Source organism: Gardnerella coleohominis (assembly GCF_002896555.1).
Lineage (GTDB): Bacteria > Actinomycetota > Actinomycetes > Actinomycetales > Bifidobacteriaceae > Bifidobacterium > Bifidobacterium vaginale_F.
Window position 1 is genome coordinate 172,682 of sequence record NZ_MNLH01000002.1, and the last position, 115,343, is coordinate 288,024.

General features: G+C 40.0%; 89 protein-coding genes, 3 tRNA genes and 3 pseudogenes (2 of these 95 running past the window's edge). 76 read left to right on the top strand and 19 right to left on the bottom strand.

Annotation, left to right across the window (positions count from 1 at the left end; all coding sequences use genetic code 11):
• Nucleotides 1-1,082 carry the 3' portion of an ATP-binding protein gene (locus BFS05_RS02550; RefSeq protein ID WP_219726416.1) on the top strand. The gene continues 379 nt to the left of window position 1, outside the view, so the window shows 1,082 of its 1,461 coding nt (coding positions 380-1,461); the start codon falls outside the window, past its left edge; it ends in the stop codon at nt 1,080-1,082.
• A gap of 388 nt (nt 1,083-1,470) precedes the next feature.
• On the top strand, nt 1,471-2,556 hold the full coding sequence (locus tag BFS05_RS02555) for an FAD:protein FMN transferase (protein ID WP_180978580.1): 1,086 nt from the start codon (nt 1,471-1,473) through the stop codon (nt 2,554-2,556).
• 203 nt (nt 2,557-2,759) lie between these two features.
• Here the strand turns inward: BFS05_RS02555 and BFS05_RS02560 are convergent, their stop codons facing one another.
• The 3 genes from BFS05_RS02560 to BFS05_RS02570 all read right to left on the bottom strand — a co-directional run bounded on the left by BFS05_RS02560 (nt 2,760) and on the right by BFS05_RS02570 (nt 7,251).
• Nucleotides 2,760-4,307 (bottom strand): thiol-activated cytolysin family protein, encoded by a 1,548-nt coding sequence (locus tag BFS05_RS02560; RefSeq protein ID WP_103084459.1) that lies wholly within the window; start codon nt 4,305-4,307, stop codon nt 2,760-2,762.
• Nucleotides 4,308-5,020: 713 nt separating this feature from the next.
• Nucleotides 5,021-6,118 (bottom strand): hypothetical protein, encoded by a 1,098-nt coding sequence (locus BFS05_RS02565; protein ID WP_103084460.1) that lies wholly within the window; start codon nt 6,116-6,118, stop codon nt 5,021-5,023.
• Entirely contained in the window at nt 6,115-7,251 is a 1,137-nt protein-coding gene (locus BFS05_RS02570) for an ABC transporter ATP-binding protein (RefSeq protein WP_103084461.1), read from the bottom strand. The genes BFS05_RS02565 and BFS05_RS02570 overlap by 4 nt, the downstream gene beginning before the upstream one ends.
• A 401-nt stretch (nt 7,252-7,652) precedes the next feature.
• Here BFS05_RS02570 and gatC point away from each other — a divergent pair, with 401 nt between their 5' ends.
• The 7 genes from gatC to rho all read left to right on the top strand — a co-directional run bounded on the left by gatC (nt 7,653) and on the right by rho (nt 17,047).
• Nucleotides 7,653-7,949, top strand: a complete 297-nt coding sequence (gatC, locus tag BFS05_RS02575; RefSeq protein WP_004114131.1) for an Asp-tRNA(Asn)/Glu-tRNA(Gln) amidotransferase subunit GatC — start codon at nt 7,653-7,655, stop codon at nt 7,947-7,949.
• Nucleotides 7,950-7,952: 3 nt separating this feature from the next.
• Complete coding sequence (gene gatA, locus BFS05_RS02580; RefSeq protein WP_103084462.1) at nt 7,953-9,494, top strand: Asp-tRNA(Asn)/Glu-tRNA(Gln) amidotransferase subunit GatA; 1,542 nt, start codon at nt 7,953-7,955, stop codon at nt 9,492-9,494.
• Nucleotides 9,495-9,526: 32 nt separating this feature from the next.
• On the top strand, nt 9,527-11,026 hold the full coding sequence (gatB, locus tag BFS05_RS02585; RefSeq protein WP_103084463.1) for an Asp-tRNA(Asn)/Glu-tRNA(Gln) amidotransferase subunit GatB: 1,500 nt from the start codon (nt 9,527-9,529) through the stop codon (nt 11,024-11,026).
• Between the two features lie 313 nt (nt 11,027-11,339).
• A complete protein-coding gene (locus tag BFS05_RS02590; protein ID WP_103084464.1) occupies nt 11,340-12,419 on the top strand; it encodes a GNAT family N-acetyltransferase in 1,080 nt (359 codons plus the stop codon).
• Nucleotides 12,420-12,421: 2 nt separating this feature from the next.
• On the top strand, nt 12,422-12,736 hold the full coding sequence (locus tag BFS05_RS02595; protein WP_103084465.1) for a DUF2469 domain-containing protein: 315 nt from the start codon (nt 12,422-12,424) through the stop codon (nt 12,734-12,736).
• A gap of 277 nt (nt 12,737-13,013) precedes the next feature.
• Complete coding sequence (locus tag BFS05_RS02600) at nt 13,014-14,627, top strand: NAD(P)/FAD-dependent oxidoreductase (RefSeq protein ID WP_103084466.1); 1,614 nt, start codon at nt 13,014-13,016, stop codon at nt 14,625-14,627.
• Nucleotides 14,628-15,022: 395 nt separating this feature from the next.
• Nucleotides 15,023-17,047 (top strand): transcription termination factor Rho, encoded by a 2,025-nt coding sequence (gene rho / locus BFS05_RS02605; protein WP_103084467.1) that lies wholly within the window; start codon nt 15,023-15,025, stop codon nt 17,045-17,047.
• A 253-nt stretch (nt 17,048-17,300) separates the two neighbouring features.
• Here rho and BFS05_RS02610 read toward each other — a convergent pair whose 3' ends face one another.
• Nucleotides 17,301-18,503 carry a pyridoxal phosphate-dependent aminotransferase gene (locus BFS05_RS02610; protein WP_103084468.1) on the bottom strand — a complete coding sequence of 401 codons (1,203 nt, stop codon included), beginning with the start codon at nt 18,501-18,503 and terminating at the stop codon, nt 17,301-17,303.
• 489 nt (nt 18,504-18,992) lie between these two features.
• Between BFS05_RS02610 and BFS05_RS02615 the strand changes: the two genes are divergently transcribed.
• From BFS05_RS02615 to BFS05_RS02770, 32 genes and pseudogenes are all read left to right on the top strand, one after another.
• Complete coding sequence (locus tag BFS05_RS02615; protein WP_103084469.1) at nt 18,993-19,454, top strand: Lrp/AsnC family transcriptional regulator; 462 nt, start codon at nt 18,993-18,995, stop codon at nt 19,452-19,454.
• 3 nt (nt 19,455-19,457) lie between these two features.
• A complete protein-coding gene (locus BFS05_RS02620; RefSeq protein WP_103084470.1) occupies nt 19,458-19,847 on the top strand; it encodes a chorismate mutase in 390 nt (129 codons plus the stop codon).
• 16 nt (nt 19,848-19,863) lie between these two features.
• Nucleotides 19,864-20,919, top strand: a complete 1,056-nt coding sequence (fbaA, locus tag BFS05_RS02625; protein WP_103084606.1) for a class II fructose-bisphosphate aldolase — start codon at nt 19,864-19,866, stop codon at nt 20,917-20,919.
• Nucleotides 20,920-21,039: 120 nt separating this feature from the next.
• A complete protein-coding gene (locus BFS05_RS02630) occupies nt 21,040-22,341 on the top strand; it encodes an adenylosuccinate synthase (RefSeq protein ID WP_103084471.1) in 1,302 nt (433 codons plus the stop codon).
• Between the two features lie 133 nt (nt 22,342-22,474).
• Nucleotides 22,475-23,017, top strand: a complete 543-nt coding sequence (locus tag BFS05_RS02635; protein WP_258004209.1) for a fluoride efflux transporter FluC — start codon at nt 22,475-22,477, stop codon at nt 23,015-23,017.
• A gap of 3 nt (nt 23,018-23,020) precedes the next feature.
• Nucleotides 23,021-23,428 carry a fluoride efflux transporter FluC gene (locus BFS05_RS02640; RefSeq protein WP_103084472.1) on the top strand — a complete coding sequence of 136 codons (408 nt, stop codon included), beginning with the start codon at nt 23,021-23,023 and terminating at the stop codon, nt 23,426-23,428.
• A 139-nt stretch (nt 23,429-23,567) separates the two neighbouring features.
• Nucleotides 23,568-24,908, top strand: a complete 1,341-nt coding sequence (locus tag BFS05_RS02645) for a ClC family H(+)/Cl(-) exchange transporter (RefSeq protein ID WP_374703761.1) — start codon at nt 23,568-23,570, stop codon at nt 24,906-24,908.
• A gap of 65 nt (nt 24,909-24,973) precedes the next feature.
• Nucleotides 24,974-26,287: a CpaE/TadZ family protein gene (locus tag BFS05_RS02650; protein ID WP_103084474.1), complete on the top strand. Its 1,314-nt coding sequence runs from the start codon at nt 24,974-24,976 to the stop codon at nt 26,285-26,287.
• 117 nt (nt 26,288-26,404) lie between these two features.
• Nucleotides 26,405-27,574, top strand: a complete 1,170-nt coding sequence (locus tag BFS05_RS02655) for a TadA family conjugal transfer-associated ATPase (RefSeq protein WP_103084475.1) — start codon at nt 26,405-26,407, stop codon at nt 27,572-27,574.
• A gap of 3 nt (nt 27,575-27,577) precedes the next feature.
• Complete coding sequence (locus BFS05_RS02660; RefSeq protein ID WP_103084476.1) at nt 27,578-28,180, top strand: pilus assembly protein; 603 nt, start codon at nt 27,578-27,580, stop codon at nt 28,178-28,180.
• Nucleotides 28,181-28,377: 197 nt separating this feature from the next.
• The gene (locus tag BFS05_RS02665; protein WP_103084477.1) at nt 28,378-29,097 is read left to right on the top strand and encodes a pilus assembly protein; all 720 of its coding nucleotides are present in this window, start codon (nt 28,378-28,380) and stop codon (nt 29,095-29,097) included.
• A gap of 245 nt (nt 29,098-29,342) precedes the next feature.
• Nucleotides 29,343-29,570, top strand: coding sequence for a DUF4244 domain-containing protein (locus tag BFS05_RS02670; protein WP_374703762.1), 228 nt, complete (start codon nt 29,343-29,345; stop codon nt 29,568-29,570).
• A 64-nt stretch (nt 29,571-29,634) separates the two neighbouring features.
• Nucleotides 29,635-29,997, top strand: coding sequence for a TadE/TadG family type IV pilus assembly protein (locus BFS05_RS02675; RefSeq protein WP_103084479.1), 363 nt, complete (start codon nt 29,635-29,637; stop codon nt 29,995-29,997).
• Nucleotides 29,998-30,042: 45 nt separating this feature from the next.
• Nucleotides 30,043-30,507 (top strand): Rv3654c family TadE-like protein, encoded by a 465-nt coding sequence (locus tag BFS05_RS02680; RefSeq protein WP_103084480.1) that lies wholly within the window; start codon nt 30,043-30,045, stop codon nt 30,505-30,507.
• 133 nt (nt 30,508-30,640) lie between these two features.
• Nucleotides 30,641-33,145 carry a DNA polymerase III subunit gamma/tau gene (gene dnaX, locus BFS05_RS02685; protein WP_103084481.1) on the top strand — a complete coding sequence of 835 codons (2,505 nt, stop codon included), beginning with the start codon at nt 30,641-30,643 and terminating at the stop codon, nt 33,143-33,145.
• Between the two features lie 2 nt (nt 33,146-33,147).
• Nucleotides 33,148-33,756 carry a recombination mediator RecR gene (gene recR / locus BFS05_RS02690; RefSeq protein WP_103084482.1) on the top strand — a complete coding sequence of 203 codons (609 nt, stop codon included), beginning with the start codon at nt 33,148-33,150 and terminating at the stop codon, nt 33,754-33,756.
• Between the two features lie 109 nt (nt 33,757-33,865).
• Nucleotides 33,866-34,630 (top strand): aspartate kinase, encoded by a 765-nt coding sequence (locus BFS05_RS02695; RefSeq protein ID WP_103084483.1) that lies wholly within the window; start codon nt 33,866-33,868, stop codon nt 34,628-34,630.
• Between the two features lie 63 nt (nt 34,631-34,693).
• Nucleotides 34,694-35,263, top strand: coding sequence for an ACT domain-containing protein (locus tag BFS05_RS02700; protein WP_103084484.1), 570 nt, complete (start codon nt 34,694-34,696; stop codon nt 35,261-35,263).
• Nucleotides 35,264-35,356: 93 nt separating this feature from the next.
• Nucleotides 35,357-36,424 carry an aspartate-semialdehyde dehydrogenase gene (locus BFS05_RS02705; RefSeq protein WP_103084485.1) on the top strand — a complete coding sequence of 356 codons (1,068 nt, stop codon included), beginning with the start codon at nt 35,357-35,359 and terminating at the stop codon, nt 36,422-36,424.
• A gap of 52 nt (nt 36,425-36,476) precedes the next feature.
• Nucleotides 36,477-37,097, top strand: coding sequence for a DUF5701 family protein (locus BFS05_RS02710; RefSeq protein WP_103084486.1), 621 nt, complete (start codon nt 36,477-36,479; stop codon nt 37,095-37,097).
• A 174-nt stretch (nt 37,098-37,271) separates the two neighbouring features.
• Nucleotides 37,272-37,973: an ABC transporter ATP-binding protein gene (locus BFS05_RS02715; protein ID WP_103084487.1), complete on the top strand. Its 702-nt coding sequence runs from the start codon at nt 37,272-37,274 to the stop codon at nt 37,971-37,973.
• A gap of 6 nt (nt 37,974-37,979) precedes the next feature.
• Nucleotides 37,980-40,751 carry an ABC transporter permease gene (locus tag BFS05_RS02720; protein ID WP_103084488.1) on the top strand — a complete coding sequence of 924 codons (2,772 nt, stop codon included), beginning with the start codon at nt 37,980-37,982 and terminating at the stop codon, nt 40,749-40,751.
• A gap of 88 nt (nt 40,752-40,839) precedes the next feature.
• The gene (locus tag BFS05_RS02725; RefSeq protein WP_180978581.1) at nt 40,840-42,423 is read left to right on the top strand and encodes an amino acid permease; all 1,584 of its coding nucleotides are present in this window, start codon (nt 40,840-40,842) and stop codon (nt 42,421-42,423) included.
• 326 nt (nt 42,424-42,749) lie between these two features.
• Complete coding sequence (locus tag BFS05_RS02730) at nt 42,750-44,465, top strand: FTR1 family iron permease (protein ID WP_103084489.1); 1,716 nt, start codon at nt 42,750-42,752, stop codon at nt 44,463-44,465.
• 122 nt (nt 44,466-44,587) lie between these two features.
• A complete protein-coding gene (locus tag BFS05_RS02735) occupies nt 44,588-45,220 on the top strand; it encodes an iron transporter (RefSeq protein ID WP_103084490.1) in 633 nt (210 codons plus the stop codon).
• Nucleotides 45,221-45,310: 90 nt separating this feature from the next.
• On the top strand, nt 45,311-46,582 hold the full coding sequence (locus tag BFS05_RS02740) for a DUF2318 domain-containing protein (RefSeq protein WP_103084491.1): 1,272 nt from the start codon (nt 45,311-45,313) through the stop codon (nt 46,580-46,582).
• Between the two features lie 12 nt (nt 46,583-46,594).
• Nucleotides 46,595-47,953, top strand: a complete 1,359-nt coding sequence (locus BFS05_RS02745) for an ABC transporter permease (protein WP_103084492.1) — start codon at nt 46,595-46,597, stop codon at nt 47,951-47,953.
• Nucleotides 47,943-49,259, top strand: a complete 1,317-nt coding sequence (locus tag BFS05_RS02750; RefSeq protein ID WP_374703756.1) for an ABC transporter permease — start codon at nt 47,943-47,945, stop codon at nt 49,257-49,259. The genes BFS05_RS02745 and BFS05_RS02750 overlap by 11 nt, the downstream gene beginning before the upstream one ends.
• A gap of 74 nt (nt 49,260-49,333) precedes the next feature.
• Complete coding sequence (locus tag BFS05_RS02755) at nt 49,334-50,179, top strand: ABC transporter ATP-binding protein (protein WP_180978567.1); 846 nt, start codon at nt 49,334-49,336, stop codon at nt 50,177-50,179.
• A gap of 45 nt (nt 50,180-50,224) precedes the next feature.
• Entirely contained in the window at nt 50,225-50,824 is a 600-nt protein-coding gene (locus BFS05_RS02760; protein WP_103084493.1) for an FMN-binding protein, read from the top strand.
• A 137-nt stretch (nt 50,825-50,961) separates the two neighbouring features.
• Nucleotides 50,962-51,733 (top strand): annotated as a pseudogene (locus tag BFS05_RS07065) (DUF3800 domain-containing protein).
• 201 nt (nt 51,734-51,934) lie between these two features.
• Nucleotides 51,935-52,312: pseudogene (locus BFS05_RS02770) on the top strand (histidine kinase); the annotation flags it as partial.
• 89 nt (nt 52,313-52,401) lie between these two features.
• On the opposite strand, the gene BFS05_RS02775 reads toward BFS05_RS02770, so the two are convergent.
• Nucleotides 52,402-53,652, bottom strand: coding sequence for an ATP-binding protein (locus BFS05_RS02775; protein WP_103084494.1), 1,251 nt, complete (start codon nt 53,650-53,652; stop codon nt 52,402-52,404).
• Between the two features lie 274 nt (nt 53,653-53,926).
• Between BFS05_RS02775 and BFS05_RS02780 the strand changes: the two genes are divergently transcribed.
• The 8 genes from BFS05_RS02780 (at nt 53,927) to BFS05_RS02820 (ending at nt 59,936) form a co-directional block, all read left to right on the top strand.
• A complete protein-coding gene (locus tag BFS05_RS02780) occupies nt 53,927-55,378 on the top strand; it encodes an ATP-binding protein (protein ID WP_103084495.1) in 1,452 nt (483 codons plus the stop codon).
• A gap of 142 nt (nt 55,379-55,520) precedes the next feature.
• Nucleotides 55,521-55,808, top strand: coding sequence for an addiction module antidote protein (locus BFS05_RS02785; RefSeq protein WP_103084496.1), 288 nt, complete (start codon nt 55,521-55,523; stop codon nt 55,806-55,808).
• 147 nt (nt 55,809-55,955) lie between these two features.
• Nucleotides 55,956-56,546 carry a type IV toxin-antitoxin system AbiEi family antitoxin domain-containing protein gene (locus tag BFS05_RS02790; RefSeq protein WP_103084497.1) on the top strand — a complete coding sequence of 197 codons (591 nt, stop codon included), beginning with the start codon at nt 55,956-55,958 and terminating at the stop codon, nt 56,544-56,546.
• Between the two features lie 293 nt (nt 56,547-56,839).
• Nucleotides 56,840-57,133 carry a DUF2089 family protein gene (locus BFS05_RS02800; RefSeq protein ID WP_020759138.1) on the top strand — a complete coding sequence of 98 codons (294 nt, stop codon included), beginning with the start codon at nt 56,840-56,842 and terminating at the stop codon, nt 57,131-57,133.
• On the top strand, nt 57,130-57,303 hold the full coding sequence (locus BFS05_RS02805) for a hypothetical protein (protein WP_004129684.1): 174 nt from the start codon (nt 57,130-57,132) through the stop codon (nt 57,301-57,303). Before BFS05_RS02800 ends, BFS05_RS02805 begins: the two co-directional genes overlap by 4 nt.
• A 276-nt stretch (nt 57,304-57,579) precedes the next feature.
• Nucleotides 57,580-58,041, top strand: coding sequence for a hypothetical protein (locus BFS05_RS02810; protein WP_103084498.1), 462 nt, complete (start codon nt 57,580-57,582; stop codon nt 58,039-58,041).
• A 34-nt stretch (nt 58,042-58,075) separates the two neighbouring features.
• Nucleotides 58,076-58,729: a response regulator transcription factor gene (locus BFS05_RS02815; RefSeq protein ID WP_103084499.1), complete on the top strand. Its 654-nt coding sequence runs from the start codon at nt 58,076-58,078 to the stop codon at nt 58,727-58,729.
• A gap of 34 nt (nt 58,730-58,763) precedes the next feature.
• The gene (locus BFS05_RS02820; protein WP_103084500.1) at nt 58,764-59,936 is read left to right on the top strand and encodes a sensor histidine kinase; all 1,173 of its coding nucleotides are present in this window, start codon (nt 58,764-58,766) and stop codon (nt 59,934-59,936) included.
• A 367-nt stretch (nt 59,937-60,303) separates the two neighbouring features.
• Here the strand turns inward: BFS05_RS02820 and nrdF are convergent, their stop codons facing one another.
• From nrdF to nrdH, 4 genes are all read right to left on the bottom strand, one after another.
• Nucleotides 60,304-61,383, bottom strand: coding sequence for a class 1b ribonucleoside-diphosphate reductase subunit beta (nrdF, locus tag BFS05_RS02825; protein WP_103084501.1), 1,080 nt, complete (start codon nt 61,381-61,383; stop codon nt 60,304-60,306).
• An 83-nt stretch (nt 61,384-61,466) separates the two neighbouring features.
• Nucleotides 61,467-63,689: a class 1b ribonucleoside-diphosphate reductase subunit alpha gene (gene nrdE, locus BFS05_RS02830; RefSeq protein ID WP_103084502.1), complete on the bottom strand. Its 2,223-nt coding sequence runs from the start codon at nt 63,687-63,689 to the stop codon at nt 61,467-61,469.
• A 75-nt stretch (nt 63,690-63,764) separates the two neighbouring features.
• Nucleotides 63,765-64,265, bottom strand: a complete 501-nt coding sequence (gene nrdI / locus BFS05_RS02835) for a class Ib ribonucleoside-diphosphate reductase assembly flavoprotein NrdI (RefSeq protein WP_103084503.1) — start codon at nt 64,263-64,265, stop codon at nt 63,765-63,767.
• A 2-nt stretch (nt 64,266-64,267) separates the two neighbouring features.
• Nucleotides 64,268-64,528, bottom strand: coding sequence for a glutaredoxin-like protein NrdH (gene nrdH, locus BFS05_RS02840; protein WP_033888558.1), 261 nt, complete (start codon nt 64,526-64,528; stop codon nt 64,268-64,270).
• Nucleotides 64,529-64,977: 449 nt separating this feature from the next.
• On the opposite strand from nrdH, the gene gndA reads away from it, so the two are divergent.
• Nucleotides 64,978-66,432 carry an NADP-dependent phosphogluconate dehydrogenase gene (gene gndA, locus BFS05_RS02845; protein ID WP_103084504.1) on the top strand — a complete coding sequence of 485 codons (1,455 nt, stop codon included), beginning with the start codon at nt 64,978-64,980 and terminating at the stop codon, nt 66,430-66,432.
• Between the two features lie 100 nt (nt 66,433-66,532).
• On the opposite strand, the gene pgl is transcribed toward gndA, so the two are convergent.
• The 4 genes from pgl to BFS05_RS02865 all read right to left on the bottom strand — a co-directional run bounded on the left by pgl (nt 66,533) and on the right by BFS05_RS02865 (nt 72,672).
• On the bottom strand, nt 66,533-67,357 hold the full coding sequence (gene pgl, locus BFS05_RS02850; RefSeq protein WP_103084505.1) for a 6-phosphogluconolactonase: 825 nt from the start codon (nt 67,355-67,357) through the stop codon (nt 66,533-66,535).
• Between the two features lie 162 nt (nt 67,358-67,519).
• A complete protein-coding gene (locus tag BFS05_RS02855) occupies nt 67,520-68,461 on the bottom strand; it encodes a glucose-6-phosphate dehydrogenase assembly protein OpcA (RefSeq protein ID WP_103084506.1) in 942 nt (313 codons plus the stop codon).
• Nucleotides 68,458-70,038 carry a glucose-6-phosphate dehydrogenase gene (gene zwf, locus BFS05_RS02860; protein WP_103084507.1) on the bottom strand — a complete coding sequence of 527 codons (1,581 nt, stop codon included), beginning with the start codon at nt 70,036-70,038 and terminating at the stop codon, nt 68,458-68,460. The genes BFS05_RS02855 and zwf overlap by 4 nt, the downstream gene beginning before the upstream one ends.
• A 99-nt stretch (nt 70,039-70,137) precedes the next feature.
• Nucleotides 70,138-72,672, bottom strand: a complete 2,535-nt coding sequence (locus BFS05_RS02865) for an acyltransferase family protein (protein WP_374703763.1) — start codon at nt 72,670-72,672, stop codon at nt 70,138-70,140.
• Nucleotides 72,673-73,030: 358 nt separating this feature from the next.
• Between BFS05_RS02865 and BFS05_RS02870 the strand changes: the two genes are divergently transcribed.
• Entirely contained in the window at nt 73,031-73,525 is a 495-nt protein-coding gene (locus BFS05_RS02870) for an inorganic diphosphatase (RefSeq protein ID WP_103084508.1), read from the top strand.
• A 486-nt stretch (nt 73,526-74,011) separates the two neighbouring features.
• On the opposite strand, the gene nth is transcribed toward BFS05_RS02870, so the two are convergent.
• Entirely contained in the window at nt 74,012-74,707 is a 696-nt protein-coding gene (nth, locus tag BFS05_RS02880; RefSeq protein WP_180978568.1) for an endonuclease III, read from the bottom strand.
• Between the two features lie 214 nt (nt 74,708-74,921).
• A pseudogene (locus tag BFS05_RS02885) lies at nt 74,922-75,629 on the bottom strand (winged helix-turn-helix domain-containing protein); the annotation flags it as partial.
• A 266-nt stretch (nt 75,630-75,895) separates the two neighbouring features.
• Here BFS05_RS02885 and BFS05_RS02890 point away from each other — a divergent pair.
• The 7 genes from BFS05_RS02890 (at nt 75,896) to BFS05_RS02925 (ending at nt 89,576) form a co-directional block, all read left to right on the top strand.
• Nucleotides 75,896-76,624 (top strand): beta-carotene 15,15'-monooxygenase, encoded by a 729-nt coding sequence (locus tag BFS05_RS02890; RefSeq protein WP_103084510.1) that lies wholly within the window; start codon nt 75,896-75,898, stop codon nt 76,622-76,624.
• A gap of 510 nt (nt 76,625-77,134) precedes the next feature.
• Nucleotides 77,135-78,700: an ABC transporter substrate-binding protein gene (locus tag BFS05_RS02900; protein ID WP_103084511.1), complete on the top strand. Its 1,566-nt coding sequence runs from the start codon at nt 77,135-77,137 to the stop codon at nt 78,698-78,700.
• Between the two features lie 47 nt (nt 78,701-78,747).
• Nucleotides 78,748-81,510, top strand: coding sequence for a valine--tRNA ligase (valS, locus tag BFS05_RS02905; RefSeq protein WP_103084512.1), 2,763 nt, complete (start codon nt 78,748-78,750; stop codon nt 81,508-81,510).
• A 120-nt stretch (nt 81,511-81,630) separates the two neighbouring features.
• Nucleotides 81,631-83,427 carry an arginine--tRNA ligase gene (gene argS, locus BFS05_RS02910; protein ID WP_103084513.1) on the top strand — a complete coding sequence of 599 codons (1,797 nt, stop codon included), beginning with the start codon at nt 81,631-81,633 and terminating at the stop codon, nt 83,425-83,427.
• 308 nt (nt 83,428-83,735) lie between these two features.
• The gene (brnQ, locus tag BFS05_RS02915) at nt 83,736-85,292 is read left to right on the top strand and encodes a branched-chain amino acid transport system II carrier protein (protein WP_103084514.1); all 1,557 of its coding nucleotides are present in this window, start codon (nt 83,736-83,738) and stop codon (nt 85,290-85,292) included.
• A gap of 220 nt (nt 85,293-85,512) precedes the next feature.
• On the top strand, nt 85,513-86,361 hold the full coding sequence (locus BFS05_RS02920) for a KilA-N domain-containing protein (protein ID WP_103084515.1): 849 nt from the start codon (nt 85,513-85,515) through the stop codon (nt 86,359-86,361).
• 584 nt (nt 86,362-86,945) lie between these two features.
• Nucleotides 86,946-89,576, top strand: coding sequence for a hypothetical protein (locus BFS05_RS02925; RefSeq protein ID WP_146026725.1), 2,631 nt, complete (start codon nt 86,946-86,948; stop codon nt 89,574-89,576).
• Nucleotides 89,577-89,742: 166 nt separating this feature from the next.
• On the opposite strand, the gene BFS05_RS02930 is transcribed toward BFS05_RS02925, so the two are convergent.
• Entirely contained in the window at nt 89,743-90,090 is a 348-nt protein-coding gene (locus tag BFS05_RS02930) for a phenylpyruvate tautomerase MIF-related protein (protein WP_103084517.1), read from the bottom strand.
• A 116-nt stretch (nt 90,091-90,206) separates the two neighbouring features.
• Here BFS05_RS02930 and BFS05_RS02935 point away from each other — a divergent pair, with 116 nt between their 5' ends.
• The 7 genes from BFS05_RS02935 to BFS05_RS02965 all read left to right on the top strand — a co-directional run bounded on the left by BFS05_RS02935 (nt 90,207) and on the right by BFS05_RS02965 (nt 96,791).
• Entirely contained in the window at nt 90,207-90,719 is a 513-nt protein-coding gene (locus tag BFS05_RS02935) for a GtrA family protein (protein ID WP_180978569.1), read from the top strand.
• 6 nt (nt 90,720-90,725) lie between these two features.
• Nucleotides 90,726-91,454, top strand: a complete 729-nt coding sequence (locus BFS05_RS02940) for a histidine phosphatase family protein (protein ID WP_103084519.1) — start codon at nt 90,726-90,728, stop codon at nt 91,452-91,454.
• Between the two features lie 28 nt (nt 91,455-91,482).
• Nucleotides 91,483-92,493: a hypothetical protein gene (locus BFS05_RS02945; protein WP_103084520.1), complete on the top strand. Its 1,011-nt coding sequence runs from the start codon at nt 91,483-91,485 to the stop codon at nt 92,491-92,493.
• 49 nt (nt 92,494-92,542) lie between these two features.
• Nucleotides 92,543-94,105 (top strand): glutamate--tRNA ligase, encoded by a 1,563-nt coding sequence (gltX, locus tag BFS05_RS02950; RefSeq protein WP_103084521.1) that lies wholly within the window; start codon nt 92,543-92,545, stop codon nt 94,103-94,105.
• A gap of 182 nt (nt 94,106-94,287) precedes the next feature.
• A tRNA-Glu gene (locus tag BFS05_RS02955) sits at nt 94,288-94,360 on the top strand.
• 40 nt (nt 94,361-94,400) lie between these two features.
• A tRNA-Gln gene (locus tag BFS05_RS02960) sits at nt 94,401-94,472 on the top strand.
• Nucleotides 94,473-95,453: 981 nt separating this feature from the next.
• Nucleotides 95,454-96,791 carry a metallophosphoesterase gene (locus tag BFS05_RS02965; protein ID WP_103084613.1) on the top strand — a complete coding sequence of 446 codons (1,338 nt, stop codon included), beginning with the start codon at nt 95,454-95,456 and terminating at the stop codon, nt 96,789-96,791.
• 54 nt (nt 96,792-96,845) lie between these two features.
• On the opposite strand, the gene BFS05_RS02970 is transcribed toward BFS05_RS02965, so the two are convergent.
• Nucleotides 96,846-97,826, bottom strand: a complete 981-nt coding sequence (locus BFS05_RS02970) for an IclR family transcriptional regulator (RefSeq protein WP_374703764.1) — start codon at nt 97,824-97,826, stop codon at nt 96,846-96,848.
• A 935-nt stretch (nt 97,827-98,761) separates the two neighbouring features.
• Here BFS05_RS02970 and murA point away from each other — a divergent pair.
• The 4 genes from murA to BFS05_RS02990 all read left to right on the top strand — a co-directional run bounded on the left by murA (nt 98,762) and on the right by BFS05_RS02990 (nt 106,249).
• Entirely contained in the window at nt 98,762-100,111 is a 1,350-nt protein-coding gene (gene murA / locus BFS05_RS02975) for a UDP-N-acetylglucosamine 1-carboxyvinyltransferase (RefSeq protein ID WP_180978570.1), read from the top strand.
• Nucleotides 100,112-100,536: 425 nt separating this feature from the next.
• Entirely contained in the window at nt 100,537-103,125 is a 2,589-nt protein-coding gene (locus BFS05_RS02980) for a serine/threonine protein kinase (RefSeq protein WP_103084523.1), read from the top strand.
• 168 nt (nt 103,126-103,293) lie between these two features.
• Nucleotides 103,294-103,677, top strand: coding sequence for a hypothetical protein (locus BFS05_RS02985; RefSeq protein ID WP_103084524.1), 384 nt, complete (start codon nt 103,294-103,296; stop codon nt 103,675-103,677).
• Between the two features lie 193 nt (nt 103,678-103,870).
• Nucleotides 103,871-106,249 carry a hypothetical protein gene (locus BFS05_RS02990; protein ID WP_103084525.1) on the top strand — a complete coding sequence of 793 codons (2,379 nt, stop codon included), beginning with the start codon at nt 103,871-103,873 and terminating at the stop codon, nt 106,247-106,249.
• 76 nt (nt 106,250-106,325) lie between these two features.
• Here BFS05_RS02990 and BFS05_RS02995 read toward each other — a convergent pair.
• Together BFS05_RS02995 and BFS05_RS03000 are read right to left on the bottom strand one after the other, a co-directional pair.
• Nucleotides 106,326-106,398 (bottom strand) — tRNA-Ala (locus BFS05_RS02995).
• Nucleotides 106,399-106,699: 301 nt separating this feature from the next.
• Nucleotides 106,700-107,389 (bottom strand): DedA family protein, encoded by a 690-nt coding sequence (locus BFS05_RS03000; protein ID WP_103084526.1) that lies wholly within the window; start codon nt 107,387-107,389, stop codon nt 106,700-106,702.
• A 212-nt stretch (nt 107,390-107,601) separates the two neighbouring features.
• Between BFS05_RS03000 and BFS05_RS03005 the strand changes: the two genes are divergently transcribed.
• From BFS05_RS03005 to BFS05_RS03035, 7 genes are all read left to right on the top strand, one after another.
• A complete protein-coding gene (locus tag BFS05_RS03005; protein WP_374703757.1) occupies nt 107,602-108,270 on the top strand; it encodes a teichoic acid transporter in 669 nt (222 codons plus the stop codon).
• Nucleotides 108,271-108,453: 183 nt separating this feature from the next.
• Nucleotides 108,454-108,723 (top strand): 30S ribosomal protein S15, encoded by a 270-nt coding sequence (gene rpsO / locus BFS05_RS03010; RefSeq protein WP_004109774.1) that lies wholly within the window; start codon nt 108,454-108,456, stop codon nt 108,721-108,723.
• A gap of 783 nt (nt 108,724-109,506) precedes the next feature.
• Nucleotides 109,507-112,317, top strand: coding sequence for a polyribonucleotide nucleotidyltransferase (locus BFS05_RS03015; RefSeq protein WP_103084528.1), 2,811 nt, complete (start codon nt 109,507-109,509; stop codon nt 112,315-112,317).
• Between the two features lie 255 nt (nt 112,318-112,572).
• Nucleotides 112,573-113,436, top strand: coding sequence for an aldo/keto reductase (locus BFS05_RS03020; RefSeq protein ID WP_180978571.1), 864 nt, complete (start codon nt 112,573-112,575; stop codon nt 113,434-113,436).
• Nucleotides 113,437-113,450: 14 nt separating this feature from the next.
• The gene (locus tag BFS05_RS03025) at nt 113,451-114,416 is read left to right on the top strand and encodes a purine nucleoside phosphorylase YfiH/LACC1 family protein (protein ID WP_103084529.1); all 966 of its coding nucleotides are present in this window, start codon (nt 113,451-113,453) and stop codon (nt 114,414-114,416) included.
• A 12-nt stretch (nt 114,417-114,428) separates the two neighbouring features.
• Nucleotides 114,429-115,100, top strand: coding sequence for a pyroglutamyl-peptidase I (locus BFS05_RS03030; RefSeq protein WP_103084530.1), 672 nt, complete (start codon nt 114,429-114,431; stop codon nt 115,098-115,100).
• Between the two features lie 164 nt (nt 115,101-115,264).
• Nucleotides 115,265-115,343: the 5' portion of a coiled-coil domain-containing protein gene (locus BFS05_RS03035; RefSeq protein WP_103084531.1), read on the top strand. The gene runs 1,391 nt beyond the window's last position; 79 of the gene's 1,470 nt are visible here — the first part of the coding sequence; it begins with the start codon at nt 115,265-115,267; its stop codon lies beyond the right edge, outside the window.

Sequence of the window (115,343 nt, forward strand, 5' to 3'; positions counted from 1 at the left end):
ATCTTTTCTTTGACGAGCTTCAGCGTATAGATCGTTGGGAAGATGCAATTAACTCGTTTCGCGTAGATTTTGATTGCGATATCTATATAACTGGCTCTAACGCATACCTGCTTTCCTCGGAGTACTCAACATACTTGTCTGGTCGGTATGTGGAAGTGAAAATGTATCCGCTTTCGTTTAGAGAGTTCGTTGATTTTCAGGATTATTCCATTGAAGAATATAAGTCTCCGCTCGGTGATCTGAAAAAAAGAGCGGTGAATGCTAATGGCGGTAGTGTAGAGCTTGATGACTTGTTTGCAGCTTATATGCGTTACGGCGGTATGCCTGCAATCTGTGATATTGCTTTAGAATCAGGTTTTAATCAGAGTAGTGCAATGACTTTGCTAGACGGAATTTATTCCACTGTAGTAGTTCGCGATATACTCGAGCGCGAGAAGCGCCGCGGGCAAAGGCAGATTACAGACGCAGATCTTCTTAGAAAAATAATTATGTTTTTGGCAGATAATATTGGAAACAATACGTCTTTAAATTCTGTGTGCAATACGCTTTCTTCTGAAAATCTTCTTGATGCTGCTGATAGTAATTCTCGCGTCTTGCGCGCGCGTGGCGCTAAACCTGCAACTCAAACTATATCCGCTTATGTTAGTGCGTTAAAAGAATCTTACATGTTTTATGACGTTAAGCGCTTTGACATTAAAGGGAAAGATTATTTGCGCACTCTTGGCAAGTATTACATTGTTGACATTGGGTTGCGTAATTATTTGCTCGGTTTTAGGGACAGAGATAGAGGGCATGCGTTAGAAAATGTTGTGTTCTTTGAGCTTTTAAGGCGAGGCTACGATGTTGCTGTTGGCAAAATAGATAATTTGGAAGTGGATTTTGTTGCGACTTCTGCTTCCGAAAAACTTTATATTCAAGTAACTGAAAGCATGATGGATGAGTCTGTGCGCGAGCGAGAGTTAAAGCCGCTTCGTAAGATCCAAAATAATTACGAAAAGCTGGTTATTACTTTGAGTAAGGCTTTGGATGATGATTACGACGGCATTCGCGTTGAAAACATTGTTGATTGGTTGCTTAAGTAGCGTTGTTACTGGGTTTTTAGGCTTGTGTGAATATCGTTTCATTTCGCAAAATTAAAAAATTTTCAAATTTGCGAAATGGGATTTGATTGGTTTACGAAGTGGTATTTGCTCGATTTTAACGCGCGCAAAACATATTACACTGAAACGAGTGGCGTGATGTTGCCGATGCTGACTATGTTTCTATAGTGCGTTTTTTCAAAAATGTAGGTATAGATGAGTATTTGTTGCGCGCTATGCCTTCATTTTGGCAAAATGTAGGTATAGAACATGACTTTCTATAAACTATGACGACATTTTTCTATTTTGTGGCTTTTTTTTGGGGGGGGGGGGATATTGTTGCGGGTTTTGATGATTGGTAGAGTGTTTGATGTTGTGAGTGAGGCAAATGATGTTTAGGAATGTTGTTGCGTTTGATTGCGCGCTTGGAACGGGGATTATTATCTCTAGCAGCAAGCCGATTTCGCAGCGCGTGCAGAAGCGGATTCGCGCGTTTATTGATGATTATGAACGCACTCTTTCGCGCTTTCGTGAAGATTCGCTAGTTTCGCGCATGGCTCGTGCGGAGCATGGCGGCGATTTTGAGTTCCCGTCGTGGGTGCAACCGCTTTTTGCAATTTATGATGAGTTTTACAATGCTACGCGAGGAGCTTTCGACGCGTGCGTTGGTGCGGATTTGCTTGCGCTTGGCTACGATAATTCTGTGCAATTCGTTCCGGAATCGGCTGGAAGTGCGAGTGAAGATAGCGGCGGTGGCAGTTGGACCAATTATCGTCGCTTGTTGTCAGTTAAGTGGGGAGATATTTCGCGAGATGGCGTCGGCACAACGCTTTGCACAAATCAGCCAGTACAGCTTGATTTTGGTGCAGCTGGGAAAGGTTATTTTGTAGATCTTTTAACGCAGATTATTAAAGAGGAGCTTAGTGGCGATTCGCCTGCGGATAGTGATCTACATGTGGATAGCGATTCACCTGCGGATAGCGATTTACCTGCAGATTGTGATTTTCTGGTAAACGCTGGCGGTGATATGCGCGCTTGTTTTAGTGATGAAGATTATCAAATAAAAGTTGCTTTAGAAAATCCTTTTGATACGACGCAAGCAGTTGGAGTGGCATCAATCGCAAGCGGAGCGTTGTGTGCGTCGTCTAGTGCAAGAAAACGCTGGAAAGTAAGAGATGAGAATTGTCTTGCAGGTAATGGTTTTGAATCAAATTTAATTGCAGCCCATTTGATCAACGCTTTAGATGGCATTCCAGTGCAAAAACTTTCTGCAAGTTGGGCTTACGTTCCTGCTAAAACGTGTGATTTTCCAACTGCATATGCCGACGCATTAGCGACTGCGCTTTTCGTTTCGTCAGAAAGTGATTTGCAAAAAATCATCCAAAGTAAAGGCGCTGAATTTGCTGTAACACTTCCAAATCACACAATGTGCGCAACGAAAAACTTCCCTGCACAGTTTTTCGTATATAACTCATAAAACCATTTCCGTCTATAAGCTATAACACCTATAATCCGCTAATCTTATGAATTTTCTAATAATTAATGGCTTAATAATTAAGTTCTTAATAATTAAGGGCTTTATCTCGTAATTATTTACGAAACAAAACCCTTAATATATCAATTTGTATTAACTTATATCTATCTACTTTAAAGTTCTAGCTTTAACTTTTAGGATATGAACTAGTCATTCTTAACAGTTTCAGCAACGCGTGGCCACAATGTAGTGCCCCAGTTCTTGATTGTGCGCTGACGAACGAGCGGCAAATCAGAACGGTCATACACTGTGCGCCATGGTTCCCATGCCAAGCCGGTCTTCTCTACGAGCTTGATTCGAAGATTGCGTACATTTCCCTTGAACTGAATAGTGGTATTGAAGTGAGCGGTACGATACTTTCCGTTGCCTTCCCAAGCGCGAGAACGAACGTAAGGAGTTCCGTCAATTTCAGTTCCATATTCATCCCAGTAGATGTAATAGCGAGCTACGTAAGCTCCGCGGTGATCTAAGGTAAGATAACCGTCGCGGTAAGAGGAAACTTTCGTTTCAATGTAATCACTGTTGGACTGTAGCGTAGCTACTTCGTTATCTTTTACGAAGGAAGTAGTGTAAGCAATTGGAACTGCTGGGCTGGAGGTGCTCATGTTGGCACCTTCTTGAATCAAAGCCTTAAGTGTATCAATGTTTCCAGTGATAACCTTAGCTGCGCCATTTGCGCTACCGCCAAGAATTACTGCAGTTACAGAAGTGTTCTGGAGGATGCGATGGAATTCAGTATTTGGCTTGATTTCAACGCCCTTAATAGCAGCTTCTACTGCAGCTTGGAAGTCAGTGCTCTTACTGTTGGTGTCAAACTTTACATACATTGAGCGGCCATAAGCAACGTTAGAAACGTATACTGGTGGATGCTTTTCATCAACTCCACGCCTCTTCAAGCTTTCTGGGCTTGTGCATGGTGCGAAGAAATCAGATGGGCTATCTGGAGCATCTACGCTCACGTTGTAGTAAGTTTGCTTGAAGTTTACAATCTGAGTTTGCTTTTCACCTCTATGTACAGCATCAAAGTCAATCTTAAGAGGTACGCCGATCTTTGCGAAATCAGCGCCGAACTTTGCTTTAAGTTGATTCATGCTCTGTGCGCTTGCGGAGTCATATTGCATTTTTGCTGCAACGTGATGAGTTGCTGCGTACTGAGAATTCCACTTAGATACAAGGTCGTTTACTGCTGAAGTCACAGTGCTCTTGGTTGGGCGGGTTACTGTTGCAACGCTTTCTCCGTTATGGAATCCTGGTAAATCAACGCTTAATGTTAATGGACCGCGATTTGCGGAGATTAACGTTGGAACGTTGTCCATCAAGTTCTGGTCAGCGCGGAATAAAGCGCCTGGGTATACGCGAGCATCGTTTGAGGAAGTCACAGACAAATTAGAAGTTGTGTTTGTGATGTTCTTCTTTTGATGTTCAACAACAACAAATTCGCCGCCTTTGTCAAAGCTGTCGTTTGAGAACTTATTGTCGATTGATTCGCCGTGACGGGCGAGAATATTAGTTTTATCGTATTTCAAATCCCAGAGGTAATCATTCAATGCGCTTTTCTTTACTGCGCAAGAATTGTTTTCTGGGGTCTTTTCAGCAGGTGATGCCATTGCTGGAATTGCTAAACCTTGTGGGATAACAGTTGCTCCTGCCAGCAACATCATCGCTACATTGCGATAGAACTTTGAGTTCACCATATTCGAACCTTCGTTAGATTGTAGATAATTGATTTGAAACATTTGCTAATTTCGCTTCTTTGCTATTTGTGTAGACTTCAATGTGCAATTCACAAATGCTTCAATTTGAATATTATTCCTTTTATGATTTGAAAACAACTTTTGAAGTGAAAAATTTATTCTAAACTAAAGTTTAAATTTAAAAAGGTTGATAAATGAATTATTTTGCGTTATCAAGATTATTCTTATCGGCGTGTTGACTGTTAAATTAAGGATTTTTGCTAATAAATATCAACATTTGTTACCCAATGCAGATTTTTGTTTAATTCCTGCTTAATTGCCATTTAAATCCTGCTTTGTAATGGATAACTTAATTGCTTATCTCTGAATATATATTGTATAAATTGAATATATATTCATAGTCAAACTCTTAATATTTGCAGTTTTAGATATTAAATTGTTTATGTTTTATTTGTTACATATACTTTTTTGTATTTATAAACTTAACAAAATAATCATGTTAAATTGCAAAATTGTGTAACGCGTAAATCTTTTGCCAAGTGCAACGATTGTATCCGTATAGGTGATTGTATTAGTCTTATTGATTGTATCCGTAAAGTTTGCGAATACAGCTTAGTATGCGGCATTAAAAAACGCTCACACAATAAAGTGCAAGCGTTTTCTTAGTGGGCTTCCAAACACGAAATAACTGCGATGCCAAAACTGGTTCCGTGTTATTTTACGATGTTTCTCATTCTTTCTATAGCGTGCCCGATGCCGTATGAAATTACTGCCCAAGCAATTAGAGAAACAAATGATAAGCCAGCGTTCGGAATATAAATATTTGATTCCGTCGTATGAAGCGCTACTGCAGATATAAAATTACTTGCAGCGTTTAACGGAATCATACCTATTAAATTAATTATTGTTTTGAAGACGGGCTCGTGTATTGGGGTTTGCGGAGCATAAAGGTTTAAGAATGTTTCAATCTTTTCACCTTGAATCATGGTAATAACATAAATTGTTAAATAAAAAGACACTATCATTTGTATTAAAGCTTGCGGGATTATAAATATTGGTGTGATGATTCTCGAAGACTTAAATATAAGTCCCAATCCGTAACCCATAATTGCAAATAAAGCCACGCATATTGCTGAAAGAAATACAATTGTAATAGATGTGTTAAAAGGACTTTGACTACCGAGTCTGCTTGTAATGTAATATCTTGAAAGTGTTATTGCAGATATTACGCTTACTGGGATCATAGAAATTATCTGTATGACAAATACGTACAGTACTACGACAACTAATTTTGCAAATATAAGGGAATCACGTTTTGGAACAGCAACGGCTAATCCGCTTAGTATTTCTTTTTCGCGATCGCGTGATGCTGCAATTGCTGCAAAGGCAATAGAAACTGCTACTGCAGACAGCGATATAATTATGTACACTCCGGAAATCGTATTTTTTAAAATATTGATGTACTGGCCCATATCGCAATTGCTGTAGTAACGCCAAAAGCCTTCTACTTTTTGCACTCGCATTGAACAACTTTGTCTATATGCTTCAAAAATTACTGCTGATAATGAAACTGAGGCGCCCCTATTTATCTTCATGGTAAAGACGTTAACGATAAATGAAAAAAATGATGTTAAAGCGAACGGAATCAGTATAAATAATGCAGTACACCACCATGTGAATTGCGCGCATAATAGTTTGATTATTTCAACTTTAAGTATGTTAAAGAATGTTAAATGGTAGCGCGTGATGCCTCTTGAAGATGTAGGAGTCTGCATTCCTGGTTGCATTTGGTTCATAGTTTGTGCATTCATCGTACTTCTCCCTGAGTGTTATATTGCGGTTGCTGCGAATATGGTTGAGCTGAATATGATTGCGGATTGTACTGTGCCTGTTCGTACTGTTGCTGGTACGGCTGTTCGTACTGCGGCTGGTATTGCTGAGTGTACTGTGCCTGTTGATATATAGGTTGATTTTCAACATTGCTTGGCATATTTTCGTATTCACTTGTAGGAATAGAAACATATTGCGTGTGATTTTTAGTAAGCGAAATGTATGCAGCTTCTAACGAAGGACTTTCCATATTTATTTGATATGTGATTAATTGTTGATTAGCAAAACTACGAGATAAATCTGTAATATCTGCATTTCGTATTACGAAAGCTACACCTTCTTGAACATCGTCATTTTTGTTATCAACTCTAGTGACAGCGCACTCTCTATGTTGAGACTGCATAATGTAAAGAAGCTTTTTAGGTTCTGGTGTAATCACTCGAATTGCTGAATAGCGTGAGTAGTTTTCAGCAAAGTTCCTCACATTATCTTGTAGCAAGATATTTCCATGAGCTATGATTACGATATCGTCTGCTACATTTGCAATTTCGCTTATTGTGTTTGAACTTACTAATACAGATCCACCTTGTTTTGCATAATATTTACACAAATCTCTAATCCAGTTGACTCCCTCGGAATCTAAACCATGGAAAGGTTCATCTAGGATAAGATTGTGAGGGTTTGCTAGAAGTGCTATTGCAACTGATAAACGTTTACGCATGCCGGTTGACATTGCTCTAATTTTCATATTTTTTATATATGCAATTCCGGCAAGATCAATAACTTCTAATACGCGACTTTTCTCTATACCATAAGTTTCCGCAATTCTATTAAGGTAGCTAATCGCGCTTTTGCTATAATCCTCAATTTTCATATCTAATACTGAACCAACTGTTTCAATTGGAGATCGAAGATTCTTATACGGAACGCCATCAAATAGAACTTTTCCGCTTGTTAAATTTGTGAGTCCCAATGCGCAGTGTATTAATGTTGACTTTCCGGATCCGTTAGGCCCTATTAATCCTGTAACTCTGCCATCTTCTGCTACAAAGGAAACATTGTCTAGCGCACGTTTACCGTTATATCGCTTAGTTATATTTCGTATCTCTATCATAATTAGATAATACTGTTAATATCGCTGTAATCATAAGGTGAAAATAATATTTTGTAATAATTATTAAAAATGAATTTATTAACTTTATTTTGTAATTTATTTCCACGCATTATCTTTAAATATTTGCTTTTACACTCGTGTATTTATTTGCTTATACAGATTTGTAGGCAGTATAAATTGCAGTACAAATTGCAGTACAAATAGTTGTATAAACAGTTGTCTGCATGGATTTGCAATATTCGTAGTTTTTGTTATCAAATTGTTTGGGTTTTATTTGCTATATATACTTTTTGCGTTTAGAAACTTAGCGGTAATAATCACATAAATTCAATATTTTAAAAAGCATTAATACTATTATTTTCAGCTTTGAAAGGTCACGTATCACTCATATAGTTGAGGTTATGCCTACATTCACACGCGAAGAAATTGAGCATTTGGGCGTTTTGTCCCAGATTGCTTTAAGCGACGAAGAAATCAGTCGCTTGCAAGGCGAATTAAACGTCATTGCAGAATCTATTAATAAAGTGCAGGAAGTTGCTGGCGAAGATGTGCCACCTACTGCAAATCCAGTGCCTTTGGAAGCTTATTTGCGTCCAGATGAGCCTGCTACACCTTTGACTCAAGAAGAAGCTCTTTCTGGTGCTCCTAGAAGTGAGTCTGGCATGTTTGTAGCGCCTCGAATTTTGGGGGAGGAATAAAACATGACTAATACTCAAGATTTAGTAAAACTTTCTGCTGCCGATATGGCAAAGGCTGTGAAAGCTAAAGAAGTTTCTAGCCGCGAACTTGTTGAAGCTCACTTGGCAGTTATTGAGTCTGCAGAGCCAGAAATTAAGGCATTCTTGCATGTTTCTGCAGATATTGCTCTTGAGCAGGCAGATGCTTTTGATGCCAAGAACGCTAAGGGTGAGACTGAAGGATTGCCTGAGTTGGCTGGTGTGCCAATTGCAATTAAGGACATGATTGTTACTAAGGGCATTCCTACTACTGCGGCATCTAAGATTCTTGAAGGCTGGGTTCCACCTTACGATGCTACTGTTATTGAAAAGCTCAAGGCAGCTGGCATGCCAATTCTTGGCAAGACTAATTTGGATGAGTTCGCTCAAGGTTCTTCTACAGAGCATTCGGCTTATCAAACTACTTGCAATCCTTGGGATACTGAGCGTGTTCCTGGCGGTTCTGGTGGCGGCTCTGCAGCTGCTGTTGCTGCATTCGAGGCTCCTATTGCTTTGGGTACAGATACTGGTGGCTCTATTCGTCAGCCAGGCGCTTTAACTGGTACAGTCGGTGCAAAGCCAACTTATGGCGGTGTTAGCCGTTTTGGTGCAATCGCTATGGCAAGCTCTCTTGATCAGATTGGACCTGTTTCTCGTACTGTTCTTGACTCTGCACTTTTGCAGGAAATTATCGGCGGTAACGATAGGCGCGATTCTACTTCTATTCCAGCTCCTGTTCCTCCAATGGCTCAAGCTGCTCGTGAGGGCGCTCGCCGTGATTTGAAGGGCTTGAAGGTTGGTTTAGTTAAGGAGCTTAGTGGCGACGGATTCCAGCCAGGCGTTGAAGCACGCTTTAATGAAGCTGTGCAATTGCTTAAGGATATGGGTGCAGAAGTAACAGAAGTTTCCTGCCCTCATTTCCCTTATTCTTTGGCTGCTTACTACATTATTATGCCTTCCGAAGTTAGCTCCAATTTGGCTCGCTACGACGGTATGCGCTACGGTTTGCGCGTAATGCCGCCAGCAGACAAGCCTCAGACTGCTGCAAATATGATGGCTGCAACTCGTGAAGCTGGTTTCGGTGACGAAGTAAAGCGTCGTATTATTCTCGGTACTTATGCACTTTCCGCTGGCTATTACGATGCTTGGTATGGTTCTGCACAAAAAGTTCGTACGCTTATTATTCGCGATTTTGAAGAAGCGTTTAATAAGGTAGATGTTCTTATTTCTCCAACAAGCCCTACAACGGCATTTAAGTTTGGTGAGAAGATGAACGATCCGCTTTCCATGTACATGAACGATATTGCTACGATTCCTGCAAACATGGCTGGCGTTCCAGCTTTGAGCCTCCCAGCTGGCTTAAGTGATGATGGTTTGCCTGTTGGTATTCAGATTATTGCTCCGCAATGCCATGATGAAAAGATGTACAAGCCTGCAGCAGCGTTGGAAGCTGCGCTCGAAGAGCAGTGGGGCGGCCCAATCTGGAAGTCGCTTAAAGCTGGTTGGCTCGATTCATTGGCTAAGTAAAGTGAAGTAAAGCTTAAATAAGAAGGATTCTCATGGCTGAAAAACTTATGAAATATGCCGATGCTGTGGAGCAGTTTGATCCAGTATTCGGTTTGGAAACTCACGTTGAGCTTTGCACTCGTACGAAGCTGTTCTGCCCAGCAGAAGTATCTTTTGGTGGCGAGCCAAATACTCAGCTAACTCCTGTAAGCCTTGGTTTGCCAGGCTCTTTGCCAGTTGTAAACAAGACTGCAGTTGATTACGCTATTAAGCTCGGTTTGGCGTTGCATTGCGAGATTGCTGAGTGGAGCCAGTTCGCTCGTAAGAACTACTTCTACCCAGATATGCCTCGTGATTACCAGATTTCCCAGTACGATAAGCCTACTAATGGCAACGGTTACTTGGATGTTGAGCTTGAAGATGGCACTGTGTTTCGCGTGCCGATTGAGCGTGCTCACATTGAGGATGACGCTGGTAAGAATACTCACGTTGGTGGTGCTGACGGTCGTATTGAAGGCGCAAATCATTCTTTGGTTGATTACAATCGCGCAGGTGTGCCTTTAATTGAGATTGTAACTAAGCCAATCGAAGGTGCAGGTAGCCGCGCTCCAGAAATTGCTGGTGCTTATATGCGTGCTATTCGCGATATTGTTCGCGCTCTTAACATCTCCCACGCTCGTATGGAGCAGGGCAATATGCGTGCTGACGTGAACGTTTCGCTCCGCCGCAAGCCAACCGATCCATTTGGTACGCGTTCAGAAACTAAGAATGTTAACACATTCCGCGGTATTGAAAAGACTCTGCAATATGAGATTCGTCGCCAGGCTGCTATTTTGAGCGAAGGCGGCGAGATTTTGCAGGAAACTCGTCACTGGGATGAGGCAACTCAGACTACTGCTGGCGGTCGCGTGAAGTCGGATGCTGACGATTATCGCTACTTCCCAGATCCTGATTTGGTTATGCTTCACATCACTAAAGAGCATATTGAGCGCATGAAGGCAGAAATGCCTGAAATGCCTCGCGAGCGCCGTAACCGTTTGCAAAGCGAATGGGGTATTAGCGATCTTGAAATGCGCGATATTTTGAACGCAGATGCTCTTGATTTGGTTGAAGAAACTGTTAAGGCTGGCGCAAGTGCAGCAGGTGCTAAGAAGTGGTGGCTTGGTGAGCTTGCTCGCGAAGCAAACACTCGTGGCGTGACTTTGGAAGAATTGCCTATTACTCCGCAAGATGTGGCTGAAGTTGAAAAGCTAATTGCAGACGGCAATCTTAACGATAAGCTCGCTAAGCAAACTGTTGCATGCGTTTTGGCTGGCGAGGGTAAGCCTGATGAAGTTGTTAAGAAGCACGGATTCAAGGTTATGAACGATGACGGCGCTTTGGAAGCTGCTGTTGACGCTGCTCTTGCTGCTGATCCTGAAGTTGCAGAAAAGCTTAAGGCTGGAAATATGAAGCCGATGGGTGCAATTATTGGCGCTGTTATGCGTGCAACTAAGGGTCAGGCTGATGCTAAGGCTGTTACTAAGATTGTGATGGCAAAGATCAAGGCATGATTTTATAGGTTCTGTACGTTTGCGTTTTGTTTATAATTATTAGCATTTCGTAAGCGTGCAGAACCTTTTGCATTTTTACGCGTGAATATAAATTATTTAATGCAATGATGCAATTAAATTTTGTATTTTAAGATTTTGTGTGGGCTATTTGAAATAATAACAAGTGATTGTAGATTTATATAGGTAATTAAATATTGCTAGCTAAATATTGCTAGCTAAATATATGCATGTGATACATAAATATATGCAGGTGATAGAGTAAGACTATTATGAATTTATTGTGTGAGTTGGGAAATTGTTTGAAGAGGTGGATATGCAGGAAATGAATTTGAGTATTAATAACGCGTGTGAATCGCTTGATTCTAGGACGCTTCCTGAAAATATAACTATTCCGGAAATTCGTGGCGAAATGGCTAGACTTCGTCCTGCGACAATAGACGATTTATCTAGAATGGATGATTTGCATGCTTTTGATGGAGCTGCTCTGATAACTGGAAAAGATTCGCAATCTGAACGAGCAATGGTGCATGCGTGGGTTGAAAGATCTGTACAGTGGTCTAGCGGTGGTCGCATTGCAGATAATCCTTCGGATGTATGCCGTTTTGCTGGGGATATTCAATCGCGCCCTACTATAGCTTGGGCGATTGTGCCTGATGTTTTAGATGATGAAGAAAACAAATCTTCAGCTATTATTGGCATGATTTTCCTAATTGACATTGACGGTTGGTCATGTTCTGCTCGCATACAGGTTGTTTTAGGTCGCGATTACCGAGGACGCGGTTATTCTCGTGACGCTATGCCTCGCGTTATGACGTACGGCTTTGCTGCAACTCCTATTGGATTGGGAATGCACAGAATTTGGGTTGGAGTTCCTGCCACAAACACACGATCTCTTTCCGTGTATCAGTCTTTAGGTTTTATGCGCACTGGTACTGCTAGAGATGCTTTGTGGGATTCGTACAATCAAAAATATCAAGATTTTGTAGTTATGGATACTTTGGCAGACGAATACGATGCGATTCGTTCTCTAGATGCTTTTGGATTGCATGTTATTGAGGAAAATCCTGGTGTTCGTGAAGCTTTAAGCGCACATGAACATTCTATTGCTGTTCCAGTTAAAGACGCATCTGCTATGAGTTTTGCTACGAGTTTTACTACCAGTTCTGCTGCCAGTTCTACTGCAGGTAAAAATAACGATTCTAATCCAGATAAGTCTGGTGAATCCGATGTTGCTGCTGTAAAAAAGCCATCTAAGCGCGCTTGGTGGCGATTCTTGGGTAAAGATCGTAATAATCATACGAATGATGACAAGAATGATAACAAGAACGACAAAAAGAACGACGACAAGAATGACAAGAACGACAAGAATGACAATGCTACAGCGGAGGTTTAATTATGAGTGCTGAAGATCTTGATAATTATGAAACTGATGCGGAACTTGCGTTGTACAAAGAGTATCGCGATGTCATAAAATTATTCACTTATGTTGTAGAAACTGAAAGGCGTTTTTATTTAGCCAATAAGGTTGATTTTAATGCTTGCGCAGCCGGACAAGACGTTTATTTCGATGTGAAACTCACTGATGCTTGGGTTTGGGATGTTTATCGTCCTACGCGTTTTGTGAAAACTGTGCGAATTGTTACGTTTAAAGATGTGAATGTTGAGGAAGTTCAAAAAAGCGATATCGATATTCCAGAATCTATTGCGTAAATAAAACTATTTATGCAATAAACGCAACTATTTAGTAAATTCTATGAAATGTAGCTAATTATCTGGCTTATTGCAATATTATTTTCATTGCTAATTGTAGTTTGCTGGTAAATTTACCCAAGAGAATTTGTGCAATTAAACCAGAATTTATATAATTTGCTATCTTAACTTGAGTGTATGCTCTTTATGGGTATTTATTAAAACTTGTGCGCATTTGCGTAAAGTTTGTTAGTTTTGTGGAGCTTAGTAAAAACACATATTTAGGTATGGAGGACAAGTGTCAGATACGCAATCCCAAAAAGAATCCGTAGTAATTATCGGCGGTGGTCCGGCAGGGTTGACGGCTGCTTGGGAACTTGTAAAAGACGGTGGTTCAGAACATTATGATGTTACTGTTCTTGAATCTACTACAGAATTTGGCGGAATCTCTCGCACTGTAAAATATAACGGTAATCGCATGGATATTGGCGGTCATCGTTTCTTCTCAAAGGACGACCGTATCATGCAATGGTGGCGCGATATGTTGCCTTTGCAAGGTGCTCCTTCTTACGATGATAAAAAGCTTGGTCGTCACCATGATTTGGAAGCAGGCGGTCCTGATCCTGAAGTTGAAGACGAAGTGATGTTGAAGCGTCACCGTGTGTCAAGAATTTTCTGGAATCATCATTTCTTTGATTATCCTATCTCTCTTTCGGCGTCAACATTGCGTTCTATGGGATTCGTGTTAACGATGAAAGTTGGCTTTAGCTATTTATGGTCTATGATTCATAAATTGCCTGAAACGAATCTTGAAAACTTCTATATCAATCGTTTTGGTAGGAAGCTTTATTCGATGTTCTTTGAAGGCTATACGGAAAAATTATGGGGTAGGCATCCTAGCAAGATTTCCGCAGATTGGGGTGCTCAGCGCGTTAAAGGTTTGAGCATTGTGGAAGTTTTAAAGAATGCTTTTTCAAAGTTAATGCCTAAGAAAAAGGGAAAAAAGAAGGAAGTAGAAACCTCGTTAATTGAGGAATTCTGGTATCCAAAGCTTGGACCTGGTCAATTGTGGGAAACTGTTGAGCGTCGTTGCCGTGAGAATGGTGTTACTGTTCGCACGAATGCTAAGGTTGTTGGAATCTCTCAAAAAGACGGCCATATTTCTAGCGTTACAGTTGAAAATTCTAATGGCGAGCGCTCTGATATTTACGCAGATCAGTTTATTTCTTCTATGCCAATCAAAGATTTGGTTGCAGCTTTGGAAGCTGGGGATAAGTCTAAGAATCAGGTTCCTGCAGAAATGCAAAAAGTTGCAGCAGGTTTGCCTTATCGCGATTTTGTGACTGTTGGATTGCTTGTAAAGCGTATGCGTTTGCGTAATACTACTTCTATCCCAACTCTTGGCAACCCGCCTATTGTCCCAGATTGCTGGATTTACGTGCAAGATCCTGGATACAAAGTTGGTCGTTTGCAGATTTTCAACAACTGGAGTCCTTATCTCGTAAAAGACGTGGATAATACTGTTTGGATTGGCCTCGAGTATTTCTGCGATGAGGGCGATGATTTCTGGAATATGAGCGAAGATGAGGCTCGTAAGTCTGCTATCGATGAGCTTACTCGAATGCAGGTTATTAACGGTGAGGAAGATGTGTTAGATTCACATCGCGAGCGCGTGCCTAAGGCTTATCCTGCTTATTTTGATACTTATGCTCAAATGCCAGAGTTAATTGAATATTTGGATAGCTTTGGTAATTTGTATTGCGTTGGTCGTAATGGTCAGCATAGATACAATAATCAGGATCATTCTATGGCTACTGCTATTGAAGCTGTTGATAATATTCGTTCTGGTCGTGAGTCTAAAGAGAACGTGTGGTCTGTTAATACTGAGAAATCGTATCATGAGAAAAAGTAATATCTAAATATTGCTAATCTAATGCCGATTTAATGTTAAGTGGCGGAAATGCGAGTTATTCGATTTCTGCCACTTTTATTTTTATATATGTTTTATATGTTTTATATTTTTATATATTCCTATATATTTCTACATTTATTAGAAAGTGTTTTATAAAAAGTTTTAATAAAATCTCAAATTGCTTACTTTAAATTTTTCATATTTAGTACATAAAATACTGCATTTATCGGCAATATACGGCGTTTTGTGCCGTCTGTATACTGTAGTAATCTTTTATTTGTTCATGCATTGTATGAATGATATGTATTGTGCATGAAATTCATGACGGAATTTTCCGTAATCTTCCAGAAAAAGCTCACCGGAGTCTACCCGTGGAGTCGAGGAAAGGCATAATTGTGGCAACAAGCCAAAATCTTGAAGATATGAAGCTATCCGAGCTGAAAGATCTTGCGAAGCAGATGGGGCTGCGTGGTACTTCTACTATGCGTAAGTCAGATTTAGTTTCTACGCTGACTGCAGCGCGCAATGGGGGAGAAGCGCCAGCAGGTGTTACCGTTTATGTTCCTGCAAGTCCTATTCGTTCATCGCAGTATTATGATAGCGATTTTGATAACGATAGTTATCCAAATGATAACCGCAGTAGCTATGCGGAGTCTGATGATATTCAGAATAATGAAGATCGCGCTGGTAATGATGATGATGCAAGCGTGAATCAATCTGATAATAATAATCGTGAAAATAATCGTATGCTAGAAGATTTAGATATACCTGAGGGTTCTCATTTACGAGATCGCGGTATGAAAATGCGTCGTCGCCGAGAGTTTGGTAGAGAAATGATTCGTGAAGATGAGAATGAAGACGAGCGCGAAGAATTTAACGATAATGAGCAGTCTTCCTCCTCTAATTCTTCGTCTGTTTCTTCGCCTGATTTGGATCAGATTCTAGCAACTTTGCCTAATGAAATTGAGGAAGTTCAGTCTGATCGTCGCGGTGAGTCTAATCGTGAGGGTGATTCTCGTCGTCAAAGGATTTCTCAACGTGATGCAAATCGTGACAGCGGTTCTCGCTCAGATCGTTTCCAGCGTCGCGCTCGCGGTCGTGTTCGTGATTTTGATGAATCTCAAACAAGCCGTGAGGATCATCCTGAACATTTGGATCGCTCTGACGATTCTCGCGATCGTGACCGTGAGCTTAGTGAGATACGAGAAGGGCATGATCAATCCGATCGCCAACGTGCACGCGAAGAGGTTAAGGAAGAGCTTGTACCGGTTGCGGGAATTGTAGACGTTATGGATTCTTACGCTTTTGTGAGAACTTCCGGATACTTACCTGGCCCTAACGACGTTTATGTTTCTATGAGCCAGATTAAGAAGTATGGTTTGCGTAAAGGTGATGCTGTTCAAGGCTCTATTCGCGCTCCTCGCGAGGGAGATCGTCGTAATCAGCGTCAGAAGTTTGTTCCTTTGCAAGCAATCGATACGATTAATGGTCTTAGCGTGGAAGAGGCTCAGTCACGTCCACAATTTGCTAAGCTGACGCCTTTGTATCCTCAGGAGCGTTTGAAGCAGGAAACTACTCCAAATCGTATTCTTGGAAGAATCATTGATTTAGTTGCTCCTATTGGTAAAGGTCAGCGTGGTTTGATTGTTTCACCTCCAAAGGCTGGTAAGACAATCACCTTGCAGAATATCGCCAATGCTATTTCTGCTAATAATCCTGAAGTTCACTTAATGGTTGTTCTTGTGGATGAACGTCCGGAAGAAGTGACTGATATGGAACGCACAGTTCAAGGTGAAGTTATTTCTTCTACTTTTGACCGTCCTGCAACAGATCACACTACTGTAGCTGAATTGGCAATTGAAAGGGCTAAGCGCTTGGTTGAGCTTGGTCAGGATGTTGTTGTTTTGCTTGATTCTATGACGCGTTTGGCGCGTGCATATAACATTGCGGCTCCAACTTCTGGTCGTATTCTTTCCGGTGGCGTTGATGCTCAGGCGCTTTATCCTCCTAAGAAGTTCTTCGGTGCAGCTCGAAATATTGAAAATGGCGGTTCTTTGACTATTATTTCTTCCGCATTGGTTGAAACTGGTTCAAAGATGGATGAAGTGATATTTGAGGAATTCAAGGGCACTGGCAATATGGAGCTTCGTTTGAGCCGCGATTTGGCAGATAAGCGTTTGTTCCCAGCTGTGGATATTAATTCTTCTGGTACTCGTCGTGAAGAGTTGATTACTCCTGCTCAAGAATTGCCAATTATTTACCGCTTGCGTCGCTTGTTTGGTGGTCTTGAACCTGAGCAGGCTTACCAAACTTTGGTGCCTCGTTTGAAGAAGACTGCATCTAATCGCGATTTTTTGGCTGCTATTGTACAGCAAGCGAATAATTCTACGAATGGTGGCAATGCTCCAAGTGTTGCTTAAAATTTAATTGATTTATTCATAAAATTACCCTCTGATTTAATACAATTGTTAATAAATTCAGGGGGTAATTTTGTATTGTTTGAGAAGAGATTCCAAAAACTTTTGTGTACTTAGATACTTTGTGTGTAGATACTTTTTCTGTACTTAGATGCTCAATATTTATAAAGCTATATTTTATATGGAATTATCGTGAATTAATGCTAAGTGGCGCTAATTATCGCTAATTAACGCCACTTTGTTTACTTTTTAATAGTTATTTATTTTCGGCACAAGCAGTCATTGCGAATTTGCGTAATCTTGATACGCCTTCTTTGATATCTTCAGGTTTTCCTGCATATGATACTCGTACGAATCCGCTGCCTTCTTTACCGAATGCTTCTCCAGGAACTACAGCCACTTTTTCTTCTGTCAACAATCTATCACTAAATTCTTTAGAGCTTAGTCCTGTTGGTCGAACGTCAACGAAAGCATAGAAAGCACCTTGAGGTTCAATCAACTTTACTGCAGTGCAATCCGCCAATTCTTCCATAACGATATTGCGTTTGAATCGGTATTCTTCTCGCATTTCTTTTACATGATCCAAAGATCCTGTTAATGCCGCAACACCGCCGTATTGAGCTGTTGAATTTATAGAAGAATGTATCATTTCTGCGATTTTACTTGTTTGTTCAATCACATCTTCAGTTGAAAGAATGTATCCGATTCTCCATCCTGTCATTGCAAAAGTTTTAGACAAGCTTTCAACAACTATTGTTCTTTCTTTCATTCCCTCAATTGATGCTATGGAAGGCGCTACCGTTTCAATAGAAACGTCACTTTCTGGATCATTTGAGAACACAAATGGGTGGTAGACTTCGTCGGAAATAGCCCATAAGTCGTTGTCAATGCAAACTTTAGCTATTTCCTTGAGTTCTTCCATTGTTGTTACTGCGCCAGTTGGATTTCCTGGTGAATTTAAGATTACAGCTTTTGTTTTTGGAGTTACAGCTTTAAGTATGTCTTCCGCGTTGATTCGCATTCCGTGTTCTGGTTTTACTGCGACGGTTACTGGTGTTGCGTCGCACATAAGCACTCCAGCTTCGTATGATGTGAAGAATGGAGATGGGATAATTACTTCGTCGCCTGGGTCTATAAGTGCTTTTGTGGCCAAATATAAGCCTACTGTAGCTCCGTCTACTGCTTGAATTTCTGTATCAGGATTGTAAGTTAGTCCTTTAATTCGTTTTGTGTATTCTGCTGCAGCTTTTCTAAATTCTGGTATGCCAAGTACGTCTGTATATTTTGTTTTTCCGGCTTTTAGTGATGAACATGCGGCTTCAACAATATGTGGCGAAGCGGTTTCGCCAGGTTCTCCAAGGCATAAGGATATTGCTTCAGGCATTTGTTCAACTCGATCGAATACGTCGCGTATGCCTGATCGTGGTATAGATATCGCGTGTTGTGCCAAAGTCGACATATAAGCTCCTTTTGCCTCTAGTGTGTGTATTTTGTGAATTAACACATATTTTGTGATAAATTTTCGTTTATTTTATATGTTTTCTAATAATACTGTTTAGATTTAAGTGTTTATCTTTATTTGTTTATTTTTATGTGTTTAGTTATTTTTTAGTATATATCTTTTATATGTTACGAATTATTTCCCAATGTTAAATGTTGTTAAATGTTGTTAAATATAGTAGCACTGCTTGATGGTGTGAATTTTACGAAATTGTTAAATATTATCAGTAATCTTTTCTATTAGACCTATAATAATTCTTAAATAACTTCCGAAATAAAATAATCTAAGCAAAAGTTTAGGCGCATAAACTTTTGGCAATTTTTTGTTAAAAATAATATTTTTCTTAAATTTTTATTCTTTTTAGCTAAAAAATACTGTAAGCTGAAGTGACTGCAGGTGGCGTAGCGTCGATTTCGGCCAACGCTGAATGAGTATGGAGGAGGCCGTATGACTAGTAATACTAGCAGGATTGAGAATGGTGCAAGTATGGATTCTACAGATGCAATAATTGTGGATATTCTTGAGCATGATGGACGTGCTACTCTTACACGTCTTGCTAAAGCTTCAGGATTGTCGGTTTCTGCTGTCCAATCTAGAGTTCAGAAACTTGAACGTAGGGGCATTATTACAGGATATCGTGCGTTAATTGATTATGAACGTCGAGGTTTGCCTATTAGCGCGTTTGTTACTGTTACTCCGTTAGATTTTGAACAGGAAGCTACTGTTCCGGCAAAGTTGCAAGATATTCCTGGAATTGAAGCATGCTATTCCATTACTGGAAGCCCAAGCTTTATGCTTGTTGTGCGCGTAGCAACCCCAGGTAAGTTGGAAGAATTGATTAATACTATCCACCGTACTGTTCCAGTAAGCACTGAGACAACGATGGTTTTGCAAACATACTTCGACTAAAGTATGAGTGATTTTTCTAATTTTGAGACTTTAGAGTCAGATTCTAATGAGTCGACGATTGACGCTCTCGAAGTTTTAAGGCATCCTGATTCGGCTGATGCCGTGGAGAAGATTTTCGAGTTGCGTCAATCGATTGACAGCGTTGACGAAGATGTTATTCGCTTGCTCGCTAAAAGATTTGAATTCACAAAACGCGTAGGAGAAATTAAGGCGCAATATGGTTTTGCTCCTTACGATTCAAAGCGTGAAAAAGAGCAAATTGAGCGTTTAAATAAAATTGCACAAGACGTTGGTTTAGAAACTTCAATTGCGCAAGCTTATCATGAGTTTGTTGTTTCGGAGGCAAAGAAGAGGCACCAGCGTATTGCTGATCGCTCTCAATATGCGCACTAAGCGCAATAATAAGAATATGACTATTGCAACCGTTGAACGCTATAAGCAGATGCTTAATGCAGCCACTCAAGGTGGATATGCGTATCCTGCTATAAATGTTACGAGCACGCAAACTTTAAATGCTGCTCTTCAGGGTTTTGCTGAAGCGGAATCTGACGGTATTATCCAAGTTTCTGTAGGCGGATCCGCATATTTTTCGGGTCAGGCCGTTAATAATCGAGTTGTTGGTTCGCTTGCATTCGCAGCGTTTGCCCACGAAGTAGCATCTAAATATCCAAATATTTCTATTGCTCTTCATACTGATCATTGCGCTGAACCGTATTTGAATGATTGGATTCGCCCACTTCTTGAACATGAAACAGAACAAGTTAAACAAGGTAAAGAGCCACTTTTCCAATCTCATATGTGGGACGGGTCAACTGTTTCTTTGAATCATAATTTGGATGTTGCAGAAGAATTACTTGATGCTTCTGTTAAAGCTCATACAGTACTTGAGATTGAGATTGGCGCTGTTGGCGGAGAAGAAGATGGACATCGCGCGGATATAGACGAGCGATTGTATTCCACTCCTGAAGATGCATTGCGCGTTGTAGAACGATTAGGATTATGTGAGCGTGGTCTTTATATGGCTGCTTTCACTTTTGGTAATGTTCATGGATCCTATAAGCCAGGAGTAGTGAAATTGCGTCCGCAATTACTTGAAGAAATTCAAGAAGTTGTGTACAAGAAGTATAAAACTGAGTGTGATTCCCGTAGTTTCGGTGCATCGAATAAGCCTTTCCTACTTGTGTTCCACGGAGGTTCAGGATCTCGTCCTGAAGAAATAGCGCAAGCTGTTCGTTATGGCGTAGTCAAAATGAATATTGATACGGATACACAATATGCTTTTACGCGTGCTATAGCAGGTCATATGTTCCAAAATTATGACGCTGTTTTAAAGGTAGATGGTGAAGTAGGTGCTAAAAAGCTTTACGATCCTCGTTCGTGGGGTAGAGAGGCTGAAAACGCCATGGCTCAAAGAGTAGTTGAAGCGTGTGTACAACTTGGATCTGCTGGTAAAGCGTTGAAATAGTTGCTTTAGCTGTTAAATTTACATTTCTTATTTCTATATTCGGTATGGGCGTCGCGCTAGTCTTGTCGAGTAGGGTTTGTGCGATTTGAGCTGTTACAAAGCTCATAATGGAGGTGTTCCATGCCTGGAATTGTGCTTATCGGTGCTCAATGGGGTGACGAAGGTAAAGGCAAAGCAACAGATTTAATTGGCTCTAAAGTAGATGTTGTAGCGCGTTTCAATGGTGGAAACAATGCTGGTCATACAGTTGTAGTTGGAGATAAATCCTACGCATTACACTTGTTGCCTAGCGGTATTATTACGCCAAATGTTACGCCAGTGATTGGCAACGGTGTTGTTGTTGATCCAGAAGTTCTTTTTGAAGAAATTGATGCTTTGCAATCTCGCGGCGTAGATTGCTCCCGCTTGTTAGTAAGCGAAGAAGCACATGTTATTACTCCTTACCACCGAGTAATCGATAAAGTTACAGAACGATTCTTAGGAAAGCATAAGATCGGTACGACTGGTCGCGGTATTGGACCTACTTATGCAGATAAAATTAACCGAGTTGGTATTCGCGTTCACGATTTGTTTAACTCTGAGCATTTGCGCGATAAGGTTGAAGCTAGCCTGCATCAAAAAAATCAGATGCTTGTTAAGCTTTATAACCAGCATCCTATTGATATAGATGAAGTTACTGCTCAGCTTATAGAACTCGGCAAGCGTTTAAAGCCTTATGTAGCTGATACTTCTCTTATGCTTAATAAAGCTATGGATGAAGGTAAGACTGTTCTGTTTGAAGGCGGTCAGGCAACAATGCTTGACGTGGATCACGGTACTTATCCATTCGTTACTTCTTCAAATCCTACTGCAGGTGGTGCTTGCACAGGTACTGGCGTTGGCCCTACAAGAATTAATCGCGTAATTGGAGTTGCTAAAGCTTATATCACACGCGTTGGCGAAGGTCCTTTCCCTACTGAGCTTTTAGACGAGAAGGGCGATTGGCTGCGTGAGCATGGTCATGAGTATGGCGTTACTACTGGCCGTCCTCGTAGATGCGGATGGTTTGATTCTGTTGTAACCCGTTATGCATCTCGCGTTAATGGTTTAACAGATATTGTGCTTACTAAGTTGGATGTTCTTACCGGTTTGGAGGAGATTCCAGTTTGCGTGGCTTATGACGTGACTTTGGCGGATGGAACTGTTAAGCGCATGGATGAAATGCCTGTAGATCAGTCTTTGTTCGCTTCTGCAAAACCAGTATATGAGATGCTCCCAGGCTGGGGTGAAGATATTTCTCAAATTCATAAGTTTGAAGATTTGCCAGAAAATACTCAAAGTTATGTAAAGCGTTTGGAAGAGCTTTCAAATTGCCGTATTTCTGCTATTGGTACTGGCCCACAGCGTGATCATATTATTAGCGTTCATTCGTTAGTGGATTGAGATATAAATTGCTCGTGATTAACTTCGCGTTATTCGCTTCGTATGATTAATTTATCAAAACGGCACTTCTAAAATAGAGTGTCGTTTTGGTTTAGTATGAGGTATTTTGTGTTAATTGATAGAGGAGCAAATAGTGAGAGAGAATGATAGTAGTCTTAAGTTAAATAGAAACCGAAATAGTTCTACTAATCTAGAGCATACTAAAGTTAATAAACGTTCCCCATACACAAATCGTAAGTTGTATTTATTAGTTTTTCTCGGCGGAATGTGCGGAGCGATTGTTCGTAGCGTAATATCTGCTATGAGCATAAATTATTCTCTTATGTCTACTAAACTCACGCTTGGCACTTTCTTGTCCAATATGATTGCATGTTTTATTTTTGCGATGGTTAGTTCGTTAGTCGTTGCCGCGTGCTCTTCAAAGCGTAAAACTTTATATAGTTATGCTTTAGGAACTGGTTTTTGTGGCGGATTGTCAACTATGTCCACTTTCGCTTTAGAAGGCGCTGTTGCATCAATGGGTACCCAAGGAATATTTTCTATTTTGGGAATGGTTTTTTCGGTAGTGATTGCAATTATCTTAACTTTTATCGGGATATGGATTGGAGACAAAATCGCTAGCTGCATTCTTTCAAAGCGAGCGAAAAAGTCACCTGATTTAAGAGTAAGGCGGTGAATCATGCATTTTCTGAATACTGCTTTTATGTTTATTTTGCCGTGTATTTTCGGCGGATTAGGTGCTGTTTGTAGATGCGCTATGACTAAGGGAATAACTAGATCCTATGAGAGTAATATTCCTGTAGCTACATTGTGGATAAATTGCATTGCTTCTTTTGCTCTTGGTGTTGCATCTAATTTATTCTTAGCGCTTCATGCAATATTGGGAATGAATTTAGTATTCATAATGGTTGTAGGATTTTTGGGAGGTTACTCGACTTTTTCTACAGCAATTTTTGAAGGAGTATATCTCGTTAAAAATAGGCGTTTTAAAGACGGAATATTCTTGATTTTCGCTGAGTTAATTCTGCCATTTTTAGCCGCAACTTTAGGATACGTTGGAACTTCTTTTATTGTTTTCTTATTTTAAAGTCTAAATATTTTATATTCTGCTGTAATTTATTATTTGTTGGAATGTTAGAATATTTCATGTTTTGTTTGCTATTTGATTCAAGAATAGGTTTGCAGTGATTCGGGAAAAAGTTAGCGATTGTGTGCACAGCATTGATTTGAGCTTTAGAAATACTATTAATCGTTTTCATTGGAAACTAGTAGGTGCAGGTGCACTAGTCGGTATCGTTTCGGGAATATTAGTTGTTTTGTATCGTGCTGGTATTGAATATGGTACAGATATAGCCCGCTGGGTTTATTCACAAGTTTGGAAGCAACCTACTAAAATATCGCTAATTATATTATTTGTTCTTGTTGTGTCTGCTGTGATAATAGGCGCGTGCATAGGGTGGATGAGCCGAAAAGAGACGATGGCGTCTGGAAGTGGTATTCCTCAAGTTGTTGGATATGAAAATCGCGGTTTAAATATGCGATGGAATACAATACTTCCAGTGCGATTTGTAGCCGGCCTTATTGGTTCCTTGCTCGGACTTTCATTAGGAAGGGAAGGCCCTTCTATTCAAATTGGTGCGTGCGGCGGTCAGATGCTTTCGCGAATTTTACGCGGAAAATCATCTCACGGAGATGAATCTGAGCACTATATGGTTACAGCTGGCGCTGCAGCTGGACTTTCTGCGGCTTTTAGCGCTCCGCTTTCAGGATTGATGTTTGCACTCGAAGAAGTTAGACATGGTTTATCTTCTTCAGTGCTTATTATTGCAGCGGTTGCTTCGTTGTGCGCCGATTTTGTTGCTCAAACTTGTTTAGGATTAAAGCCGGTTTTAGATTTTGGCAATATTCCTGATTTACCAATCAGTTTGCATTTTTGGATTATTCCATTAGGTGTTTTTGCAGGTTTAATAGGTTCTTTAATGAATCGTTCATTGCTTGGATTGCAAACTTTATATAAGCATATGCCGAAATGGTCTCCAACAATAATTGCATGTCTTATAGCTATACCAGTTGGACTTTTTATTCCAGAAGTTTTGGGTGGCGGATCTAACTTAGTGCGCCTTTCAGAATATGGGAAGATAAGTTTTAGTTTCCTTTGCGTTCTATTTATAGTAAAAATGCTTTTTACTTCAACTAGCTTTGGATGTGGTGCTCCTGGCGGTATTTTCATGCCAATTCTTGCTGTTGGTGCACTTGCTGGTGGCGTAATGTCAAGGTTTATAACTTTGCATTTTGGAGTTGATTCAAAGTTTATATCCGTATTCGCTGTGTGCGTAATGGCTGGTACATTATCTGCTTCTGTTAAGGCTCCGCTTACTTCAATTTTGCTAACTGTTGAAATGTCTGGAACGCTAATTCACATGTTGCCTGTTGCAGCGTCTGCTTTTATAGCTCTTTTAGTGTCTGATGCTTTGAAAACTAAGCCTATTTATGGTGAATTACTTGAGCGTTATATTGCAGAACACGATAACGATCCTTCTGTTTTTGTGGATAAGTCTGTGAATTAGTGAACTTCTGACCACATTGATTAAAAAATATTGTGCTATGGATTTTGTTGCTATGTAATAGTTCCATGCATGATTTAAATAATATAAATAACGCCAATAACGCCGCTATCGCTAATTCGAATTTATCGGATTCGTATGCGAATTATAGGCAGCAGCTGAATAATGGCCGTTTTGCAGACAATGAATTAGACGATCGTACGATTTTATCTTCGTATAGCGCTTTTGATGATAATTTTCTTGAAAGTAATGTTTTTGGAAAACTTTCTGATAATTATGATTCGGAATTTTCTGACTCGAGTGATGTAACTGAAAAATCAGACGATTCGTCTGGAGGCATGTCTGAAGGTTCGTCTGAAAGTTCGTCTGGAGCTTCGTCTGAAGGTTCGTCTGAAAGTATTTATGCTAGTAGAGCTACTGTTTATCCGCATGCTGCTGCTATCTCGCTTTTTGGCAAAGATTATTCATACGTTTCTCCAGAATTATTTCCTTCGAATGTAATAGTTGGTTCTTCTGCAATTGATGGTGTTGGGCTTAGTACAACTCTTGCAATGTTATCTTTGCATTTAAGCTCGTGTGGTTATTCTGTAGCTTTTGTTGATGCTGATATTCCTCATGGCGGTTTAGATGTTTTGCTCGGCTTAGAATCAGATGAAGGCAGAAGATTACAAGAAGTTGAAGCTCCATTAGGTAAATTAGACGGGCATGTGTTAAAAGATGAGCTTATTTATTGGAATGGGGTTGGTGTTCTCGCTTACGCTCCTTGGCGAGCAATTGGTCGTATTATCCCAAAGAATGATTCTGATATAAAAAGCGAAGATGTTAAGAATATAAGTGATTCTTTATTTTTAAAGCCTTGGTTATTAGATTCTGCAATTCGTGGTTTAGCTCAGTGCCATGATTTTGTGATTGTTGATGTGGGTGCTGGCATGAATGCTTTTAATGTTTTTAATACAATTCCAGGTTTAGCTTATTGCTTTAGTGTTTATGCTAGTGAACTTTCCGTTTTAGGAATGGCTCGTATGCGCGCGTATAATTATCAACTTTCTGTTGTAAAAGAATTGTTGATCGAACGCCTGTCTTCTTGTTCTTCTAAAGAAGCTAGAGAAGAAATTTTTAAAGATATTATTAAAATCGGTCGCGAGTCAGTTGTTGTTGGGATTATGCCTCATGGCTTATCTGCAAAACTGTGTGTTGTTGATTGCGATGAAGCTTCGCAGTATTTGTCTAAGAATGTTATGGGTCCTATTAAATACAATTCGCGCATGCACGAAGACATTATTGAAGGATACGGTATTCGTAAAATCCCTACGTCTTTACGTCAAGTGATTGAGCGATTAGCGAATTGCGTTTCTGAATTTTGTTTATCTGATGACGAGTAAATCGGAATGAGAATTTGGGGATATGAGAATTTGGGGATATAAGAATTTAAGTATGAATTTGGGGATATGAGATTCCAGCTATATGAGAATTTATTGGGATAAAGTGAAGGGAATTGCATGATTTTAGATAGCAATAATAAATCTTTAGCGCAGATTACAAATAATCGTAATTTTAATCATGATTCAGAGTTAAGTTTTTCTTCAAAATCTTCTTGTGTTCGAGATATTGATTTTGGGGTTTTACAAGAGTTTGTTAACGATTCGCGCTTAACAGATATGGTTATTACTGAAAATGGTCGTTTGTGGGTGGATTATGGGGAAGGATTGAGGGAGCGTTTTTCAAGAATCCCAATGAATAATCCTCATGTGCTACGTAAGTATGCTGTTTGGCTTTGTGCTCAGTTGGGTAAACGACTTGATGACGCATGCCCTATAGCAGATGTGTCTAGTGCGTCTGGGATAAGAATACATGCAATTTTAGCTCCAATTGTATCTATGGGAGCTGTGATAGCTGTTCGTTTTCCTTCTCAAGGAATTTGTAGTTTAGACATGCTTTATAAAAAAGGTATGTATTCGTTAGAGATGAAGTATATTCTTTCGTCTCTTGTTCGTATGCGAGCAAATATATTGATTACTGGAAGTACGGGGTCTGGAAAAACAACTTTAATGAAGGCTTTACTTTCTGAAGCAGATGGGAATGATCGCATAGTTTCTGTTGAAGAAACAAGGGAATTATGCGGTTTGAAAGGCGATTACGTATCTTTAAGCACGCGTGAATCAAATGTAGAAGGTAAAGGCGAAGTTGGTTTACCTGAACTTGTAAAAGCAACTTTGCGTATGCGCCCAGATCGTATAGTTCTTGGGGAATGCAGAGGTGAAGAAATAGCTGATTTGTTACGTGTTTTTACATCAGGACATCATGGTGGCATGACTACATTACACGCAGATGATGTTTATAAAGTTCCAGCAAGGCTTATGGCTTTAGGATTATTAGCAGGATTGCAGCCGAGAGCCTTGTGTGCTTTAGCTGCTGGTGCTTTTGATGTAGTAATTCATGTTGAACGAATAAATAATAAGCGCATGATTCGTGAAATTGGTGTGCTTAGTAGCGGTTCGGATGATTATTCTCGTTTTGCAGGTTTTAACAATAATGCTGAAAATATGGTGTTACAAGGTATTCCGGTTATTCAAATGGTTGAAGATAAGGGAGTTGGTAATTTTCACTTAAAAGCTACAAAACTTTGGCCTGTTTTTGCTGGAAAGTGGAAGTTGATAAAAAGAAGGTGATTTATGAGTAAAACTAGATGTATTGAGGAAGCTCTTGCGAGTTTATCTGCTGCGCTTTCTTCGGGCGCTCAATTTCATGATGTGATTTTTGGCGCAGTATATGTTGAAAAAGCGGATTCTGATAATTATTATTCTGAAAAATCATATCAATTTACGAGTATGAGTGCAGAAATTATTGCTAAGTGGCTGCGCGCTCGTTGCGAATCTTATAGCAGTAAGAAAAATAAAAGTGCAATTGATAATGATATAAATAATATTGCTTATTCTTTGATGGCTGCGTATAAGCTGAGCAATAATCTTGGATGCTCTATGGCTGATTGTGTAGATGCTGTAGCTGACTCGTACCATTATCAATGCAAATCGGAAGCTTTACGCTCTGAAGTTCTTGCAATGCCGCAAGCGACTATAACATTGTTAACAGCTTTGCCTTTATTGACTTTAATTGCTGGAGAAATTATGGGAGCAAATCCCTTGTTATTTCTTATTTCTTCTCCTAAAGGATGGTGTATGTTAACAGTCGGTTTATTTAGTTATATTGCAGGTGTGATCTGGGTTAAAACTATGATGTCTAAATCGCGGAAAAACATGATGATTGATAACGAATGAAATCAAGCGTTTATATGTATTTATATGTGTTTACAAGTGTTTACATGTATTTTGCGCGTTCAATGTTGTTTTAATCTTGGTTTGTTCTTGGCTTAGCGTTTGATTTTGTTTTTCTTGATCTCGTTTTAGAGCGTAGAAAGTTAGTTTGTTTATCGACTATAAAATCGTGGATTTAATTATAAAATTTGGGGGATTTTATGAGTGGTGTTAGCTCTATTAATGTTATGAATGCTTTAGAGCAGCTGTTTTTAATAGCATGCCTGATAAGCATTATTGTATGGAATTATGAAAGCTATAGACGAGGTTATGATTCGTTGCTAGAGCGTGAATCTAAAGATGTAATGGCTTTAAATAAAAGTTATGATTATCGTAAAAAATCAGTATCTATTAACTCAATTCTAGGTTTAAATATGATTATAGTTGCGCTATCAAGTGGCGCTTCTTTACCTTATGCTTTAGATGCTGTTGGAAGTGTTTTTTCAGAAAGTAAAGGATTATGGTTACGAGCTGTTTCATACGCGCTTATGCGTGGTAGTACATGGAGGGAAGCTTGGTCTCCGACTTATGTTTTATGCGATTTTGACGTTAGTTTGTTTGATTGCAATATGAGTAAAGCTTCAAAGAATTTAACTGATAGGAATCGTAACTTACGTTTAAGGTTTAAACGTAATAAAAGCTCTTTCCCTTTGCTTGCTCAATGGTTGTCGACTTCATTGCGAGAGTCGTGGGATAATGGCGTTCCAGCGTTGCCGGTATTGAAAGCAGTGTTAAAAAATTATGGCGATAGTATGCGAAATATTGCTAAGCAAGAGGCGGCAAAATTATCTGTTAGATTACTGTTGCCAGTGGGTTTATGTTTTCTACCTGCATTTATTAGCATAGGTATTTTGCCAACGGTTGCTTCTTTTATGCAGTAGAAGTTTTAAGACGGAAATTTTATCAAATATATAAAAATTTAGATTAGAACTTTATGTTTTCGCCTTGTTTTGCTTATTTTTCAATGCATATTAACTTCTGACCACATTAATAAAAATTGCTTTGTTATGAAGATTATCTATGTGAAAATAACGATATCCGAAAATTTCGGATTAAATAAAAAGAAAGGTTGACAATAATGGTTGGGGCTGTACAAAAATTGTGCACGTGGGGCTGTTTGAGTTCTATGCGCATTAGCTCATTGTTATTGAATGCAGAAGAATCGTTATGCTGTGCAACTGAGAAATGGTATAAGAAATTGAAATCTAAAGATAGTGGTGCTGTTACTGCAGAATATGCTGTTGTGCTTATTGCAGCTACAGGATTTGCTGCTCTTTTGGTTGCTATATTGAAATCAGACGCTGTTCGTAACATGCTTAACGATTTAGTAAAACGCGCTTTGCATATTGAATAAGTAGAAGAGTATTGAATGCTCGTTGCATAAATTTAATAACGTTGATATTTTGGGGGAATTATCTATGTTAAATAAGCAAAAAAGAGCAAAAGGTTATTTTGATAGTGGTGCTGTTACAGCGGAATTTTCTGTGGTTTTGCCCGCTGTAGTTGTACTTGTACTGGTTCTATTTGGCGTTGGTCGCACAGTAGTATGCATAATGAATTGTCACGACGCTGCTCAGCAAGTGGCTTATCATTTGGTTGCATACAAAGACAGTACGCCTTTGGAAGATGTTGTACATAAGATTGCAGGTCCAGAAGCATCTTTGAATATTAAAAAATATGGTAACAATGTTGATATTTCAGTAAGTTGCCCTGTTATTCCAGATCCTATGCATATTCTTCCAACAGTAGTTCATAGTGATATCAAGCAGATAGTTACATGAAATTTAATTTATGTTCAACGAGATAATAATTAGAAAAGTATTGAAATGACACAATATAGCAAAAGCGTATTGCGTAAGATTGTAATGCTTTTAAAAAGTATTACTTCGTATTGTAAATTATCCTCGGCAAAAAACTATTGTCGTAAGGATAAATGCTTGCATAGAGCAGATGATGGTTCGGGGACTATGTTGGGGATAGGGTTGATAATCGTCGTCTGCTCCATGCTTATTTTGTCCGTAAATATAGGATACGTGTTAGTTGAAAAGCATAGAGTTCATGCTGTAGCTTCTTCCGCGGCACTATCAGGAGCTAGAGTATTACAAAAAATGGATGGGAACAATGAGTGCGCTATTGCTCAAAGTATTATTTCTGCCAATGGAATAACTCTGGAATCGTGCAAATCAGAAAATGATGATGTGACTTTAAAAGTAAATCTTCAAACTAGAATCCCATTTATTCCTAAGATTGTTGAAACTGTTAAAGCTGGATTGATTTCATGCGATGAGTAGCAGAATGCTGATATGTCAATAAAAATATGCTGTATTGATGCTTGTTAAGTGTAGTATTATAAGAGTTTTACGGTAGTGGATTCTGCTAGGCTTAAAAGGCTATATGTTATTAATCAGGTGATGGTGGGTAGTTATGGCTCTTGCATTGTATAGACGGTATCGTCCGGATACATTTGATGGTCTTATAGGTCAAGATCAGGTAACTATTCCATTATGTAGAGCGCTTGATCAAGGGAAAATTACTCACGCATATTTATTTTCAGGTCCTAGAGGATGTGGAAAAACAAGTTCAGCGCGAATACTGGCTCGTTGTATAAATTGCGAAAAAGGTCCAACATCTCATCCTTGTGGAAAATGTCAAAGTTGTAAAGATTTAGCTACTGGCGGGTCTGGGTCTGTAGATGTTGTAGAAATAGATGCTGCAAGTCATAACGGTGTCGATGATGCTCGCGAATTACGCGAACGTGCAGGATTTGCTCCAGCTAGAGATAGATATAAGATTTTCATACTAGATGAAGCTCATATGGTTACTCCGCAAGGATTTAATGCTTTGCTAAAGATTGTGGAAGAGCCTCCTGAGCATGTTATGTTTATTTTTGCAACTACTGAGCCAGATAAAGTAATCGGGACTATTCGTTCTCGTACTCATCACTATCCATTTAGGCTGGTTCCTCCTGAAATAATGGGTCCGTATGTTGAAGAAATTTGTAAGAAAGAAAAAATAGAACCAGAACCGGGAGTATTAAGGTTAGCTATGCGCGCTGGCGGTGGTTCTATGAGAGATACTCTTTCGATTTTGGATCAGCTCATGCTTTGTGCTGTAAATGGGAAAATTTCATTAGATTCAGCTGTAGCTTTATTAGGTTTTACTCCAAGTTCGCTTATTGGAGAAGTTATAGACGCTTTAATTGATCACGATGGAGCGAAACTTTATGAAGTTGTTAATAGAGTAGTTGTTAGTGGTTTTGATTCTCGCAAGTTTGTGGAAGATTTGCTTGGTCGCATGCGAGATTTGCTGCTTATTGTTTCTGCTGGAATTGATGCAACTTCTGGATTGTTGGATGATTTAGCTCCAGAGGAATTGTCTGAATTAAAGCGTCAGTCAGAAAAATTGAATCTTGTTGATTTGTCGCGCATGGCAGAAATGACTAATTCTGCGTTAAGCGGTATGGCAAGTGCTGTTTCGCCTAGAATGAACTTGGAAATTCTTATGGCTCGTTTACTTTCTGAGCATGAGGATCGAGTTTCATCTTCTCAAGCAGTGAATAATTATTCTGCGGAAACTAAAAGTGGTTTTGCGGGTGCAAGAAGAAATCGCTCTTCTGCTAATTCAACCGTTAATAATGCTGTTAATAATGTTGTTAATAATACTTCCAATAGCAATGTTAACAAGAATATGCCGATTATTCCTGAAAATCATTCAAATAAATCTGAAGAAAATAATACCGTTAATATTCAAGAAGAATCCGGTTGGCCAGATATTCAGACTCAGCAATCAAGTGAGAAAAATTCAAATAATAGTCCTAGTGTGAATCAAATAGAAGATAATTACGCGTCTAAATCACCTAAAAAACAACTTACTACAGATGATATGTGGGATAAAGTTGTTTCAACGTTGCCTGAAGATGTAAAAGAATACGTATCGAAAGATTGCGTAACAAAAGTATATCTTGTAAAAGGAGCTAATGGAAAGCAACGTCTTGTTCTAACTTTCAATAAACCAATAAATCAGTACGCTTTTGCGCTCGCAATATGTACTACTGATCCTTATGAAGGGCAGAAAGTTCCGGTTGTTGTTATGAATGCTGTGAAGCGCGAGTTTGGAGCTAATTGCATGATTGCTCCGGATTCTGTTGCTTCAGATGGCGAAACTGTAGAAGTTGTTACTAAGATGTCTCCAGAAAGATTACGTCAAGTTAAGCGTGAAGTGCTTATGCGTAAAACTGGTTCTGTTTCCGGATTTGCATCTTCTGCAACTTCTAATAAGACGGTGAACACTGATAATCCTGAAAATAATCCTGAAAATAATCCAGAAAAGAACAAACCTGAAGAATTGGGTTTTCAGAAAGCTGATGGCTACGCAGCGTCAGTTGAAAGTACAAATACTGCGGCTGATTATAGCGTGCTAGCTTCTTCAGATGCTTGGGCAGATGTTTCTTCGATGCCAGTATTGGATTCACACTTAAATTCTGAAACTGAAACAGAGTCTGAAGATGTTGAGCAAAAAAGTAATCAGAATATTCAAAAGGATTTTAGTAATACTCAAAATATTCCGCATGAAAATAAATCTGATCGAAACGCTTTAGATAAATCTGACTCGAATGAAGCTAACTTAGATAAATTTGGTTCTAATGAATCTGGTTCTAACGGATTTGGCTCTAACGAATCTAGATTTATCGAATCTAGCTCAGATAAATCAGACTTAGATGAAAATATTGGTATTTCTTACGCAAATTCAGACGAGTGTTCTTTAGAAGACAAATCTTTAGATAGTATTGTTGAAGTTAGCGATGAAGAAATTAAAAAAATGTTTGAAGTAAAAGAAGTTCAAGATTTTTCTGCAGATGATTCTCGGAATCCTAAAAATTTCGGTAAGAAAAAGAAGACTTTTGATTCATACCGTTCAAAGGAGGAATAAAAGTGCGAAATACATCGTTATATGATGGCGCAATTGGTCGTCTTATAGATGCGTTTTCGCATTTGCCTGGGATTGGTCCTAAAGGCGCGCAGAGAATAGCATTTTATATACTTTCAGAACCAGATTCAGAAGTTCAATCTTTAATTGAAGCTATTAACGACGTAAAAGAAAGTGTGCGTTTTTGCGACATTTGCGGCAATGTTTGCGAGCAAAGTCCATGCAAGATTTGCGAAGATCCACGTCGTGACCATACGAAAATTTGCGTAGTCGAAGAGCCAAAAGACATTATGAGTATTGAGCGTACGCATGAATATTCAGGCGTGTACCATGTGCTCGGAGGAGCTATTAATCCTATGGCCAATATTGGTCCAGGTGATTTGAAAATTACTCAATTACTTGAGCGTCTTAAAGATCCATCTGTTAAAGAAGTTATTTTGGCTCTTGATCCAAATATTGAAGGCGAAGCTACAGTCACATATTTGGGAAGACTTCTTGAGCCTCTTGGAATAACAATCACTCGACTCGCAAGCGGTTTGCCTGTTGGAGGAGATTTGGAATATGCGGACGAAATGACGTTAAGTCGCGCTTTTTCAGGTCGACAATCTGTTTAGTATCTGACTAACGAAATAATAATAGAGCATAGTTGATAATCTGACTATCGAAGGGCTTAGTGCATTAATGCGCATGAGATTTTGCAAACGTAAGGTCAAGGGGTGAAAATTGGCTCTTATTGTACAAAAGTATGGCGGATCGTCCGTTGCGGATACGGATGCTATTAATCGAGTAGCTAAGCGTATTCTTGACACAAAATCTAAAGGTCATGATGTCGCTGTTGTAGTTTCAGCAATGGGAGACACTACTGACGATCTAATAGATCAAGCGATGAGTGTCAATGCTCATCCTCCTGCTCGCGAAATGGATATGCTTATGACAGCAGGTGAACGAATTTCTATGAGTTTACTTGCGATGGCTATTCATGCTCAAGGATCTCACGCTTATTCTTTTACAGGCTCTCAAGCTGGATTTATGACAGATACGCAATATGGCGCTGCTCATATTCGTGCAGTTAAGCCAGATCGTGTTCGCAGAGCGCTTGACAAGGGCAGTGTTGCTATTGTTGCCGGATTCCAAGGAATTAGCGAAGTTGGGGATGACACTACTCTCGGTAGGGGTGGTTCGGATACTTCTGCTGTAGCTCTCGCAGTTTCTTTAGGCGCTGATATATGTGAAATTTATACGGATGTAGATGGAGTTTTTACTGCAGATCCGCGCATTGTGCCGACTGCAAAGCGCATTCCTGTAATCGATTATGATTCAATACTTGAAATGTCATCTTGCGGATCGCGTGTGCTTGCTTTGCGCTGCGTTGAATACGCTCAACGCTTTGGCATGCCTTTGCATGTAAGAAGCTCGTTCTCTCACAGGAACGGAACACTTATAGTCCCAAATAATATTGATCCGGATAATTTACCTAATTTGAATTAGAAAATATAAAAATAAAATACTGGCAGATAATATCAAATTATCTTCGAACTTAAGGCGGTAATAATGGTAAATCATGATATTCTTTCGACTATGGGTGATTTATTCCCTGATTTAGGTCAGGAAACTCCTGTTATTTCTGGAGTTGCACATGATCGTAGTGAATCAATGATTACAGTTCGCGGTATTCCAGATATTCCTGGTATGGCTGCAAAAGTATTTACAACTCTCGCAAAAGCAAATGTAAATATTGACATGATTGCGCAGGCAAGTGCTTCCACTGGTACGGCAGATATTTCTATTACTGCTCCTGGAGCGTCAATGGGAGCGGTTCGTAAAGTTTTAGAAGAAGCGCATGATGAATTGAAGTTCACTTCTATGGATGTTGTTCCGGTAGTAGGAAAAGTAGCTGTTGTTGGCGTTGGTATGAAAACACATTCAGGTCTAGCTGCTACGTTCTTCACAGCTTTAAGTGAGCATGGTATTAATACTTTGATGATATCTACTTCCGAAATTCGTATTGCAGCTATAGTTCCAGTTGAACAAATAGATGAAGCTGTTCGCGCTTTGCATACTGCATACGGTTTGGATGCAAGTCAGGTTGAAGCAGTAGTGTACGGCGGAAGTGGACGCTGAAATTGGCGTTGAAATGTACTCGGGAATGTACTCGGAAATTATAGAAAACACAGAAATATAGAAACCATACGTACTTATTTTAAGGGAGTATTGATGACAATTATCAACGAAAAAGGCGTGAATGTGGCAGTACTTGGCGCAACTGGCCAAGTTGGTATGGTAATGCGTCGCGTGCTTGACGAACGCAATTTCCCAATAAAAGATTTACGTTTTATGGCTTCCGCTCATTCTGCTGGCACAGTCCTACAATATTGCGGCAAAGACGTAGTCGTAGAAGATGTAGAAAAGGCAGATTTGCACGGAATTGACATAGCTATTTTTTCTGCAGGCGGCGGAACGTCAAAAATCTGGGCTCCAAAATTCGCTGAAGCTGGCGCAATCGTAGTAGATAATTCTTCGCAATGGCGAATGCATAACGATGTGCCTTTGGTTGTTGCGGAAGTAAACCCTGAAGATTTAGATACAATTCCAAGAGGAATAGTAGCAAATCCAAATTGCACAACTATGGCTTGCATGCCTGTATTAAAGCCGCTTGCTGATGCTTTTGGATTAAAACGTTTAATAGTTTCGTCTTATCAAGCTGTTTCTGGCGCTGGTCGAGCCGGAGCTTTGCAACTTATGAACGAAGCACAGTCTGCATTAAATCAAGGAGCAGATAAACTCGTTTTCGACGGTAGCGCAATAGATTTCCCTGAGCCTACAAAGGTTGCTCGTACTATTGCTTTTAATGTAGTGCCTTTTATTGGTTCAATAGTCGATGACGGTTCTGAAGAAACTGACGAAGAACAAAAATTACGCAACGAAAGTCGTAAAATTTTGCATTTGCCAAATCTTGCAGCATCATGTACTTGTGTGCGCGTAGGCGTTTTCACTGGTCACGGTATGAGCGTAAACGCTGAGTTTGAGCATGATGTAACTCCAGACATGGCTCGCGAAGTATTGAGCAACGCTGAAGGAGTTGAACTTAACGATATCCCTACTCCTCAGCTAGCAGCAGGAAAATCTGCAAGTTATGTTGGCAGAATTAGACAAGATCAAGCAGTCGATGGAAATAAAGGATTGACGCTTTTCATTACTAACGATAATTTGCGAAAAGGTGCTGCATTGAATGCTGTGCAATTGGCTGAAATTATTGCTAAAAAGCGTAATTTCCTAAACTGATTATGATTATATTGCGCTCGCGATTATGTAAGATTTTGCGTAAACTGGAATTATGTCAATAGCATCTGAAGAAATACAGCAGCAACTCGATCGTATAGTGGCACTTGGGTATCCGGATGTGGCAGATATGAGCGCTGCTGCATTCCGTTCTCTTGCTAAGCCCTTGATACAAGCGCTTGAGAAAAACGATTTAGGCACTAATATTCTTCTTGTTCCAACTCGCGAATTAGTTTCACCTGAATCTTTAATTTCAAGGACGAGTATAAATCGCATGGCAGGTTTTACGACTATGCCTCCGCGCGATATAGCTAGTTTTCTTCCACATGACGGCTTTGAGCCACCTGAAGGACCTTTTTACGTTGCTATTGACCCTAATGTTGGTACTTCTTATGTGAACCGTGAGCCGGATGTAGCTCGTAAACTAATAGATTCGGATGAGCGTTTGCCTCTTACTTTAGAAGAAGGGTTAGCAATTGTTACTCAACATCCGGATTGGTTAGAAAATAAAAGTGGTTTTAATCTTTTAGGTTCTAGAAGTACTGATGGACGCGTCCCAAGTATTTGGATGAGTCAAGGAGCTCCGCGATTAGGAGCAGTGTGGCCTAATTCAAGGCATACTTGGCTTGGTAATGCTTATTGCACCGCTCGTAGAGGAGTTTCACTTTTACATTAAAGGTATTGCAATTTATAACATTTATTAATTATCTTTTAACTTTCACAATGGTGTGTTTGGAAGATAATTTTAGTAATATTGTGATAACAAGTTATCGCGTTGATTAAAGAATTTTTAAATTTATTTAGGCGTATCGTATTTTTATAAATCATAAGTTAATAATGAAGGTGGATCGTGTCGTATATAACGTTTGATCATGTTGTTAAAGAGTACCCATCTGGATCTAGCGTTGTTCGTGCTCTTGATGATGCTAGTTTTACAGCTGAAGTTGGTCAACTTACAGTAATCCTTGGGGCATCAGGTGCTGGAAAAACTACGGCATTAAATATTTTGGGCGGTATGGATACTGCAACCAGCGGCAAAGTTATGGTTGGCGATTGCGATGTAACTAAGCTTAATGCCAAGGGTTTGGTGAAGTATCGTCGTGAAGATATAGGATTTGTTTTCCAATTCTATAATCTTGTTCCAAATCTTACTGCTTTAGAAAACGTTGAACTCGCGTCACAGATTTGTGCAGACCATTTCGATCCAGCCCAAACACTTATTGATGTGGGATTGGAAGATCGAATTAATAATTTCCCTTCGCAGCTTTCCGGAGGCGAACAGCAGCGCGTATCTATTGCACGAGCTCTTGCAAAAAAGCCTAAATTATTGTTATGCGATGAGCCTACCGGCGCTTTGGATTATGAAACAGGTAAATCAGTTTTGCAATTATTGCAAGATATTTGCAGATCCGAAGGCATGACTGTGTTAATTATTACACATAATGCTGCAATCGCGCCTATGGCACATAAAGTTGTGCGTTTTCACTCTGGCAAAGTGATAAGCGAAACTGTGCAAGAAAATCCTACCGCAATTGCGAATATCGAGTGGTGATATGCAATGTGTGCTAAGAGTGTAACGGATAAAAGTGTAACGTTAAAAAAATCAGACGATGAAATCACAAATCGTGAAGAAAGGCGCAAAAATACTAATAGGAATAGGCGCAATCATTCGATTCTTCCAATAGTTTTTATTAGTGCCGTGCGAATGTGGGCACATGAGTGGCGTAGATTTTGCATATTAGCTGTTATAGCAATGCTTGGCGTTGCTGTTATGACAGGTATTTACGCTGGATGCAACGATATGCTTCTCGGCGCTAACGATATGTACGACAAGCTTAATTCTTATGATTTACAGATTGTGTCTACATTGGGATTAACGAAAGAAGACGTTGATTCAGTTAGTAAATTGCCAAGTGTAAAAGAAGTCGATGCAGAAAAATCCTGGAAAGCTACAGCTAAGCCATTAGGTGACAATACTGATTCATATGCTTTGAATCTTATTCAATACGATCATGCTAATAAAAGTATAAATCGCTTACATTTGTTGCATGGGAATATGCCTAAGAATAATTCTGAAGCTGTTGTAACACAAAGATTTTTACACGACAGCGGATTGCGTATTGGAAGTATAATCAACGTAAATATAGAAAAAGATGAAAAAACTTCCGAAAATTACAAGCTGCGTATTGCGGGTAGTGTGCTTGATAGTGATGATTTGGGTAACGCAAACGGATACCAATCTAAGGCTTTTCGTAATTCTGTTACTTCAAGATATAAAGTTTTTACTTCTGCTGTGCCAAGTAATTCAAAAGATTCTCCATATACAGCAATATCTGTAAAGCTAAATAAATCTCATAGCGTTAATGTTTTTTCGCAATCCTATAGAAATATTGTTGAAAAGGCATCTGAACAAATTCGAGATAAAGTAGAAGAAAAACGTGAAAAAGAGCGGCGCAATCAAGTTGTTGATGATTACACAAATAAAGAAGTAGATCGAGCTATAGCTAATATTCCAACACTTAAAAACGCTCCTTCTGAAATCATTGAGAATAGTCGAAATCAGATTCGTAAAAATATCAAAAAAGAAGTAGAAAAACGAGTTCCTCAAGCTAGATGGCATATTATTACTCGAATATCGAATGGCAGCTATGCGAGTTTGAGATCTGATGTTGCATCAATACAATCTCTCGGATACGCTTTTCCAGCCGTTTTTCTCGTTGTCGCTATGATGATGAGTTTAACTGCTATGGCTCGCATGGTCGAAGAAGAACGAGGTTTGATTGGCACTTATTTAAGTTTGGGCTACGGTAGAACGGCTGCTGTAACTAGACATGCTTTCTTCGCTATTTTTGCTTGCTTTATAGGCGGTGGAATTGGCGATATTGTGGGCTTTTTGGCTATACCATCGCTTTTGCTTAAAATTTTGCGTGGATTATACACAGTGCCAGGAGTAACGCTAAGATACGACTGGTTATATGGTTCTTTATGTGTATTTGCGTTCGTAATACCTGTTGCAATATGCACGATAGTTGTGAGTTGGAAAGAAACCAAGCAAGTACCTGCAGCTTTATTAAGGCCAAAATCTCCTAAAGCTGGTTCACGTGTGCTTCTTGAAAGATTGCCATTCATATGGAATCGTCTTAGTTTCTTAAATAAAGTTGCTATACGTAATCTGGCTCGTTTTAAAGGCCGATTATGCATGACTATCGGTGGAGTTGCAGGTTGCACCGCGCTTATAGTGTGTGCTCTAGCTTTGAACGATACAGTAGCCACTTTAGGTATTCGTCAATATGATGGAATTTATAAATACGATATGATCGCTATTTCATCTACTGATTCGTTTAAAAATATTAAGAAAATAGTTGATAAAGATCATTCTAAAAATCTTATTGAAACTATACTTCCTGCATATGTGAGTTCTGGAGAAATTTCCAAAGTAAAGTCAAATTCTGCAAATGATAAATCTGAGAATCGTAGCGTTGGAGATTCTGAGAGCGTTCAAATGATTGTAGTCAAAGACGTGAATACTTTGTCTAAAATAGTGAAATTGCAGGATATAGATAATAATTTTAAAAATATCGTGCTTAATGATGAGGCTCCTTTGCTTTCACAAAGTGCTGCAGCTTCATTAGATATTTCGCGAGATAGTGAAATTTCTATAACTAATGTTTCTCTTAAACGCGCAAAAGTACGTGTGCGAGCAATTGTGCGCAATCTTATTGGGTCTAATATGTATATGACTTCGCGTTGCTACGAACGTCTATTTGGAGTTAAAAGTAATGAAAAAGTAGATCAAAACGCATTTTTGCTTCGTTTGCGTGGAAATAATGATGAAAAAATAAAGTATGCTGAAAAGTTTGCTGATTTTGATGGCGTGCTTTCAGTAATGAATATTGCTCGAATGAAGCGTGACTTCAGTTTCGATTTAATGAATGCTGTAGTTGGACTTATAGTTACGCTTGCAGCAGGACTAGCTTTAGCAGTTCTGTTTACGCTAGCAAGTACTAATATTTCTGAGCGCACTCGTGAAATAGCAACTTTGAAAGTACTAGGTTTTTATAAGCGAGAAGTGCATGCTTATGTTCATAAAGAAATGCTTACTCTAACGATTATTGGTATTTTACTTGGATTGCCTTTAGGAAGACTTATTGCAGGGTTGCTTACTAGTGCTTTGCGTATGCCATCTTTGTATTTTGAAGTTGAGGTAGCTCCATTAAGTTACTGTATTGCTGCACTTATTACGTTAATATTTGCTTTAATCGTGCAATGGTCAACTAATCCAGCTTTGGATCGAATCGATCCTGTTAGCTCGCTTAAAAGCGTTGAATAGTAACACAAATCGTGAAATATGTAATGAAATAGTTAAGGGTACCTATAAAATTGGGAATTCGTGGTAAACAAGGAATGGAGTTATGGTAATGAGCAGTATTGTCGATAGTGGCACAAAAGCGGATTCTAACAGTACAGAATCTTCTGCTGCAGAAACCAGTAGTAATCCATCCGATATTCAAAAATCTTCTGGAAAGTCATCTAATGACGCTAGCAATACTAATGACGCTAGCAATAAGATGGAAAGAAGTCTTACTAAGCGTCACGTGCAATTTATTGCTATTGGTGGAACAATTGGTACAGGCTTGTTCCTTGGTTCTGGAAAATCTATTAGCTTAACAGGCCCGAGTATCGTATTTGTTTACATTATTGTTGGATTGATTATGTTCCTGCTGATGCGTGGCATTGGCGAACTTATGTATAAGGATCCGAACCAGCATACTTTTATTAGTTTTATCACGCGCTATCTTGGCAGAGGTTGGGGTAATTTTGCCGGATGGTCGTATTGGTTTGTACTTGTGCTAATTGGCATGAGTGAAATTACGGCAGTTAGTACGTATTGCGTTACATTCTTCCAAACTTTCGATATTGATGTAAGTCATTGGAAATGGTTGATAGAAGTAGTATTTTTAGCTGCTTTAGTGTGCATAAATTTGGTAGCTGTAAAGCTATTTGGAGAAACTGAGTTTTGGTTCTCAATGATTAAAATCACGCTAATTGTTGTTCTTATTGCTACAGCAATCGTCATGGCTTTAATCGGATATCATTACTCTGCAACTCCTTTGCATGGTGGTGTAATAAGTCCTGCTGGTCACGCTGGATTAGATAATATTTTCAATAATTTCTCGCTTATGCCAAACGGCTGGCTTGCTTTCTTGATGAGCTTCCAAATGGTGTTTTACGCGTACCAGCTTATTGAGTTTGTTGGTGTGACTGTTTCGGAAACTAAGAACCCTCGTCAGGTTTTGCCAAAGGCTATTAACGAGATTATTGTGCGCGTACTGGTTTTCTATGTTGGCGCTCTTATAGCGATTATGCTTATTGTGCCGTGGCAGCAGTTTAAGGCTACGAATGCAGAAGGCGTATTTATGTCGCCATTCATTATGGTGTTCCAGTATGCTGGAGTGCAGTGGGCTTCTGCGCTTGTGTTCTTTGTGGTTATTACAGCCGCTTCTTCTGCACTTAATTCTTTGTTGTATTCTGCTGGTCGCCACATGTATCAGATTGCTCTTGAGTCACCTTCGCCTCTTTTGGGTAAGTTGCGTAAGGTTTCGCGTACTAAGGTTCCTGCTAATGCGATTTTGTTCTCAGCTGCTTTGATTCTTCTTTCGCCAATTATTAATTCGATTCCTGGCGTTCACGGTGCGTTTATTTTGTTTGCTTCTGCTTCTTCTGCGGTAATAATCATGATTTATATTTTGATTATGGTTACGCATCGTAAGTATCGTGAATCTGCTGATTTTCTGCCAGACGGTTTTGTTATGCCGCATTATAAGCTTTTGAATTCGATTACTATAGCGTTCTTTGTTTTTGTGTATGTGACTTTGTTTATTAGCGACGATACGCGTGCTTCTGCAATTGGCGGCTTAGTGTGGCTCGCATTGTTCGGTGGATACTGTGCCTTGCATCAGCATTGGCAGAATCGCGATTTAGCTAAAGCATTAGGCAAATAAGTTTAAATATGCGCATGCGTTGATATGCGCATGTGTTGATTTTGCATGCTCTAATATGCAAAAGATAGTTACTAAAAATAAAAAATAGTTACTAAAAATAAAAGATAATTATCGTTATCAATATCATTTTTGTAATATTTGCGTGTTTTTTGCGTCTAACTATATCAATCTACTTGATATATCGATATCATGATGATTAGTGTCTGTTTGAGGGATAGTGCATATAAGGGGAATGCACTATAGATGCGAAATTTTGATTAGTGAATTATTAGTTAATAATTAAAAGATTTTTGCGCACTAAGTAGGGGAGTGCGGAAGGAGATGCGATGAGCGCGCCTACAAAACAACGTCGGATTTTATCTGGTGTTTTCGCGCTAGCAATATTATTCACATGCGCGATGCTTTGCACTTGCTCATTATTTGCTACTTCTGATGCTTCTGCAACAGATGCTGACAAAGTATATTCAACTTGGACTTTTGTTTCCGATGCAATTAATGACGAATTACAGCAAGGCAAAAAAGAATACACAGATGGAAACAATTCTGGAGCTTCTACAAGATTTCAAGCTGCTTATAATTCAGTTTATGTAGCTTCAAACTTTATAACAGTTGTTCGAGATACTATTGGTCAAGATAAAGTCCAATCGCATTTCAACCAATTCCAAGAGTTGCAAACGCTTGTATTTCAACAAAAGCAAAGTAATAAAATCGATTCAGTTATAGACTCTCTCGAAACAGATATTCGTGAAACAGCTTCTAAACTTGATTCAAATCCTAAACTAGATAAGCCTGACGTTTATGCTCGTAAGTTAAGAGCACAAATTCAATCTGAACGCAAAAAACTTGACGCAGTGAAAAAGAAAAATCTTGGTCGAAATGGCAGAACGTGGAGTCAAGTAGCCCAAGAAATGAATGCGATTCTAGACAAATCGTTGCGAACTTACGAGTCTGCAAAAGGTAATAAAGCTCAAGTTTCTAGCGCTGTCGATTTAATCAACAATGCTTATTATCAGTATTACGAGAAGCTTGGATTTGAAAAAAACGTGATGAACGCAATTAGCGGAAGCCGCGTTTCAACTGTCGAATACCAGTTCAAAGAATGCCGTCAAACTATGAATAATGCTGGTACGATTGACCAAGCTAGGAAGTTTGTAAAAGATCTTAAAGCTATGCTTGTTGAAGACGCGGCAAAACTCGATGCTGGTGCATCTTCAAATGCGAATCCTTTGATGCAATTCATAACAAGCCCATTTGGTCAAGCTTTTGTGATTTTGCTTCGAGAAGGATTAGAAGCTTTGCTCGTAGTTGCAGCAATTATTGCGTACCTGATTAAATCTGGTCATAAGAAAATGGTTAAGTATATTTACTTAGGACTTGTGGCTGGAATTATAGCTTCACTAATTGTTGCTGCACTGTTTGGTCTTTTGTTCAACGGTTCCGGACCTCAACAAGAGATTACAGAAGGCGTTGTTGCACTGTTTGCAATGCTTATGCTTCTTTACACGAGCAACTGGATGATTTCTAGATCTTCAGTGCAAGCGTGGAATAAGTATATTAGCGAACAAACAGCATCAGCTGTATCAAAAGGAAGCTTGATCTCGCTTGCGTTACTCAGTTTCCTTGCAGTATTTCGCGAAGGCGCTGAAACTGTAATATTCTATCAAGCTATTTTTGCTGTATCGAACGGTGCTGACTCCACGATCTGGGGAGGATTTATTGCAGCTGCATTAGTGCTTGTAATAATATTCTTGCTAATTCGTTTCGCTTCAGTACGCATACCAATTCGACCATTCTTCACTGGAACTAGCGCGCTCATGTCCATCCTTGTAGTGATTTTTGCAGGCGGTGGCGTGCACGCGCTTATTGAAGGTGATGCGCTCGAAGGTATTTATATTCAAGGCTTGCCAACTAACGATTGGCTTGGGTTCTATCCATATGTTGAGACGATTGTTGCGCAAATTATAGCTGCAATCGTTGTAATTTCACTGCTTTGCGTATCTATTGCGCGAAGTCGTGGAAAACGTGCGATAGAAAGCAAATAAGCAAAATAGAAATAAACAAAATAAAAAATAATAAATAAAAAAACTAATTAATAACAAATTAATAAACAACAAATAATAACAATTAAATAAAATAACCAATCAATCAATAGAGAAGGTTAAATATGAAGAATAATAAAATGATGGCAATTGCTGCACTTGCTCTTGCTGGTCTGCTTGCGCTTGCTGGCTGCGGCTCTAACGGTAATTCTGCTAAAAATGATGCTAAGCCACAGGCTGCAGAGCAGAAGGCTGATGACAAAGGCGGCGATAAGGGCTTTGAAGAGGTTCCAGTTGGTCCTCACCAAGATCAGAACATTGGACCTCTTACTATTGGCGCTGTTTACTTCCAGCCAGTTGATATGCTCCCAGCAGGTATGGGCTTGAAAGCAAGCGAAGCAAGCTTCCACCTTGAAGCAGATATTCATGCTAACGAAAAAGGTACAAAGCTTGGTTATGGTAAGGGCGAGTTCATCCCAGATCTGACTGTAAACTATGAAATTGTTGATAAGGCAAGTGGCGAATCAGTTGTTAAGGGTACGTTTATGCAGATGAATGCTTCCGACGGCCCTCACTATGGCGCAAATGTTAAGTTAGACAAAGCTGGTTCTTACAAGCTTGTTCTTTCAATCGAATCCCCAGAAAAGAAGGGTTGGATGCTTCACGTCGATCCTGCAACTGGTGTGACTGGTCGCTTCTGGACTGAGCCAATTAAGGCAACATTCGACGATTGGAAGTACACTCCTCGTCAGTGGTAGTCATAGCTAGTTAATAATTAGCAATTAGTTAATAATTAGCGATTAATTAATAATTTTAGTAAATAACAAGTAATAGCAAAGGAGGGAGTTATGCTCAGACTGTTCGTAGCAGTATTACCCGGGCTACTCCCTCTTGCTTTACTTACTATGGGCTTAAGTTCTTCGTTAACTGTTGGCGAAGGACGTGATAAGCCTATTTCTTCACATTGGAGATTATACGGTCTAATAACTGGCACTGTTATTGCATTGATTTTTGCATCTTTACGTGCAGCTGTTGTAATTAATCAACGTAATTTCATAAACATGCCAGTTTTATGTGTGACTGTACCAATCGATATTGCTGCGATTTTAGTAGTAATTTTCTCTCACAGAATCGTAAGCAATTGGCGAAAAAATCCGATTGCAATACACGTATGTAACGCAATAGGCGCGTGCTGCTTAGCTCTTACAGTTTTTTACGCATTGCCAGATGTTATTCTTCAACTTACGATTTTTGTAGATTCAAGTACGCCGCCTTTTACATCCGACATGCTTTTGCGTGCTCTGGGATTTGTGCTTGGGATAATTGCAGCCATTTGCTTAAGTCTTATGGCTCGTCTTTTGCGTAATACTGCAGATAAAAAATCTTTTACAGTTGCAGTTGTGTTAAGCATGATAATTTTGCTTATACAACACATAACGTCACTTTTGCAAATTATGCAAGGAAGCATACTGCTTTATATCGATGACTTTTCTTTCAGTATTCTCGTTTGGCTTATAAACAATGCTCCAATAATGATCATGGCACAGATGTGCGTATTTATGATTCCTGCAGTTGCATCTCTTGTAATAGGATTCAAAACGGCTGTAGTTGGAGAAAATGCTGCTGAAATTCGTGCCAAGCGTGCTTTTAAAAGAAAATCTCGCAAGTCTGCTCTTGCAGCGCTATTAGCGTCAATTACGATAATACTCACGTTAACTGTTGGCGTATCTGTTATGAATATCAAACCTACGCTTACACCACCTGAGCCATACGAATTGCATGATGGTATTGCAACCATTAATTATGTGCAAATTTCGGATGGGCATTTGCATCGCTTCCAATATAAAGCAAAAGATGGTACCGTAATGCGTTTCATAATTATTAAGAAAAATGGTGGAGCGTATGGAGTTGGCTTGGATGCTTGCGAAAATTGTGGAGACGCAGGATATTACGAAAAAGATGGGAAAATTATTTGCCGCAAATGCGATGTAGCTATTAATTTAGCGACTATTGGATTCAAAGGCGGATGTAATCCAATTCCATTCCCATATAAAGCTGGTCATGGAAAGATAACTATTCATACAGCTGATTTAGATGCGCTTAGCTCGCATTTTAAGTAAGGGAGGGTTGCTATGTTTATGATTCGCATGGTTGCTAAATCCCTTTTAAAGCAGATAAAAAAGCGTGTTTTAATTGCGTTCGTTGTATGTTTGAGTGCATGCGTAAGTGTTGCAATGCTTAGCGTTGTTTATGATGTTGGAGACAAGATAAACGCTGAATTAAGTTCTTATGGTTCTAATATTGTAGTTCAGCCAAAATCTAACGCTGTTGTTAATGATTTGTACGCTTCTCGAGAACAGTCTATAGATTCGTATTCGCATAATTTGGCCGACGCTGAAAGTAAAGAGTCTACAGCTTTTTTGAAAGAATCAGACGCATCAAAAATAAAAATGATTTTCTGGGCGTTTAATATTACAAATTTTGCTCCAAAAATAACGGTTCACGCTAATTTAGAATCTAAAGATTCTGAGAACGCCAAGACTAAAGATTCTGGAAACTTAGTTGTTCCTATTGTTGGAACATGGTTTAATCGCAAGCTTGTATTAGCTTCTGGAGAAACTACAGTAGTTGGCGTACAAGGCATGAGATCTTGGTGGAAGATTAATTCAGGCCGATGGGCGAGAGATAAAAATTCTGAAGCTATGGTTGGAATAAAACTTGCGCAAAATCAGAATATAAAATTAGGAAAATATATAAAACTGAAGCGTGATAATCGATATGTTTCATTGCGAGTAGTTGGAATATATGATTCAGGTGATGATGACGATAACGCTTTGTATGCAGATTCTATAGAAGCGCAGAAGATTGCAAATAAGCCGAATATGGTTGATTCTATTGAAGTAAAAGCGCTTACAACTCCTGAAAATGATTTGGCTAGAAAAGCTGCAAAAAATCCGGCGGCGCTAAGTCAAGAAGAGTGGGAAACTTGGTATTGCACGGCTTACCCGAGTTCTATTACTTACCAAATTGAGGAGGTAATTCCGGGAGCTGTAGCAAAACAAGTTCGTCAAGTTGCGGCTCTTCAGGGTAACGTATTAAATAAGACTCGTGCTGTTATGGTTTTGATGACAGCTTTAAGTTTGATCGCTGCGGCTGTTGCTGTTGCAAATCTTATGGCTGCCACGATTTCTGAGCGATCAGGCGAATTAGCTTTGCTTAAAGCATTAGGTGCGAAGGATGGTGCAGTTGCGCGTTTAATGCTTATGGAGACAGCTGTTATCGCATTTGTTGGAGCTGTTGTTGGAATGCTATCTGGCTTCGCTGTGGCTCAAATCATTGGTTTTGCTGTGTTTAAATCTGCTATTTCGTTTAGGCCTATGGTGTTTGTTCTCGTGTTTGTATTACTTGCGTTAACTGTTTTGGTTGCTGCTGGTTCGTCTATTCGTTCAATTCTTCGCGTACGTCCGGCGGAGGTGCTTCATGGCAGGTAAATTACATAGAATATTCCGCAAATCGTATATGACATCCAATAATACGATGTTTATTACGATGCTTTTAAGCGCTGTGTTTCGTCGCAAATCGCGTGCTGTAATGGCTGTTGTAGCAACGCTTGTTGGTGCTGCTACGCTATTTTGTTTGGCTGCAATTTGCCTTGTTGTTCCTCAGCAAATGAGTGATGAAATGCGCTCATATGGAGCGAATATTATCGTAACTCCTTTGGAGGGCGAGTGGAAAAACGGCATTGATCGCGCGATGGTTTTGCACACAAACGATATGGTTCTTGCAAAAGGTGCCATGCGTTCTGCTACGTATCGTTATGAAAACGTGCGTATTAATGCAGCTCCGTATGTGCTTGCTGGAATTGATGTTCGCTCAGTGAAGTCGCTTAATAAGCATTGGAATGTTGACGGATCTTGGCCGAGCTCTGGGAATGTTATGGTTGGACGAGATGTTGCTTCGGCTATGGGCTTGAAAATTGGTTCTCGTATTGCGATTGCCTATCGATCTTCGGATAATACTATTGGATCGCATAAGCCTGCAGAGAAGCCTGCTGGTAAGTCTGCAAATAAATCTGCAGATAAACCAGCGCAAAATTCCTCTCAAAGTTCTGCGCAAAATAAGCTTGTTGAAGGCAGAGTTTCAACGGATATTATGGATACTAGCGGCACAACTTTTCGCGTTTGTGGAATCTTAGATACAGGCGGACCTGAAGATGCTATGCTGTATGCGCTTAATGGAGATGTGAATACTCTTACGGGAGTTAAGCGTGGAGCTGATGTAATCGCTTATTCTTCTTCTGCACCTAGCGTTGATGCGGTTGTTAGAAGTATTAACGATATGACTTCTATGCGTGTGCGCGCTCAGCAGGTTACTAAAGTTACCGCTGCTGATAAGGGTATCGTAACTATGCTTCGCAGCCTGTTTTGTATAGTATCGCTTGTTGTTTTGGTGCTGATGATGGTTGGCGTGAGTACTACTATTTCTTCGATTGTGCAACAGCGTCGAAATGAGATTGGCTTGCGTAAAGCTTTGGGCGCAAGTGCTAGAAGTATTGGCGTGGAGTTCACTGCAGAAGCTGGATTATACGGTTTAGTTGGTGGTATTGCTGGCACGGCAGTTGGATACGTGTTCGCGCGTTTGCTTGCAGCAATGGTATTCGCGCGAGATTTGGGCGTGAATTGGTGGCTAGTCGCGTTCTCTATTGTGTTTAGCGTTGCTGCGTCTTGTGTTGCTGCATTACCGCCTGTTTTGCGAGCTTCAAAGATTGATCCTGCGATTGTGCTTCGAGAAGAATAGTTGTTGAATGTGAGTTTATTAAGAAGTGTGAGTTTATTAAGATTTTTAGTGAAGATTTTAGTTAAGGATTTAATATGACAGAGAATATAGAAAATAAGCCGGAGAGCACGAAAGCTACGCCAAAAATGCTGTTGACTTTGGATCATATTTCCAAGATTTACGGCTCTCTTCGAGCTGTCGACGATTTGTCGATTACTGTTCCTCAAGGTCAGTGGCTTTCAATTGTTGGTTCTAGTGGCTCTGGTAAGACTACTTTGATGAACATTATTGGTTGCATGGATTCGCCATCTAAAGGCTCAGTGTCTTTGCAAGGTCGCAAACTTGAGGATTTGAATGCTGGCCAACTTGCAGATGTTCGTAAAAATGTGATTGGTCTTGTATTTCAAAAGTTTTATCTTGTGCCGCATTTAACAGCAGTTGAAAATGTGATGGTTGCGCAATACTATCATTCTGTTGTTGATGAAGCTCAAGCGATGGATGCTTTGGAGCGAGTTGGATTGAAGGATCGCGCTCACCATTTGCCAAGTCAGCTTTCTGGTGGTGAGCAGCAGCGTGTATGCGTTGCTCGCGCGCTTATTAATTGCCCTAAATTGCTTCTCGCGGATGAGCCGACTGGTAATTTGGATGAAAAAAATGAGCAGATTGTGCTCGATTTGTTTAAGCAGCTGCACAATCAAGGAACTACGATTATTGTTGTAACTCACGATTCTCTGGTTGCTCAGTGCGCGGATCGTGAAATCATGCTTAACCACGGTGTGCTTGTTGGGGAGCGTTGGAATAATGAGGATGCGCGCAAGGCGTATGAGTCGATTGGTGGAAAACCTGCGTTTACGAGTGCTCACGTTGATGAGAGTGTTGCAGAAGCTTTGCAAGACCATGAGCCTACTAAGTCTCCTAAATTAGCGGATTTAGCTGATTAGTCGCGCAAGATTTTAAAATATATAAGATTTAAAGGCGATGATTTCATGATTTCGGATAATATCTTTCACGATGCTTCACAGCATGATTTGAAGTCTAAAAAAGTTGCAAAAACTGTTGCTGCGCTTGCTGTTATAGCTGCATCGTCTGCTATGTTGTCCGCTTGTGGAGAGCCAAAAGCTGTTCCTATGAACGATGAGTTCGCTGGCAATTCTGGTCAAAGCGCGGATGATGGCGGTAATCCTTCGGGGAAGTACGATGCTGGCGCTCAGCAATCTCAGTCTTCCGCGCAAAGTGAAAATTCTGGGGATTCTAAAAACCAGTCTAAAACCGATACTGGCAATTACAAAGATGGCGATTACAAAATCAAAGCCACGTATGGTCCTGTTGCAGAAGATAGTTTTGATGTGAATTTAAGTATCGCTAGTGGCAATGTGAACGGTGTTGAAATCACGCCTCATCCGTTTACGCCGATTTCAAAAAAGCACATGAACGCTTTTGCTAGCGCTATCTCTGGAAAAATAGTTGGAAAACCACTAAAAGATTTGCATATTTCGGTTGTTGCTGGAGCAAGTTGGACTAGCGATGCCTTCAACAAAGCGCTTGATGTTGCTCGCCAAGAGGCTTCAATTCAATCCGCGCAATAATATTGAACAAACTTAATTTATTAATATAACCGTGATTTAACGTTAATAGTAACATTTTCGAAGTAATGCCATCAGCATAAAAATTCGTATTCCATTTATGGTCATAAAATGTTGAATATTTCATATAAAATATTCCCATGCAAATTCTTTTTTTGGACGAGAGTGGAACTGCTCCTAAACGTGATGCTGTAGAGCAAAATCCTTATTTTGTTTTGGGCGGATTAGTCATTCCAGAATCGCAATGGAAATCATTACAAAGTAATCTGCATGGATTAAAAAAGAAATATGGGATTGAAGGGGAAGTTAAGTGGCGTTATTTTATTAATCATCCATTAAGCAACAAGACCACGCCTCTTTCTAATTTGAGTGTTGATGAATTGAATGAATTGCGTGAGGATCTGTTTAAGCTGATTTCGGAAAATGAAGATTTTAAAATTATTGCTGCTGTAGTGAACACTAAGGAGTATTACGATAAATATAAAGATTGCAATGCTGAAAATATGTATCACACTGCATTTGAAAAAATATGTGAACGTTTTCAGTATTATCTTCAAGATTTAAGCAAAAATGCTGGTACAAAAAGTTTATGGAATGATAGTTATTGATGCTCGTAATAGTAAACAAAATAAGCAGCTTGACGATTTCCATTTTGATTTACTTAATAATCATGACTCACATCGAGCTGATTATAACAATCTAATTGAAGGATTATTTATAGCAGCTTCGCATCACAGTGTAGGTGTGCAGTTTGCAGATTTAGTTGCAGGAGCAGTTTATAGAAAATGTTCTAAAGGAGATTCAACTTTTTATAATATGATAAGAAATAACGTTCGTAGAAATAGTCAAGGTAAAGCGGAAGGATTTGGAGTAGTGGCTGTACCTAGTGGTAGCCGTATTATTGAAAAGTGAAATAATAAAAATAGACGCCGTGTTGAAGATTAACCTCAAACCTGCAATATGGCGCAGTCACGACGTATGCAAATTATATCATAAATTGCTTATTGTTTGCAATATTGTGTTTTGGTACTACAACCACCTTACTCCTTGACTTCAAGAATAGTGCCTTCGTTGCGAATCATTATTGCTGTTATAGCTCCGTTTGCTGCCATAATTTGCGAGCAGCTTGGGTATTATGGCTCGATAACAGTTAATGATGAAAGTTCATTAAGTAACGATTTTGCTGTATCTGCAATAGTTGATGCCGAAAAAGCTCAATGTGCTATTCGCATGTGCAGCGAGCTGCTTACTAATATTTGTAAGCATTGCGCTACTAGCGTTGACTTTTCTATGAATGTTACTGTTGATGAGCGCGAATGCAAAATAATGTGCATGAATTCGATTTCGACGTTGAATAAGTTTGGCGAAAGGCTTGTTTTTGGCAAAGGTCTACTGTTTCACAAAAAATCTGTGGAACGTTTAGGTGGATCTTTAAGCGCGCAAAAAGATGATGACACTTGGCTGGTCAATGTTGTTATTCCGCTAAACTAGCATCACTCAAACTCTCGATTTATCGTGGCAGTTTTTGCTAATTTTGCGATTTTTGCCACGATAACGCACAGATTATTTATTCTAGTTTTCTAAAAAATCTGCTTATTTTTAATAAAATCTGCAATGTTTACGTGCTTAATGCCGTTACGTTTTTGTATAAGCGAATCCATGGTCATAACATATTTTTCATAATTATCATGAATAGCTTCTAAAGCCCTATACTCGCGATCTTCTGTTTCCCGACTCAACAAAATCGTATAAGCTACTTGCACGTAAGCATAATCCATATCTGCATTGCGCAGAATGAAATCGCACTCCAACTTTCCAATACGTCCAACGCTTACAGAGTATCCAAAGCTTTTAGCATATAAGTACACAATATTTTCCAAAGTAGGACCATAGTTTATGCGATTATCCGTATTTAGAGCGTAATAAAAACTTAAATCTGCTAAGTAATACTTCTTTTCTCCAGAAAGAGCACGCTTTGATTTCATATCGAAACGTGGGCATTCATAAATGATTTTCGCATCTGAAAGAACACGAATATACCTTGCTAAAGTAGTACGACTTATAGCTAATCCATTCTTCTTTAAAGATTCACACAAGCTATTGATACTAGTCGTAGCGCCAAAATTGTTAATAATATAGTTACGTACCGCTTCAAACGCTTGCGTATCTTTAATTTTTACTCGAGTTTTAATATCTTTATCAAAAATTTCTTTAATAACATTACTTACATACGTTCGTTTGTCGCCCATATTATCTATGGAAACAGTACGAGGGAAACCACCTTCGAGAATATAATTATTAAGCTCTTTACTAATGTCGGAATCTACTGGTTGATCATAGAATTTTTTGAAATCTTCATACTCGTCAAAACTTAGCGGAAACATCTCAAATTCAAGATATCTTCCAGTTAATTTTGTTGCTAATTCGCCACTTAACAAGTAAGAATTAGATCCCGTTATAAAAATAGAATATTCGCCTTCTTCTCGAAATCCGTTTACTACTTCTTCAAATCCTTTAACATTTTGTATTTCATCTAGAAACACGTATTTTAAGCCGCTAGTATTAGTAAGTTTTTCTATAAGAGCGTCAAGCTGATCGGCTGTTTTTACATTTCTGTATTCGCGCTTATCAAGATTTATATAAATAATATTAGATTCTGGAACTGGATTATTTCGTTCTTTAAGCTCATCGATAATCGTGCGCATAAGACTTGATTTACCACATCTGCGAATGCCAGTAATCACTTTTATAAGATCGCTATCATCGTAAAACGCGCGAATTTTGCTAAGATACTTTTCGCGGCGATACAGTTTTTCTTGATTCACGGTCATAGCAAAATCCTTTTACAAGAGCCAAACGCCTTTTTCGTATTGGCGTATGAGTTATATTATATCGCAAAAACCCAGTTATCGTGGCAGTTTTTGCTAGATTTGCATTTTCTGCCACGATAACGTGTGATTGTGTTGAGTATATTGCAAAATAATATAATTTAGATTATTATAATTACGATTATAATAATCGCGATTATATTAAATAGAGCGTATATTCGTCAGCAATAAGATGCGCTGAAAAATATGCAATTATTGGCGTAGCGACAGGTGGAATATGGTTTTTGTTGGCAGACAAGACGAGTTACAAGTACTGGAAAAACTGTATGAAAACAGCAAGCACTCGTTCCAGATGGCAATAGTTTATGGCCGAAGACGAATAGGAAAAACTTCGCTTATTTCACAATTTTGTAAAAATAAGCGCGCAATACTTTTTACTTCTCGCGAACAAACTAATATCGAGAATTTGCGTGATTTCTCGCGAACTGTGTACGATTTCTTCAATCTACCGTCAACTACAGGATCGTTTAATAATTGGAACGACGCTCTCGATTTTATTGCACGACAATCTAGTAGCGCAAATCAAAGCGCTTCTCAATCCCCACTTATTCTAGTTTTTGACGAATTTCCTTACGCAGCTCAAGCAGATAAATCCCTAGCGTCAACATTCCAAGTTGCAATAGATCATAAATTTAAGAACGCGAACATGACTCTTATTTTGTGCGGCAGCAACGAAGGATTCATGGAAAGTGAAGTTCTTGGTAAAAAGAGTCCGCTTTACGGAAGACGTACCGCACAGATTCGTTTGCAACCATTTGATCTTTTTGAAGCATCTGAACTTATGCCAAATAATGCTACTTGGGAAGATAAAATCAACTATTTTGCATCCCTTGGAGGAACACCATACTATATTGAACAGTTAGATAATAAGTCTTCGTTTGCGGAAAATCTTGAGCAGTTATGCTTTAATATTTCGGGAATTTTGTACGCTGAACCAGACATGCTTATGCGACAAGAATTGCGCGATCCGTCAACATACAATAGTGTGCTCAATGCTCTTGCAACTGGATGCAATACTCCAACTTTAATATCGGATCGTATTGGATTGCCGGCTACATCAGTGAACGTGTATTTGAAAACATTAGAAGGCCTCGGATTAATTGAAAGAAATATTCCATTCGGCATGAATCCACTTCATTGCAAAAAAGGATTATGGCAGATTTGTGACCCATTTTTTGCGTATTGGTATAGGTTTGTAGCGCCTAATAAAGGATTGATTGAACGCGGACTTTCACACGCTGCCGCAAGTAGTGTTCTTGGTGGCGAACATGAAGTATTTAGTACTTTTGTAGGTCAACAGTTTGAGAAAATGTGCGAACAGTGGATTGTGCGCCAATGCAAAATTGGCAGAATGGACTTTTTGCCAACTAAGTTAGGTAAATGGTGGGGTGCTGATTCTATTGCGCGCGAACAAACTGATATCGATATTGTTGCAGAAGACGATATTAACAAGCAGCTTCTTATTGCAGAATGTAAGTGGCGTAATAATCTTAACGAAGCTGAAGCAGTGAGCAAGTTGTTGCAGCGAGCAACTTTAGTTGAGAATGCAAAAAATCGCGATTATAAGAAAATATTTATGTTGTTTACAAAGTATCCAACTTCTTATAATCCTCGTCATGCTAAAACAAGCATCAACTTTGTTGACGCGCAAACAATGTTTTTTAATTGATTACGAGACAATAGTTGCGAGACTATATTGCGTAGCAATAATCACAAGTTATCGTGGCAGAAATTGCAAAATTGTATCCTGCAGGATAAAATATTTTTATGGAGATACTTAAAACAGATGAGTATCGCAATTGGATGAAAAAATGGTAAATATAAGTAAATGGGATGCGAGTGAGTATCTTGAGGACAATGATGATGTTATTGCGTATCTCAATGCCGCAGCAGAACTTAACGATCCTCGCTTGTTGCAAGCTGCCATAGGTGATATTGCAAAAGCTCGAGGAATGAAAGAGATTGCTCAAAAAGCTGAGGTCGGAAGGGAAAGCCTTTACAAAAGCCTAAGACGAGACGGCAATCCTAGTTTTCAGACTATTGCGAAGGTTGTTCAAGCGTTAGGCGGACGCATTGCAATAGAACCTGCAAATGCGTGATATACCCATTTATCGTGGCAAAAATTGCAAAAATCGCAAAAACTGCCACGATAACTCGGTTAAAAATATGGCGTTACAATTCTTTGTTGCTTTTACACTACAAAAAAGATGAAATGTTAGTATGAAAGCAACAGAAGTGAGGCTATTGTGTCAAACAAAGAGATACTCCTTAACTATTTAGATAATAATCATGGAATAATTACATACAAGGATTGTAAAACATTAGATATTCCAACTATATATTTAACTCGTTTGAAAAACGAAGGTGTTCTTAATCGAATTGAAAGGGGGATTTTCCTCTCTTCCAATGGTGATTATGACGAATATTACTTCTTTCAATATCGTTATCCACAGGCCGTATTCTCTTATGTTTCAGCTCTTTATCTTCAAGGTTTTACAGATGAAATTCCACAACATCTTGAAGTAAGCGTTCCTAGAGGATATCGTTTTAATAATCCACCCTCAAATTTAGCTATTCATTGGGTTTCAAGATTGTATAGCAAGTTAGGCGTCACTACAACGGCTACCCCAATGGGGAATGAAGTACGTGTCTATGATTTTGAACGTATTATTTGTAATTTTATAATAAACAGAAACAGTATTGATTCTGAACTTTTTGTTAAAACTCTTCAAGCTTATAGTAAGTATAACGGGAAAGATCTTATAAAACTTCATGAGTATGCAACAAAAATGAATATATCCAATAAAGTTAAGCAAACACTGGAAGTGCTATTGTGAATAAGATAAAATTAACAGTGGCAAAATTATTCGAAAAAATATAGTTATACAAAAGAAATAACATTTTCAAGCGTACTTGATGAAATTATAAACTTATTAAACGTTCTTAACGCTAAGCAAGATGACTAAATTTTGTACCCATTGGCGACGAAGCGACAATTCTGGCGACATAAAAATGTCGCTTTACGTCATATCTCTCATGCTCATTCTTGACAAACTCATACAACAACTTTAATATTTTTAATAAAAGTTTAATTTAATTAAAGTTTTATAGGTTGACGAAAGGGGGTGATATGGATCATATTCCAAAATGGATGGCTAATCTCACAGACGAAGATATGTCGTTTATAAAGAACTTTGTATTATCGTCTGGATCGTTAAAAGAAATGTCGCAAATGTATCAAGTCTCTTATCCAACGATGAGAATCAGGCTTAACAAGCTCATTGAAAAACTGCGCATAAGCGATAATGAACCAGAAGACCCGTTCGTTCTTTTAGTAAAGAGTCTTGCTATTGACGATAAATACGATGTTGACACAGCTCGAACACTCATAAACGAATATAGAAAAAGAAAGGATGAATCATGAGCTATGCATTATTTGGTCCAATAATTGACATTCTTATTGCACTTGTTATATGTGCTTTAGTGTTCTTTATTGCAAGAAGTCTTATTCGATATGCGCATTCTCTTAAGAAAGACGATAAGTCATCTAAGCAGTCTGCAGAAGATAAAAGAATTGCGTTACAGGACTTATAAAACACAAAATACCAAGTTATCGTGGCAAAAATTGCAAAATTAGCAAAAACTGCCACGATAACTTCATAAGCACGCCTCTATTTAAAAATAGTTCCAAAACGGAAATATTCTTAAATATTGATTGCTGAGAACATACAAACTGCTAATAGTAAAAGTTTTTAAAAAGTTTTCTAAAAGCACTATCGTTAAAAATAGGTACACCTATTTGTATAGATAAAATCTGCACGTTAGTATGTTGGTAATTTACAAAACGAGAATCACGAGGAGGTGCTTATTATGACTAATCCTTTGCGCGGTATACGAGAAGAAGATATCGTCAAGTACTTTAAAGAGCACAATCTTTCAGTTGATAAAACGTATGTATTTACCATGAAATACGACCCTTGGTGGAAAGATTTAATCAAACTATTTTTGTTACCTAAATTATTCTATGTAGCACAAAGCGTTGATGCGCGTATTGTTGCTGCCACTGATAATGAGTTTATTGTTGTTAATCCGAATGTCATTTTAGGCTCGGGTAATCTAGCTAAATTAGACGATAAGCATCTTCGTCGTATTGCGTGGAATCAACTCACTAATTTTGAAGTTATAAATAAGCCAACAACTCAAATAATTCGCTTTACTGTCAATAGTAAAACCGAAGAATGGAGTGTGCCAACGGAAAGTGCTAGCGTATGGCACTTTAATGTGTACAATCTTGATAATTTGAGAAAAACAGTACAATCGCACATCTCTTGATAATCGGATTCTAAAACAAGATACCATATATTGTATGAACACCACTTACGCAATTGTTGATAATGACACGCTTGTATTGCGATATATGCAACTTCTTCTAAAAAGTCGTTTGCCTGAAAACTTTGTTTGTGCATGGATGTGTTCTTCTGCAAAACAAGCTATTCATCGTTGCGTTACAGAAAATACTCCTGACGTACTTTTAGTAGATATGTCAATGAGAGAAATGAGTGGCGTTGATGTAATTAAAGCAATTCGCGAGCGCAATGGCGATATTGTTTTAATTGGCATTACTTCCTACATGTTAGATGAATACGTATTGCAAGTTGCTAAGTCGGGTGGTCAAGCGTTAATACATAAAGACAATTTATCAGACGTAGTTGCAGCTATCCAATCGCGCGCAACAAGCTACGGGTGTCCAGAATTGCCACAATATATTGACTATTTTCACACTCCGCAAGAATCATTTAATATGATTTCTCAACTTCCGAAGACTTCAGTTTTGTCTCCTCAAGAATCGGAAATTATGCGCTTGTGCAAACAGGGGTATTCTACGAAAGAGATTGCAGATCAGCTTAATGTGAAAGTTTCAACAGTAAACACGCATTTACGGCGTATTTACGGAAAACTTCAAGTCCGAAGTCGTATGCAGGCGCTTGCCGCGCTCGCAAAGTATTCGCATGACATATAACGTGTAAGAAATTAACGTGTAAAAGTAGGTAGTTATGAAATTATTAACGCGTATGATCAATTTTTTGCCGCATGATGCCTGGCGGAAAATTGGAATTGGTGTGATCATAAGTTGTACTTTGATTCTTGAGATTTGTTCCTATAATAATCTTCATTACTACTCTAATTGGCATGCCATTACGGTTGAAATAGTATGGATTGTAATCTGCTTATGCATTGCAATATGGCCACGTAAAGCATCTTTTATTGTACTTATTTGGATGCCGTTGGTAATTATTGCGCCCAATATCAACTATTCATCTATGATGCTTACCATATTGATTTGTTTGGCAATTGCTGTAATTACTCAACCTTGGTACACAGTGCTTTCTTCTTGCGGAGTTTCTTCATGGTTCTTTATTATATGCGATTTTCAAAACGCTTATGTGTTAGCGTGGTGGCTTCTTATCACTCTTATTTCTAGCGCAATCGTAAAATACTATATTTCTACTATTCACCAACAGCAGGAACAGTTATTTGCACAGCGTTACAACGTTTTTCAAAAATATGCCACTATTGCCGCAATTCGCATGCACGATGAAGTAACTAATGAGCTTTCCAACATTATGATGATGGCTCAACAATCTATTGAACCTCAAACAACTCATGAGCAAGAACACGAAAATTCGCGAGAGATTCTTCAACGTGCTACTACAACTCTTCATAGAGCACGTAATATCATTTCTCTTCTTGACAATGCTACAACTATAAGCACTGGCGATGTTATGCAATCGACTACATGTTATAAAGATTTTTGTACAGGCTTACGCGTTTTATTTGACTGTGAACAAAAGTCGTTTGAAAAGCTTGGCTATATTGGTTCCATTGACTTTAGTAGTGATTTAGCTGCTGAAGATTCTCGGTCAATCCATTTGCCTTTTGAAGAATGTGCTCAAATTGAGTATATTTGCCGAGAACTGCTTGCGAACGTAAAAAAGCATGCTGCAAAGCCTAAAGAATACGCTATGAATGTAATGCTTAATGACCATGAATGTCATATTACGTGTATAAATAGTGCACAACGAGGTATTCTTGCTAACTTGCAATTAGGATATGGACTGCGTTTTCATAAGATACTTGCGGAACGCGTTGGCGGAACTTTTAAAGTTATTGAAGATGGCGATTCGTGGATTATTAATGTACACGTTCCACTTCATGTAGAGAAATAGTCATTGTGCAAGAATAAATTATTGTGCTTTCTTGCGCTTTAATCGAGTATTTGGACGCTTTTTAATCGAGTATTTGGACATATTTCAATCGAGTATTTGGACGAACCTTTGCGCGGCAGATGCAAATAAGCGGTTAATCTGTGATGCAGAATGCTGTTTCGTTGCTATTTTATATCGAGTTATCGTGGCAGAAAATGCAAAATTATCGAAATCTGCCACGATAACGCCATAAGTGCGGGGATATTTAAGAATAGTTCCAAAATGGAAATATTCTTAAATAATTAAATAAAAAAGAGGTTGCTTATGAAAAGTACATAAGCAACCTGATTAATTAACTAATTAACGAAGCAATGAAGCAACTAAGCGATTAGAAATCCCAATCGTCGTCGTCAGTTTCAACAGACTTGCCCATAATGTAGCTGGAACCAGAGCCGGAGAAGAAGTCGTGATTTTCGTCGGCTGCAGGAGATAGAGCTGCGAGAATTTCTGGGCTTACGTGAGTTTCTTCTTCGCTGTACTTTGCAGGGTAGCCAAGATTCATCAAAGCCTTGTTAGCGTTATAACGCACGAAGTCAAAAACGTCATCGTGGAAGTCAAATCCTTCGTAAATCTGACCAGAATACTCAACTTCCAAATCGTACAAAGTATCAAGCAAGTTCATAGTGAACTTTTCAAGATTCTTCTTATCGTTCTCGCTTCTAAACTCCAAACCGCGCTGGAACTTGTAGCCCGAGTAATAGCCGTGAATAGCTTTATCGCGCAAAATCAAGCGAATCATATCTGCAGTATTCATCATCTTACCGCGAGAAGCAAAGTAAAGCGGAAGATAGAAGCCCGCGTAAAGAAGAAGTGAAGAAAGCATGGTCGCCGCAATCTTGCGCTTAAGCGGATCTTCGCTCTCGTACTCACAAAGCACGGTGGTAACTCGCTGCTGCAAAACGTCGTTTCCAACAGCCCAACGATAAGCTTCGTCAATCTCTTCGCTAGAGCAAAGAGTGGAGAAAATAGAGGAGTAGGAGCGAGCGTGAATCGACTGCATAAAAGCAATATTCGTGTAAATAGCCTGCTCGTGCTCAGTGCGAGCGTGCTCAATCTGGCAAAGCTCACCAATAGTTGCCTGGCTGGTATCAAGCAAAGTCAAGCCTGTAAAAACGCGAGTAGTAGTCTTGCGCTCAAGGTCGGTGAGGGAACGCCAAGAAGGAATATCGTTGCTCAGCGGAACCTTTTCTGGAAGCCAGAAGTTAGCAATAAGACGATTCCAAACGTCCAAATCCTTGTCGTCAACAATATTATTCCAATTAACTGGGCGCACGCGCGAACCGTGATGATAGCGATACTGAGCTGGAGTGATGGAAGCTGCCATCATCTCGTCGCTTGCGATTACGCGATTCGTGCCGAAAGGCTTATCGAGACTGCTTCTAAGCTCGGTTGGGCTGAGTTCTGTCATAATTACTCCTGATTTTGTGTTTACGTTTTTATAAAATTTTTAAGTTTTTGATTTGGCGTTCGAAAGATTTGCAACCATAAGGTTTACAGCGTGCAGCTTACGCAACCCTCGATTTCAGTACCTTCCAAAGCCTTCTGGCGAATACGAATGTAGTAAAGAGTTTTAATTCCCTTACGCCACGCGTAAATCTGAGCCTTGTTCAAATCGCGAGTAGTAGTAGTGTCTGGGAAGAACAAAGTAAGTGACAATCCTTGATCCACATGCTGAGTTGCTTCAGCGTAAGTATCAATAATCGCCTTCCAGCCAATCTCGTATGCATCCTTAAAGTACTGCATATTGTCATTCGTCATATAAGCGGCAGGGTAGTAGACGCGACCAACTTTGCCTTCTTTACGAATCTCAATACGCGAAGCAATCGGGTGAATCGAACTTGTGGAATGATTGATGTACGAGATTGAACCAGTTGGAGGAACAGCTTGCAAATACTCGTTGTAAATGCCATCGCGCAAAATCTCGTCGCGCAACTGCTCCCAGTCTGAAACGGTTGGAATTGCAACGTTAAAACGAGCAAACAAATCACGAACCGCTTGAGTGCGAGGTTCCAACGAGCGGCTGCCATCTGTGTACTTATCGAAGTAGTTGCCTTTGCTTGCAGGCTTAGCGTAAGCGCTAGTCTTAAAGCTTGCAAAAGCGCGGCCGCGCTCTACAGCCAAAGCGTGAGAAGCCTTATAAGCATGGTAAGCAACAGTCATAAAGTACATGTCTGTAAAGTCAAGAGCTTCCTCGCTTCCGTACTGCATATGCTCACGCGCAAGGAAACCGTGCAAATTCATTTGACCCAAGCCAATAGCATGACCTTCTTCGTTACCGCGACGAATCGAAGGCACGGAATCAATCGAAGTGTGCTCGGAGACAGAAGTGAGCGCGCGCACAGCCAAATCAACGCTTGCGCCTAAGTCGCCATCCATTGCCTTAGCAATATTAAGAGAGCCAAGATTGCAAGAAATATCGCGTCCAACGTGGCTATAAGACAAGTCGGCGTTATAAGTACTTGCTTCCTGAGTTTGCAAAATCTCGGAGCACAAGTTGCTCATAGTAATGCGACCCTCAATAGGATTCGTGCGATTCACAGTATCCTCAAACAAAATGTAAGGGTAGCCGGATTCAAACTGAATCTCTGCAAGAGTCATAAAGAATTCGCGAGCGTCGATGTACTTCTTGTGAATGCGAGGATTTGCAACCATCTCATCGTAATGTTCGGTAACAGAAATATCTGCGAAAGGCTTACCGTACTCGCGCTCAACGTCGTAAGGGCTAAACAAAGCCATCTTTTCCTTACGCTTAGCAAGTTCGAAAGTAATATCTGGAATCACAACGCCCAAAGAAAGCGACTTAATACGAATCTTCTCGTCTGCGTTCTCGCGCTTAGTGTCGAGGAAACGCATAATATCCGGGTGGTGAGCGCTAATATACACAGCGCCGGCACCCTGGCGAGCGCCAAGCTGATTAGCGTAAGAGAATGAATCTTCCAAAAGCTTCATAACAGGCACAACACCACTCGACTGATTCTCGATGCGCTTAATAGGAGCGCCAAGTTCGCGCAAATTGGTAAGTAGCAGAGCAACGCCGCCGCCGCGCTTAGAAAGTTGCAAAGCAGAATTAATTCCGCGCGCAATGGATTCCATGTTGTCTTCCAAACGCACAAGGAAGCAGCTCACAGCCTCGCCGCGCTGAGCTTTACCAAGATTTAAGAACGTTGGAGTGGCTGGCTGGAAGCGACCTGCAAGCATCTCGTCCAAATAGTTGAGAGCTGCTTTTTCGTCGCCGTCTGCGAGTTCCAAAGCGACTGCAGCTGCGCGCTGAGCGAAGTTTTCCAAATATTGCTTGCCGTCAAAAGTCTTCAAAGCGTAAGAAGTGTAGAACTTAAAAGCTCCCAAGAACGTGCCAAAAGTGTGGTGAGCAGCTTCTGCGTGCTCGTAGAACTTATCGAGAAACTCGTCGCTGTACTTTCCGAACACGTTGCCGTTGTAGTAGTAGTTGTTAATCAAATAGTTCAAGCGCTCGCTAGTGGAAGCAAACTTCATACTGTGTTCTTGCACGTAACCCGAAACGTAAAGCTTTTCTGCTTCTTGATCTTTATCAAACTGAATGCCTTTTTCTGGGTCAAAAAGGCCGAGCATAGCGTTAAGAACGTGGTAGTCGCGGCTATTGCGAATGCGCTCGGCAGTGCTGCTAGTAGTGCTGGCAGTGTCAGTGTTATCAAGATTAAGCGCAGTAGATTCGCTCATCGGATCCGTGCTATTCATGGGTTTTATTCCTTTCCTAGTGCGTTAGTTTTGTTTTTCAAACGCTGGTTGTTTTGTTGCTTATGTATCTTTTGTTTATTTCGTTTCTTCTGTTTCTTTTAGTTGTCTTAAAAATCTTGGTATTCCCTGTGCTACTTTTTCAATATCTTCTTGAGTTCCCGTGAGCTCAAACGAATACATATTTGGAATTCCGCACTTTCCAGAAATTTGACCGCCTGCAGCGCAATATGCTTCTCCAAAATTTGTATTTCCGGAAGAAATTACTCCGCGAATAAACGAACGATTTTCGCGATTATTTAAGAATTTGCGCACTTGAATCGGTATCGCTTTCTTAATGTTTCCACCGCCGTAAGTCGGAACAATCAAAACGTATGGTTCGCGTACGTTTAGTTCTGGTTCTTTTGGGCGAAGTGGTATGCGATAAACGTTCACATTACTGCTTGGAAAGTCGCAATTTTTCACGAATCTCAATGTGTTTTCGGAGACGGAAGAAAAATAGACTACAGCTCCGATTGATTCGCCTTGTGCGCATGCTTCTGGCTCACTTGGTTGTGTTATATCTTCTTGTTCACACATTTTTATGCTTCTTTTGCTGTTTCTGCGGAAGTTCCGAGTTTGTCTGCAATTTGTGCGATTAAATCTGGGCGGTACCCACTCCAGGATGCGTCTGGAGCAATAACCACTGGAGCTTGACGGTATCCAGCATTTTTTAACTGTTCGAGTGATTCAGGGCTTTTTGACAAGTCCACAGTTTCGAAGTTCACGCCAAGTTTTGTGAACTGTCGCTTAGTGGCATCACACTGTGGGCAATGAGGTTTGGTAAACACTGTAATAGTCATTTCAATCTCCTCTGGTGATGGGGAATTTTTAATTCCGTGTTGTATCGACAAAAGCCAAATAGCCAGCATACTACCAATAAGTACTATTTGTAGTGGTGTGTCGAACATACAATCACTACATATAGTTATTGTCAGAATTGCTAAAAATAGCATTTTTGTAAGCGTGTCGTGCTGATTAAGAGATTTTGGATGATATTTTGGAAGTGTATAAATGTAATCTATATCACAAAATTTATTATCTGCGTTTAATTATTTTAAAACTGGATTTCCTTGTGCACATCGGTAGATAAAATTAAAAAGTGCGTTTCTTGAAGGGGCGTAACGCGAAAGAATCGTGCATGTTTTATTAGTAATGCAAATTCTTTAAATTACTTGGGCGCGTGCAAATTGCTTTAGTATGCAAAGCTCGTGCAAATAATATAACAAGATAAAAGATAAGAGGTGTCATTATGACGGAAGCCCAGGCAAATATTGGCGTTGTTGGTTTGGCGGCTATGGGGTCGAATTTAGCGAGAAATCTTGCGCATCACGGCAATACAGTTGCTGTTTACAATCGTCATTATTCACGCACCGAAACTTTGATGAATGAGCATGGCAGTGAAGGTGCTTTCGTTCCTGCTAAAACTGTTGAAGAATTCGTGGCTTCTCTAAAGCGTCCACGCACCGCAATAATTATGGTAAAAGCTGGCGCTCCTACTGATGCTGTTATTGAAGAACTTGCAAATGCTATGGAGCCGGGAGATATTATCGTAGACGGCGGAAACTCTTATTTTGAAGACACGATTCGCAGAGAGCGTGATATTCGCGCGCGCGGTCTTCATTACGTTGGTTGCGGTGTTTCTGGCGGCGAAGAAGGTGCTTTGCGTGGTCCTTCGATGATGCCTGGTGGCACTGAGGAATCTTGGAAGACTCTTGGTCCTATTTTGAAGTCTATTGCTGCTGTTGCTGAAGGTGAGCCTTGCGTAACCCATATTGGCACTGATGGTGCTGGTCACTTTGTGAAAATGGTTCACAATGGCATCGAGTATTCGGATATGCAGCTTATTGCCGAAAGCTACGATTTAATGCTTCGCGGTTTGGGAATGAAGTCCGACGAAATTGCAGACGTATTTAGCGAGTGGAATAAGGGCGAACTTGATTCTTATTTGATTGAGATTACGGCTGATGTGCTTCGTCAGAAGGATGCTAAGACTGGTAAGCCTTTGGTTGAAATGATGGTGGATCACGCTGGCATGAAGGGCACTGGCACTTGGACTGTACAGTCCGCGCTTTCTCTTGGAATACCAGTTACCGGTATTGCTGAAGCTGTGTTTGCTCGTGGACTTTCAAGCCAGGTTGCTTTGCGTGAAGCTGCTGAAAACCAAGGTTTAACTGGCCCAGACATGCATTTTGATTTGAACGATGCTGAGCGCAAGGCGTTTATTGAGGATATTCGCCAAGCTTTGTACGCTTCTAAGATTGTTTCTTATGCTCAGGGATTCGACGAGATTGCGGCTGCTGCGATTGAGCATGATTGGAAGATTGACCAGGCTGCGGTTGCTCGCATTTGGCGTGGTGGATGCATTATTCGTGCTCAGTTCTTGAACCGTGTTTCTGAGGCTTTTGAGTCTGGTGAAGCAAGCGTTTCTCTGCTTTTTGCTCCTTACTTTAAGGATGCAATTGAAAAGTCTCAAGCTGCTTGGCGTCGTGTTATTGCGCGTGCAGTTGAGCATGGCGTGCCTGTTCCAGCATTCTCTAGCTTGCTTGCATACTACGATGGCTTGCGTTCCAAGCGTTTGCCAGCTTCGTTGATTCAAGCTCAGCGCGATTTCTTCGGCGCACACACTTACGGTCGCATCGACGAGCCAGGCGTATTCCACACTTTGTGGGCAGATCCTAATCATCCAGAAGTAAAGCAAGACTAAATCAAAATAATATTTAGAACAAGCAGGCCTCTGCATAATAATGCAGAGGCCTGCTAGTTATTGTTCTGAGTATTATGCATGTTGCTAAGAGCTATGCAGATTATTGGATTGCAGCTTGCAGTGTGCCTGCGGTGGTCATCCAAGAGATTTCGTCAGTTCCGTTTGCAAAAGATGCAGGATATTCCGGATTATCCGCACTCGAAAGTACGTTCATTAAAGCAGCACCCTTTTCTGCACCAGCAGTCAAGAACCAAGTGCGGCGACTGTGAGCTAATACAGGAACAGTAAGCGACAATCGCATTGGTGGAAGCTTAGGGGAGTGGTTTACGCCAACAACAATGCGCTCGCGATTATTGACCTGTGGCAATCCTGGGAAAAGTGAAGCCATATGCGAGTCCGATCCCATGCCGAGAATTGCTAAATCAAACACTGGCTCTTTGCCAAGCAATCCTATGATTTCTTCCTCATAGTCGCGTGCTGCATCATCTAAAATAGCATCATTTTCAGCGTCGCTGGCTGCTGCAATTTCCTTTGCGCTACGCTCATCTGCAGGCATCTCGTGAATATGAGATTCTGATAAAGCTTTATGAGAAGTAAGTAAGTCAAGCAGTGCTTTGCGAGTCTTGCGTGCGTTGCGATCCTCGCTATCGTAAGCTACGAAACGCTCATCTGCCCACCAAATATGCACTAGATTCCAATCAATCACCGTCAAAAGTGGGTTGCTGGCAAGCATTTGGAACATGCGTATTGAGTCCGTACCGCCAGTAATAAGTAAATGGAATGGTTTGTCGAGATTGTGCACATTAGCTTGTGACTCCATAACAAGAATTGCCAAGCGTTGAGCTGCAATGGCTGAAAGCACATCGGGATTATTGTAGCAGTAAACGCTTGCTTTATGTGCAAAGGTGACTTCATTATCTGCCATATTCATTTCCTCAATTTCTTATTTTTAAACGATTCGTGCGCTACTTTTAATTTCGCTTTAGTTTCCTAGTGTTTCACTTATGTAATGTTTCATTTAAGCATTACTTTACTTTACGTGTCACTCCACTTATGTAGTGTTTCACGTAATGTATCACGTAACGTATCACGAATTTTCGGTTGGATTATCTCGTACAAGTTGCGCATAAATTTCGTCAGGATCAATTCTACGCAATTCTTCGCTTAAGCAATCATCCAGAGTACGAATAGGAAGCGCAATAGGCTGTGCAGCTTGACCAGGAAGACTAATCATAGCCTGATCGTCTCCAGCAGGGCGAGTAAGTGACAATATGCCATCTTCTCGCTCAAATGTAACTGAATTAATAGCCTTAGCTTTAGGATCTTCCACTATTTCTACAGGCACATGCAAACTGCTCTTAAGCCAAGCTGCAAGCAAATGCAAAGATACGTAGTGAGTAGGGCCTACAACTTTCGCTCTAAGAATAGGCAAATGCGGAGGCTGATCAAGCATAGAAGCAAGTAACGCACGCCAAGGAGTTAAACGCGTCCAAGATAAATCAACATCTTTAGGAGACCAGTTTTTGCGCAGGTTTTGAACAGTTTTAAGAGTATCGTCTGATCGCTGTGCGTCAGTAATTCTGCTACTTGCCATGGCTCCAAGCAAATCGTGAGCAGGATCTTCAGGAGCATTAGTCGGCCACCATGCCACAATCGGAGCATCTGGAACCAGTAGAGGAATAACAAGTGTATCCGGATGGCGAACTAAGCCATTATGCGGATACAAAATAATAATTTCACCAGCTCCAGCATCCGCGCCGAAACGCACTTGAGCGTCAAGATTCGGAACAATTTCATCGTGTTCAGCTGCGTGCTCACTAGACCAATCGCGAACAATTGCAATAACACGGCAAGGATGCTCACGGCTAGCATTATTCGCAGCTTCAAGCGCATGCTCTAACTCTTTAAGAGTTGTATCAATAAGCAAAGTAAGCACGCGACCAGTAGCAGATTCACCGCGCTCTTCGTGTAATTCGTCGATTTTAGCCGCGATTTTGCTTGTATTAGTATCAGGAAGATTGATAATCATGGCAGCCTCCAATGGCGATTATCTCGAGCAAGCATAGCATCAGCCTCTGCAGGACCCCACGTTCCAGCGCGATATGGTTGCGGTTGTGTGCCAAGCGAGCTCCAGAATTCCTCAATAGGGTCGAGAATTTTCCAACTTAAATCTACTTCTTGCGTAGTTGGGAATAGCGGCGGCTCGCCAAGAAGTACGTCAAGAATTAATCGCTCGTAAGCTTCAGGGGAATTTTCTGTAAAAGAGCGTCCGTAACTAAAGTCCATAGAAACGTCACGCACTTCCATAGCAGTTCCGCCAGGAACTTTCGCACCAAAGCGCATAGTAACACCCTCATCAGGCTGAACTCGAATCACAATAGCGTTACTACCAAGTTCTCTTACGGCAGTAGACTCAAACGGCAAATGCGGAGCACGCTTAAAAATAACAGCAATTTCCGTAACGCGTTTACCTAAACGTTTACCTGTACGCAAATAGAACGGAACTCCAGCCCAACGTCGAGTATCAACATCCAGTCGTACTGCAGCATACGTTTCAGTAGTGCTTTTAGGATCAATTCCTTGTTCTTCCAAGTATCCAACAGCTTTGTAAGAGCCCTGCCATCCTGCTGCATATTGTCCTCGAGCAGTATTGGCAGCCAAGTCTTGAGGAAGTCTGATTGCGGATAGAACTTTCGTTTTTTCAGCAGTCAAATCACTAGCGCGGAAACTTACAGGCTCTTCCATAGCAGTAAGCGCCATAAGCTGAAGCAAATGGTTCTGAATCACATCACGAGCAGCACCTATTCCATCGTAATAACCGGCACGTCCGCCAATTCCAATATCTTCAGCCATCGTAATTTGCACGTGGTCAACATAATTCGCGTTCCAAATCGGCTCATACATTGCGTTAGCAAATCGGAAAGCCAGCAAATTTTGCACAGTTTCCTTGCCTAAATAATGGTCAATTCGGAACACAGAATTAGGATCAAAAACTTCAGAAACAACGCGATCTAACTCTCGTGCGCTCGCTAAATCGTGTCCAAAAGGCTTTTCAATAATTACGCGACGCCAAGCATGTTCAGAAGAGTGCGAAAGGCCTGATGCTGCAAGTTGTTGTGCAACAACCGGGAAGCTGGAAGGCGGAATAGACATGTAAAAAGCGTGATTTCCGCGAGTTCCACGATCCCTATCTAGCTCGTTCACTGTTTTGCTTAAACGCTCAAACGCGGATGCGTCGTCAAAAGTACCGCGCACGAAACGTATGCCTTTAGCAAGATTAATCCAAGTTGACTCACGAAATGGCGTTCTACAATGTTGCTCAATATTCTCGCGCACAAAGTTTACGAAATGCTCATCCGTCCAATCGCGTCTTGCAAAACCAGTTAAACCAAATCCTGGAGGCAAAAGCCCGCGATTAGCTAGATCATATACAGCTGGCATAAGTTTTTTGCGCGCTAAATCGCCAGTAATGCCAAAAATTACTAGGCTGCACGGGCCTGCAATACGAGCTAAACGCAAATCACGCGGATCGCGCAAAGGATTCGTCCAAGTAGATGCGCTTTCCTCATCGCCTTGCAAATTACGTAGTGTCCTCAACTCAGTCATAAGTACTATCGTAATGTTTCTAGGCTATTTTTACACGCGCTTTAGCATTTTTGTTATAGGCTTTTCTTGTAACAAACGCAAATTCCTAGAAAAATCGCCTTATAATCCGCATACCGCAAGTCGAATCATTCTTGCAAATTTAGGGCCTCCGATAGGAGTTAAATGCACTCCGTCATCAGTCAAATATTCAGAATGACCGTTGCTTAAACCATGCCAATCAATAATTCCAACGTTTTTGTGTGTCGCTGCAAATTCACGTAGTTTGGCATTTGTTGCATCCTGCCATGGCTGAGGCACACGTGTTGTAACAAAGTAAACTGGTTTTCCATGTGCTACGTCAACCAGGTGTTGAAGCAAAGAATCATTATTAGGAGGTCCATTTGTTCCGAGAGCATATACTACAGCGCTACCTTTATGGCCTTCTGATAAATCTTTTTCGAATGCATCTGCGCCTTGATAAATTTGTCTGCTGACTTTTCCATCTACAAAAGCGTTAGGCATTACTTCCAAAATATATGGTTTTGCGCCTTCAGTTATAGAATCTCCGACCATCATTATCTTTGCAGAGCAAGTATCTTTTTTGCTATCGAACTTGAATGTCGACGTTACGAGATTTTCTGGCACTTTCTCAGCAATAGGATTAAGTATTCTTTGCTTTGCTGGAATAGGCGGATTCTTACCCTTCTTTATATTTATAAGTTTTCCAGTAAAACGACGCTTTGCTACAGTCTTATTCGCAGAACCATTTTTATTACTATGATTTGAATTATTTTGATTGTGTTCTGACTTTTGGTGTGAAGATCTTGCTACAGCTGAAAGTTCTGGTCGCAACTGTACGGCGCGTTCATGAGCAATATTCTTCCAATTTAACGGCAATACTATTAGAGCAACCGTAGTTGCTGCGCATACTACTATGAAAAGATCTCTAGCTGCAGATGTTAGGTTTACCGATTTGCTAGATACATTAACGTTAGCGTCCACTGCATTTGACGCGTTCAAAGAGAACTTTCGCTTAACTAGAGGCATTTCAAATATACGGTAGAAGCATTCTGCAACCACAACTGTAGCTAAGAATTGCAATATTTGCTCCCACCAAGGCGCAAGATTTGTGCGCGTCGCAGGATTGAAAATCTCAAGCAATGGGAAATGAACTAAATACAATGCAAATGATCTTTTGCCAAGATATTTAAAAGGCGCTAATCCAAGAATCTTATAGCACAAGTTATCTTTTTGGCAGCATGCCCATAGTGCTATTGATGAAACAATTGCAATAAGTGTATATCCGCCATAATTAAGCCAATATGACATGCTATCCGCGTAAACGTATCCAACAATAAGTACGACTATAGAAAGCAAACCTATTATTGAGCGGATCCACGATGCTAATGGAGTAAAAGTATGAGTGAGTTTCTTCGTATTATTAAAAATATTCTCAGGCAGTTCTCTAATTTCAGATTTAGCGTATGTGTTATTAGTTTCGCTAGAGTATGAATCCGAGTATGCATCGCCAGAAACATTATTAGGATTGTTTTCAGAATTTGAATCCGAAAAATCTATTTGCAGTCCAGCTCGTAAATCTTGCGGAATATTATATTCATCGTTATTAAATTTATATGAAGAATTAAATTTATCTTCTGAATTAATTGAAGAATTACCGTTTGATACGTTTCGACTATTTTCTAATTTATTAGACTGTTTTAAATCTTCCCCAGAATAAGCGTTTTCTTGAGATAAAATTTCTCTCTTGTTTTCTTTATTGCTTAAAACATATGTAAAAGTATCTGCAACAAGCCCTCGGATACTACCTTTAGAGAACCATATTGAATACATTGCTAAAAGCGCGCCGATTAAAAATTCTGATCCTCGCGTATCAAGCGAATAGTAGACGCGAGCTATAGTCATGCCATTGCCGTGCATGAATGTAATAGCAGCCGTTGTTATCACTGAAGCAATAGTTAATAATGCTGTTATTCCAATTCGTATGAATTTAGAATGAACAAGCTTTATAAGCGCCCATAATATGATTGGCCATATTACAAAAGCTTGCATTATAAGGCCTAGATACCATAAGTGTTTAATAGGGGATGGCAGACCCGCTTCGTCAAAGTATGAGACTTTTCGAAGAATATAAGCCATATTGCTAAAGAATCCTGCTCCTGAGAGCGCGTCAGATTGTAATTTAGGCAATAAGCTTGGAGCAAACAGCCATAATATTGGTGCGCTTAAAGCAATAGTTCCAAGTGTTGAAGGCCAAATCCTTTTAATTCGATTCCATAAATACTTAAAGTAATGAATATGTAAGTCGCGGCTATAGATATGTAGTAGCGAAATTGTGCTGAAATATCCAGCTAAAACAAGGAATAAAGTTACTCCTAAGAATCCGCCTTGAAGCATTGCTGGGCGCAAATGGAATGCTACGATTCCGATTATTGCCAATGCTCGTAATCCATCTATAGCAGGATTTCTGTAATGACTGCACTTATTTTTATTATCTTCCGAGGAATTTCTATTAGCGTTCTCGCCCATATTGGGTGTGAGATTTTCAGATTTTCGTGTGCTTAAATTATCTTTCTCAGAAAAGGTCATACTTGCCTGCGGAATAACGGGATTTTTACCCGTTTTTTCTTTTGCCATCATGCCTGCAATTCGTTCCGTTAAGTACTTAACTAAGTGTATTTTCTTACAAAATCAGAATGATAATAACTACTTATTAAGACACTATAATGCGTTAAGCGTGTCTTAATTTTCTAACTAATAATTGTTGAAATAGCGCGATAATCATGTCTTATGCTTAAGTATTTTGTTAGGTTTTTATATTTTTCCAAAGTCTTTTTCTAACTTATTTTTGATTAATTGTTTATCTTTAATTTTAACTATTTTAGTTCGTCATATTTTAATTTCTACTATTTTAATTTTAACCATTTTAATTTCTACTCTTTGGCGCGCGGTAAAGTAATAGAGAAAATTATTGCCATGCGCTAAAGGAGTAAAAATGGCTGAAACTTTTAATGTTGTTGTGGAGATTCCACGCGGTTCCAAGAACAAGTATGAAGTAGATCACGAAACTGGTCGCGTATTCTTGGATCGCACTCTTTTCACAGCTATGGGTTATCCAGATGATTACGGATACATTGAAGGCACTTTGGGCGAAGATGGCGATCCACTCGACGCTCTCGTTATGCTTCCAAATTCCGTGTTCCCAGGATGCGTTGTTGAGTGCCGCGCTGTTGGCTTGTACCACATGGTTGACGAAGCTGGCGGAGACGATAAGGTTTTGTGCGTCCCAGCTGACGTTCGTTTCGACGACATCAAGGATATCGATGACGTGAATGAGTATCACAAGGCTGAAATCAAGCACTTCTTCGAGCAGTACAAGGCTTTGGAACCAGGTAAGGAAGTTCTTCCTGGTGATTTCTGGGCTGGCGTAGAGCAGGCTGAAAAGGAAATCGTTGCAGCTCGTAAGCGCTTGGAAGAAAGCGAAAAATAATTGAATTAATGCAGTAGATTGTTGAATCTACTGCATTTTTTTTTACCTATATTCATTTTATTTCTTTTATTATAGATTTATTTACCAGATACGTTTTGCTACCAGTTAGGCAGAGATTTAAGATTTTTCGCCCAGAGCGAAATGTATCGCTCGCGCGTTACAGCGCGCTCACGTCTTCGCTTGCGTTGAAAGTCCACTGGACTTTCAACTTTGAGCAAGCTCACTCATCGAAGTGCATTCGCGCGCTACGCTTTAAGCGCTCATGCAAGTCGATTCGCAGCACGAAGTGGTGATTCATTGAGCGAAGAAGGAAAATTGAAAAATCTCGGTGATTAACCGAAGATTAAAAGACTAAACATGCCAAGAGCTGTCGGAGTTTCTCTTAGAGCAATGTAAAAATCTTGCGATGAGAGAAACTCCGACAACTCAGCAACATTAGACAGGAAAAGCTCACGCAAAAATTGATTTAGTGATGAGATTATTGCATTATTTTGGGGCTTTAAAACTAGGACAAGTAAGTCTTAATGGGCACTCATAACAGTGCGGATTACGCGCAGTGCATACAGTTCTTCCATGCAAAATTAATCTATGCGAAAGATTAGTCCATTCGTCAGGTGGAAAATACTTAGTTATATCGCGTTCAATTTTTGCTGGATCAGGATTTTTACTACTCCAATCCTTACGCCAACGCAATCTTCCTGTAACTCTTATCACATGCGTATCAACTGGGAAGCCAGGAATATTAAAAGCATTACCTAAAACAACATTAGCTGTTTTCCTCCCAACTCCTGGAAGAGAAGTCAAATCCTTCATTGTATTAGGAACAACACCTTTGTATTCCTCAACCAATTTAATTGAAAGCATAACAATATGCTGAGCTTTTACTCTATAAAATCCTAAAGAATGAATTAAATATTCAACTCTGCTAATTGGAGCTTTAGATAAAGAAAGCGCGTCTGGAAATTCAGAAAATAAATCTTTAGTGACTTCATTAACGCGTTTATCTGTTGTTTGCGCGCTTAAAACAGTAGCAATTAATAGCTCGAATGGATTATTGAAATTAAGAGCACATTTTGGGGATGGGATACTTTTACAAAGCAACGCATACTCATTATGAATACGCGTTGAAAGAGCACTTCTATTACTTTTATTACTTCTGTTAGAAGATTCAAGCACAATCAACTCAGCTTCTCATTGCAGATCTTGCTGCAAGTCTTGAAACCATAGCAGACTTTCTATGGGCAGAAGATATTTCGCGCAACTCGGCTGCTGCAGCCTCATCAATGTCATCGTCGTCTGATTTAAAAGTTTCGTCATAATCTTCTTGAGAAGGTTGAATTAAAGAATCAGAAACAACATGATCGCCAACATTAGCGTCAATGCCTATAGGAATATCCTCAGGCGGATCAAAACGATATCCAACGTTTCTCACAGTACCAATCACATGCTCGTATTCTCCGCCGAGCTTAGCGCGCAGCCTTCTAATATGCACGTCGACAGTACGAGTTCCGCCGTAGTAATCGTATCCCCACACTTCTTGCAATAAATGAGCGCGAGTGAATACGCGACGAGGATGCTGTACAAAATACTTTAATAATTCAAATTCTTTATAAGCTAAATCAATAGGCTGATCATGCAAAGTAACCGTATAACCGCGAGTGTCAACAACTAAATCTCCTGCGCAAACACATCCGTCGCCAGAAACTTCAACGTCCTCTTGAGATGATTCTTCTTGACGCGAAGTAGCCTCAACAAAACGACTACGCTGTGCTACAAGTCTTAAACGTCCCTCAACTTCTGCAGGTGAAGCACCGGTTAGAATCACATCCGAAACTCCCCAAGCCGCATTTACTACAGTAAATCCGCCCTCTGTAAGGATAAGAATAACGGGCGCTTGTACTCCGGAAACTCGCAATAAATTGCATAATGATTTTGCTGTTGCTAAATCGTCTCTTGCGTCCATAAGAAGAACCGTGCGCTCTGGCATTTTGACAAAACTAGAGGAATCTAACGGTAATACGCGAACGCGATGAGATAACAACGTAAGCGAAGGAAGAACCATGGCAGGCGAGGCACAGGAAGTCATCAAAGTGATGTCTGTCATACATACCTCCAAGCCAAAAAGGTTTACGCCTAACACGCTCTTACTAGAAGTGTAGTCCATAGTGCGAAGATTAGGAAAATTAGACGATACTAATAAAAAATTTTTTATCTAAACACTCATATCAAACTTTTAAATAAACAAAAGCATTCTAAGCTAAAAGTATGTGTTATATAATGGTTTAATACTGTGACACATAAGTAGCAAACATGCGCCTTAAAACATAATAGAAATAATAACGACGCACGATATGCGTAATAGGAGAAGGTATGGATAATACAACTACCACACAAAAACCGGTGACTGCATTTGCAACAATTGCTGTCACTCAAATTTTTTCCGTGGCTGTTATGTTTATAGCTGCAATTCTTCCTTTTTCTACGTTAAAAGCAAGTATGCTAGTTTGCGCACTAATCTTGCTTGTGTTCTTTACGCTATGGCCTTTAAAAGGCGGTAAATCAGATCGCACTATAGCTTTTGTTGCAGGAATCTCATCTCTTTGGTGTGCAGCTCTATCGCTAAGAGGATTATTGCCTAATAGTGTTATAGACAACAATGATTCAGTATCAATGTCTCAGTTCATTGCAGCTATGAAGCCTTATGAAAAATGGGCTGTATCTTTTGCACTTATACTTGTTGCAGCAACTTTTGTAAGTTTCGCTCGCCAAATGTTAAGAGAAAAACGAACTAACCTTGTGCGAAATATTTCTCACACTCTTACAGCAAGCGTTGCAACAGCTGCATTGCCTGGTTGGCTGTTCCTGCCTTCTATAATTCGGTTTATGCCATCTTTGCGTAACGTATATGGCGGTTGTGCTGTAGCGGTGATTTGCATTTCGCTAATCATAGTATTTTCAGGAATGGCGCATTTGTGGAATAAAAATGCACAATATGATGCCAAGTGCATAAAGCCAGAAATAGGAATGGCGTTATTGCCAGTAATGCTTTCAGGAATGCTTATTTATGCGGCTGGATTAGGAATGTTATTAGTTGCATAATCTTATGATTTTGTTTTAAATAACAAAAGTTTGAAACTCGAATAAAATAAGCCGATGGGTTTATTTACTAAATACGCTCTGCTATCAGTTAGGCAGAGATTTAAGATTTTTCGCCCAGAGCGAAATGTATCGCTCGCGCGTTACAGCGCGCTCACGTCTTCGCTTGCGTTGAAAGTCCACTGGACTTTCAACTTTGAGCAATCTCACTCATCGAAGTGCATTCGCGCGCTACGCTTTAAGCGCTCATGCAAGTCGATTCGCAGCACGAAGTGGTGATTCATTGAGCGAAGAAGAAAAATCGAAAAATCTCGGTGATTAACCGAAGATTAAAAGATTAAACATGCCAAGAGCTGTCGGAGTTTCTCTTAGAGCAATGTAAAAATCTTGCGATGAGAGAAACTCCGACAACTCAGCACCATTAAATAGGAAAATCCTGCAAAAATATGTATGGGTTTAATGATGCGCATTAATGTTGCGTTGTTATTCTCATAGTGATATAAGATATCCCATATGTCAAAAAGTAGGTATTCTCACTATAGTCATAGGCGTAATAATAAATTTACCCCGTGGATTGTGTTTATAGCGGTTTTCGCAATTCTATTATCTGTTATGTGGTTCGGATGGCAAATAATAAACGGAAGACCTATACTTTCGCAAATACCTACATTCAGTTCCGTTAGCGGAAAAACCGTTACGATTGGATTGCGTACTGCACCTAAAAGTTTGGATATTCGCACTGATGATAGTGATGAATTGCAGCAGGCGTTATTAGAAAATGTTTACGAAACATTGGTAAATCGTGATGAAAACAATGCTTTAAAGCCGGGTTTGGCTGAATCCTGGGATATTTCCAAGAATGGATTAGTATACAAATTTAATTTGCGTCATGGAGTTAATTTCTCTAATGGAGTTGCTATGGACTCCAAGGCAGTTTTGCAATCAATTAAGCAAGGAATTGTTAATAGATATCCTGGATATGAAGCGTTAGACAATATAAAAAGTATTGATAATACAGATAAATATTCTATAACTATTGAGTTAAATTCACCTGACCCGTTGCTTTTAAGGCGTTTAGCTGGACGAGCTGGAATTGTTTATGATACAGGTGCTTTTATTAATTACTCAAATAGTGCTATTGGAACTGGTCCTTTTACTGTTGATAGCTATAAAAATGGCGACTCTCTTGTAATGCGTTGCAATGATAGATATTGGGGTACTCGTCCAAAATTAGGCGGAATTACGTTAAAGTATTTCAAAGATGACGCTTCTTTAACTGAAGCTATGTCTAATGGCAGTATTCAGATGGCTATTCCTTTGGAAGGAAAAGATAATAAGCGTTTGGCTTCCGTTAAAAATGTGACACTATCTAAAGGAAAGAGCACTCAAATCAAATTTATTGCTTTCAATAGTAGTAATAATTTATCCGTTTCTAGTGAAGATTGGATTCGTAGAGGATTCTGCTATTCTGTTGACCCGAAGTGGGCTATAGATTCTGACGGTAATGGTGGCGTGCCTGTTGGCGGACCTATTGATCAGCTTTCTCCTGGTTATGAGGATTTGACTAAAATATTGCCGTTTGACAAAGCTCAAGCTAGAAGGCATTTTAGCTACTTTTCTCCTAGATATTTCAAGACGGTTGTATTCCTTGCTCCAAAAGAAAATGCAGATTTAGCTCGTAAAATAGCTGATTCTATATCTTCAACTAGCTATGCGAAAATTGATTTACAGATTTTAGACAGTAAAGAAGTTGATAAGCGTATTAAAGAAAGAAAATACGATTTGGCTTTAACTTCTATTAATCACACTTTAGATATAGATGCATTTGTTAATCCTAACTCGCCTTACGCGTTCCAGAATTCTGATTCGCAGAAATCTTATTCTGATGCAATGAATTCGCCGAATGCTGCTGGATATGAAGCGAATATAAAGAAGTATGCGAAGTATCTTAAGAATAATGCCGCTGCTGCTTGGATTTATGCGCGCAATAGTGTAGTTGCTGTTAAGTCAAATATTGAAGGATATCCTAAGAATATGACTGATCAGTTGATGCCTTTGCGTGATTTGAATGTGAAGTAGAAATCGTAAGATTTGCGTTGTCGCGCTGAGTTTCTAATATTCAGTTCATGAGTGAACAGGATAATAACACAGTAAAGCACGCACATTTAACGCCTCTTCCTAACAAAGTTGGCGTTGATGGTCTTGAAGACAAGTGGCGTAGTGATTGGGACGAAGCTAAGACTTACGCATTCCATAATTCTCGCGATCGTAAGGCCGTATATTCTATCGATACTCCACCTCCAACCGTTAGTGGCCATTTGCATGTTGGTCACGTATTCTCTTACACGCATACGGATGTTATTGCGCGATATAAGCGCATGCAAGGTTTTGACGTGTTCTACCCAATGGGTTGGGATGATAACGGCTTGCCAACAGAGCGCCGCGTACAAAACTATTACGGCGTGCGCGTAGACACTTCGTTGAAGTATGACCCTGATTTTAAGCCGCCTTTTGAAGGCACTGAAGGCAAGAAGATTGAAGCGAAGGATCAGGTTCCTGTAAGCCGACAGAACTTTATTGAGCTTTGTGAGCGTTTGACTTCCCAAGACGAGAAGCTTTTTGAAGCATTGTGGCGCAGACTCGGTCTTTCTGTAGACTGGTCGCAAACTTATCACACTATTGGCGAGCAGCCTCGTCGAGTTGCGCAAAAAGCATTCTTGCGTAATCTTGCTCGTGGAGAGGCTTATCAGAAAGACGCTCCTGGATTGTGGGATGTGACTTTCCAGACCGCAGTTGCACAAGCTGAGCTTGAAGCGCGCGAGTATCCTGGTTTCTACCATAAGATTGCGTTCCGTTTCGAAGATGGTACGCCAATTTATATTGAGACTACTCGCCCAGAATTGCTTGCTGCTTGCACGTCTTTGATTGCGCATCCAGACGATGAGCGTTACAAGAAGTACTTTGGTCAGGAAGTTTATTCACCGCTGTTTAAGGTGAAGGTCCCGATTTTGGCGCATTCTGCTGCCCAAATGGACAAGGGTGCTGGCATCGCAATGTGCTGCACTTTCGGTGACGTAACAGACGTTGAGTGGTGGCGCGATTTGAATTTGCCAACTCGACCAATCATTCAGCGTAACGGTCGCATTGTTATGACGACTCCTGATTGGATTACGGATGAATCCGGTCGCGAAATGTTCGAGAAAATTGCCGGCAAAACCACGTTCTCTGCTCGTAAGGAAGTTGTTGAGGCTTTGCAAGCTGCTGGAGATATGGATGGCGATCCAAAGCCAACGAAGCGTATGACGAACTTCTACGAAAAGGGCGATAAGCCTTTGGAAATCGTCACTTCTCGCCAGTGGTATTTAAAGAACGGCGGTACGGACGAAAAGCTGAATGCTGAGCTTATTGAGCGCGGCAAGGAACTTAACTTCCACCCAGACTTTATGCGCGTGCGCTACGAGAATTGGGTTCACGGCTTGAATGGTGACTGGCTTATCTCTCGCCAGCGCTTCTTCGGTGTGCCATTCCCATTATGGTATCCAGTAAACGAAAATGGGGAAGTGGATTACGAGCATCCTTTGACGCCTAGCGAAGATCGTTTGCCAATCGACCCAACTATTGATGTTCCAGAAGGATTCGATGAATCTCAGCGTAACCAGCCAAACGGCTTTACTGCTGAGCAAGACATTATGGACACTTGGGCCACATCTTCCTTAACTCCACAAATTGTGACTCGTTGGGAAGAGCCAGGTGAGGAAAATCAAGCTTTGTTTAAGGCTACTTTCCCAATGGATTTGCGTCCGCAAGGCCAGGATATTATTCGTACTTGGCTGTTTAGTACTGTTGATCGCGCGTATCTTGAAAACGGCTGCTTGCCTTGGAAGCATGCTGCGCTTTCTGGCTGGATTCTAGACCCAGACCACAAGAAGATGTCTAAATCTAAAGGCAACGTGGTTGTGCCAAATAAGCCAATCGAAGAGTTTGGTGCGGATGCTGTGCGTTACTGGGCAACTTCAGCAAAACTTGGCTTGGATGCGACTTATGACGAAGGTCAGATGAAGATTGGCCGACGCCTTGCGATTAAGCTTTTGAACGCTACGAAGTTTGCGCTCGCAATTGGTCGCGAAGACGAGGAACATCAGGTTCTTGAGTCTGCCAGCGCGGATTGGGATTTTGCAGACGTTACGGAAGTTTTGGATCGCTCTGTTATGGCAAAGCTCGCATCCGTTATTCGTACCGCAACTGATGCGCTTGAATCCTACGAGCATTCTAAGGCTTTGGAAGCAATCGAAACATTCTTCTGGGAGTTCTGCGACGATTACATTGAGCTTGCAAAGAATCGTGCTTACGGTACTGCGGAATCTACTGGACGCACTCCAAGCGAAGCTGCTGTAAAGTCTGCTCGCACAACTCTTGGCCTTGCACTCGATGCTTTGGCTCGTTTGCTTGCTCCTTACTTGCCTTATGCTACTGAAGAGGTGTGGAGCTGGATGCATGACGGCGAAGGTTCTGTGCATCGCGCTAGCTGGCCATGCTCTAAGGCGTATGAGGCTGCTGCAAACGGTGTTTCTGCAGATACTTTGGCTTACGCGGGCGAGGCTTTGGCTACTTTGCGAAAGATTAAGTCTGAAGCAAAAGTTTCTATGAAGACTCCTATTTTGCAAGTGACTTTGAACGTTGCAGAAAATGCTTATAAGGCTGTTGAGGATACTTTGGATGACGTTGCTGAAGCTGGTCGCGTTACTGGAGAAGTAAAGCTTAATGCTGTTAAGGCAGCAGTTGCTGGAGATTCTTCTGATTCTGCTTCTGATTCAGAATCTGATGCAGCTAACGTAAACGTTTCAGTTGCTCAAAGCGAACTCGGCGAAGCTCCTGCAAAAAAGAAGTAGTTGCAAGTAGTCGAAAATAATTAATCGCAAAACAAAAGCGCTGGAAGTCAATCTTCGACTCCAGCGCTTTTTGTGTATTGTAAATACTAAGCATCGCGCGGTAACGCTAGACTGTAAACCATGAATCCAGAAAGCTTAAGTGAATTAATTGAAAAAATTGCTAAAGATTTAGTAGCAAGCGGTAAAGCTGGAAATCTAACAGAAGATTTGATTCCTGCTGCCGAAAAACTCGCAGTTATGAGGCCAAAAGATCGCGCACACGGCGATTGGGCAACGAACGTTGCTATGCAGCTCGCTAAAAAAGCTGGTATGAAGCCTCACGATTTAGCTGAACTTTTTGCCGAGCGTTTGCAAGAAGCAGAAGGTATTGCGTCTGTAGAAGTTGCAGGCCCTGGCTTTATTAACATAACGCTTGATTCTGCTTCTGCAGCGGCTGTTGTTGACGAAGTATTAAAGCAGGGTGCAGATTTTGGCAATAATACGCATTTGAGCGGCAAAACTTTGAATCTTGAGTTTGTTTCCGCTAACCCAACTGGCCCAATCCACATTGGTGGCACGCGCTGGGCGGCAGTTGGTGATTCTATGGCTCGAGTCTTGGAAGCGAACGGCGCAAAAGTTGTGCGCGAATACTACTTCAACGATCATGGCGAGCAAATCAACCGTTTTGCAAAGTCTTTAGTTGCTGCAGCTCACGGCGAAGAAACACCTGCAGACGGCTACAAAGGCGCGTATATTAACGAAATCGCGGACGCTGTTATAAAAGAAGCGAAAGCGGACGGCGTTGACGTTCTCTCATTGCCGCGAATCGATCTTGGAAAAGACGAAGAAGGTTTGCCACTTGGCGAAGGCGATTCCGAGCAGCGAGAAGAGTTCCGCAAGCGCGCAGTTCCAATGATGTTTGCGGAAATTCGCAAGTCGATGCACGATTTTCGTGTTGGTTTTGACGTGTGGTTCCACGAAAACAGCCTGTACGAGGACGGCGAAGTTGAGCGCGCTATTTCGGACTTGCGTGAACGTGGAGATATTTTCGAAAAAGATGGCGCAACTTGGTTCGAATCCACTAAGCATGGTGATGACAAGGATCGCGTAATTATTAAGTCTGACGGCAATTACGCTTACTTTGCTGCAGATATCGCATACTATCGCAACAAGCGTCATCGCGAACAGAATCCTGCAGACGTAGCAATCTACATGCTAGGCGCGGATCATCACGGATATATTGGCAGAATGATGGCAATGTGCGCGGCTTTTGGAGACAATCCTGGCGAAAACATGCAGATTCTTATTGGCCAGATGGTAAATGTTATGAAGGACGGCAAGCCTGTACGCATGAGCAAGCGTGCTGGAAACGTCATCACAATTGACGATTTAGTTGATGCAATTGGCGTTGATGCTTCGCGCTACTCGCTTGCTCGCACAGATTACAACACAAGCGTTGATATCGATTTGGATTTGCTTGCTTCTCACAGCAACGATAATCCTGTGTATTACGTGCAATATGCTCACGCACGTAGCTGCAATGTGGCTCGCAATGCTGCAGACGCTGGAATTACACAAGATGGCGCTGATTTAAGCTTGCTTAATACCGAGGCTGACGGCGAAGTGTTGGCTGCTTTGGCTCAATGGCCTGCAGCTTTGGCTCAAGCTGGCGATTTGCGCGCTCCTCACAGAGTTGCGCATTATCTTGAGGATTTGGCAGCAAGCTACCACAAGTGGTACAACCTTGAGCGCGTAGTGCCAATGGAGTTGAGTGACCCAGAAAATCGCTTGCCAGAAGCGGAACGTGAGGCAGTTCGCATTGCAAAGTGCCCAGAGCCAGCACGTGCTGCAGCTCGTTTAAAGCTTAATGCTGCTGTGCGCACAGTTATTGCAACTGGTCTTGATTTGCTTGGAGTTTCCGCTCCAGAAAAGATGTAGCTTTTTGCTATTATTGCGCATTTAAGATTTATTTAGGACGCTAGCTTTTATGTTAGCGTCCTTTTATTTTTTGAAATTAACTCAAGATTACTTCTGATTATTTATGATTACTTCTGATTATTTCTGATTATTTTTTATTAGAAGACACGCGCGAATTATGGGTCTCTGTATATTAAGTACATGCGATTTATTAATATACCCCCTAATATTATTTTCGCTATAATTATCAATTCCTTATAAAAATCTTTGATTAGTTAAATAGTAAAATAGTATTTAAATACGAATTTGCCATTATAGGAGGTGTAAGCATGAGCGTCACAACACAAGGTGTCAGCACGGACAGTGCCCCGAAAAAAAGGAATTTGGCAATTATTGAGTCCGCGTACGTGGCGATTATGCTTTTTGGCATGTTCTTTGGCTCAGGGAATTTGATTTTCCCAGTAAATCTAGGCGTAAAATCAGGAAATGGTTTCGTGCCTGCAATAATTGGTTTTATTATTACTGGCGTTGGTTTGCCATTGTTAGGTGTTACAGCTCTTGCGATGAGCCGTGCGAATGGTCTTTTTGAGCTTTCCAGCAAGCCGAGCAAAAAATACGGCATGTTTTTCACTTGCGTGCTGTATTTGACAATAGGCCCATTCTTTGCAATTCCTCGTTGCGCAATGACTTCATATACTGTTAGCTTAGAGCGTGTAATTCCTCAAAATGGTAACAATCAATTGTACTTGTTCCTGTTTTCTGTGGTATTCTTTGCGCTCGCGTTCTTCTTTGCTCTAAAGCCTAGTGGAATACTTACATGGGTTGGTAAAGTTCTTACGCCTATTTTCCTGGTATTCTTAGGTGTTTTAGTATTTACTGCTTTGCTTTCGCCTGTTAGTGGTGCTTCTGCTAATGATTCCCCTATTGGTAATTATGCAAATATGCCATTCTTTGCAGGTTTCTTAGAGGGCTACAATACAATGGATGCTTTAGCTAGCTTGGCTTTTGGTATTGTGGTTGTTAGCACCATTCGCCAGTTTGGCGTAAAAGATCCTAAAGATGTGGCAGTGAATACTGTGCGATCCGGATTCTTTAGCTGCCTAATAATGGCTATTATTTATGTTGCGATTGCAATTATTAGCGTTCGCAGTCGCGCTATATTCCCACCTGCAAAAAATGGTGGCATAACTTTAGCTCAAATAGCTCGGTATAGTCTTGGCGATTTTGGTTTGTTTGTTCTTGCTGCAACTGTTACTCTTGCCTGCTTAAAGACTGCAGTTGGCTTAATCGTAAGCTGCTCGGAAACTTTCTCTAAGTTATTCCCTAAAGGTCCTAGCTACAGAGTTTGGTCTGTGATAATTACGCTTGTTTCGTTTGGTGTTGCAAACATTGGCTTAAGTGCAATAATCGAATATGCGGTTCCAGTGCTTATGTTCTTATATCCACTTTCCATAGTGCTTATTCTTTTGGCTTTGTGCGGTCGACTTTTTGACAATTCCAAAGTCGTATACGCTTGGACGCTTGGTTTTACTGGTGTTGCAGCAGTATATGATTTTTTGAATAGTTTGCCAGAATCTTTGCGCAACGCATTGCATATGAATGGTATATTAGCGGTTATTCAAAGCTGGCTGCCGTTCTCAGAATTTGGCATGGCTTGGGTTTGCCCTGCGATTATTGGTTTTGTTGTTGGTTTGATTCGTAATTTATTAAGAGATAGTCAAGGAATAGCTGAAATAGCTAGGTCATCTGTTGCTCCTGGAGCGCAGGGGAGTGTTGCTGATGACAATGATTATTCTTCAAGCGATGCTGAGTTTAACGAGCCTGCTGACTTTGTTGCATCGGCTAAGTCTACTGTTGACGAACCTAATTTTAGTGAGCAATCCTAAAGTTTTGTAGCGTCGCGTAGACGTCATAATAATCGCCATATTTTGATGCGTATTTTACGTAACAAGATATGGCGATTTTTGTAACTTGCGATTAGAAGTTAGTTGCCTAGAGCTTCTACCAAAGTTTAAAATCAAAAAAATGAATAGTTGGTGTGCTGTTTAGAGCATTTATTACGAAAATAAATGTTATAAACAGTGCATCAATAAAGGAGGAACTCATATGTCCAAAGCAAAAAAAGAGATAATTGAAGCAAAGGGATTTGCTATTCAGATTTATACTGAAGATTTTAAAAATGACTATATAAGTCTTACGGATATTGCTAAGTATAAAAATAATGATGATCCTAGATTTGTTATACAAAACTGGATGAGAAACAGAAATACTTTGGAATATATAGGTTTATGGGAAGTTTTGAATAATCCAGATTTTAACCGTGTGCAATTCGACACGTTTAGAAATGAAGCAGGACTTAATAGATTCATTATGACACCACAAAAATGGATTGATTCTACAAATGCTATTGGCATAATATCAAAATCTGGGAGATATGGTGGAACCTATGCGCATTATGATCTAGCAATGGAATTTGCCTCATGGATTTCACCAGAATTCAAGCTGTATATTGTTCAAGACTATAAAAGACTTAAGTCAGATGAAAATTCCAAGCTATCACTAAGTTGGAATCTTAATCGAGAAATTTCCAAGATCAACTACAAAATTCATACGGACGCAATTAAAGAATATCTCTTAAAAGATCTTACCAACGAACAGTTGTCTTACAAGTATGCAAGTGAAGCAGATATGCTCAATGTAGCCTTGTTTAACAAGAGAGCTAAACAGTGGCGAGAAGAAAATCCAGATCTAAAAGGTAATATGAGAGATTATGCAAGTCTGAATGAGTTGTTGGTGCTTGCAAATATGGAAAGCTATAATGCAGTTCTTATTGGTAAAGGTGTGGACCAAAAAGAAAGAATGATTGAACTTAGAAAGCTTGCCAGAACACAATTAATGTCACTGCAAAAACTTAGTGATAGTGGCATTAAAAAATTGGAAGAAAAAATCAAGTAATTTTTGCCGATCGTACTAACATCTATTGGGTGTGACAAAGCCTACCGTACTTGTTCGCGGTAGGCTTTTTGGTTATTTGATGGCGATTTTTTGCGACTTGCGACTTTCTGCTTGCGAGTTGCGACTTTGCGATTAGAAGTTAGCTGCCTAGTGGGTGGCAAATTGCCTCATGGTGTTTATTGGCAATAGCCTGCATAGTTTGAAGTTGCTTGAGAAAAGAATTGATTGATGTGATTTAAATAGACGGGTAAACAACGAATATAGAATAAATAAAGGCTAGTCAACATGGAATTTATCTTGTATAATCGGTGCGTTAAAAAGTTATGCATAAAGGTTGACAATCCATGGAAATACTGACAAAATCCTCGCAGGCAGGCAGGCAGGCAGGCAGGCAGGCAGGCAGGCAGCATAGCTCTGTCTCTTTTTTCCGTAGAATTTTTTAATAGGCAGAAACATATACCTGATGGATAGGTATATGTTTCTGCCTATTTTTATGCAATTTTTCAAAGCAGTAATATAAATCATTTGAATATATGGAAGATATAAAAATAAAAAATAGAGATGAGATGAAAATGAAAATGAAAATGAAAAGGATAACGGGCCTACTTCTTGCCCTATTTATGACCATGGGTTGTCTGTCTTTAAATCCAATAGCTAGCTATGCGAATGACACGAACGAGAAGACCTTTAATATCAATGCTGGTAGTGTAAATATAACACAAAACGGTAATTATAAGATTGAAGGAACAGGTACAGCAACGTCAAATACGATTAGTGTGACAGGAAGTAATATCAAGGCTAAGATTATCCTAAAAAATGTAAACATTGATGTATCTAATCAGGATGAACAACAGGCTTTTCTTGCAAAAGATTATAATCAATCTAATGTTCATTTAACGATAATATTAGAAGGAACAAATTCGTTGAGGTCAAGTGACAGTTGGGCTGGGTTAACATGGAACAATTCTGATAATAGTTCAACGTTAGAAATCAAGGGTAATGGTTCTCTAACCGCAAAATGCTGGCGTCATGGTGCTGGCATTGGGTCGAGTTGGAATAACAATGGTACAAGGAACATATCAATCACTGGTGGAACCGTAACCGCAACAGGCGGAGATGGTGCTGCTGGCATTGGTGGTGGTGAATCTGGTTTAGGGGAAAACATTACAATCTCTGGTGGAACTGTAACCGCAACAGGCGGATATCAAGCTGCTGGCATTGGTGGTGGTAATCATGGTTCAGGAGAAAACATCAAAATCTCTGGTGGAACTGTAACCGCAACAGGTGGAACTTTTGGTGCTGGCATTGGTGGTGGTGAAGGGGGTTCAGGGAAAAACATCAAAATCACTGGTGGAACCGTAACCGCAACAGGCGGTGCTCTTGCTGCTGGCATTGGTGGTTGTCGTTGGGGTTCAGGAGAAAACATTACAATCACTGGTGGAACAGTAACCGCAACAGGTGGAGGTGGTGCTGCTGGCATTGGCGGTGGTGATGCTGGTTCAGGAAGAAACATTACAATCACTGGTGGAACCGTCAAGGCAAGCAGTATCAGTACAACGCCAACCGATGGCAAGGGTAATAACGTCTATCTTTTTAAACTGAAAAATCAGGACAGTGTGAATGAGGTAACTGTGGACAGTGGCACAAAAAATGCAAAAACATTCACAAGAGCAGGCAACCACCCTGACAGAGATACCGCATTTTATCTGTATCTGACAGGAAAAGACCATGACCTTGATACTTCTAAAAAGAAATATAAGGCAGAATGGAATAATACTACGAATACATTTACTACTAAATTTGACCCGAATGATGTAAAAAGTATGACGGTAACAACACAGCCTTCAAAGTTGAGTTACACGGAGGATGACCAACTAGATTTATCTGGGCTTGTTGTCACGTTAACTGATGATCAGGGCAAAACAAAGGAAGTGAAACCTACTGACTTTACGGCTAATAATATCAATGCAGATCCTGAGAATGGAGCAGTATTAAAGCTAGGCCATAATGAAAAGACTGTTACCTTAAAGAGAGGAAACTTGACTGCAACTACAGATGCGTTACAGGTGAAGCAGAGAGTGTTTGACCCAACTCGTGTAACGTCTAGGACAATCACACACCAGCCTAAGTTGAGTTATACGGAGGGAGAGAGGCTAGATTTAACGGGGCTTGTTGTAACGTTAACAGATTATCAAGGCTTAAGAAAAGAGGTGCCATTTGCGCAATTTGAAAGATATGGAATCAATGCATATCCTGCAGATAAAACATTTTTAAAAGTAGCAGACCACAATGGGAAACCTGTTAAATTAGTAATTTATAGGCCTGGAACGATGATTCTAAGCTGGTCGGCACCAGCAGGCGTATTAAAGGTAAAAAATAAGTTTGACCCAACTCATGTAACGTCTATGACAGTCAAACACCGGCCTAGTAAGTTGAGTTATACGGAGGGAGAAAACCTAGATTTAACTGGGCTTGAAGTCACGTTAGAAGATGCTAAGGGTGTGAAAAAAGTCGTGACTCCTGCAGATTTTGAAGCGAATGGCATCAAGGCAACTCCTGAGAATGGTAAGAAACTAGAGTTAACTGATGGTGGAAAGCCTGTTAAGTTAACGAGAGGGACCTTGACTGCAGAAACAAGTGCATTACAGGTGAAGCAGCAAAGTTCTGGTTCTGGTTCTGCTGGTGGTGCTGGCGTAGGCGCAGGTTCTAGTACTGGTCATGGTTCTAGTGCTGGTATGAACGATGATGCGCCTGCTACTTTGGATAATGGCGAGTTGAATATTCAGATTGATAGTGCTGAAAGTGATTATAAGCCTGGCAATGCTGGAGATGGATCTGGTAACGCAAACGCTGGCTCAGCTCCAGAAGTTAAGCGGTCAGATGCGGCCGTTAAGCAGTCGGCGGATACATTAGCTTTGGCGCATGCTCAGGCGGACTCTGCTGCACGCAAGCTTGCAGATGCTCGTAAGTCGCAGCATGAGGCACCAGCTCTTAAGCCGCAGACTGAAGCACCGGCTCCTAAGTCGCAGCATGAGGCACCTGCTCCTAAGTCGCAGTCTGAAAAGCGTATTGGTATGATTCCTAAGACAGACAAATCAGCATCGTTTGCAGGCCTGATCGCATTGTATGCAGGCTTGATTGCAGTGCTTGGCTTCTCGATTGTGGGACTTGCAATTCTTTGTAAGAAGAAAATGATGGAAGAAAACAATAAGTAATTTTTGCCGATCACACTAATATCCATTTGGTGTAAAAAGCCTACCGTTTGTTTGCGGTAGGCTTTTTGGTTAGTTTTTTGATGTGATTATTTGCGAGTTGCTGCGTGCGGCGTGCGGCGTGCGACGTGCTACGCGCGACTTGAGATTCTCGACTTGCGACTTGCTACTAGAAGTTGCCGCCGTTCCAACCCCAGTCAGTGGTTGCAGTGTAGCGAATGTAAGTGCGATCTTGTGGAATTCCAAGCTCGCGCTCCAAAGCTGCCATGATTTGCTCAGTCAACTTTTCCCAAGCAGATCCTGGTACGCTGGAACCAAACACGTTCACTTCAACGTAAGCTGCAGGCTTAGTATTGTCTCCTGCAAAATAAATCGGCATATTGTCCTCGAATGGGCACATAAGCCAGCGTTCGCTTTTTCCTGGAACTGCGATAATTGCCTTGCCATAAGCAGATTTTAAAGCTTCGCGCTGCTCTGGTGTAGTGCTTACAGAAACATGAGTATGAATAACTGGCATAATCGCTCCTTTGCTAAGTTCTATAAATTTGCTAAGTTCTATAAACTTGTATTGCGCAACTTGCGCTACGCAATAATTATAGTGAATTGTTAACCTCCGCGTGTTTAATTAAATGTATGAAAAAACTTATTGAACAGGTTGTTAAGTTCGGAATCGTAGGCATTATTGCGTTGATTATTGACGTAGTGTTGCTAAATCTGCTTCTTCTTGTGCATCTTAATAATGTTGTTGCTGGAACAATATCTTTTATAATCTCACTTATTTTTAACTACATTGCAAGTATGAAGTACGTGTTTAAGCACCGCGAAGACATGGCTCGTTGGATGGAATTACTGATTTTTGTTATTTCTGCAGTTATTGGTTTGCTTATTAACGATGCGATTATTTGGCTTAGTACGCTTGGAATGGCGCAAGCTTTGCGTGGTACTGCGATTTACATGCTCCGCACAAACATTGGCAAGCTTATTGCAACAGTTGTTGTAGCTGTGTGGAATTTTGTTATTAGAAAATGGCTTTTAGATGACACAAAGTCACAAAAACCTGATTATGATGCCGCTAAAGACAATACTTTTGCACATAAGTTGGGCGAGTGGTCGTTAAGTCATACTCCAAAAAGAAGGAGGAAGTGAATTATTATGCCGGCTACAACAATCCATTTTGTTCGTCACGGTGAAGTCGAGAATCCTGAACATCTGCTTTATGAACGTTTGCCAGGATTCCATCTTTCTAATAGGGGTGTGCGCATGGCTAAAGCTACAGCGCATTATTTTGCTACTGCTCCTCAAATGCGCGAAATTAGTGCAATCTATTCATCTCCTCTTGAGCGAACTCGTGAAACAGCTCGTGAAATCGAAAAGGCGTTGCGCAATATTGCGGATTCTGCCTATGCAAAAGCGCACTGTGACGAAAAGTGTGACGAAGAGTGTGATGAAGATTCTGATCAATCTTCTGATCAATCTCAAGAAAGCGACATCATTTTAGATAAGCGATTGATTGAAGCTGGTAATAATTTCCGCGGAAAACGCATAGGTTACGGCGAAGGTGCTTTGTGGAAGAATGGAAATTGGAAACTTGTATTGAATCTTTGGCGCCCAAGTTGGGGTGAAAGCTATCGAAGCATTGCTGCTCGCGTTGGCGATTTTGCGCGCGAACAAGTTAAAAATCATCCTGGAGAGCAAATAGTAGCTGTAACTCATGAATCGCCTATTTGGTCTTATCGTCATTTGCTAGAAACAGGTCATCCGGAGCATAATATGTTGCTTCGTAAGACTGCTTTAGCTTCAATTACGTCTATTACTTACGATTGCGAAACTATGCGCGTGCTTTCGATTACATACGTAGATCCTGCTGGGCGAGTGAAGTAAGTAACATATAATGCGAAGGAGCATGGAAATGGTTGATTCTGTTGATTCTGTTGATTCTGTCAAAGATTCTGAAGATGTTAAAGATAACGAAAAAAGTATGCTAATGCTGAATAATGCAGCGCAATCTGCTGCGGAACTAACAGAATTATGGCCATTAACAGAAGCTCGACACTTAGATAACGACGCAAAATACGCAGAAAATCTTGAAGTGCGATCTATGCGAACAGTTGCACGTATTATTACAGGTCTTGATGTTACTGTGCCTGATGCGGAATTTGTGTATGAAGGTGCGGATGAAATTCCAGGTCGACCTCAAGAAATAGTAGACGCGCTTCTTGATGCTGCAGACGCTTACGACGATATGGGTTCCTGCTATGAGCCTAATTATGATGCAGAAGAAGTATTAGAAAATAATAACGATATAAATTCCGTTTTTGGAAGGCTTATATCTCATTCTTCTGAAGATTCTAATGCAATAAATGCTGCAGCTGATACGTTAAACGTGGAAGGCAATTGGAATAGTAACGATATTGACTCTGCAATTAATTATGCAAAACAAGTGGTTTCTTGCTACGAAAATAAATCATCTGAAACACAAAGAATTATTGTAGTTTTAAGCTTACTAACAAATCTAATTAAAAAAACTAATGATATTCGCGAAACTTTGCCAATATTCTTGTATATTAACGAAGTTTGTGAGTGCGTTGGTGTACCGCGAATGATGTTCAAAGATTCTCAATGGCGTGAGCTTGTCGATTGCGTTAAAAACATCGATGAGAGTGGTAAGGATAGCTATAAAGAGAGCAGTAAAGATAGCAGTAAAGATAACTGCAAAGATAGTAGTATTCACGATTTGATTATTTTTGCTGCACCGTTGCTTAGCGCTGAGTGGAAAAAGCATCGTGAGGATGTGTTGTGGGATCCTGAAGTTGCGAAGAAGCTTGCCAAAGAAGAGGACGATAGAAAGTCTCGTGAGGCTCTTGCAGCGAAGTTTGCGCACGTTGAGGGCAATAAAGAGTCTACGCAAGCTTTAGATTAAAGGCTTTTGATTTTATAAGCGTGGATTCACGTCCGTAACGCGCGGCACAATGGAACCTATGACTGATATCGAGGAAACTCAAGAAGTTGCTAATAACGCAACAAAATCCACAAAGCCTGAACTTCCAAAGAATGTTCGCGTGCGTTTTTGCCCTTCGCCAACTGGTACACCTCACGTAGGTATGGTTCGTACCGCGCTGTTTAACTGGGCAGAGGCTCGCCATACTCATGGCAAATTGCTGTTCCGCATTGAAGATACCGATAATGAGCGCGATAGCGAGGAAAGCTACCAGCAGATTATTGAGGCTCTTCGTTGGCTCAATATTGATTGGGATGAGGGCATTGACGTTGGCGGAGATAACGGCCCATACCGCCAGTCCCAGCGTATGGAAATTTATAAAGACGTAGCACAAAAGCTTTTTGAAGCAGGATACGCTTACGAATCCTTCTCTACTCCTGAAGAAATTAAGGAGCGTAATATTGCTGCTGGCCGTCCTGCTGAGTTTGGTTACGATGGTTACGATCGCAACCTTACTGAGGAACAGAAGCAAGCTTTCCGTGATGAAGGTCGTAAGCCTGCACTTCGCTTGAAGATGCCAAATGAAGACATTACTTTTAACGATTTAATTCGTGGCGAAATCACCTTTAAAGCTGGATCTGTTCCTGATTATGTGATTGTTCGCCCGAATGGCGATCCACTTTACACGCTTACGAACCCTGTTGACGATGCGTTAATGGATGTGAACGTGGTTTTGCGCGGTGAGGATATTTTGAGCTCCACGCCTCGTCAGATTGTGCTTTACCGTTATCTTATGGAAATGGGTATTGCTAAGGAAACTCCACTTTACGGCCATATGCCTTACGTTATGGGAGAAGGTAAGAAGAAGCTTTCCAAGAGAGACCCTGAGTCAAACTTGTTCTTGCATAGGGATAACGGCTTTATTCCAGAAGGCTTGCTGAACTACTTGGCTTTGCTTGGCTGGTCGATTGCTCCTGATCGTGACGTGTTCACTATGGACGAAATGATTGAAAAGTTCGATGTGCGAGACGTTAAGGCAAATCCTGCACACTTTGACTTGGATAAAGCAATTTCCATTAATGCTGAGCATATTCGCATGCTTGATTCGCAAGATTTCTTGAATCGTTCTGTGCCTTACTTGCATAAGGATGGCGTAGTTAGCGCAGACAATTGGGATGCGTTAACTAACCGCGAGCGTGAAGTGCTTAGCGCTGCTGCTCCTCTTGTACAGCCTCGCGTGCGTTTGCTTGGTGAGGTCGCTGGAATGGTTGGCAGTTTGTTAAGCGAAGATGGCTACATTGAGCCAGATGACGATGCGCGTAAACAGTTGAAGGAATCTGCAGGCGAGGTTCTTGATGCTGCGCTCGCTGCTTTGAAGGATGTTGACGCTTCTGATTGGCATACAGATTCTTTGCATGAACTTTTGAACAAGAAGCTTGTTGAGGAAGCTGGTTACAAGCCGCGCTTGGCATTTGGCCCTGTGCGAGTTGCACTTTCTGGACGCCGCGTTTCGCCTCCGCTTTTTGAGTCCATGGAAATCGTGGGCAAAGACGTGACTTTGGCGCGCTTGGCTGGATTGCGTGAGCATTTGTAAAAATGATTAAGCTTTAACGCGATTTGCCCCAATGCTTGTTGATTTTTGCTTGCATTGGGGCATTTTTGTAACTGATTTGGGGATGATTTTTCGCTTGGTGCGACACGCCGCGGTTGCATGTTGGGCAGTTATGTTGTAAAGTCGTCATTTGTTGCGTCAAGAGGCGTAGCTGATAAATGAAAGCCCCCGTCGTCTAGCGGCCTAGGACTACGCCCTCTCACGGCGCCAACACCGGTTCAAATCCGGTCGGGGGTACAAAGACGGAACGGTTCCAAGAGCCGCGAAGCCTGCCAATTGGGGTATGGTGTAATTGGCAACACAGGTGATTCTGGTTCATCCATTCTTGGTTCGAGTCCAGGTACCCCAGCGAATAGCTCTCGTAGGACGAGGGCTTTTTTGTTATCTATTTTCTTTTGGTTTCGCTGCCTATCTGCTGATCATGTTTATCTGTTGACTACTTGTCGATGACATGTCGATTACTTGCATACCTCGAATCTTTAATTAGATTTTCTGAGTAGATTTGATTAGATTTGAGTAGAAATCAAAAACCCCGGAACGATGCCGGGGTTTCTGATAAAAGAAGAAGAGAGGTTAAATTATATCAAGTCTATGTCAATCACTTGTTCGTGATTTCTTTGTTACTTATATATAATCACGCAATCCTGAGTAATAATATGCTATTTGCTGAAAGTTTCCTGTGAATATAATGTTAATTTACTAAGTTTCTATCCTTTTTAGAGAATGTACTTGTTTGTTCTGTTCCAATTCTTCTTTTTAGGAGCGTTTGTTAATAAATCTATAGTCGAATCGACCGAGCTTAAAGCAGCATAGTGCGCTTATTTGGTGTGTTGATAAACAAAAGCAAGAGTGGGTTCTTGGTTTTGTTTACTTTTGGGGTTGATAAGTAAACAAACTCGGGGGAGTGTTCTTGGTTTTGTTTACTTATGTGGTGTGTTGGTAAACAAAGTCGGGGAGAAGTAAACAAAGTTGGGGGAGTGTTCTTGGTTTTGTTTACTTTTGGGGTTGATATGTAAACAAAGTCGGGGAAGTGTTCTTGGTTTTGTTTACTTATGTGGTGTGTTGGTAAACAAAAGCAAGAAGGGTTGCTTGGTTTTGTGTACTTACAGGGTACATAAGTAAACAAACTCGGGGAGAAGTAAACAAATTCAAGAACATGCATGTGCGAAAAATCTCAAATCTCTGCCTAATCGGTAGCAAAGCGTATTTTGTAAATAATCCTATATAAAACTTATTTTCCGCGTATTTCTAATAATAAAAATATAAGAAAAATACAAATTTGTGTGAAATGTTGAATAATCTGCCGTATGCTTAAATTATGCCTGAACATATGTCTTCTCAAGATGAGCCTGATGAATTAAATCTTGTTAGCGCAGAGTTGAGCTCACAGAATAGCGCGTCAGCTACTCGTAGCAATTCTTTATCTATTTCCGCACGCTTAGGGCAATTGCAGTTTCATCTTTCAGGAAAGTTTCGCGTACTTCAATGTGCAGATTTGCAAGAAAGTTCTAAGATTTCAAGCGATACAATTCGTCTTATTGAATCTGCTTGTGATACAGCGCGTCCTGATTTAGTTATTTTTACAGGAAATCAAATTGCTGGATATTCTCCAGATTTTGCTAATACTTTTATGCGTCGCCGTTGGGATAGTAATGCTAATTTTTCCGAAAGTGATTTAGATGCTACTCGCGAAAAGGTGCGTAAGCATATTCGAAGCATGGTAAAGCCGTTGGAGGATCGCGGAATACCATGGGCTGTAACTTATGGTAATCATGATTTTCAGTGCGGTTTAAGTAATGATCAATTGGATGATTTGTATAGAGAGTTTCCCGGTTGTTTAAATCAAAAAGGGAATCCTTCTAGTAGTGCTTCAAATTGGGCTAGTGGAGTGCAGCGCGTTCATGGAATTTTACCTAATCAGGTTATTTTCCCTTGTGAGGCAGGTACTTTAGCTCTTCCAGTAAAAGATGAACAGCGTGAAAATATAGTGTTCTCGCTCGTATTAGTTAATTCAGGAGATTATTCTAAAGAAGGCGGATATGGTGAGCCTTCTCGTAGAACATTAGATTTTTTGAATGAACTTGCAAATTTCCTGCCGCAAAGATTCTGCGTTTTCCAGCATTTTCCTTTGCCTCAGTATTATGATTTGCTCCGCACTGTTCCTGCAAAATCTGCTTCTGCAGAGCATGCTATAGAAGGATATCGCGCATTTAGTGGTAAATATTATGCTTTAGATGAAAAGCGAGTTTTACCTGATGGTTATTTGTGCGAAGGAATTAGTTGCCCGGATGTAGATAGTGGCGAGTTTGCTATCCTGTGCAAGAACGGCACTTTTGCTGTTGCTGCTGGAAATGATCATCGTAATGCGTTTGCAGGCAGGGAACCTTCTAATAATATTTTGCTCGTCTCTACGCCTACTTGCGGATTTGGCTCTTACGGTCCTGAACCGTCTAAACGCGGGATTCGTCTTTTTGAATTTGACATTCGTCACCCATTTGAGCCACGTATGCAAATGCTTGAGTTTGGTGAATTAGTTGGTAAGCCTTCATCTCGCAAGGCGTATACATACGGTTTGACGGCTGAATCTGAGCATAATCTTCCAGAGGTGGATTTATTGCGCAAGCCTTCGCTATGGGTCAGGTTATTGCATAGATTACGCAAGCGTTAGATGCTTAGTGGCGCGCGGAATATTATTACTTCGACAACGATTCGCTTAAATTTACTATTTCGACAACGATTCGCTTAAATATTTGCCTGCAGAAATAATAAGATGCGAATAACGCAACCCCAGGTTTGTGCCCATGCGATTTGCTTCTCCGGATATTGTAAGGGCTGCAATAACTTTTCCTGAAGAGTTACGAATTGGAGCAGAAATTGAGCATAATCTGCTGTCGTAATCATTGAGTGATTCTGCATATCCGCGCTTGCGTACAGTGTTAAGATGTGCGTTTGTAAAGTTTGAATTATCTATATATTGCTGTACTTTTTCAAGATTTTCCCAGGCTAATAATACTTGGGCAATAGATCCGCGTGTGAGTGGAAGGACAGATCCTACTTTAAATAAGGACGCTGTTTTAGAGTTTTCGCGATTTAAATCATCGTATGAATAATTTAATCCTTGATTTTGAAAGTGCGATATATATTTTTCATTGTGCATTGAGTTCATATTGCTAGCAATATTGCGATTTTCTGCTGCAACGCATAAGCATTTGCCACCTTGTCTGCGGAATACTAATGCTGATTCTCCGGTTTTATTTACTAATGTTTTTAAAACTGGATTTACTTTAGATAGTAGCAGATCGTCACTTGTGTATGATGCTAGTTCTGTGAATCTAGATCCAAGTTGTATTTTTCCTTGGTGATTTTTAGATGCAAAGTTGTAGTGTTCTAGCGCTGTAACAAGTCTATGAGCTGTCGGTCTTGGCAAATGCGTTACTTCTACAAGTTGCGCTAAAGTTAGTGGTCCTTGTTCTAATGTGTCAATTATTCGAACAATCTTATCTAGTACGCCTACGCCGGAATAATCTTCTAGATTCTCTTTAGACGAGGAATTTTCTGCTTCTATAGATTGCAAAACATCGTTTATGCTTGCTGTATTTGAGATTTTGTTCTCGTCGTTATATGTTTCCAAAAAATTTTCAGAATTTTCATTAGACAGTGTGGCGTTAGGCAGAGTGGAATTAGACAAAGTGGAATTAGGCAAAATAGCGCTAGTTGGAATAATAATCTGATTGTTTTCGTTATTTTCGTTGTTTACATAATTGCGCATCAGATTGTCATTTTCGCTATTCTGCATATGTTTTCACCACCCCATATGAATGCATATTATTGCAGTTTTGTTTTTTAATAATTTCCGATATTTATTGATTCAATATGGAAAATTATCAATTGCTTAAAAGTTTATTGATGATTATGCCATTATTTGTTAAAAATGCAAATATGGCTTTCAATAATGTTTTTAAGAAATATTCTTTTAAAAAGATAAAAATTTCGTATAAATGTTTCTTGTTGCAAAAATAAGTTTATTTTTATGTAAACTTTACAGTTTTGTTTTGTAAGTGGATTTCCAAAATGATTGCGGTAACATCTACCATATAAATTATTTTTTAAACCAATATCGCAATTTATCTTAATAATAATTACGATTTTTATGATTTTAGGAAAATTGAAAATTTATAATTTTAAAATGGAAAATAAAAATAAAAAATATCATTTTTTTTTCTTGGATTTATCTTTTTTGGCTTTCCAGCTTTCAATTTTTCAGTTTTGCGGATTTTAGATTTATGGCTTTTTAGATTTCCAACTTTTACGCTTTTGGCCCTTCCAGTTTTCTGGATTTTACGCTTTTCGACATTTTAGCTTTACAGCTTTTACGCTTTTATTTTTGATTCTTTTTGAATTTAAGTTGTTAGATAAAATTTGCGTGTAGAATTCAACAAATAATTCAGCGTGTGGGCAAGTGTTTCGCTATGATGTATATAGTGTTTTTGAATGCGCTGCTGCTTTCATGCAAAATATTGTTGGTTCATATATGAGTTGGATATTTTGCGTGATAGAAGATACTAAACTATGTTTGAATATGAGTAAATAGCAAGTGTGGTTGAATCTAAAGTTGGCGCGTGAACGAAAGAGGTAACTGTGTCCGCACATAGCGCAGCTGATATTGACAATAATGCGTCAGATGTTTTGCACGTTGAAGGCGGTAAGCCGCTGAATGGAACTATTAAAGTTCGCGGTGCTAAAAATTTCGTGAGCAAGGCGATGGTTGCAGCATTGCTTGCGCCTGAAAAATCAGTATTAAAGAATGTGCCAGAAATACGAGATGTTCACGTTGTTTCAGATTTACTTCGCTTGCATGGAGTTAATGTTGAAGTAAATGGTTCTGAAGGCATTGTGACGATTGATGCTACCAAAGTTCAATTAGCTGATGTTGCAGATGTTGATACACTTTCTGGATCTTCTCGTATTCCTATTCTTTTCTCTGGTCCGCTGCTTCATCGTTTGGGCGAAGCGTTTATCCCAGCTTTAGGTGGATGCAATATTGGCGGCCGTCCAATCGATTTTCATCTGGAAACTTTGCGTAAGCTTGGCGCAAATGTTGATAAAGAACATGTAGACGGTATTCATATCACAGCACCTTATGGATTGCATGGTACTAAGATTCATTTGCCTTACCCTTCGGTTGGTGCAACTGAGCAAACACTTCTGGCTGCTGTTTTGGCAGAGGGTCGCACAGAGCTTTCCGGTGCTGCTATTGAACCTGAGATTATGGATTTGGTAGCTGTTTTGCAGAAAATGGGAGCTATTATTTCTGTTGATGTCGATCGAACTTTCCGCATTGAAGGCGTTGAAAAGCTTCATGGTTACACGCATACAGCGTTAACTGATCGAATTGAGGCAGCTTCATGGGCTTCTGCTGCTCTTGCAACTCATGGAGATGTGTTTATTAAGGGTGCTACTCAGCCTGAAATGATGACCTTCTTGAATGTATTTCGTAAGGTTGGCGGTCAGTTTGATGTAACTGATAAAGGTATTAGATTCTGGCATCCAGGTGGGGATTTGCAGCCTGTAGCTATTGAAACAGATGTTCATCCTGGGTTTATGACTGATTGGCAGCAGCCTTTAGTTGTTGCTTTAACTCAAGCTAAGGGTTTGAGTATTGTGCACGAAACAGTGTATGAGAATCGTTTTGGATTTACTAAGCCTTTAGTTGATATGGGTGCTATGGTGCAGCTTTATCGTGAATGTTTAGGATCTCTTCCATGCCGATTCCAGCAGCGTAACTATAAGCATTCTGCTGTTATTTTTGGGCCGACGCCTTTAACTGGTCAAGATATTGATGTTCCTGATTTGCGTGGTGGTTTTAGTCATTTGATTGCTGCCCTAACAGCAAAAGGTCCTTCAAACGTGCACGGAATATCGTTAATAGATCGCGGATATGCTGATTTCCGTGGTAAGTTACTCGCATTGGGTGCAGATATTGATTGACGATTAGTTTATGATTCTTAGATTTTTGCAGGTTTTCTGCTAGATTGTCTTTGGATTATTGTCTTTGGATTATTGTCTTTGAGTCATTTTCTTTGAGTCATATTTTTAGTCATATTTATTTTTAACGCTCATAAGTTTTGCTGGTTTTACTGGTTCCGCTGGTTTTACTGGTTTCTTATGGGCGTTTTTGCTATGTGTTATTTTGTAATTTTATGTTTATTTGCGTAAAGAAAATGTTATTTTAAACTTTCGACCACAATGCATAAAAAAGCTTTGTCTATTTAAAAATATTCGTTAAAGTAATACAAACATCCACGGTTGGGGTTGATTGAAAGCAATAAAAGGAGCATTTAAAGCATGTGAATAGGGCATGTGAGTAAAGCATGTGAGTAAAGCATGTGAGTATTAGAAAGTTGGGGCATAAAATGACATGCGTTGGAGGTAGATACCAGCTACTTGGAGAGCTTGGTCGCGGTGGCACGTCTACAGTGTTTCTTGCTGTAGATAACGTGTTGCAGCGAACTTGGGCTGTAAAAGAAGTTATTTTAGGTTCAAATCCTAATCGTGATTTTGTTATGAACGCTTTGAAAGCGGAAATTTCCATTTTAAATCGTTGCGATCATCCTCTTATACCTCGCATTGTTAACTATTTTGAAGAAAATAATCGCGCTTATATAGTGAGAGATTATGTTCAAGGAAATTCTCTTTCATATATTGTTGCTAAAAATGGTGCTCAAAATGCTGAATTTGTGATCAAAATTGGCTTGGAATTATGCGACATATTGAAGTATCTTCATAACTTGCATCCTTGTGTAATTTATGGCGATATGAAGCCAGCAAATGTGATAATAAACAACGAGAATCATGTAAAACTTATAGATTTCGGAGCTTCTCAAGAGTTGAGAACAATACGTGATATAAGTTCAAATGATTATGGTAATGCTATTTTTGCGACTAAAAGTTTTTCTGCTCCTGAGCAATTAGATAAGCGCGCAAATATAACTGTTCAATCAGATATTTATGCATTAGCTGCAACTTTGGGATATGTGCTTTTAGGTAAAAAAGTTGAATTCGATAAGCGCACTGGCAAAATCGGTTTTTCTTATATGCTTAATGAGCGTGAGTCTGAAAATAATATGCATAAGCGAGCTGATTTAGATTTAACTTCTAAATTATGCAAGATTGTAGAATGCGGTATGTGCGCTGATCCTATGCATAGGTATCGTTCTTGCGATGATATGATGAATGACTTACTTATATTGCAAAAATTATTAAGTAAGTATAAGTCTTGCGCTATTTCTGAGATTAATGCTGTTTCGGATGCTGATACCGTCGCTAGTGTTGCTGCAGTTTCGAATGTTGCTGCCGTCTCTGGGATTGGTGCCGTATCGGATGCTGTTACCGTCTCGAATGTTTCTACAGTTTCGAATGCTGCTACAGTTGCGAAGAGTGCTTCTACAGTTTCTGGTATCAATAATGTTTCTGCGGCTAGTACGGTTTCTGCGTCTAATAATCAAACTTCTGATTCAGAATCGTGTGATGATAATTCATACGATTTTAAAGAAGATCATAGTAATAATTCATTTAAAGATGAGTTGTGCGAAGAAGAAACTGGAAAAGATTTTTCGAGTTGCGAGAAAAAGTCGTATGCAAGCAGAAGGGAGCGCACGGCTAATAAGAGGAAGAACTTTGTGCGAATTTTAGCGCTAGTTCTTTCTGGAGCTTTGTGCTTTGTTCTAAGTCCTGTGAGTTTTGCTGTATCTCAACGCGTGAGAAATGAAAATTATGACAATAATATTCGCAATTGCGTTTCTGCTTTAACTTCTAAAGAAGCTGAAATGTATTGCGTGCGTGCGATAAGTGATGAATCAATGCCGATGACTCCTGTGCTTAAATTATTGGAGTATTATTGCAAAGATTATCGCTGGGATGAAAGTGAAATAGTTGCATTCAATAAGATTATTTCAACTTATGAAGCAAGATTGCGCAATCAACCTGAACTATGGTCTAAGCTTTCTTTTGAGATAGGTAAGGCCTATTGGTTTTATGCTTTTGATTTCTTTAAGTCAGAAAATTTTGAGGATGAATCTGAAGTAGATGCGAATAATTCTGAAATTAGTGATTCTAAGAGCGGGCGTAATTATAAGACTGATGATTTTAGTAATGCGCGTGACAGTAATTCGCGCGACGATAATTTGAATAATTCAGATATTTCAGAAAAAGAGTATGCAGAAGATGTTTATAAAGCTGTTGGTTGGTTTGAAGAAGCTTTAAATAGTGAGGATTCTTCAAATTATGAGCTTATTAAACTATATAAGTCTGTCGCCAAATCGTATTTGCAGCTAATTAGAGAATCCAGTGAGGAATCAAAATATTCTACTGATAATTTAGTTAATTCTTCTGAAGATTCTACTAATCAGAACAGTGAGTTGAGCTATGCGCAAAATCAGCAAAAGAAATCGTATTATCGCGACTTTTGTGATTGCCTTATAAGGCTGCTTAAAAAGACTTATGAAAATAATAATGCAGCTTTGCGTATTGGTATGGCTGAAGTTGCTGTGGATAGTGCTCAATTCTTGGACGCGACTTTAGATGATGAAAACGATAAAAATAGCGTGCAAAAAACTTATGAGTTAGCTTATGGTTTAGCGCAGTCTACTAATACTACAAGTCGCATTCTTGAATCTCGAAAGCAACAATTGCTAAGTATTTATGAAGTTATCAAAGAAAATGTGGGTGTTGCTGATAATAAATCTGAATACAAAGATGCAAATAATAAAGAAGTAAATAGTAAAAAATCAAATAGTAAAAAGTCAAATCAAAATAATGCAGATAAAGGAATACTCATAGATAAAAAAGATATAAATACTCATAAATATGCAGATACAGGTGGAGTTTATATCAACGATGACGCTAAAGGAGGTGATGGCAATGATTTTAAAGGAATGAGTTGGAGTAGTACACGAGTCAAATCAAATAAAAATGTGAAGCAAAAGACTACTAAGCGCAACTAAATAGTGGCTAAAAATAACTAAAACAAGGTGGCTGATTGCAGTTTAAACGGATTGCAATTTAGTTTATGTGAATCCAGTTTATGTGGATCCAGTTTAAGTGGATCCAGTTTAAGTGGATCACAGTAGTGGATTGCAGTTTAAGAATAGAGCTTTAAATAGGGGGAAAGTATGACAGCTAATATGTGGAATATGTTGGGATATTCACTTCTGATAATGGGTGTGTTATTGTGCTTCGGAGCGTTCGCTTTGGCGAAGATTGCTGTGTTAAAGCGAGCTGTTAGTTCAGTTGGCACTTTAATTAAAACATCTGCAAGGCATGGTCAAAAATATTCATCATGCGCAAATCACCGTGGATTATCTATTTTTCAAAAGTTTCGTGAAAGTCGCGGAAGGCGCGTTATAGTTCGATCTAAAAAGCGGTTTTTGAGGGGTAATTTTTGTAGCAATAGTCGTCCTAGATCTTCTAGTCTAAGACAAATTTCTTTGCGTACAAGTAACTCTAAGAATTCTGGCGTTAATCGTGTAAATAAACGTTTGCTTTGTCTTGTGTGAGCGAATAAACGTAATGATTAATTAATTTATTTGTAGCTCTAATTTAAATTCGAGCAAAAGTGTTTTGTATCTGTTTATTTGGGGGAATTTGATTATGAAGAGGTTGGGTAAGCATAGTATTTATACATCCTCATCGCATAAACGATGGGTGTATATTCCTATAGTTTTAATAGTTATTATTTCTTGGATGTGTATGAATGAAACGCATATTAATGCATTTTTGCATGATGCGAAGTCTTCTTCTGCAATGGCTGAAGGTAACGAATTGCGTAATTCTAATGATTTGCGTAATTCTAATGATTCGCGTCCGAGTAGTGATTTGCGTGATTTTGATTTTCGCGGATTTAGAAATTTACATGTTAAAAATGTGGATTTTCGCGGTGAAAATGATACGAAAATATCTAATAAAAGCATGTTTGCTTTCGCTCACGCATATGTGCGCTTAAAAATTACTATAGATGGATTTACAAGAGAGTTTGCTAAAAATCTTAAAACTGTGCGAGTTAATATACCGAGCTATAACTCGACTAATAATTCTCGTTTGTATAGGAATTTTCTAGCATTATCGGAAGATGTTGAAGTTAATTACAAAGAGAATCCTCAAATTAAGTCGCTTCCTTTAGATGCGCTTACGAGTTATACGATTAACTTAACTCTTAAAAACGAAGGCATATATGATTTATCTAAGATAACTGTGAAGTCTGTTTCTCTTAGGTATCCTTCGCATTATCGCATTTATTCTAATTCAAAGAATTATGATTCTGAAAATAATGCGGATAATGTTATTTCCGGTAATGGTATTTCTGGTAATGGTATCGGGGATGATGGTATTTCCGGTAATGTTGTTGCGGATAATAGCAGTTTGTCTATTAGCAATTTTGATAATAATCAAAGTTTTATTCGTTACATAGTAATTGACAATACGCGTCCGAAAATATCTGTTAAATACGAAGATAATAATTCTCGAGATATGCAATATTTCAATACTCGTAGAATCGCGCATGTAACAATTCAAGATGAGAATTTTGCTTTAGTTAAGAGCCTAAATCCTTCGATGCCTATAGCAGTTAATTCTTTTAACAATAACAAGGTAATTCTTACTGCTTCTGATTTTACTAAAGAGGATACAAGCAAGAAATGGCATGCGACAGCGAATTATGACGACGGATTTTGGTGCGTGCTATATGGATTTGTAGATCTTTCTGGGAATAAGTCAGAAATATTAAAAAATTCATTTATTGTAGACAGTAGAGCTTCTAATGCTGGTATTACGAATACTGGTAGCAATGAAAAGCGTAACAGTGGTTCTCGTGATGCTGGTTCTCGTGTCAGTGGTTCTCGCGACAATGGTTCTCGCGACGGTGATGTTGATTCTAGTAATAGTGATTCTATACGTAGTGATGCTGCTACTGATCGTAATAGGGCTTCTGCTGTGAACAATGATTCAAATAATAATACTCGTAATTCCAATGATTCTAAGTCTTCATCGGCGAATGTTGGAAATTCTAAAAGTGCTAAAAAAGAAGCTACTAACGAAAATCTGAATAAAAGTAATAAAGCTAGAAAAGATGATCTCGTAGAAAAGTCTGTTAAGACCAGTGCGAAAATTAAGCGTTCTTCGAATAATACGGCAAATAGTGCGGCAAATGGTTCGGCGAATAAGAGAGTGAGTCAGAAAGTTAGTGTAAAAGGTAGTCAGAAAGGTAGCCAAAAAGGTAGTCAGAAAACTATCCAAAAAGGTAGTCAGAAAGTTGGGAGAAAAGATTCTCTAAAGTCTGCTCATAATCGCAAATCTGATGATATCAATAAGCGAGATAGTAGTCCAAAACGCGTTGAAGAATCTGATGCTTCTGATGCGTCTAGTGCGTCTAAAAGACAAGAGAAAGATGAGGATTCTTCTAATAAAACAGTGCAAAAAACTAAAGATAAAAGTGCTGAAAAGAATGAAAACGATTCTGAAGTTAGTAATACAAAATCAAATAAAAGCGTTAAGAAAAATAAGAATGTTTCACGAAGTGTTTATAGATTGCATCCTAGATGGAAAGCAATATTAAAAGATCATAATCGAGCTATGCCGCATGACATGGCGGATGCTATAAGGTTAAATCGCAGTGCAAGAAAGTCTTACGCTAAAAAGGATTCTTCTAAACGCGCTTCTGCAGATTCGTCTAATAAATCGAGTACTAAATCTAAGAAATCTTCTGGGGATTCAGCCAATCATGATGATTCTGAAGAATATAGTGCTAATAAAGATAAAACGAGCGATAAAGATAGCGATAGTGATAAAGGTGATGATATCGATAAAGATAGCGGATCTAAAAGCGATGATGATAAGAATAGTGAGGATTCTAAAGATAAAAATAAAGATGATTCAGAAAATCAGGGGGAAATTTCGAATGAGCATTCCAATAAGAAGCTAATGTCTGAAGATAAATCATTCTCAAACAATCCTTCTAAAAACAATAATGCTGGATTATTAATTGCAATTGCCGTAATAATTGTTAGTGTTTCTGGCGTTTGTGTAGTTGGATATTTTGTTTATCGTCATGACGGGAAGCTTTTTGGGAATTAACCTTGAAATAACCCAAATAACCACGAATTTTATAATAAAAAAGCCCGCCGCGGTGGAATGAGTGCAGCGGGCTTAGTGGAGCTAATGGTAATCGAAACCACGACCTCTTCGATGCGAACGAAGCGCTCTACCAACTGAGCTATAGCCCCAATATCTTACGACAACTCTCCAAGGTTACTACAAAATTTATATAAGCACAACGAGGTTCGTATATAGGCTATCGGTGTGTCGCGTACGAGCGGCGGTATTGCAACGTTTTGTGGCGCGACGACCTGCTTGAGCGTTAAAGCATAGTGCGCGAAAGCAATTCGGAGCGGAAACTCGCTCAAGTTGGAAGTCCAGTGGACTTTCAACGCAAGTGAGGTCTGCCTGAGTCAGTAAAGACAAAGGCAGGGTGATTTATTTGGTATTGCATTTGGAGTTTGGTCGTGACTATTCCTAAATCTATGACTATTCCTTATTAGAATCGTCATTTTTCTTTGCTTTATGAGCAATATGAGCTTTAATCAGACCTATAAAAGTAGGGATAAGCGATAATAGTAAAATCGCAACGATTACTAATTCAAAATTTTTCTGCACAAAAGGTATGTTTCCAAAGAAATATCCAAGTAAAGTAAAAAGTGAAGACCATGTTATTGCGCCAAGAATCGAATATGGCGTGAATCTTATCCACTTCATGCCAGAAATCCCAGAAATAAACGGCATAAATGTGCGAATAAACGGGAAGAACCTACCCATGAATACTGCTAAAGGTCCCCACTTGTCAATCATCTTTTCTGTTTTCGCAAGTCGCTCAGGAGTAAGAGCCTTAACCATACCTGATTCAACTATTTTGCGTCCGAAGAAATGGCCTATCATGTAGTTGCATTGATCGCCAATAATTGGGGCAAGCCAAACAACACAAAGTAATAATGGAAGTGGCAATGCGACGTTACCAGTTTTAACGTCTGGTGCTGCAAAAACTCCAGCCGCAAACAACAATGAATCGCCTGGCAAAAATGGGAAGAACACAACTCCAGTTTCAATAAAAATTACTAAGAATATAATCCCTAGGGCTGGTGCTGTGCCCATGGCAATCCAGCCAGCTATGGCTGAGTGTGGATTTTTGAGAAGATTAGCAATAAAATCAATGAATCCCATGAATATCCTGTCGTATGGCTGCAACGATGCTATTGAAACGTTGCATATGTCAATTAACTCGGACTACTAATTATATTGCAATGCTTCAACTTAAGAAGTTTTGCAAATGTGCATATAAGCGTACACTCGTATAAAATATGGTGATAGATAAAGGTAAATTTTGTGACGTAAAATATAAAGTGTTACAGTAAATGGGAAGGAGTTCGGCTGATATGAAGACTAAAGTAAATAGTGATAAAAAGTCTGAATCTGTAGAGGAAAATTATTCTATTTCTAATTCTGTAGATATGTCAAAGCCGGATGAGGAGCTTTCTATTGCAGATATTTCGCGTAAAAACTCTAATCCTAAATGGGTAGCTTTATACGTAGTTGTTTTGCTTGTAGCTATTATTGCTCCGTATTGGGAAGGTAGAACTCTTGCGGCAAATAATACAAATTGGGTTATAGATAATTTTTCAGTTCTTTCGCCAGCTGGAGTTGTTTTTATTTCTTGGATTGTTACTGTAACGCTGTTTACTTGTTTGGCTATGACTGTTATTGAGCCAAAACAGTGGATATGGAGAATTGGCTTACTCGTATTTTTGGCATTTGAACAATTTATTGCTGGATTGTGCTTGTTGCGATTAAGTTTCTGGTATTCTACTCATGTTGTTTACGGTGCTTCAGCTGCTTTGGCGAATGCTGCTAATCTTGGAATTATATCTGCTGGATTTGGTGTTGCTGCGTTTGCAATATTATTTGTTGGATTACTCGTTGTAGTGCCTAAAAAATCGCGCCTTAACGTATTTACGAGAAGCTGGGCATCTTTCCTTATGTTCTACACTGTTGAAGTTATTTCAATATTAATAGTTTTGTTTGGCGGTTTTCTAACAGCAATGTAGTTGATGCAGCTAATGCAAAATTGGATTGTAGTTGAATTTTATTTTGCGCTTAGAATTTTTGCGTTCATATATTAATTTGTTCTCGCTTAGCTGTAACATTGAAACTCGGCGTGTAACGCCCGCGGATTGAGAGCGCTACAACATGAGGTTGTGGCACCGCGCAGTGATATTAAGGAGGACGCCGTGGCATTAACGGCTGAAGATAAGAAGAATATTATCAACGAATACGCGACGCACGAGGGTGACACGGGTTCCCCAGAAGTGCAGGTCGCTTTGTTGAGCAAGCGCATTGCTGATCTCACTGAGCATTTGAAGGAGCACAAGCACGATCATCATTCTCGTCGTGGTTTGCTTCTTATGGTTGGTGATCGTCGTCGTCTTCTTGATTATTTGAAGCGCGTTGACATCAATCGCTATCGTTCTTTGATTGAACGACTTGGCTTGCGTCGATAATCTTTTTTGACCCGGGTGTTATTATGCCCGGGTCTTTTTGCATTTCTTCTGAGTTTTAAACATATTTGTTTGTGTGAAAAGCTTAGTAGAGAAGTGTAGGAGAGAAGCTTAAGAGGAAAACTTAAGAGAGAGAATCTTAGGAAAAAGTTTAAGAAGAAAACTTAAAAAACTTAAGAGAGAAAATCTTAAAAGCAATAATTTAAGAGAGTAACTATTGAGAGAGTCTTGAGAGAGTCTTGAGAGAGTCTTGAGAGAGTCTTGAGGGAGTCTTAAGAGAGTATTTAAAGAGTCTTGAGAGAGTCTTAAGAGAGTCTTGAGATAGTAATTTAAGAGAATAAAGAAACTAAGAAGTTTGAGAGAGAAATAAAATCCTCAGAATAATTTAAATAATTCTGTAGATTTAAAATCTGGGAAGACAGAAAGTCTCGAGAAGAAAATAATAAAAGTTAAAATAATAAATTATAAATAAAATAATAGAGTAATAATTAAGGCAGTAAAATCTTTAATATATATTAAAGAAGATTGAATATTAAAACTTAATTAGTCTTTAATTCAGCACAATGTATTTGTAAATAGCGCTGAATTATTTTAATTTTATAACTAAAAAATGAAGTATAACTAAATAAGGATGATTGAAGTAGCCGAAACAAAAAACACTACGAAATATTGGCGTAATGCAAGTGTTGCAAAGATTGCAAATATTCGCATATAGGTAATGATGCGAAGTCGTCAATGTTATTACGCATGTTGGTTGATTAGGTAAGTTAAGAAAAGGAGGAACCCGTGGAGGGTCCCGAAATTAAGGCTGTAGAAGCCGTTATTGATAATGGTTCATTTGGAAAGCGTACGATGCGCTTTGAAACTGGTCGTCTCGCTCAGCAAGCGGACGGTGCTGTTGCCGCATATTTGGATGATGATTCCATGATTTTGTCTACGACGACTGCAGGATCTAGTCCAAAGGAAAATTACGACTTCTTCCCATTGACTGTTGATGTGGAAGAAAAAATGTATGCTGCTGGAAAGATTCCAGGATCTTTCTTCCGTCGTGAAGGCCGTCCTTCTAACGAAGCAACATTAGCATGCCGTATTATCGATCGCCCATTACGTCCATTGTTCCCACACACTTTGCGTAACGAAGTGCAAGTTGTTGAAACAATTTTGGCAATTAATCCAGATGATGCATACGATGTTATTGCTTTGAATGCTGCATCTGCATCTACTATGATTTCTGGATTGCCATTTGAAGGCCCAGTTTCCGGCGTTCGCTTGGCTTTGATTGATGGTCAGTGGGTTGCTTTCCCACGCTGGAGTGAGCGCGAGCGTGCAGTATTTGAGATTGTTGTTGCTGGTCGTGTTATTGAAAATGGCGATGTTGCTATTGCAATGATTGAAGCTGGCGCTGGCAAGAATGCTTGGAATTTGATCTACAATGAGGGTCAAACTAAGCCAGATGAGGAAGTTGTTGCTGGCGGTTTGGAAGCTGCAAAGCCGTTTATTAAGGTTATTTGCGATGCTCAGAATGAGTTGAAGCGTATTGCAGCTAAAGAAACCAAGGAATTCCAGCTGTTCCCAGAGTATACTGACGAACTTTATGCCAGAATCGATGAGATTGCTCATGCTGATTTGAATGAGGCTCTTTCTATTGCTGAAAAGCTTCCTCGTCAAGATCGCATTGCTGAAATTAAGGAAGGCGTGCGTGCTGCAATCGCAGAAGAGTTTACTGATATGGACGATGAGGAGAAGGAAAAGGAGCTTGGTAACGCTTTCAAGGAGTTACAGCGCCAGATTGTTCGTCGTCGTATTTTAACGGAAGATTATCGTATTGATGGCCGCGGTTTGCGCGATATTCGTACGCTTTCTGCCGAGGTTGATATTGTTCCTCGCGTTCATGGTTCTGCGCTTTTCCAGCGTGGCGAGACTCAGATTTTGGGCGTAACTACTTTGAATATGCTTAAGATGGAACAGCAAGTGGATGCACTTTCTGGCCCACAAACTAAGCGTTATATGCACAATTACGAAATGCCTCCATATTCCACTGGTGAAACTGGTCGCGTTGGTTCTCCAAAGCGTCGTGAAATTGGTCACGGTGCTTTAGCTGAAAAGGCTTTGGTACCAGTTTTGCCAAGTCGCGAAGAGTTCCCATACGCTATTCGTCAGGTGTCTGAGGCTATTGGTTCCAATGGTTCAACTTCTATGGGTTCCGTTTGCGCTTCTACGCTTTCTTTGCTTGCAGCTGGTGTGCCTTTGAAGGCTCCTGTTGCTGGTATTGCTATGGGCTTGGTTTCTGGCGATGTCGATGGAAAGCATATCTTCAAGACTTTGACCGATATTCTCGGTGCAGAAGATGCTTTCGGTGATATGGACTTCAAGGTTGCTGGTACTTCCGAGTTCATCACTGCTTTGCAGCTTGATACTAAACTTGATGGCATTCCAGCTGATATTTTGGCTGCCGCTTTGCAGCAGGCTCACGAAGCTCGTTCAACGATTCTTGAAGTTATTAACGAGTGCATTGATTGCCCAGCTGAGATGAGCCCATTTGCTCCACGCATTATCACAACCACAATTCCTGTAGATAAGATTGGTGAAGTTATTGGTCCTAAGGGCAAGATGATTAACCAAATTCAGGAAGAAACTGGTGCTGAAATTGCTATTGAAGATGACGGTACTGTTTACATTTCTTCTGAAGGTGGCGAAGCTGCAGAGAAGGCGAAGGAAATCATCGACTCTATTGCAAATCCTCGCGTACCAAAGGCTGGTGAAACTTTCACTGGTAAGGTTGTTAAGACTACAAGCTTTGGTGCTTTCGTAAACTTGACTCCAGGAACTGACGGTTTGCTTCATATTTCGCAGATTCGCAATTTAGCAAACGGTGAGCGTATTGACACTGTTGAAGACGTGCTGAAGGAAGGCGATAATGTTGAAGTTATCGTGCAAAGCGTAGATGAGCGCGGAAAGATTTCTTTGGCTATTCCAGGTTTTGAAGATCAAGAATCTTCAGCTCCTGCAGGCAGGGAAAATCGTACTCGTAACTCCCATGATGATCGCGATAGCAATGATCGCGGTGATTATCGTGCTCGTTCACGCCGTGATGATCGAGACAATCACGATCGTTCAGACCGCAATGATCACGCTGATCGTCCTCGTCGCCGCATGCGTGACGACCGTGATGATAGAGATCGTGTGAATCGCGACGACCGTTATGCTGATCGCGATGCTCGTTATGATGACCGCGGTAGCCGTCGCGATGATCGTCGTGATGATCGTCGTGCAGATCGTGCAGATCGCGACGATCGTTACAATGACAGTGATTTTGACGATCGTCCTCGTCGCCGTATTCGCGATGATCGCGATGCTCGATATGATAATCGTGATGATCGTGACGTACGTGAATCTCGTGAATCGCGTGAATCGCGTGATGACCGTGATGATCGCGGTAGCCGTCGCGATTCAGAAAATCGTCGCGCATCTGATCGAAATCCACGTTATGCAGCAGATGATGATCACTATGATGAATATCGTTCAGCTCGTGATGAACGTGCAGAACGTCCTCGTCGCCGCGTGCGCCGCGATTTTGATCCATTCGAGGAGAATTAATCGCGCAAATAGTATTAAAGCAAAATTATTGCTAGATACTAACTAAAAATGAATATTTGTAGAAATGCCTTCAAATTGCGTCTGCTTTTGAGGGCATTTCTCATAAACATCAATTAGCAAAGCCTAATTAGCATATTAGTCATTCTAATTAGCAAGATGCGTCTGAAGCATATATTATGCAATCTCTGCAATGAACTAGTATGAAAGCATATATAAAAACAGGAAAAGTTTATACTACCAGCGTAGGGGTGAAATATGGTTATGCATCGCGCATTAGGTTCGTTTGATACAACTGCTATTGGTTTTGGCGAAATGCCGTTAACAATAGAAAATAATCTTGGCCATGATATGGGAATTGAAACAATTCACGCGGCTCTTGATGCAGGTTGTACGCATATTGACACAGCTTGGGCATATTACTGCTCTGGTGGCGAGGAACAAACTGGCGAAAAGCTTGTTCGTGAGGCTTTAGAAAGCTGGAAAGGCGACAAATCTTCTATTCTGGTTGCTACTAAAGTCGGTCACTTCCGTAACTTTACTGACGGACGACCAACATGGGGTAAAGATGGCAAGCCAGAGCATTTGATTGCGCATGCCAAAGAGTCTGCAATGGCTTTAGGTGTTGACACTATTGACTTGCTTTACTTCCACAGGCCAGATCCAGAAGTTCCATACAATGAGTCTATTGAAGCAATGCAACAGTTGCTTGACGAAGGTGTGTCTCGAGAAATCGGTATTTCTAACGCTTCTGTAGAGCAGATTGATATTGCTCGCAATATTTTAGGAGAAAAGTTAGTAGCAGTACAAAATCAATATTCTCCAGTTCATTTAGAGAATGAAGATACCTTGCAATATTGCGAAAAGCTCGGAATTGCTTTTGTTTGCTGGAGTCCTCTTGGTGGATTCCGTCATCCTTATGACGAGCATCTTTTTGATCCATTCCGCAAAGTTGCAGAAAATCATGGCGTAAGCTATCAGCAAGTAGTTTTGGCTTGGGAGCTAGCTAAAGGCGATCACATATTCGTAATTCCTGGAGCTCACAGACCGGCTACAATTTTAGATAGTTTGAAAGCTTCCGATTTGCAATTAAGCAATGAAGAATTGGCTTATTTAGGCTGAAAGAAAACAATAAAATGCAAGAAACAAGCGTAACTGGTATGCCATTGCCTCACGAAGATGAGGATGGTGCACCAATTCCTGTGACTATTCCGGTGGCGTTAGGAACTCGCACTCGTGCAGTTTTTACTACTAGATTGGGTGGGATTTCTGAAGGATTATTTGCTTCACTTAATTTAGGTGGTCGCGCAGGAGATAATTCAGAAGCTGTAGCGAGCAATCGCGCAGCTTTACAGAAAGCTTTGCAAGCCGATTTGTCGCTTGTTGCTCAAGTTCATGGCAGAGAAGTATTTGACGCAGATAGTGTAGTAGATTCATGGAATACTTCTTACGGCTTTGATGCAACAGGTTTTGCGGATTCGCAATTTAGAATTGAAGCGGATGCGCAAGTTTCAACTGCGTGCTCTCTCGCTTTGGGCATGTTTGCTGCTGATTGTTTGCCAGTTTTACTTGCGGACGACGAAGCTGGAGTAATCGCTGCAGCGCATTGTGGGCGAAAAGGATTGATGGCTGGTGTGCTTGATTCTGCCATCGAAGCAATGTGCGAAAAGGGAGCTGAGCGTTCTCGCATAACAGCAGTGCTTGGCCCATGTATTTGTGGAGATTGCTACGAAGTTGGTGAGAGTATTGCTCGCGATTTTGAAAAACGTTATCCACAAACTGTAACACAAACGCGTTTCGGTGGAATCGGTATTGATATTGCTGAAGCTGCTCGCATTGATTTAGCGCTCGCAGGAGTAGCGAATATTGTTGAAGCTTTGCCGCGAGTTACAGCTGCAACGCAATATTTATCTGAAGATGAGGAATTGCGCACGATTTGCGGAGTAGATGGTGAAGGCGAGTCCTTAGCTGCACGATTGCAGGATTTGCATAATCCTATTTGTACTTTGGAAAATCCACTCTGGTATTCTCATCGCCGTGCTAGTTTGGCTGGAAAATCGCATGAAGGAAGATTGCTTGCTCTTATAATCAAGGACAAGTAGAAAGATATTGTTATGCATCAAATCAACATAGTTATCTCAGGGTTTGGTCCATATTCAGATCTTGATATAAATCCTTCTTATGAAGTTCCACGCGCGCTGTCACTTATGCAAAGCGATCAGTTTTCTTTACCAAAAGACACAACTATTAAAGTCACATCCGTGATGCTACCTATTAGTTTTGCTAATTCTTGGCCAGAACTATTAGAAATAGTCGAACGTGAAAATGCGAATATAGTAATATCAACTGGTGTTAAGCATGCTGCTCGTGGAGTGCAACTAGAGCGTTGTGCTACGAATATGATGGATGCTAAAAAGCCTGATGTTGATAATCGTAGACCTCAGCGAATGCCTATTGTAGAGGATGGCCCTGCGGCTTATTGGACTCGTTTGCCATTGCGTATGATTTTAAATGATTTTGCGCATGAAGGTATTGCTTCAACTTTAAGCTCAGATGCTGGAACGTATGTTTGCAATTCGCTTTTTTACAGATTATTACATTGGTCTGCTAGTAAAACGGATAGGCGATTATTGGCTGGTTTTGTGAGTTTTCCGCCTGTTGTTGAATCTCACGATGCTCGTCATGGTTTGCCTTTGGATATGCAAATTAAAGCTGGTCAAGATATTGTAAGTGAAGCTGTGAAGTACTATCTTAAGCCTTCATCTTCGGATATTTTATTTGAGTAGATTTTATTCTTATATCCTATTTTTATATTTTGTATTTATTTATTGTGTGAGCTTCGCAAAAACGTGCGCAACACCCGAGTGTTTTGCTTACGTAAGTGATAGCGTTAATGCTGGTATTCGCATGCAGATTGTCTGCTTTGTATGCTGTTGGTGAAAGGAACGCCATGGTGGATCGATTCTCAGTCGGATTAAGAGGATACGACAAAGAAGAAGTAAATAAAGCTATAGCAAACTATGAGCGTA

Bases quoted from the DNA above. Each gene is read 5' to 3' on its own strand.
- BFS05_RS02555 (WP_180978580.1), top strand. From the start codon at position 1,471: ATGTTTAGGAATGTTGTTGCGTTTGATTGCGCGCTTGGAACGGGGATT.
- BFS05_RS02560 (WP_103084459.1), bottom strand. From the start codon at position 4,307: ATGGTGAACTCAAAGTTCTATCGCAATGTAGCGATGATGTTGCTGGCA.
- BFS05_RS02565 (WP_103084460.1), bottom strand. From the start codon at position 6,118: ATGAATGCACAAACTATGAACCAAATGCAACCAGGAATGCAGACTCCT.
- BFS05_RS02570 (WP_103084461.1), bottom strand. From the start codon at position 7,251: ATGATAGAGATACGAAATATAACTAAGCGATATAACGGTAAACGTGCG.
- gatC (WP_004114131.1), top strand. From the start codon at position 7,653: ATGCCTACATTCACACGCGAAGAAATTGAGCATTTGGGCGTTTTGTCC.
- gatA (WP_103084462.1), top strand. From the start codon at position 7,953: ATGACTAATACTCAAGATTTAGTAAAACTTTCTGCTGCCGATATGGCA.
- gatB (WP_103084463.1), top strand. From the start codon at position 9,527: ATGGCTGAAAAACTTATGAAATATGCCGATGCTGTGGAGCAGTTTGAT.
- BFS05_RS02590 (WP_103084464.1), top strand. From the start codon at position 11,340: ATGCAGGAAATGAATTTGAGTATTAATAACGCGTGTGAATCGCTTGAT.
- BFS05_RS02595 (WP_103084465.1), top strand. From the start codon at position 12,422: ATGAGTGCTGAAGATCTTGATAATTATGAAACTGATGCGGAACTTGCG.
- BFS05_RS02610 (WP_103084468.1), bottom strand. From the start codon at position 18,503: ATGTCGACTTTGGCACAACACGCGATATCTATACCACGATCAGGCATA.
- BFS05_RS02615 (WP_103084469.1), top strand. From the start codon at position 18,993: ATGACTAGTAATACTAGCAGGATTGAGAATGGTGCAAGTATGGATTCT.
- BFS05_RS02620 (WP_103084470.1), top strand. From the start codon at position 19,458: ATGAGTGATTTTTCTAATTTTGAGACTTTAGAGTCAGATTCTAATGAG.
- fbaA (WP_103084606.1), top strand. From the start codon at position 19,864: ATGACTATTGCAACCGTTGAACGCTATAAGCAGATGCTTAATGCAGCC.
- BFS05_RS02630 (WP_103084471.1), top strand. From the start codon at position 21,040: ATGCCTGGAATTGTGCTTATCGGTGCTCAATGGGGTGACGAAGGTAAA.
- BFS05_RS02640 (WP_103084472.1), top strand. From the start codon at position 23,021: ATGCATTTTCTGAATACTGCTTTTATGTTTATTTTGCCGTGTATTTTC.
- BFS05_RS02650 (WP_103084474.1), top strand. From the start codon at position 24,974: ATGCATGATTTAAATAATATAAATAACGCCAATAACGCCGCTATCGCT.
- BFS05_RS02655 (WP_103084475.1), top strand. From the start codon at position 26,405: ATGATTTTAGATAGCAATAATAAATCTTTAGCGCAGATTACAAATAAT.
- BFS05_RS02660 (WP_103084476.1), top strand. From the start codon at position 27,578: ATGAGTAAAACTAGATGTATTGAGGAAGCTCTTGCGAGTTTATCTGCT.
- BFS05_RS02665 (WP_103084477.1), top strand. From the start codon at position 28,378: ATGAGTGGTGTTAGCTCTATTAATGTTATGAATGCTTTAGAGCAGCTG.
- BFS05_RS02670 (WP_374703762.1), top strand. From the start codon at position 29,343: ATGCGCATTAGCTCATTGTTATTGAATGCAGAAGAATCGTTATGCTGT.
- BFS05_RS02675 (WP_103084479.1), top strand. From the start codon at position 29,635: ATGTTAAATAAGCAAAAAAGAGCAAAAGGTTATTTTGATAGTGGTGCT.
- BFS05_RS02680 (WP_103084480.1), top strand. From the start codon at position 30,043: ATGACACAATATAGCAAAAGCGTATTGCGTAAGATTGTAATGCTTTTA.
- dnaX (WP_103084481.1), top strand. From the start codon at position 30,641: ATGGCTCTTGCATTGTATAGACGGTATCGTCCGGATACATTTGATGGT.
- BFS05_RS02700 (WP_103084484.1), top strand. From the start codon at position 34,694: ATGGTAAATCATGATATTCTTTCGACTATGGGTGATTTATTCCCTGAT.
- BFS05_RS02705 (WP_103084485.1), top strand. From the start codon at position 35,357: ATGACAATTATCAACGAAAAAGGCGTGAATGTGGCAGTACTTGGCGCA.
- BFS05_RS02710 (WP_103084486.1), top strand. From the start codon at position 36,477: ATGTCAATAGCATCTGAAGAAATACAGCAGCAACTCGATCGTATAGTG.
- BFS05_RS02720 (WP_103084488.1), top strand. From the start codon at position 37,980: ATGTGTGCTAAGAGTGTAACGGATAAAAGTGTAACGTTAAAAAAATCA.
- BFS05_RS02725 (WP_180978581.1), top strand. From the start codon at position 40,840: ATGAGCAGTATTGTCGATAGTGGCACAAAAGCGGATTCTAACAGTACA.
- BFS05_RS02730 (WP_103084489.1), top strand. From the start codon at position 42,750: ATGAGCGCGCCTACAAAACAACGTCGGATTTTATCTGGTGTTTTCGCG.
- BFS05_RS02735 (WP_103084490.1), top strand. From the start codon at position 44,588: ATGAAGAATAATAAAATGATGGCAATTGCTGCACTTGCTCTTGCTGGT.
- BFS05_RS02740 (WP_103084491.1), top strand. From the start codon at position 45,311: ATGCTCAGACTGTTCGTAGCAGTATTACCCGGGCTACTCCCTCTTGCT.
- BFS05_RS02745 (WP_103084492.1), top strand. From the start codon at position 46,595: ATGTTTATGATTCGCATGGTTGCTAAATCCCTTTTAAAGCAGATAAAA.
- BFS05_RS02750 (WP_374703756.1), top strand. From the start codon at position 47,943: ATGGCAGGTAAATTACATAGAATATTCCGCAAATCGTATATGACATCC.
- BFS05_RS02755 (WP_180978567.1), top strand. From the start codon at position 49,334: ATGACAGAGAATATAGAAAATAAGCCGGAGAGCACGAAAGCTACGCCA.
- BFS05_RS02760 (WP_103084493.1), top strand. From the start codon at position 50,225: ATGATTTCGGATAATATCTTTCACGATGCTTCACAGCATGATTTGAAG.
- BFS05_RS02775 (WP_103084494.1), bottom strand. From the start codon at position 53,652: ATGACCGTGAATCAAGAAAAACTGTATCGCCGCGAAAAGTATCTTAGC.
- BFS05_RS02780 (WP_103084495.1), top strand. From the start codon at position 53,927: ATGGTTTTTGTTGGCAGACAAGACGAGTTACAAGTACTGGAAAAACTG.
- BFS05_RS02785 (WP_103084496.1), top strand. From the start codon at position 55,521: ATGGTAAATATAAGTAAATGGGATGCGAGTGAGTATCTTGAGGACAAT.
- BFS05_RS02800 (WP_020759138.1), top strand. From the start codon at position 56,840: ATGGATCATATTCCAAAATGGATGGCTAATCTCACAGACGAAGATATG.
- BFS05_RS02805 (WP_004129684.1), top strand. From the start codon at position 57,130: ATGAGCTATGCATTATTTGGTCCAATAATTGACATTCTTATTGCACTT.
- BFS05_RS02810 (WP_103084498.1), top strand. From the start codon at position 57,580: ATGACTAATCCTTTGCGCGGTATACGAGAAGAAGATATCGTCAAGTAC.
- BFS05_RS02815 (WP_103084499.1), top strand. From the start codon at position 58,076: ATGAACACCACTTACGCAATTGTTGATAATGACACGCTTGTATTGCGA.
- BFS05_RS02820 (WP_103084500.1), top strand. From the start codon at position 58,764: ATGAAATTATTAACGCGTATGATCAATTTTTTGCCGCATGATGCCTGG.
- nrdF (WP_103084501.1), bottom strand. From the start codon at position 61,383: ATGACAGAACTCAGCCCAACCGAGCTTAGAAGCAGTCTCGATAAGCCT.
- nrdE (WP_103084502.1), bottom strand. From the start codon at position 63,689: ATGAATAGCACGGATCCGATGAGCGAATCTACTGCGCTTAATCTTGAT.
- nrdI (WP_103084503.1), bottom strand. From the start codon at position 64,265: ATGTGTGAACAAGAAGATATAACACAACCAAGTGAGCCAGAAGCATGC.
- nrdH (WP_033888558.1), bottom strand. From the start codon at position 64,528: ATGACTATTACAGTGTTTACCAAACCTCATTGCCCACAGTGTGATGCC.
- gndA (WP_103084504.1), top strand. From the start codon at position 64,978: ATGACGGAAGCCCAGGCAAATATTGGCGTTGTTGGTTTGGCGGCTATG.
- pgl (WP_103084505.1), bottom strand. From the start codon at position 67,357: ATGGCAGATAATGAAGTCACCTTTGCACATAAAGCAAGCGTTTACTGC.
- BFS05_RS02855 (WP_103084506.1), bottom strand. From the start codon at position 68,461: ATGATTATCAATCTTCCTGATACTAATACAAGCAAAATCGCGGCTAAA.
- zwf (WP_103084507.1), bottom strand. From the start codon at position 70,038: ATGACTGAGTTGAGGACACTACGTAATTTGCAAGGCGATGAGGAAAGC.
- BFS05_RS02865 (WP_374703763.1), bottom strand. From the start codon at position 72,672: ATGGCAAAAGAAAAAACGGGTAAAAATCCCGTTATTCCGCAGGCAAGT.
- BFS05_RS02870 (WP_103084508.1), top strand. From the start codon at position 73,031: ATGGCTGAAACTTTTAATGTTGTTGTGGAGATTCCACGCGGTTCCAAG.
- BFS05_RS02890 (WP_103084510.1), top strand. From the start codon at position 75,896: ATGGATAATACAACTACCACACAAAAACCGGTGACTGCATTTGCAACA.
- BFS05_RS02900 (WP_103084511.1), top strand. From the start codon at position 77,135: ATGTCAAAAAGTAGGTATTCTCACTATAGTCATAGGCGTAATAATAAA.
- valS (WP_103084512.1), top strand. From the start codon at position 78,748: ATGAGTGAACAGGATAATAACACAGTAAAGCACGCACATTTAACGCCT.
- argS (WP_103084513.1), top strand. From the start codon at position 81,631: ATGAATCCAGAAAGCTTAAGTGAATTAATTGAAAAAATTGCTAAAGAT.
- brnQ (WP_103084514.1), top strand. From the start codon at position 83,736: ATGAGCGTCACAACACAAGGTGTCAGCACGGACAGTGCCCCGAAAAAA.
- BFS05_RS02920 (WP_103084515.1), top strand. From the start codon at position 85,513: ATGTCCAAAGCAAAAAAAGAGATAATTGAAGCAAAGGGATTTGCTATT.
- BFS05_RS02925 (WP_146026725.1), top strand. From the start codon at position 86,946: ATGAAAAGGATAACGGGCCTACTTCTTGCCCTATTTATGACCATGGGT.
- BFS05_RS02930 (WP_103084517.1), bottom strand. From the start codon at position 90,090: ATGCCAGTTATTCATACTCATGTTTCTGTAAGCACTACACCAGAGCAG.
- BFS05_RS02935 (WP_180978569.1), top strand. From the start codon at position 90,207: ATGAAAAAACTTATTGAACAGGTTGTTAAGTTCGGAATCGTAGGCATT.
- BFS05_RS02940 (WP_103084519.1), top strand. From the start codon at position 90,726: ATGCCGGCTACAACAATCCATTTTGTTCGTCACGGTGAAGTCGAGAAT.
- BFS05_RS02945 (WP_103084520.1), top strand. From the start codon at position 91,483: ATGGTTGATTCTGTTGATTCTGTTGATTCTGTCAAAGATTCTGAAGAT.
- gltX (WP_103084521.1), top strand. From the start codon at position 92,543: ATGGAACCTATGACTGATATCGAGGAAACTCAAGAAGTTGCTAATAAC.
- BFS05_RS02965 (WP_103084613.1), top strand. From the start codon at position 95,454: ATGTCTTCTCAAGATGAGCCTGATGAATTAAATCTTGTTAGCGCAGAG.
- BFS05_RS02980 (WP_103084523.1), top strand. From the start codon at position 100,537: ATGACATGCGTTGGAGGTAGATACCAGCTACTTGGAGAGCTTGGTCGC.
- BFS05_RS02985 (WP_103084524.1), top strand. From the start codon at position 103,294: ATGACAGCTAATATGTGGAATATGTTGGGATATTCACTTCTGATAATG.
- BFS05_RS02990 (WP_103084525.1), top strand. From the start codon at position 103,871: ATGAATGAAACGCATATTAATGCATTTTTGCATGATGCGAAGTCTTCT.
- BFS05_RS03000 (WP_103084526.1), bottom strand. From the start codon at position 107,389: ATGGGATTCATTGATTTTATTGCTAATCTTCTCAAAAATCCACACTCA.
- BFS05_RS03005 (WP_374703757.1), top strand. From the start codon at position 107,602: ATGAAGACTAAAGTAAATAGTGATAAAAAGTCTGAATCTGTAGAGGAA.
- BFS05_RS03020 (WP_180978571.1), top strand. From the start codon at position 112,573: ATGGTTATGCATCGCGCATTAGGTTCGTTTGATACAACTGCTATTGGT.
- BFS05_RS03025 (WP_103084529.1), top strand. From the start codon at position 113,451: ATGCAAGAAACAAGCGTAACTGGTATGCCATTGCCTCACGAAGATGAG.
- BFS05_RS03030 (WP_103084530.1), top strand. From the start codon at position 114,429: ATGCATCAAATCAACATAGTTATCTCAGGGTTTGGTCCATATTCAGAT.